97 protein-coding genes, 1 tRNA gene and 1 riboswitch (1 of these 99 only partly in view) are annotated in these 92,331 nt (G+C 68.2%); of the genes, 49 read left to right on the forward strand and 49 right to left on the reverse strand.

Annotated elements, in window-relative coordinates; translation table 11 throughout:
* From E0H75_RS30175 to E0H75_RS30220, 10 genes are all read left to right on the forward strand, one after another.
* Positions 1–671, forward strand: the end of a protein-coding gene (locus E0H75_RS30175) for a PspC domain-containing protein (RefSeq protein WP_131517066.1). The gene continues 673 nt to the left of window position 1, outside the view; 671 of the gene's 1,344 nt are visible here — the last part of the coding sequence; its start codon lies beyond the left edge, outside the window; the stop codon is at positions 669–671.
* Complete coding sequence (locus E0H75_RS30180) at positions 668–847, forward strand: hypothetical protein (protein ID WP_131352940.1); 180 nt, start codon at positions 668–670, stop codon at positions 845–847. The genes E0H75_RS30175 and E0H75_RS30180 overlap by 4 nt, the downstream gene beginning before the upstream one ends.
* Positions 848–1,024: 177 nt before the next feature.
* Positions 1,025–2,167 (forward strand): Cmx/CmrA family chloramphenicol efflux MFS transporter, encoded by a 1,143-nt coding sequence (locus tag E0H75_RS30185; RefSeq protein WP_131517067.1) that lies wholly within the window; start codon positions 1,025–1,027, stop codon positions 2,165–2,167.
* Positions 2,168–2,250: 83 nt separating this feature from the next.
* On the forward strand, positions 2,251–2,451 hold the full coding sequence (locus tag E0H75_RS30190) for a cold-shock protein (protein WP_131352941.1): 201 nt from the start codon (positions 2,251–2,253) through the stop codon (positions 2,449–2,451).
* Between the two features lie 122 nt (positions 2,452–2,573).
* A complete protein-coding gene (locus E0H75_RS30195) occupies positions 2,574–3,728 on the forward strand; it encodes an L-histidine N(alpha)-methyltransferase (protein ID WP_131517068.1) in 1,155 nt (384 codons plus the stop codon).
* A complete protein-coding gene (locus E0H75_RS30200; protein WP_131517069.1) occupies positions 3,725–4,300 on the forward strand; it encodes a hypothetical protein in 576 nt (191 codons plus the stop codon). Before E0H75_RS30195 ends, E0H75_RS30200 begins: the two co-directional genes overlap by 4 nt.
* A 115-nt stretch (positions 4,301–4,415) precedes the next feature.
* A complete protein-coding gene (locus E0H75_RS30205; RefSeq protein WP_131517070.1) occupies positions 4,416–6,434 on the forward strand; it encodes a ligand-binding sensor domain-containing protein in 2,019 nt (672 codons plus the stop codon).
* A gap of 90 nt (positions 6,435–6,524) precedes the next feature.
* On the forward strand, positions 6,525–7,802 hold the full coding sequence (locus tag E0H75_RS30210; RefSeq protein WP_131517071.1) for an ABC transporter substrate-binding protein: 1,278 nt from the start codon (positions 6,525–6,527) through the stop codon (positions 7,800–7,802).
* Positions 7,799–8,704 carry a carbohydrate ABC transporter permease gene (locus E0H75_RS30215; RefSeq protein ID WP_165554112.1) on the forward strand — a complete coding sequence of 302 codons (906 nt, stop codon included), beginning with the start codon at positions 7,799–7,801 and terminating at the stop codon, positions 8,702–8,704. The genes E0H75_RS30210 and E0H75_RS30215 overlap by 4 nt, the downstream gene beginning before the upstream one ends.
* Complete coding sequence (locus E0H75_RS30220) at positions 8,704–9,576, forward strand: carbohydrate ABC transporter permease (protein WP_131352946.1); 873 nt, start codon at positions 8,704–8,706, stop codon at positions 9,574–9,576. The genes E0H75_RS30215 and E0H75_RS30220 overlap by 1 nt, the downstream gene beginning before the upstream one ends.
* Here E0H75_RS30220 and E0H75_RS30225 read toward each other — a convergent pair.
* From E0H75_RS30225 to E0H75_RS30235, 3 genes are read right to left on the reverse strand one after another with little or no spacing between them, the layout of a single operon-like run.
* The gene (locus tag E0H75_RS30225; protein ID WP_202873236.1) at positions 9,566–10,057 is read right to left on the reverse strand and encodes a DUF7144 family membrane protein; all 492 of its coding nucleotides are present in this window, start codon (positions 10,055–10,057) and stop codon (positions 9,566–9,568) included. The two genes, E0H75_RS30220 and E0H75_RS30225, sit on opposite strands and share 11 nt — an antisense overlap.
* Positions 10,044–11,165, reverse strand: a complete 1,122-nt coding sequence (locus E0H75_RS30230) for a hypothetical protein (protein WP_202873237.1) — start codon at positions 11,163–11,165, stop codon at positions 10,044–10,046. The genes E0H75_RS30225 and E0H75_RS30230 overlap by 14 nt, the downstream gene beginning before the upstream one ends.
* Positions 11,166–11,181: 16 nt before the next feature.
* The gene (locus E0H75_RS30235; RefSeq protein ID WP_202873238.1) at positions 11,182–11,592 is read right to left on the reverse strand and encodes a DUF7144 family membrane protein; all 411 of its coding nucleotides are present in this window, start codon (positions 11,590–11,592) and stop codon (positions 11,182–11,184) included.
* 164 nt (positions 11,593–11,756) lie between these two features.
* Between E0H75_RS30235 and E0H75_RS30240 the strand changes: the two genes are divergently transcribed.
* Complete coding sequence (locus E0H75_RS30240; RefSeq protein ID WP_202873239.1) at positions 11,757–12,935, forward strand: AI-2E family transporter; 1,179 nt, start codon at positions 11,757–11,759, stop codon at positions 12,933–12,935.
* Here E0H75_RS30240 and E0H75_RS30245 read toward each other — a convergent pair.
* Complete coding sequence (locus E0H75_RS30245; RefSeq protein WP_131517072.1) at positions 12,932–13,900, reverse strand: LLM class flavin-dependent oxidoreductase; 969 nt, start codon at positions 13,898–13,900, stop codon at positions 12,932–12,934. The genes E0H75_RS30240 and E0H75_RS30245 overlap by 4 nt on opposite strands.
* A 97-nt stretch (positions 13,901–13,997) precedes the next feature.
* On the opposite strand from E0H75_RS30245, the gene E0H75_RS30250 reads away from it, so the two are divergent.
* The 3 genes from E0H75_RS30250 (at position 13,998) to E0H75_RS30260 (ending at position 17,374) form a co-directional block, all read left to right on the forward strand.
* Positions 13,998–15,113: a mandelate racemase/muconate lactonizing enzyme family protein gene (locus E0H75_RS30250; protein WP_202873240.1), complete on the forward strand. Its 1,116-nt coding sequence runs from the start codon at positions 13,998–14,000 to the stop codon at positions 15,111–15,113.
* 8 nt (positions 15,114–15,121) lie between these two features.
* Entirely contained in the window at positions 15,122–16,084 is a 963-nt protein-coding gene (locus tag E0H75_RS30255; protein ID WP_131517073.1) for a dihydrodipicolinate synthase family protein, read from the forward strand.
* A 66-nt stretch (positions 16,085–16,150) separates the two neighbouring features.
* Complete coding sequence (locus E0H75_RS30260) at positions 16,151–17,374, forward strand: response regulator (protein WP_131517074.1); 1,224 nt, start codon at positions 16,151–16,153, stop codon at positions 17,372–17,374.
* Positions 17,375–17,670: 296 nt separating this feature from the next.
* On the opposite strand, the gene E0H75_RS30265 is transcribed toward E0H75_RS30260, so the two are convergent.
* From E0H75_RS30265 to E0H75_RS30290, 6 genes are all read right to left on the reverse strand, one after another.
* Positions 17,671–18,687: a zinc-dependent alcohol dehydrogenase family protein gene (locus E0H75_RS30265; protein WP_131517075.1), complete on the reverse strand. Its 1,017-nt coding sequence runs from the start codon at positions 18,685–18,687 to the stop codon at positions 17,671–17,673.
* A gap of 13 nt (positions 18,688–18,700) precedes the next feature.
* Positions 18,701–19,081, reverse strand: a complete 381-nt coding sequence (locus E0H75_RS30270; protein WP_131517076.1) for a VOC family protein — start codon at positions 19,079–19,081, stop codon at positions 18,701–18,703.
* Positions 19,082–19,131: 50 nt separating this feature from the next.
* Positions 19,132–19,407 (reverse strand): ubiquitin-like small modifier protein 1, encoded by a 276-nt coding sequence (locus E0H75_RS30275; protein ID WP_131517077.1) that lies wholly within the window; start codon positions 19,405–19,407, stop codon positions 19,132–19,134.
* Complete coding sequence (gene thrC / locus E0H75_RS30280; RefSeq protein WP_131517078.1) at positions 19,404–20,666, reverse strand: threonine synthase; 1,263 nt, start codon at positions 20,664–20,666, stop codon at positions 19,404–19,406. The genes E0H75_RS30275 and thrC overlap by 4 nt, the downstream gene beginning before the upstream one ends.
* A 13-nt stretch (positions 20,667–20,679) precedes the next feature.
* Positions 20,680–20,821, reverse strand: a riboswitch (SAM riboswitch).
* A gap of 65 nt (positions 20,822–20,886) precedes the next feature.
* Entirely contained in the window at positions 20,887–22,128 is a 1,242-nt protein-coding gene (locus tag E0H75_RS30285) for a cation:proton antiporter (RefSeq protein ID WP_131517079.1), read from the reverse strand.
* A 27-nt stretch (positions 22,129–22,155) separates the two neighbouring features.
* Entirely contained in the window at positions 22,156–23,067 is a 912-nt protein-coding gene (locus E0H75_RS30290; protein ID WP_238163352.1) for a DNA-3-methyladenine glycosylase family protein, read from the reverse strand.
* A gap of 261 nt (positions 23,068–23,328) precedes the next feature.
* On the opposite strand from E0H75_RS30290, the gene E0H75_RS30295 reads away from it, so the two are divergent.
* Entirely contained in the window at positions 23,329–23,796 is a 468-nt protein-coding gene (locus E0H75_RS30295) for a hypothetical protein (protein WP_131517081.1), read from the forward strand.
* Here the strand turns inward: E0H75_RS30295 and otsB are convergent.
* The 3 genes from otsB to E0H75_RS30310 are packed head-to-tail and all read right to left on the reverse strand — an operon-like array spanning position 23,762 to position 25,514.
* Entirely contained in the window at positions 23,762–24,595 is an 834-nt protein-coding gene (otsB, locus tag E0H75_RS30300; RefSeq protein ID WP_131517082.1) for a trehalose-phosphatase, read from the reverse strand. The two genes, E0H75_RS30295 and otsB, sit on opposite strands and share 35 nt — an antisense overlap.
* Entirely contained in the window at positions 24,592–25,203 is a 612-nt protein-coding gene (locus E0H75_RS30305) for a LytR C-terminal domain-containing protein (RefSeq protein ID WP_131517083.1), read from the reverse strand. Before E0H75_RS30305 ends, otsB begins: the two co-directional genes overlap by 4 nt.
* Positions 25,204–25,205: 2 nt before the next feature.
* Positions 25,206–25,514 (reverse strand): DUF3263 domain-containing protein, encoded by a 309-nt coding sequence (locus E0H75_RS30310; protein WP_131352967.1) that lies wholly within the window; start codon positions 25,512–25,514, stop codon positions 25,206–25,208.
* Positions 25,515–25,695: 181 nt separating this feature from the next.
* Here E0H75_RS30310 and E0H75_RS30315 point away from each other — a divergent pair, with 181 nt between their 5' ends.
* From E0H75_RS30315 to E0H75_RS30330, 4 genes are read left to right on the forward strand one after another with little or no spacing between them, the layout of a single operon-like run.
* Entirely contained in the window at positions 25,696–27,099 is a 1,404-nt protein-coding gene (locus E0H75_RS30315; RefSeq protein WP_238163353.1) for an amidase, read from the forward strand.
* The gene (locus tag E0H75_RS30320; protein ID WP_131517085.1) at positions 27,090–28,091 is read left to right on the forward strand and encodes a Gfo/Idh/MocA family protein; all 1,002 of its coding nucleotides are present in this window, start codon (positions 27,090–27,092) and stop codon (positions 28,089–28,091) included. Before E0H75_RS30315 ends, E0H75_RS30320 begins: the two co-directional genes overlap by 10 nt.
* A gap of 7 nt (positions 28,092–28,098) precedes the next feature.
* Positions 28,099–29,496 carry an alpha,alpha-trehalose-phosphate synthase (UDP-forming) gene (locus E0H75_RS30325; RefSeq protein ID WP_131517086.1) on the forward strand — a complete coding sequence of 466 codons (1,398 nt, stop codon included), beginning with the start codon at positions 28,099–28,101 and terminating at the stop codon, positions 29,494–29,496.
* Positions 29,483–30,904, forward strand: a complete 1,422-nt coding sequence (locus tag E0H75_RS30330; RefSeq protein ID WP_131517087.1) for an FGGY family carbohydrate kinase — start codon at positions 29,483–29,485, stop codon at positions 30,902–30,904. Before E0H75_RS30325 ends, E0H75_RS30330 begins: the two co-directional genes overlap by 14 nt.
* 107 nt (positions 30,905–31,011) lie before the next feature.
* Here E0H75_RS30330 and E0H75_RS30335 read toward each other — a convergent pair whose 3' ends face one another.
* The gene (locus E0H75_RS30335; RefSeq protein WP_131517088.1) at positions 31,012–32,010 is read right to left on the reverse strand and encodes a D-alanine--D-alanine ligase family protein; all 999 of its coding nucleotides are present in this window, start codon (positions 32,008–32,010) and stop codon (positions 31,012–31,014) included.
* A 100-nt stretch (positions 32,011–32,110) separates the two neighbouring features.
* Here E0H75_RS30335 and panD point away from each other — a divergent pair, with 100 nt between their 5' ends.
* Positions 32,111–32,533, forward strand: coding sequence for an aspartate 1-decarboxylase (gene panD, locus E0H75_RS30340; protein WP_131517089.1), 423 nt, complete (start codon positions 32,111–32,113; stop codon positions 32,531–32,533).
* 18 nt (positions 32,534–32,551) lie between these two features.
* Complete coding sequence (locus E0H75_RS30345; protein WP_131517090.1) at positions 32,552–34,012, forward strand: aminopeptidase P family protein; 1,461 nt, start codon at positions 32,552–32,554, stop codon at positions 34,010–34,012.
* 54 nt (positions 34,013–34,066) lie between these two features.
* Here the strand turns inward: E0H75_RS30345 and E0H75_RS30350 are convergent, their stop codons facing one another.
* Positions 34,067–36,001, reverse strand: a complete 1,935-nt coding sequence (locus tag E0H75_RS30350) for a M13 family metallopeptidase (protein WP_131517091.1) — start codon at positions 35,999–36,001, stop codon at positions 34,067–34,069.
* Positions 36,002–36,130: 129 nt separating this feature from the next.
* Here E0H75_RS30350 and E0H75_RS30355 point away from each other — a divergent pair, with 129 nt between their 5' ends.
* Complete coding sequence (locus E0H75_RS30355; RefSeq protein ID WP_131517092.1) at positions 36,131–37,180, forward strand: SMP-30/gluconolactonase/LRE family protein; 1,050 nt, start codon at positions 36,131–36,133, stop codon at positions 37,178–37,180.
* Between the two features lie 7 nt (positions 37,181–37,187).
* On the opposite strand, the gene E0H75_RS30360 is transcribed toward E0H75_RS30355, so the two are convergent.
* Positions 37,188–37,481 carry an HU family DNA-binding protein gene (locus E0H75_RS30360; RefSeq protein ID WP_131352976.1) on the reverse strand — a complete coding sequence of 98 codons (294 nt, stop codon included), beginning with the start codon at positions 37,479–37,481 and terminating at the stop codon, positions 37,188–37,190.
* Between the two features lie 133 nt (positions 37,482–37,614).
* Entirely contained in the window at positions 37,615–38,400 is a 786-nt protein-coding gene (locus tag E0H75_RS30365; RefSeq protein WP_131517093.1) for a phytanoyl-CoA dioxygenase family protein, read from the reverse strand.
* Between the two features lie 71 nt (positions 38,401–38,471).
* Here E0H75_RS30365 and E0H75_RS30370 point away from each other — a divergent pair, with 71 nt between their 5' ends.
* The 16 genes from E0H75_RS30370 to E0H75_RS30450 all read left to right on the forward strand — a co-directional run bounded on the left by E0H75_RS30370 (position 38,472) and on the right by E0H75_RS30450 (position 54,514).
* A complete protein-coding gene (locus E0H75_RS30370) occupies positions 38,472–39,305 on the forward strand; it encodes a helix-turn-helix domain-containing protein (protein WP_131517094.1) in 834 nt (277 codons plus the stop codon).
* 54 nt (positions 39,306–39,359) lie between these two features.
* Positions 39,360–40,376, forward strand: coding sequence for an LCP family protein (locus E0H75_RS30375; RefSeq protein ID WP_131517095.1), 1,017 nt, complete (start codon positions 39,360–39,362; stop codon positions 40,374–40,376).
* Positions 40,373–41,176 (forward strand): YndJ family protein, encoded by an 804-nt coding sequence (locus E0H75_RS30380; protein WP_131517096.1) that lies wholly within the window; start codon positions 40,373–40,375, stop codon positions 41,174–41,176. The genes E0H75_RS30375 and E0H75_RS30380 overlap by 4 nt, the downstream gene beginning before the upstream one ends.
* Positions 41,173–41,736, forward strand: coding sequence for a DUF1990 family protein (locus tag E0H75_RS30385; protein WP_131517097.1), 564 nt, complete (start codon positions 41,173–41,175; stop codon positions 41,734–41,736). The genes E0H75_RS30380 and E0H75_RS30385 overlap by 4 nt, the downstream gene beginning before the upstream one ends.
* A gap of 147 nt (positions 41,737–41,883) precedes the next feature.
* Positions 41,884–42,561 (forward strand): uracil-DNA glycosylase, encoded by a 678-nt coding sequence (locus E0H75_RS30390; protein ID WP_131352982.1) that lies wholly within the window; start codon positions 41,884–41,886, stop codon positions 42,559–42,561.
* A gap of 166 nt (positions 42,562–42,727) precedes the next feature.
* Positions 42,728–43,429 carry a DUF969 domain-containing protein gene (locus E0H75_RS30395; protein ID WP_131517098.1) on the forward strand — a complete coding sequence of 234 codons (702 nt, stop codon included), beginning with the start codon at positions 42,728–42,730 and terminating at the stop codon, positions 43,427–43,429.
* The gene (locus E0H75_RS30400) at positions 43,426–44,397 is read left to right on the forward strand and encodes a DUF979 domain-containing protein (RefSeq protein WP_131517099.1); all 972 of its coding nucleotides are present in this window, start codon (positions 43,426–43,428) and stop codon (positions 44,395–44,397) included. Before E0H75_RS30395 ends, E0H75_RS30400 begins: the two co-directional genes overlap by 4 nt.
* A 174-nt stretch (positions 44,398–44,571) precedes the next feature.
* Positions 44,572–45,549, forward strand: coding sequence for a DUF2891 family protein (locus E0H75_RS30405; RefSeq protein ID WP_131517100.1), 978 nt, complete (start codon positions 44,572–44,574; stop codon positions 45,547–45,549).
* 247 nt (positions 45,550–45,796) lie between these two features.
* Positions 45,797–46,996: an ROK family transcriptional regulator gene (locus E0H75_RS30415; protein ID WP_131517102.1), complete on the forward strand. Its 1,200-nt coding sequence runs from the start codon at positions 45,797–45,799 to the stop codon at positions 46,994–46,996.
* Positions 46,993–48,246, forward strand: a complete 1,254-nt coding sequence (locus E0H75_RS30420) for a 6-phospho-beta-glucosidase (protein ID WP_131517103.1) — start codon at positions 46,993–46,995, stop codon at positions 48,244–48,246. Before E0H75_RS30415 ends, E0H75_RS30420 begins: the two co-directional genes overlap by 4 nt.
* Positions 48,237–49,241, forward strand: a complete 1,005-nt coding sequence (locus tag E0H75_RS30425; protein ID WP_131517104.1) for an N-acetylglucosamine kinase — start codon at positions 48,237–48,239, stop codon at positions 49,239–49,241. Before E0H75_RS30420 ends, E0H75_RS30425 begins: the two co-directional genes overlap by 10 nt.
* Before the next feature lie 32 nt (positions 49,242–49,273).
* Positions 49,274–49,804 carry a hypothetical protein gene (locus E0H75_RS30430; RefSeq protein ID WP_131517105.1) on the forward strand — a complete coding sequence of 177 codons (531 nt, stop codon included), beginning with the start codon at positions 49,274–49,276 and terminating at the stop codon, positions 49,802–49,804.
* A gap of 212 nt (positions 49,805–50,016) precedes the next feature.
* Positions 50,017–51,468 carry a GntP family permease gene (locus E0H75_RS30435; protein WP_131517106.1) on the forward strand — a complete coding sequence of 484 codons (1,452 nt, stop codon included), beginning with the start codon at positions 50,017–50,019 and terminating at the stop codon, positions 51,466–51,468.
* A 28-nt stretch (positions 51,469–51,496) separates the two neighbouring features.
* On the forward strand, positions 51,497–52,747 hold the full coding sequence (locus E0H75_RS30440; protein WP_131517107.1) for a CaiB/BaiF CoA transferase family protein: 1,251 nt from the start codon (positions 51,497–51,499) through the stop codon (positions 52,745–52,747).
* The gene (locus E0H75_RS30445; RefSeq protein ID WP_131517108.1) at positions 52,744–53,649 is read left to right on the forward strand and encodes a beta/alpha barrel domain-containing protein; all 906 of its coding nucleotides are present in this window, start codon (positions 52,744–52,746) and stop codon (positions 53,647–53,649) included. The genes E0H75_RS30440 and E0H75_RS30445 overlap by 4 nt, the downstream gene beginning before the upstream one ends.
* A 76-nt stretch (positions 53,650–53,725) precedes the next feature.
* The gene (locus E0H75_RS30450) at positions 53,726–54,514 is read left to right on the forward strand and encodes an IclR family transcriptional regulator (RefSeq protein ID WP_131517109.1); all 789 of its coding nucleotides are present in this window, start codon (positions 53,726–53,728) and stop codon (positions 54,512–54,514) included.
* A gap of 86 nt (positions 54,515–54,600) precedes the next feature.
* Here the strand turns inward: E0H75_RS30450 and E0H75_RS30455 are convergent, their stop codons facing one another.
* A complete protein-coding gene (locus E0H75_RS30455) occupies positions 54,601–55,551 on the reverse strand; it encodes a mechanosensitive ion channel family protein (protein ID WP_131517110.1) in 951 nt (316 codons plus the stop codon).
* Between the two features lie 235 nt (positions 55,552–55,786).
* Between E0H75_RS30455 and E0H75_RS30460 the strand changes: the two genes are divergently transcribed.
* A complete protein-coding gene (locus E0H75_RS30460) occupies positions 55,787–56,242 on the forward strand; it encodes a GNAT family N-acetyltransferase (RefSeq protein ID WP_131517111.1) in 456 nt (151 codons plus the stop codon).
* 175 nt (positions 56,243–56,417) lie between these two features.
* On the opposite strand, the gene E0H75_RS30465 is transcribed toward E0H75_RS30460, so the two are convergent.
* The 3 genes from E0H75_RS30465 to E0H75_RS30475 are packed head-to-tail and all read right to left on the reverse strand — an operon-like array spanning position 56,418 to position 59,850.
* Complete coding sequence (locus tag E0H75_RS30465) at positions 56,418–57,323, reverse strand: neutral zinc metallopeptidase (protein ID WP_131517112.1); 906 nt, start codon at positions 57,321–57,323, stop codon at positions 56,418–56,420.
* The gene (locus E0H75_RS30470) at positions 57,324–58,634 is read right to left on the reverse strand and encodes a neutral zinc metallopeptidase (RefSeq protein ID WP_131517113.1); all 1,311 of its coding nucleotides are present in this window, start codon (positions 58,632–58,634) and stop codon (positions 57,324–57,326) included.
* A gap of 28 nt (positions 58,635–58,662) precedes the next feature.
* Positions 58,663–59,850 carry a neutral zinc metallopeptidase gene (locus E0H75_RS30475; protein WP_131517114.1) on the reverse strand — a complete coding sequence of 396 codons (1,188 nt, stop codon included), beginning with the start codon at positions 59,848–59,850 and terminating at the stop codon, positions 58,663–58,665.
* A gap of 205 nt (positions 59,851–60,055) precedes the next feature.
* Here E0H75_RS30475 and E0H75_RS30480 point away from each other — a divergent pair, with 205 nt between their 5' ends.
* The 5 genes from E0H75_RS30480 to E0H75_RS30500 all read left to right on the forward strand — a co-directional run bounded on the left by E0H75_RS30480 (position 60,056) and on the right by E0H75_RS30500 (position 63,945).
* On the forward strand, positions 60,056–60,823 hold the full coding sequence (locus tag E0H75_RS30480) for an SDR family NAD(P)-dependent oxidoreductase (RefSeq protein WP_131517115.1): 768 nt from the start codon (positions 60,056–60,058) through the stop codon (positions 60,821–60,823).
* A 12-nt stretch (positions 60,824–60,835) separates the two neighbouring features.
* Positions 60,836–61,573: an SAM-dependent methyltransferase gene (locus tag E0H75_RS30485; RefSeq protein ID WP_131517116.1), complete on the forward strand. Its 738-nt coding sequence runs from the start codon at positions 60,836–60,838 to the stop codon at positions 61,571–61,573.
* Between the two features lie 124 nt (positions 61,574–61,697).
* Positions 61,698–62,120 (forward strand): hypothetical protein, encoded by a 423-nt coding sequence (locus tag E0H75_RS30490; protein ID WP_131517117.1) that lies wholly within the window; start codon positions 61,698–61,700, stop codon positions 62,118–62,120.
* 94 nt (positions 62,121–62,214) lie between these two features.
* The gene (locus tag E0H75_RS30495) at positions 62,215–62,769 is read left to right on the forward strand and encodes a TetR/AcrR family transcriptional regulator (RefSeq protein ID WP_131517118.1); all 555 of its coding nucleotides are present in this window, start codon (positions 62,215–62,217) and stop codon (positions 62,767–62,769) included.
* 3 nt (positions 62,770–62,772) lie between these two features.
* Positions 62,773–63,945, forward strand: coding sequence for an FAD-dependent oxidoreductase (locus tag E0H75_RS30500; RefSeq protein ID WP_131517119.1), 1,173 nt, complete (start codon positions 62,773–62,775; stop codon positions 63,943–63,945).
* Here E0H75_RS30500 and E0H75_RS30505 read toward each other — a convergent pair whose 3' ends face one another.
* The 14 genes from E0H75_RS30505 to E0H75_RS30570 all read right to left on the reverse strand — a co-directional run bounded on the left by E0H75_RS30505 (position 63,946) and on the right by E0H75_RS30570 (position 77,595).
* Positions 63,946–64,635 carry a class E sortase gene (locus tag E0H75_RS30505; protein WP_272948939.1) on the reverse strand — a complete coding sequence of 230 codons (690 nt, stop codon included), beginning with the start codon at positions 64,633–64,635 and terminating at the stop codon, positions 63,946–63,948. It abuts the gene before it with no gap.
* Positions 64,636–64,676: 41 nt separating this feature from the next.
* The gene (locus tag E0H75_RS30510) at positions 64,677–65,204 is read right to left on the reverse strand and encodes an MOSC domain-containing protein (protein ID WP_202873241.1); all 528 of its coding nucleotides are present in this window, start codon (positions 65,202–65,204) and stop codon (positions 64,677–64,679) included.
* A gap of 19 nt (positions 65,205–65,223) precedes the next feature.
* Positions 65,224–65,958 (reverse strand): aminoglycoside 3'-phosphotransferase, encoded by a 735-nt coding sequence (locus E0H75_RS30515; RefSeq protein ID WP_131517120.1) that lies wholly within the window; start codon positions 65,956–65,958, stop codon positions 65,224–65,226.
* Positions 65,955–66,965: a LacI family DNA-binding transcriptional regulator gene (locus E0H75_RS30520; RefSeq protein ID WP_131517121.1), complete on the reverse strand. Its 1,011-nt coding sequence runs from the start codon at positions 66,963–66,965 to the stop codon at positions 65,955–65,957. The genes E0H75_RS30515 and E0H75_RS30520 overlap by 4 nt, the downstream gene beginning before the upstream one ends.
* A gap of 21 nt (positions 66,966–66,986) precedes the next feature.
* Entirely contained in the window at positions 66,987–67,862 is an 876-nt protein-coding gene (locus E0H75_RS30525; protein ID WP_131353005.1) for a carbohydrate ABC transporter permease, read from the reverse strand.
* Entirely contained in the window at positions 67,859–68,812 is a 954-nt protein-coding gene (locus E0H75_RS30530; RefSeq protein WP_131517122.1) for an ABC transporter permease, read from the reverse strand. The genes E0H75_RS30525 and E0H75_RS30530 overlap by 4 nt, the downstream gene beginning before the upstream one ends.
* A 3-nt stretch (positions 68,813–68,815) precedes the next feature.
* A complete protein-coding gene (locus tag E0H75_RS30535; protein WP_131517123.1) occupies positions 68,816–70,450 on the reverse strand; it encodes a type 2 periplasmic-binding domain-containing protein in 1,635 nt (544 codons plus the stop codon).
* A gap of 164 nt (positions 70,451–70,614) precedes the next feature.
* A complete protein-coding gene (locus E0H75_RS30540) occupies positions 70,615–71,463 on the reverse strand; it encodes a DUF11 domain-containing protein (protein ID WP_202873242.1) in 849 nt (282 codons plus the stop codon).
* A 139-nt stretch (positions 71,464–71,602) separates the two neighbouring features.
* Positions 71,603–74,122: an ATP-binding protein gene (locus E0H75_RS30545; RefSeq protein WP_165554116.1), complete on the reverse strand. Its 2,520-nt coding sequence runs from the start codon at positions 74,120–74,122 to the stop codon at positions 71,603–71,605.
* 251 nt (positions 74,123–74,373) lie between these two features.
* The gene (locus E0H75_RS30550; protein WP_131517125.1) at positions 74,374–75,099 is read right to left on the reverse strand and encodes a hypothetical protein; all 726 of its coding nucleotides are present in this window, start codon (positions 75,097–75,099) and stop codon (positions 74,374–74,376) included.
* On the reverse strand, positions 75,096–75,626 hold the full coding sequence (locus tag E0H75_RS30555) for a SigE family RNA polymerase sigma factor (protein ID WP_131517126.1): 531 nt from the start codon (positions 75,624–75,626) through the stop codon (positions 75,096–75,098). The genes E0H75_RS30550 and E0H75_RS30555 overlap by 4 nt, the downstream gene beginning before the upstream one ends.
* A 70-nt stretch (positions 75,627–75,696) precedes the next feature.
* The gene (locus tag E0H75_RS30560; protein ID WP_131517127.1) at positions 75,697–76,437 is read right to left on the reverse strand and encodes a TrmH family RNA methyltransferase; all 741 of its coding nucleotides are present in this window, start codon (positions 76,435–76,437) and stop codon (positions 75,697–75,699) included.
* An 18-nt stretch (positions 76,438–76,455) separates the two neighbouring features.
* Positions 76,456–76,749: a DUF4287 domain-containing protein gene (locus E0H75_RS30565; protein ID WP_131517128.1), complete on the reverse strand. Its 294-nt coding sequence runs from the start codon at positions 76,747–76,749 to the stop codon at positions 76,456–76,458.
* Between the two features lie 78 nt (positions 76,750–76,827).
* Positions 76,828–77,595, reverse strand: a complete 768-nt coding sequence (locus E0H75_RS30570) for a GAF and ANTAR domain-containing protein (protein ID WP_131517129.1) — start codon at positions 77,593–77,595, stop codon at positions 76,828–76,830.
* 61 nt (positions 77,596–77,656) lie between these two features.
* On the opposite strand from E0H75_RS30570, the gene E0H75_RS30575 reads away from it, so the two are divergent.
* Positions 77,657–78,247, forward strand: a complete 591-nt coding sequence (locus E0H75_RS30575) for a TetR/AcrR family transcriptional regulator (protein WP_131517130.1) — start codon at positions 77,657–77,659, stop codon at positions 78,245–78,247.
* On the opposite strand, the gene E0H75_RS30580 is transcribed toward E0H75_RS30575, so the two are convergent.
* Complete coding sequence (locus tag E0H75_RS30580) at positions 78,235–79,617, reverse strand: pyridoxal phosphate-dependent decarboxylase family protein (protein ID WP_131517131.1); 1,383 nt, start codon at positions 79,615–79,617, stop codon at positions 78,235–78,237. The two genes, E0H75_RS30575 and E0H75_RS30580, sit on opposite strands and share 13 nt — an antisense overlap.
* 84 nt (positions 79,618–79,701) lie before the next feature.
* Here E0H75_RS30580 and E0H75_RS30585 point away from each other — a divergent pair, with 84 nt between their 5' ends.
* Entirely contained in the window at positions 79,702–80,895 is a 1,194-nt protein-coding gene (locus tag E0H75_RS30585) for an MFS transporter (protein ID WP_131517132.1), read from the forward strand.
* Here the strand turns inward: E0H75_RS30585 and E0H75_RS30590 are convergent.
* Complete coding sequence (locus E0H75_RS30590; protein WP_131517133.1) at positions 80,861–82,030, reverse strand: MFS transporter; 1,170 nt, start codon at positions 82,028–82,030, stop codon at positions 80,861–80,863. The genes E0H75_RS30585 and E0H75_RS30590 overlap by 35 nt on opposite strands.
* Before the next feature lie 41 nt (positions 82,031–82,071).
* Here E0H75_RS30590 and E0H75_RS30595 point away from each other — a divergent pair.
* Positions 82,072–82,144, forward strand: a tRNA-Thr gene (locus tag E0H75_RS30595).
* A 27-nt stretch (positions 82,145–82,171) separates the two neighbouring features.
* On the opposite strand, the gene E0H75_RS30600 is transcribed toward E0H75_RS30595, so the two are convergent.
* The 12 genes from E0H75_RS30600 to E0H75_RS30655 all read right to left on the reverse strand — a co-directional run bounded on the left by E0H75_RS30600 (position 82,172) and on the right by E0H75_RS30655 (position 90,150).
* Entirely contained in the window at positions 82,172–83,410 is a 1,239-nt protein-coding gene (locus tag E0H75_RS30600) for a helix-turn-helix domain-containing protein (RefSeq protein ID WP_165554118.1), read from the reverse strand.
* A 248-nt stretch (positions 83,411–83,658) separates the two neighbouring features.
* On the reverse strand, positions 83,659–83,850 hold the full coding sequence (locus tag E0H75_RS30605) for a helix-turn-helix transcriptional regulator (RefSeq protein ID WP_131517136.1): 192 nt from the start codon (positions 83,848–83,850) through the stop codon (positions 83,659–83,661).
* A 25-nt stretch (positions 83,851–83,875) separates the two neighbouring features.
* Complete coding sequence (locus E0H75_RS44715) at positions 83,876–85,432, reverse strand: replication initiator (RefSeq protein ID WP_202873243.1); 1,557 nt, start codon at positions 85,430–85,432, stop codon at positions 83,876–83,878.
* Positions 85,433–85,484: 52 nt separating this feature from the next.
* Entirely contained in the window at positions 85,485–85,769 is a 285-nt protein-coding gene (locus tag E0H75_RS30615) for a hypothetical protein (protein WP_131517138.1), read from the reverse strand.
* A 98-nt stretch (positions 85,770–85,867) separates the two neighbouring features.
* Positions 85,868–86,881 (reverse strand): hypothetical protein, encoded by a 1,014-nt coding sequence (locus E0H75_RS30620; protein ID WP_131517140.1) that lies wholly within the window; start codon positions 86,879–86,881, stop codon positions 85,868–85,870.
* Complete coding sequence (locus E0H75_RS30625; protein WP_131517142.1) at positions 86,881–87,162, reverse strand: hypothetical protein; 282 nt, start codon at positions 87,160–87,162, stop codon at positions 86,881–86,883. Before E0H75_RS30625 ends, E0H75_RS30620 begins: the two co-directional genes overlap by 1 nt.
* On the reverse strand, positions 87,159–87,476 hold the full coding sequence (locus E0H75_RS30630; protein ID WP_131517144.1) for a hypothetical protein: 318 nt from the start codon (positions 87,474–87,476) through the stop codon (positions 87,159–87,161). Before E0H75_RS30630 ends, E0H75_RS30625 begins: the two co-directional genes overlap by 4 nt.
* Complete coding sequence (locus tag E0H75_RS30635; protein WP_131517146.1) at positions 87,473–87,682, reverse strand: hypothetical protein; 210 nt, start codon at positions 87,680–87,682, stop codon at positions 87,473–87,475. The genes E0H75_RS30630 and E0H75_RS30635 overlap by 4 nt, the downstream gene beginning before the upstream one ends.
* Positions 87,679–88,497 (reverse strand): FtsK/SpoIIIE domain-containing protein, encoded by an 819-nt coding sequence (locus tag E0H75_RS30640; protein WP_238163354.1) that lies wholly within the window; start codon positions 88,495–88,497, stop codon positions 87,679–87,681. The genes E0H75_RS30635 and E0H75_RS30640 overlap by 4 nt, the downstream gene beginning before the upstream one ends.
* A 16-nt stretch (positions 88,498–88,513) precedes the next feature.
* Positions 88,514–89,359, reverse strand: coding sequence for a hypothetical protein (locus tag E0H75_RS30645; RefSeq protein ID WP_131517149.1), 846 nt, complete (start codon positions 89,357–89,359; stop codon positions 88,514–88,516).
* A gap of 124 nt (positions 89,360–89,483) precedes the next feature.
* Positions 89,484–89,819: a hypothetical protein gene (locus tag E0H75_RS30650; protein ID WP_131517151.1), complete on the reverse strand. Its 336-nt coding sequence runs from the start codon at positions 89,817–89,819 to the stop codon at positions 89,484–89,486.
* Positions 89,820–89,880: 61 nt separating this feature from the next.
* On the reverse strand, positions 89,881–90,150 hold the full coding sequence (locus E0H75_RS30655; RefSeq protein WP_238163355.1) for a hypothetical protein: 270 nt from the start codon (positions 90,148–90,150) through the stop codon (positions 89,881–89,883).
* Between the two features lie 282 nt (positions 90,151–90,432).
* On the opposite strand from E0H75_RS30655, the gene E0H75_RS30660 reads away from it, so the two are divergent.
* Together E0H75_RS30660 and E0H75_RS30665 are read left to right on the forward strand one after the other, a co-directional pair.
* A complete protein-coding gene (locus E0H75_RS30660; RefSeq protein ID WP_131517154.1) occupies positions 90,433–91,188 on the forward strand; it encodes a GntR family transcriptional regulator in 756 nt (251 codons plus the stop codon).
* A gap of 118 nt (positions 91,189–91,306) precedes the next feature.
* On the forward strand, positions 91,307–92,077 hold the full coding sequence (locus tag E0H75_RS30665; RefSeq protein WP_131517155.1) for a hypothetical protein: 771 nt from the start codon (positions 91,307–91,309) through the stop codon (positions 92,075–92,077).
* Positions 92,078–92,331: the final 254 nt, after the last annotated feature.

The following is a 92,331-nucleotide window of genomic DNA, read 5'->3' on the forward strand; positions in this document are numbered from 1 at the left end:
TCGGCCTGTACGTCGACGAGCCGCCGGCCGGACCCCCGTCGGAGCCGGCCCGGTCCGCGAAGGCCGAGCCGCCCGCCAAGGGGATGCGCGGGGTCAAGTCGATCATCGTCGTGCTGACCGGTATCGCGATCGCGATCGCCGCGGCCGCCGGTGCCTCGACCGCCACGATGCTGATCGTCGGCCTGATCACGCTGGGCGGCGGCATGCTGGTCGGTGGCTTCGTCGGCAAGACCGTCGCGCTGCTGCCGCTGGGCATCCTGCTCGCCGTCGGCGCGATCGTCAGCACCGTGTTCACCGACGTACCGCGCAACTTCGCCGACACCAACTACGTCGCGCCGGCCGGGGACAAGATCGGGGCGACCGGGCAGTCCTACACCTTCGACGCCGGATCGGTGCACCTGGACCTGACCAGGGCCACCTTCACACCGGGTGCGAAGGTCGAGGTGCACGGCGGCGTCGGCGAGGTCGTGGTGAAACTGCCGGAAACCGTTGACATCGACGGCAACCTGACCACCAAGATGGGTGACGTGACCTGGCTGAACGAGCACCACGGCGGCCGGAACGCGGAACTGGACATCAAGGACCTCGGACCCGACGGCAAGGCCGGGCCGCAGCAGGTCACCCTCGACCTTGACCTGAAGCTCGGCAGCATCACAGTGGAGCGCGGATGAGGAAGACGAAACCGGACGTCCCGGGCGTCATCGCGGGCACCATCCTGTCCGGCGGCGCCACCGTCTGGATGCTGACCGACAACGGCGTCCTGCAGACCGACGACCTCGGCCTGACCGCAGCCCTCCTGCTCGTCGCGGCCGGAGTCATCGGCCTCGCCGCCTCCCACCGCGGCTGAATTCGATGGACCGCCGTCGCGGCGATCCCTAAACTCCCCGGCATGTCCAGCCCGGAGGCCAGCAGACCGTAACCACCGGCCGTTCGGTGGCACCCGAACCGCACCCGAACCGCCGGCGATGTCCCGGCAGGCGATCCGTCCTGCCGCCTTCATCGACGTGGTTGCGGAGTTCCTTCCATGCCTCTCGTGCTGTATCTGCTCGGCCTGGCCGTGTTCGCCCAGGCGACCTCCGAATTCATGCTCTCCGGGCTCGGCCCGGACATCGCCCAGGATCTGGGTGTCTCGATCCCGACGGCCGGCTGGCTCACCTCGGCCTTCGCGGCCGGGATGATCGTCGGCGCTCCGGCGATCGCCGTCCTGGGCGCCCGCTGGCCCCGCCGGCGCACCCTGCTCGTCACGCTGACCGTGTTCATGTTCGCCCACGTGATCGGCGCCGTCACCACCAGCTTCGCTGTCCTGCTAGTCACCCGCGTGCTCGCGGCGCTGGCCAACGCGGGCTTCCTGGCGATCGCGCTCGCCACCGCGACCAGCCTGGTTCGTCCCGACGCCAAGGGTCGCGCGACCTCCGTCCTCCTCGGCGGTACGACGCTCGCCTGCGTCGCCGGCGTACCCGGGGGTGCCGTCCTCGGTCAGCACCTCGGCTGGCGGTCCGCGTTCTGGGCGGTCGCGATCATCTCCGTCCCGGCGCTCATCGCGATCCTGTGGCGGGTCCCCGCCCGCACCCCAGGCCCGGTGACGCTCGGCGGATTGCGAGTACGGCGGCGTCTCGTCGTACTGCTGCTGCTCGGTGCGTTGGTGAACGGCGCGACGTTCTGCTCCTTCACCTACCTGGCACCGGTCCTCACCGAGGTGACCGGCTTGGCCGCGGGCTCGGTGCCGTTGCTGCTCGCCCTCTTCGGTCTCGGTTCGTTCGCCGGCGTCACCATCGCCGGGCGGTACGCCGACCGCGGCGGCAACCGACCGGTGTTCGTTGCCGGTGGCATCTTGCTGGCCGGATGGTGCGTGTTCGCCCTGACCGCGTCGACCCCGGTGCCGGCCGTCGTACTGGTGTTCGTCCAGGGCGCACTGTCGTTGGCCGTCGGCTCGTCCCTGATCTCGGCCGCCTTGTACGCCGGAGCCGAGTCACCGGTCCTGGCCGGAGGTCTTGCCACCGCCGCGCTCAATGTGGGCGCTGCACTGGGTCCGGTCTTGGGCGGTGTCGGCATCGATCTGGGCGGCTACCGGGCTCCACTCTGGGTCAGTGCCGCCATGGCCGGTACGGCACTGTGCGTGGCGATCACCGCACACCTGGCGGCTGTCCGGGGCCAGGGGCTCGGTTAGGCTTATGGACCGCTCATCGGCTTCGGCCTGGGCGAGTACCCGAGGGGCCCGGGTGAAGCGGGCCCCGTTGTCAAGGAGTTCCGATGGTGCGCGGCACCGTGAAGTGGTTCAACGCCGACAAGGGCTATGGCTTCCTTGCCGTCGACGGACAGGACGACGTCTTCGTCCACTGGAGCAAGATCGTCTCCGACGGCTACAAGACGCTGGAGGACGGTCAGCAGGTCGACTTCCAGATCGTCGACGGGCCGAAGGGCCGCGAGGCCGACACGGTCACTCCGGTCTGACCGCGCGAAGGTCCGACCGCGCAAAGCTGTTGCCCCCGGCCCACGCCGTTTCCCGGTTTCCGGACTGCACGGGGAGTCGTCAACCGATAACCTGACCACCTCACCTTGGGAGGGTCAGAGACGTGACAGAGCCGGTACCCGTCATCCGCAGGCTCGAGCAGGCGCTGGCCGACGACGACTTCGCCTGGTCGCTGCTGCTCGTCGGCGAGGACCAGACCGACAAACTGGCCACGCTCACCGGCGACCTGCGCGGACCGTTCTCCAAGACCGGCGACGGCAAACAGATCACCTCGGGCTTCTCCTACTGGGGTATCGGTCCCACGATCGCGTGGGCGAACGCCACCAACGACCCGTTCTACCTGGTGATGAAAGCCGGCACGGAGTCATTCCTGCGGCACTGGCGCAAGCTCCGGCCGCATGTCGAGAACGGCGGGTTCCACCTGGTCAGCCTCGGTGTCGGCACCGGCGTCAAGGACCGCACGATCCTCGGCGACATGCGCCGCCAGAACCCGGACATGTTCTACATCCCGGTGGACATGAGCTCGGAGATGCTCCGGCTGGGGACCGTCGAGCCGGTCCGCGGCGCCCACTTCCCGATGTCGCAGGTGCTGCCGGTGCAGCTCGACTTCTCGCTCGACGACAACATGGACGAGCTGGGCCAGATGCTCGCCCGGCTGGTCGGTGCCGACCCGATCCTGTTCACGCTGACCGGCAACACGCTGGCGAACTTCGAGAGCGACGAGGACGTCCTCAGCACCATCACCCGGGTCCTGCGCCCGCAGGACCGGCTGCTGCTCGAGGTGGCCAGCACCAGCAGTCTGGACCGGGACGCCGCGAAGGCGGCAGCCGACGAATACCACCAGACCCGGGCGTTCGCCGAGTTCGTGACCAGCGCGCTGCGGTACAACACCGACCTGAAGATCGACAACGACCGGATCGACTTCCGCGGCGAGGTCGAGAACGACGACGCCCTGCGGGTGAAGATCGTCTGGCAGAACAACACCGGCGAGCCGATCGTGATGGGTCTGCCGGACCACACCGAGGTGGTGCTGGACCCGGAGGACACCATCCTGCTGTACACCACCCGCAAGTTCTCCACCGAGCGGCTGAAGCGGCTCACCGCCGCCTGTGACCTGACGCCGATCGAGCACGCACACTCCGGCTTCCGGCACACCCGCCGGCCCAGCCCGTTCGGACTCGACCTGCTGCTGCTCGCCCCGGGCACTGTCGAAGGTCCGGCCGTCACCACCCTCGCCGACGACATCTGGTCGACATGATCCCTGCCAGTGCGCGCCGGACAGTGGTCACCGCACTGAGCTACGGACTTCTGGGCCTCGCGTTCTCACTGGGGGTGATCTGGTTCTTCTGGCCGGAGAACTCCCGGTGGGAGCCGGCGGTGAACTCGCTGACTCTGGTCGCCGGGCTGACCGGTATCTTCGTCGAGCGCCTGACTGCCGAAGCGGAGCGCCGTACCGAGGTACTCCGGGCGGTCGCGGACGAACTGCAGGAGAACCAGCGGCTGCTGAACGACGAGCGGTTCTCCCCGGCGACGCCGACGACCAGGCAGGTGTACCCGCGACTCGTGGTGTCCGCGGTGGACCTCGCGCTCGTCTCGGGAGCCCTCGGGTTGCACCGCGACTCCGAGCTGGTCGGCCTGCTGCACCGGTGGCGCGACACCGTGCACCTGTTCAACCGGCGGCTCGACCTGACCGAGATCAGCACCTTCTCCAACAGCATCTCGACCGAGGAGCTGGCCGCCTTCCACCGGGCCCTGCACCGGGAGAACAGCTACTTCGCCGCGACCCGGGACAAGCTCGAGACCCTGCTCACCCGGCTGCCCACCTCTTAACGGCTGAGGCCGTAAATGGACTGTGCACATTTGGCCCGAGCGGTTGACTTGGCCACATTCCCAGGGCTTCACTTTCGGACAGGACCGTAAATACGGCACCCCCGGAGGCCTTCGCATGCGATCAGCCCGCTCGCTCATCGCGGTGGCACTTGCCGCCGTCCTCGTGTCGACCCTGACCACTCCCGCCCAGGCGAACCACAATCCACCGACAGGCAAGCTCGTGTCACTCGGTATCCCGCTGTCCGACGTACTCCTGATCGGGGGCACCGTCGCCCCTGGCCCGAACGGCAAGACCGCGATCTGGAACGTGTCCACCGGCAGTCCGGCGTACCTGAACGCCGTCGACCCGGCCACCGGCGAGAGCCTGCTGTCCGCGGCCCTGCCCGGCGCCGACGGCAGCTACGCGGTCGCTGCGACCCCGGATGGCACGATCTACGTCGGCACGTACAACAACGGTCACCTCTATCGCCTGCGACCCGGCTCCGGGACCACGGTCGAGGACCTCGGCCGCCCGATCGCGTCCGAGACGTTCATCTGGCGCATCACCACCGACAACCAGGGCAATGTGTACGGCGGCACGTTCCCGAACGGCAAGGTGTTCCGGTACGACGACCAGACCGGCGCCGTCCGCGACTACGGCCAGATGAAGGCCGGCCAGCCGTACGTCAAGAGCATCGACTACGCCGACGGCAAGATCTACACCGGCTCGCTGCCCGACGCACACATCATGGAGCTCGACGTCGCCAGCGGCGCGATCACCGAACTGCCGTCCCCACCCGGGCTCGGCGACCCGACCGACAAGGTCGTGTACGACCTGAACGCCCGCGGCGGCCGCGTCTACGCCCGGATCAGCACCGCCTTCCCCGGCCCGCTGTACGTCTGGGACATCGCCTCCCGCACCTGGGTGGACGAGATCCCGAACGCGCACGGCCTGGACATCTCGCCGGTCGGCGGCGACGGCTCGCTGTACCTGATCCAGGCCAGTGAGCTGAAGAAGTACGACCCGGCGACCAAGACGCTGACCGGGACCGGCCTGACCTTCACCGGACGGATCCAGAACGCCCGCGCGATCGGGTACGCCGACCTCGGCCTGCCCGACTACCCGGGCACGAGCGTCGTCGGCACGCTCTGGCGCGGCGAGGAGTTCCGGTACAACCCGCAGACCGGGAAGTCGGAGATCTTCGAGACCAAGGTCCGCCGCGAGCCGATCGAGATCCTGTCCGTCGCCGGCGGCCAGTCCAAGGTGTACGCCGGTGGCTTCCTGAACGGCGGCGTCTCCGTGGTCGACCCGGCCACCGGCCAAGCGGCGTACAACCGGTTCTCCCAGACCGAGGCGCTGATGGAGAGCTCCGACGGCAAGCTGTGGATCGGCGCCTACCCGGAGGCCCGGCTGTACTCGTACGACCAGACCCAGCCGTGGAGCAGTCCGGAGTACTCCCCCGGACCGCCCGGTACACCGGACAACCCGACGCTGGCGGTCAACCTGCACTCCGAGCTGCAGACCCGCGCCCGCGCGCTGGCGGAGGTGAACGGCAAGATCGCGGTCGGCACCGTCCCCGACGGCGACCGGCTCGGCGGCGTACTGGCCATCTTCGACCCGAATACCGGGACCACCCAGTCCTTCCGCAACGTGGTCCAGGACGAGAGCATCTTCGGCCTGACCGCCCGCCGCGGCATCGTCTACGGCGGTACGTCGATCGTCGGCGGACTGTCCACCACCCCGCCGACCCGGGACGCGGGCACCGTGTTCGCCTGGGACGCGGCCAAGTCCCGCAAGCTGTGGGAGACCGTGCCGGTGCCCGGTGCGGCCACGGTCTCGTCCGTCACCATCGGCCCGGACGGGCTGCTGTACGGCGTGGCCGGCAAAACCGTGTTCGCGGTGGACCCCCGAGACGGCAAGCTGGTCAAGTCCTTCACGCTCGGGACCACCACGTCCAGCGGCGACATCGTCGCCACCAACGAGGCGGTGTACGTGAGCATCGACCTCACCAAGGTCTACCGGATCGCGCCGGGAAAGAAGCAGATCCCGACGCTGTTCGTCGAGCACGCCCACCGGCGGCTCGGGGTCCGGGGAGATCACCAGCTGCTGCTCACCAGCGGCTCCGAGCTGTTCCGAGTTGATATCAGCCGTTGACAGCCGAAATTCGACCCGGCTACTTTCGGTCCTGACCGTTATTCGGCGATCTACTTTCCGGCCCTGACTTCCGGACACCCTGGGGGTGCGATGTCTTCCACGCTTCACACGACCGTCCGCCGCATCGCGGCACCACTCACGGCGCTCGTACTGGCCGCCGCACTCTCCTCGTGCGGCGGCGACTCGGGCTCCTCGTCGACCGAGACCAAGAGCGTCACGCTCTGGATGTATCCGGTGATCGGCGACCAGGCGGCCAGCGACGCCTACTGGCAGAAGGTCGAGAAGGACTTCGAGGCCGCGAACTCCGGCATCGACCTGAAGCTGGAGATGCAGCCGTGGGCGAACCGGGAGGAGAAGGTCGCGGCGGCGTTCTCCGGCAAGAAGGGCCCGGACGTCCTGCTGATGATCCCCGACCAGATCCCGCAGTACGTCACCAACGGCTCGCTCGAGCCGGTCGACGACGTGGTGACACCGGACAAGGACAAGTTCCTGCCGGCCGCGATCCCGGGCCTGACCGTCGAGGGCAAGGTGTACGGCGCACCGATCTACCACACCGTCACCTCGACGATGTACAACAAGACGATCCTGACCAAGGCCGGCATCACCAAGCCGCCGGAGACCTGGGACGAGATCAAGGCCGCGGCGCCGAAGATCAAGGCGGCCGGGTTCTCGACGCTGGACTACTCCGCCTCGCCGGAGGCGTCGCTGAACCTGAACTTCTACCCGCTGCTGTGGCAGGCCGGCGGCAAGGTGTTCGCCGACGACGGCAAGTCGGTCGCCTTCAACCAGGCCCCGGGCCTGGCGGCGCTCACCTTCCTCAAGTCCCTGTGGGACGAGGGCGGCATCCCGAAGAGCGCACTGAGCAACGGCAACACCGTCGCCGACTCGCCGCTGGGCAAGGGCCAGGTCGCGATGGCCTTCACCAGCACGCCGGCCGACGCGGGCACCGTGGCGAAGACCTGGGGCGCGGCGAACATCGAGATCGGTACGCCGCTGACCGGCCAGAAGCAGGTCGGCTTCGGTCTGCCCGGCGGGCTCGTGCTGAACGCCGCCTCGGAGAACAAGGACGCCGCGAAGAAGTTCATGTCGTTCATGATCCAGCCGCCGCAACTGGAGGCGCTCAGCAAGGCGTCCGGCTTCTACACCCCGCGCACCGATGTGAAGGCGCCGGCCGCGGACGCGACGGCGGCGAAGTTCGCCGACGCGCTGCAGTACGCCTTCCCGGGTGAGCCGAACCCGGCCGCCCGGCAGGTGAACTCGCTGCTCGGCGTCGAGATCCAGGCCGTGCTGACCGGCAAGAAGCAGCCGCAGCAGGCGCTCGACGACGCCGCCAAGCAGGCCAACGACCTTCTGTCGAGACAGCGTTGACCGACACACTCCGGCAGCCCGCGTCGTCGCTGCGGCGGCGCGGGCCCCGCCGTAGGCCATGGGTCGGGCTGCTGTTCGTGGCCCCGATGCTCGCGTTGTTCCTGGTGTTCCGGTTCCTGCCGGTGGTCGGCGCGTTCCTGCTCTCGCTCACCGACTACCGGCTCAGCGGCCGCTGGACCTTCGTTGCCGTGGACAACTACACGCGGCTGCTCCAGGACGACCTGTTCCGGCAGAGCCTGGTGGTCACCCTCACCTACACGGTGATCTTCGTCCCGCTGACCGTGCTGCTGTCGCTGGGCACCGCGATCATGTTGCAGCAGGTGGTGTGGAACCGCGGTTTCTTCCGCAGCGTGTTCTTCCTGCCGTACGTGACCAGCATCGTGCTGGCCGCGGTCATCTGGAAGTGGATCTACGACGCCCAGGACGGCCTGCTGAACGCCGTCCTCGGGCTGGTGTCGGTCGGGCCGGTGGACTTCCTCGGCCAGTCCGGATCGGTGCTTGCGTCGATCGCGGTGACGTCGGCCTGGAAGGGCTTCGGCTACTCGATGCTGATCCTGCTGGCCGGACTCCAGGCGGTGCCGAAGTCGTACCTCGACGCGGCGATGATCGACGGCGCCGGCAGCTGGCAGCGGTTCCGCTACATCACCTTGCCGCAGCTGCGTCCGGTGCTGTTCTTCGTGCTGGTGATCGAGACCATCGGCGCGTTCCAGGTCTTCGACGCGATGTACGTGATGACCGGTGGCGGGCCGGTCCGTTCCAGCTACTCACTCGTCTATCTGCTCTACGACAGCGGCTTCAAGTACTTCGACTTCGGCTACGCCAGTGCGATCGGACTGGTGCTGTTCCTGATCGTGCTCATCGTCTCGCTCGTACAGCGACGACTCGTCGGGAGGGACGACTGATGGTGAACCTGCTCGAACGACCCAAGGTCCAGGACCGGACCGAGTCGCCGCGGGTCGACCGCCGCCCGGTCGCCCGGCTCACCCTGCCGACGCTGCTGGCGCTGACCGCGATCGTCACCGTCGTACCGTTCGCGGCCATGGTCCTGGTCGCGTTCGCGCCGCCGAGCGGCCGGACGTTCCCGGACGCACTCAACCCGGCCAACTTCACGTTCGAGAACTTCGAGCGGGTGCTGTCCAGCTCGGACATCCCCCGCTGGACGGTCAACTCGCTGCTGTACTCGCTGGTGTCGGTGGTCTGCGTACTGCTGTTCGCGTCGATGGCCGGCTACGCCTTCGCGAAGAAGCGGTTCCCCGGCCGGGACATCATGTTCTGGGCCTTCCTGGCCACTCTGATGGTGCCGTTCCAGGCGACGCTGATCCCGTCGTACATCCTGGTCTCGCGGCTGGACTGGGTGGACAGCTTCTGGGGGCTGATCGTGCCCACGCTGGCGAACTCGCAGGCGGTGTTCCTGCTGCGGCAGTTCATCAGCCAGTTGCCGGACGAATTGTTCGAGGCGGCCGAGATCGACGGTGCGCCGGAGTGGCGGATCTTCACCCAGATCGTGCTGCCGCTGATCCGGCCCGCGCTGGCCACGCTCGGCATCTTCGTGTTCCTGTGGCACTGGAACGACTTCCTCTGGCCGCTGGTGATCGGCCAGTCCGCCGAGATGCAGACGCTCACCGTCGGCCTGGCGACCCTGCAGACGCAGGCGGTGCCGATCAACCAGGTGATGGCCGGCGCGACCATCACCGTCGTACCGAGCCTGCTCGTGTTCGGCCTGCTGCAGCGCTACCTGACCGACAGCATCGCGATGTCCGGGCTCAAGGGCTGACCTCGTCCCGGCCCTCCCGGATGACGCGCATCTCGTCGCCGTGGACGGTCAGCGCCCAGATGACCAGGATGTCGACCGCGATCATGATCATCGACCAGAGCGGGTACGCCGCGAGGAACGCCACGTTGACCATGACACTGATCACCGCCAGGACCACGCCGACGATGCGCCCCCACAACCGGCCGTTCAGCAGCCCGATCCCGGCCGCGATGACGACCAGCCCCATGAACAGATGGATCCACCCCCAGCCCGTGTAGTTCAGGTGAATGGTGAGACCGCGCCGGCCGACCAGGTAGTAGTCGTCCTCGAACAGCGCGATGAACCCCTGGAACGCGTGGAACATGCCGAGCACGATCATCATCACGCCGGCGAACAGGATCCAGCCGACCCACCGGCTCGGCCACTCCGGGACCTCGACCTCACCCGGCCCCGGCGGTTGCCGGTGCCTCGCCGCGGCGGGGTTGGCATCAGTCTCCGACATCGTGACCTCCTACTCGTGGTGGCTGAGGTTCCACGACCTCCGGATGGGCGGCGCGGTAGTCGGCGACCGGCCGGTACCTGTCGTAGAGCATGGTCAGAATGCTCACCAGGAAGACGAAGAAGAAGGTGTCGGACAGCCGCAGATCACCGCCGCCGAAGCGCCGCAGCAGGAGGAGGTCGACGATGACCAGTCCGATGTTGACCGCGAAGACGACGGCGAAGGAGATCAGCGCGGAGTCCCACCCGTAGCCTCGCCGGGCCGACCAGAGCCCGATCGCGGAGTTCAGGATGACGAAGACGGCAATACCGAAGAACAGCTGCAGGTCGGTCGCTTCGACCCCCGGCAGCACCCGTCCGTAGATCACGCTGATCAGGCCGATCAGGAAGATCTTCTCCAGCGAGGCCAGGTCGAACACCTTGCGGTGCGAGGCCTGGTACGCGGCCCGCTCGCTGGCCTCGTCGATCTGGACCGGCAGCGGGTCGGCCGCCAGTCGCAGCGACCAGTCGGCCGGGCTGAGCCGGGGCCGGACCACGAACCAGAGGACCGCCGCGAGCGCGAGGATCGCGAGCACCAGGGCCGGTCCGAACCACGCGACGTCCCGGATGGTGTCGGTCAGGTCCAGCTGGGCGATGTGGATCCAGTACTCCTGCGGCAGCTTGATGAAGATCCAGATCCCGCCGGCCACCAGCACCCAGAACCTGAACGAGTAGCGCAGCGGATTGCGGCGGCTGCGCACCAGTTCGTAGGCGATGAAGAAGTACTCGAAGGTGTTCGGGAACACCATCAGCAGGAACCGGGCGCCGCTGAGTTCGAAGGCCACCACGCCGACCTGCCGGTAGAAGAACAGGAACCGGCTGATCTTGACCGCCCCCTGGTGGGTCCAGTTGCGCAGGCTGGCCAGATAGGCGACGGCCAGATAGAACACGTCCATCGCCTTGTCGTAGCTCTGGTAGTTCGGCGGGTCGAATCCGAAGGTCTGGAAGATCGTCTGGTCTACGCCGTCCAGCAACAGGCAGGCGACGATCGCGGGCAGCGGGTAGCGCGGGATGAGCAGCGGCAGGAGGAACCGCGCCAGCACCACCGTCCAGAAGACAACGTCGACGCCCATGGCCGGCCGGACCCGGTCAGCTGTGGATCGTTCTCGGCCGGGTCAGCGCCCAGATCACCCAGACATCGAGGGCGATCACCAGCAACGACCACACCGGCGCGTACGGAATGAAGAAGAAGTTGTCGATCGCGCTCAGGATCGTGAGGACCAGCGCGGTCACCCCGGCCCAGGTGGCCCGGTAGAACAGGCCGAAGCCCGCCGCCACCATGAGCAGTCCGAGCAGCAGGTGGATCCAGCCCCAGGCCGTCGTGTCGAGGTGGAAGGCGTACCCCTGGGCGGTCACGAAGTACCGGTCGTCGATGATGGCGGCGAGCCCGGTGATCACCTGGAACGCGCCGATCAGGACCATCATGGTCGCGGCGAACATGACACCGGTCATGGCGAACACGGACTGCTCTCGCCGGTCGTTGGTCTCTTCCTGGGTCATCTGCGCCCACCCTTCAGTGGTCGGCCACCCCGAATGGATGCCGAGTGCTCATCGACACTAAGCGCGCACGGGCGGTCAGAGGATCATCCGAGTTGGGTGATGTCGGCGCGGGGGATGCGAGCGATGTTCGAGGTCCGAACCCAGCCCGGGAGGGAGGCTTCGACGTGCCGGAATCCCCCGCCACGTCCGCGGACGACCCGCTACCCGCTCCAGCGGCCGCCGCACCGAAGGACCTGCTCCCGCGGGGGGTCGTCGTACTGCTCGGGATGGCCGGCGCGGTCATCACGGCCGCCGGGCTGCGCGGCTTCTCCGACATCGCCGGCCCGGTCTTTCTCGCGCTGGTCCTGACCGTCGCCATGAGTCCGCTGCGCCGCTTCCTGATCCGGCACGGCACCCGGAGATGGCTGGCCGGGCTGGTCTCGCTCGTGGCGGTGAACGCCCTTCTGCTGGGGCTGGCGGCGGCGCTGGCCTTTTCCATCGCCCGGCTGGCGACATTGTTGCCCAAGTACCAGGACACGTTCGCCGGCCTTGTCGACGATGTGCGGGGCTGGCTGGCCGACCGCGGGATCGGCGATCAGGAGATCCAGACCGCGCTCCAGGCGTTCGACTTCGGCACGCTCCTCAACCTCCTGGAGAGCTGGCTGACCAGCCTGCTCGGGGTCTTCTCCGACCTCGGCCTGATCGTGGTGCTGCTGTTCTTCATGGGCATCGACGCCATCCGGTTCACCGACCGGATGACCGAGACAAGGCGGGTCCGGCCCGGGCTGGCCGGCGCCCTGATCGGCTTCGCCCGCGATACGACGCGCTACCTGATCGTCTCGAGCGTGTTCGGACTGATCGTGGCGCTGGTGGACGTCGGAGTGCTGTACCTGCTCGACATCCCGCTGCCGTGGTTGTGGGGGCTGCTCGCGTTCATCACCAACTACATCCCGAACATCGGATTCTTCATCGGGCTCGTCCCGCCGGCCCTGCTCGGCCTGCTCGACAGCGGGTGGGAGACGATGATCTGGGTGATCGTCGCCTACAGCGTGATCAACTTCATCCTCCAGTCGATCATCCAGCCGAAGGTCGTCGGTGATGCGGTCGGGCTGTCCACCACGCTGACCTTCCTGTCCCTGATCTTCTGGGCCTGGGTCCTCGGCCCGCTGGGCGCCATCCTCGCCATCCCGCTGTCGCTGCTGATGAGGGCGCTGCTGGTGGACGCGGACCCCTCGACCGCCTGGCTCAGCGGGCTCATCTCCGGCAACGACCCGCAGGACGAGGAGGAGACGGTCGAGCCCGCCGCGGCGGAGCCGCCGGACGCCGAGGCGTCCGACTCCAAGACGTCGGAGGCCGAGGTTTAGTTGCTGAGCTCCCCGAACGCCTCGATCGAGCGGAGTACGTCGGCCTGCGGCATCCCCGGCGGCTGGATCCGCAGGATGATGCCGTCGGCCCCCATCTCCTCGTAGTGCGCCAGTCGCTCGGCGCACTCGGCCGGGGACCCGATCAGGCTGCGTGCGGCGATGTCGTCCCAGCCCTGCGTGTAGCGGCTCGCGTCCGTCGAGGTGCGCTTCCAGCCGGTGTAGGCGTCGTACAGGTCGCGCAGCGGCTCCTCCAGCGTCTGCCGGGCGTCCTGCGAGGTCGGGGCGCAGAAGCCCTCCCGGCAGAGGATCACCTCGGCCCCGAGCGTGCCCTCGCCGCGCGGGTACGACAGGTACTCGGCGATCTTGTCCGGCAGGTCGGAGTCCAGTTCGTTGAACGACGTGGTCCAGCCGTCGCACATCCGTGCGGTCCGCTCCAGTACGGCGGACACCCGGCCGCCGTTCCACAGCCGCGGTCGCGGGCTCTGCAGCGGGCGCGGTGAGAGATACGCCTCACGGATGCTGGTGAACTTGCCGTCGTAGGAGACCTCGTCCTCGGTCCACAACCGGGTGACGATCTCCAGGCACTCCTCGAACCGCGCGACCCGCTCCGGCTGCGTCACGCCGTACAGGGCGAACTCCTCCGGCCGGTAGCCGAGCACGAAGCCGGCGGTGACGCGGCCGCCGGACAGTACGTCGAGGTGCGCGAGCGTCTCGGCCAGGACGACGGGGTGGTAGAGCGGGGCAACGATCCCCGCGGTGGCGATCCCGATCCGCTCGGTCTTCGCCGCCAGCCAGGTCAGCGAGGTGAGGATCTCGTGGTACCCGGGCCGGTGCAGGTGCCGTTCCCCGAGCACGATCCACTCGAACCCGGCCTGTTCGGCCAGCCGCGCCTGCTCCACCGCGTCCGCCAGCAGGGGCCGCTCGCCGGGGGTGCCGTAGAGGTTCAGATAGAGACCCAGCCGCATCGGGGGTGCCACCTTCCGTTGACAGAGAGCGCTCGCGGTATTTACGGTCTTGACCGTAAATGCTTTCGCGTCAGATTGCGACCCTTAGGAGCCGGAATTGAGTGTTGCATCGCATCCGGTCGGGTTGCCCGCCGGGACCGGCTCGGGGCCGATCAGCGCCATCAAGACCCGAGTGGTGAGCGCGCGGTACCGCCGGCCGTTCCGGATCAGCAGCGGGACCAGCACCGAACTGGTCAGCCTGGTCGTCGAGGTGCACACCTCCGACGGTGCCATCGGCATCGGCGAGACCTCCCCGATGACGGCGTACACCGGGGAGACGCTGGCCGGGGTCACCGCCGCGATCGAGGAACATCTCGCCCCGGCCCTGATCGGCCACGACCCGCTCGACCGGGCCGGGGCGCATGTGGTGATGGACACAGTCCTCCGCGGCCAGCAGGTGGCCAAGTCCGGCCTCGACATCGCGCTGTTCGACCTGGCAGGCCGGATCAGCGGGTGGCCGGTGCACACACTGCTCGGTGGCAGCGTCCGCGACCGTGTGCAGACGACCTGGGTGGTCGGGCTGGGCACGCTCGACGAGATGGCGGCCGAGGCCGCGGAGTACTCCGCCAAGGGCTTCAGCCACCTGAAGGTCAAGGGCGGCCACGTGCCGGCCGACGACCTGGAACTCATCCGCGCGGTCCGCTCTGTCATCCCCGCCGACGCCGAGCTGTGTCTCGATGCCAACGAGGGGTACGACGCGACCGCGCTGCCGTACCTGGCGAAGATGGCGGACGCCGGTCTGACGCTGCTGGAGCAGCCTCTGCCGCGCTGGGACCTGGCCGGCCTGGTCCGGCTGCGGGAGCGCCTCGACGTACGGCTGATGGTCGACGAGAGCATGCACTCGCTGCACGACGCTCTCGAGATCGCCCGTCGCGGTGCGGCGGACGTACTGAACATCAAGATCCTCAAGGTCGGCGGACTGCACCGCGCCCTGCAGATCGCGAACGTGGCCGAGGCCGCCGGGCTGGCGGTGAAGGTAGGCTCCATGCCGGAGCTGGGCGTGGCCACACTGGCCGCGGTTCACCTGGCCGCCGCCGTACCGGGTGCCACTGTCGCGGCCGATCTGGTCGGTCCACTGATGGTGCACGAGGATCCACTCGCTCCGACCGTCTTCGCCGACTGTGACGGCTGGATCGACGTACCCAAGCGACCAGGCCTCGGCCACGACGTCTGAGAGGTCCCATGCACGCACTCGTCGCACGACTCCGCGGCACGCTGCTTCCCGCGGTCGTCACTCCGATGTCCACCGAGGGTGTCGTCGCGTACGACGTACTGGGGTCGTACGCCGGTGCTCTCGCTGCTCAGTCCATCGGTGGCCTGGCCGTCTGGGCTCACACCGGGCGAGGGCTCTACCTGACGGCGGCTGACCGGTCCAAGGTGCTGGAGACGTGGCGGCAGGCGACGGACCTCCCGATCGTCGCGGGGGTCGGCGTACCGCGGTCTGAATCGGCTCAGAGCCTGCAGGAGGCTTCTGACGCGACTGTGGCGGTGGCACAGCAGGCGGCCGCGGGTGGAGCCGATGCGGTGATGGTCTACCCGCTGGCTGCTCTCGGAGACCTGCCGGACGGGCATGCGCAGGCGGTGGCACTGCACGAGCGCGTGGCGGCCGAGAGTGGGCTGCCGCTGGTCGGCTTCTACCTGCACGGGGAGGCGGGCGGATACCCGTACTCGCCTGAGCTGATCCGCGACCTGCTGAGCCTTGACTCCATGCTCGGGGTCAAGACGGCGACTCTGGACCGCGCCATCGGCTGCCAGGACGCCATCTGGGCCGGACGCGGCACTGGGAAGCTCCTGATCACGGGCGAGGACCGGATGTACGGCCCGTCGTTCATGTGGGGCGCTGACACGGCTCTGGTCGGGATCGCCGCGGCTCAGGTCGAGCTGTCGGCCGCCGTACTGCGGACTTGGACGTCAGGCGACCACAGCGGCTTCCTGACGGCCTCAGACCGGCTGGACCGCTTCGCTGCGGCGACCTTCTACGCACCTATCGAGGGTTACGTGCAGCGGATGCTCTGGGCGGCGGTGTGGGAGGGCCTGATCCCTGAGGAGGCATCCCACGACCCGTACGGTCCGGACCTGCCGGCCGGTGAGCGCGACCTGGTGATCCGCTGCCTCGAGGAACTCAGCCACTATCCTGCGATTTAAGGGCCAGACCAGAAGTCTTCGAAGGAGTGCCGTGCAGATGAGCTCAGCCCCTGGCGCGGTGGCCTGATGGCCCTCACCGTCGGCGTCGTCGGCCCCGAGGACCTGGTCCAGCGCGTCATCGCCGTCGGTCCGCCGAGCGGCGCGAATCTGCTCCCGCTGCCCTACCGGCACGAGACCGAAGCGGTCGAACTGGTCGAGCAGGCACACGAGAAAGTCGACGCGCTGCTGTTCACCGGCGTCGTGCCGTACACGATCGCCACCGAGGCCGGCGTGATCGACCGGCCCGCGATGTACGTCTCGTACGACGGCGCCACCCTGCTGCGGGCGCTGGTCGAACTGCTCCGGCTCGGGCACAACGTCACCCAGTTCTCCATCGACACCCTGCGCCGCAGCGAGGTGATGGAGACGCTGATCGAGGCCAAGCTGCCGACCGATCAGATCCAGGTGCTGCCATACCGGCCCGGCCTCACCTCTGACGACATCGTCGAGTTCCACCGGACCGCGCGGGACAAGCACGACACCAAGGTCGCGATCAGCTGCCTCGGCTCTGCCTTCCACCTGCTCGAGAACGAGATGCCCTCGGTCCGGCTCGCGCCCTCGCGCTACTCGATCCGGTCGACACTGCAAGCCTTGGTGCTGACGACGACCGGCCAGCACGTCGGCGACGCGCAGGTCGCGCTCGGCGTCATCGACCTCCCCGAACCGGACGACGCCCTGGCCGCGGACCTGATCACACTCGGCGGCAGCCTGGCCGCGCTCCCCGACGGCCGGCACCTCGTCGTCACCACCCGCGGCCTGCTCGAGCAGGCGACCGAACAGTTCTCCCGGATGCCCCTCCTCGACCACCTCGCCGCAAGGCACAGCACGGCGTACGTCGGCTTCGGCGTCGGACGTACCGCGGCCGAAGCCGAAGCACTCGCCCGTCGCGCGGTCAGCCGGGCCGGCTCTATCGGCACGGTCGCCGGAGTGGTGTCGATGTCCGACGACGTGGAGATCGTGATCCAGCCGTCCGGCGACCACCCAGCCGCCGCCCGCGGCACCGAAAGCCTCCCGCTCCTGGCGCGACGCGTCGGCCTCAACACGCAAACCCTGGCCCGGATGCGCGAACTCACCGCCGCCCTCCCCGACGGCCTCACCACCCAAGACGTCGCCGACCACCTCGCCGTCCAACTCCGCACCGCCCGCCGAGTCCTCAAACGCCTGGAACGAGCCGGCCTGGCCGACCCCATAGGCAGCCAGCAACACGGCCGAACCGGCCGCCCACCCACCGTCTACCTGATCCGCCTGTAGAACAGCTGGGGTCTGCCCCGCCGCGTTGTGCCGGGCTCTCGCCCGGGCTGCACGGGCTGCCGCCCGGGGCGATCCGCGGGTCGGCGAGCGGTCGTCCGCGAGACGACTGGGCTCGTGGCAAGACAACCGGGCGGACCCGTAAGGCAAGGGTGAGCCCGGGACCTGGCCGGCCGCGGTGTGTGCAGGCTGCTGCTCTGGCCCTCCCGCATTGATGGGCTGACCCAACAGACGGCGGGTTTGCCCACCGGGTTCCGCTGGGCCAACCCACACACCCGTGGGTCAGCCAGGCAGAGGGGTCAGGGCTTGATGATGGTGACGCCGGCGGGGGTGCCGTTGGAGAGGGCTGCCAGGGCGGCGGGGGTTTGTTCCAGGGTGATGGTGCGGGTGATCAGGTCGGCAGGCTTGAGGTTGCCGGTGGCAACTAAGTTGAGCATCTCGGGGTAGGCGTGGGCGGGCATGCCGTGGCTGCCGAACCATTGGAGTTCCTGGCCGATGAGGCGGCCTACGTCCAGTTGCAGCCCCGACGGAAGGAGGCCGACCTGGAGGTGGCGGCCGCGCGGCTTCAATGCGAGCAGGGCCTGCTGGACGATGTCGTTGGAGCCGAGAGCGTCCATGGTCACGTGTGCGCCACCGAGATCCTGGATCTCCTCGACGGTGGTCGACGAGGCTTGCAGGGTGTCGGATGCGCCGTACTCGCGGGCGAGCTTCAACGCGTCGGGATTGGTGTCAACGGCGATCACCCGCGCACCGAGGGCCGCCGCGATCATGACGGCCGACAGCCCGACGCCTCCGCAACCGAAGATCACCACGTTCTCCCCGGCGACAACCTTGCCGACCTGGTGGATCGCGCGGAAGGACGTGGCGAAGCGGCAGCCCAGGCCAGCGGCGGTCGCGAAGCCCAGGTCGTCCGGCAGCCTGACGAGATTCACCTCGGCGTACGGCACCGCGACGTACTCCGCGAACGAGCCCCAGTAGTTGAACCCAGGCTGCAGCTGATTCGGACAGACCTGCTGGTTCCCGTCGCGGCACTGCTCACAAGCGCCACACGCACAGATGAAGGGCGTCGTCACCCGCTCCCCGACCTGCCAGCCCTGAACGCCGGCCCCGATCGCAGCGATCGTCCCGGCGAGCTCATGACCCGGCACATGCGGCAGCACGATGTCCGAGTCGTGTCCCATCCAGCCGTGCCAGTCGCTCCGGCACAACCCGGTCGCCTCGACCTTCAGAACGACCGAGCCATCCGCCGGCTCAGGCCGCGGAACCTCTTGTACGACGGGCAGTACGCCGTACTCCTCGACAACGACAGCGCGCATGGCGGCATCGTAGTCAGCCCACGCAGAACTCGTTGCCTTCGGGATCGAGCATCACGATGTGGCCGAGTTCGGGGCCGTAGAAGTCCTCGCGGACCTGGGTCGCGCCGAGGTCCACCAGCGCGGCGGCCTTCGTGCGCATGCGCTCCGCGGAGGCGGCGTCGCGCTCACCGGGGCCCGCGACGCGGATGTCGATGTGCAGCCGGTTCTTCGAGGTCTTGGGCTCGGGCACCCGGAGGAACCCGATCGCCGGTCCCACGTCATCGGGATCGACGATCGAGGCTCCGTCCGGGTCGTCGTACCCGGGCTCGAGAATGTAGCCGAGCGCAGCCGCCCAGAACTCTGCCAGTCGCTGCGGATCGGCCGCATCCGCGCCAATGGTCCAGTGAGTCGCCATGTAGGCGACGCTAGCGCCTGTTCCGGACAGTTCACGCCCGGAACATCAACTCAGCCGCCGGCGACCGCGGGGATGATCGAGACCTGACCGCCGTCCTTGATCGAGGTCTGCAGGCCGTCGGCGAACCGTACGTCGTCATCGTCGACGTACACGTTCACGAACCGGCGCAGCTCACCCGACTCGTCCAGCACCCGGCCCTTGATCCCGGGGTAGGAGCTGTCCAGCGAGTCGAGCACCTCGACCAGCGTCCCGCCCTCGGCGGACACCTCGGACGCGCCCTGGGTGTAGGGCCGCAGGATGGTCGGGACCCGTACGCTCACGCTCACTGCAGGCCTGCCTTCACGAAGGCGTCGTACGACGCGGGGATGGTCACCTTGGGGCCGACCCGGTCGGCCACGGCGTCGAGCGTCTTCAGCCCGTCGCCGGAGTTGATGATCACCGTCTCGGCTTCGGGGTCGAGCTGGCCGGTCTCGATCAGTTTCTTCAGCGTCGCGACCGTCACCCCGCCCGCGGTCTCGGTGAAGATGCCCTCGGTCCGGGCCAGCAACTGGATGCCCTCGACGACTTCCTCGTCGCTGACGTCCGCGATCGCGCCGCCGGTACGGCGGGCGACGTCCAGCACGTACGGACCGTCGGCCGGGTTGCCGATCGCCAGCGACTTCGCGATCGTCGACGGCTTCACCGGCTTGACCACGTCGTGGCCGTCGCGGAACGCCTGCGCGACGGGCGAGCAGCCGGTCGCCTGCGCGCCGTACACCTTGTAGTCGGTCGCGTCGACCAGGCCGAGCTTGCCGAGTTCGGTGAAGCCCTTGTCGATCTTGGTCAGCTGCGAGCCGGACGCGACCGGGATGACGATCTGCTGCGGCAGCCGCCAGCCGAGCTGCTCGGCGATCTCGAAGGCCAGCGTCTTGGAACCCTCGGAGTAGTACGGGCGGACGTTGACGTTGACGAACGCCCAGCCCTCCTCCTCGCCGGCGATCTCCGAGGCCAACTTGTTCACGTCGTCGTAGTTGCCCTCGACGGCGACCAGGGTGCCGCCGTACACGGCGGTGGTGATCACCTTCGGGCGCTCGAGGTCGTGCGGGATGAACACGACCGAGCGGATGCCGGCCCGGGCGGCGGCCGCGGCGACGGCGTTGGCCAGGTTGCCGGTGGAGGGGCAGGCGAAGACCTTCAGGCCGAGTTCGCGGGTGGCGCTCAGGGCGGAGGCGACCACGCGGTCCTTGAAGGAGTGGGTCGGGTTGCCCGAGTCGTCCTTGACCCACAGTTTGCGCAGGCCGAGTTCGCGGGCGAGGTTGCCGGCATCGATCAGCCGGGTGTAGCCCGGCTCGGTGTTCGGGAAGCTGGCCACGTCGACCGGGACGGGCAGCAGTGGCTGGTAGCGCCAGATGTTCTTGGGTCCGGCCTCGATCTGCTCGCGGGTGATGGTCGGGTAGTCGTACCCGACCTCGAGTGGACCGAAGCACTCCATACAGGCGTAGAACGGGCCGAGCGGCGACTTCGCCCCACAGGCGCGACAGCTCAGGTGCGTTCCGTTGCCGAAGGCACCTTCACGGATCGTGTGGGTGGCGGCGGTCAGGCTCATGAGTGAGGTTCCCCTCTCATCTTCCCCGGGAGCCGGATCTCGGCGCGGGACGGATTTGGCACCGGTCCGCCGCGAGGATCCCGGGAGTGGGGCCTCAACGGGGAGGGTTGCCGGGACGTCAACGGGCCGTTTCCCTCAGTCCCTCTGGATGAGCTCCCCCGAGATTACCCAATCGGGTCCATATTGTGTCTTCACTTCCCACCATTCGAGACGACCGATCTCAGTCCCGTACGGCCTGGCTCCGCTGTTCCAGGAACCGCATCACCGGCGTGGCGGCGATGCCGTGCAGTACGACGCTCAGGACCACCGTGAACCCGAGCGTCGCCCACAACCACGGCAGATCGGAGCGGAAGTGCGCGCCGACCGCTGCCAGGTAGTACACCGACGACACCCCTCGGACCCCGAAGGCGGCAGTCGCCCAGCGCTCCGACCGGTCCAGTTCCGTCCGCGCGAGTGACAGCCAGGCAACCAGTGGGCGCACCACCAGCACCAGCAGTACGCCGATCGCCACTCCGGCCGGGGTGAGCGGCCTGAGTAGACCGCAGGTGATCGCGACACCCAGGAGCAGCAGCACTCCCCAGGTCAGGATGTGTTCGAGCTCACCGATGAAGTCGTGCAACTCCTCGTGGAAGTCGTGACGACGCTCGGCCGACCGGAGCGTGAGCGCCGCGACGAACACCGCGATGAAGCCGTAGCCGTGCAGGACCTCAGTGAGTCCGTAGACGCCAAGGGTCATGGCCAGCGCCAGCACCGGCTCGCGAGAGTCCGCCAGCCGGAAGCTCCGCGCCGGGGCCGAGAAGGTCATCCTCCCCAGCAACCAACCCGCCCCGAAGCCGACGGCGACTCCGATGACCGACTTGCCGACCAGGTCCCAAGCCAGCCACTCGACCGGCGAGAAGCTTTTGGTGGCGATGAACACGGCGAGGTAGACGAGTGGAGCGGCCAGGCCGTCGTTCAGGCCAGCCTCGGAGGTCAGCGCGAACCGTACTTCGTCGTCCTCGTCGAGCTCGGCATCCTCCCCGGTGGTCGGCCCGCCGACCTGGACGTCGGAGGCCAGCACCGGATCGGTGGGCGCCAGTACGGCGGCGATGAGCAGCGCCGTCGCCGGCGCGAGGCCGAGCAGCCAGCCGACTCCGGTCAGTGCCGCGACCCCTGCGGGCATCGCAACGAACAGCAGTCGCCAGGTGACTCTCCACTGCAGCAAGCTGATCGGGCGGTCGATGGCAAGGCCGACGCCCATCAGGGCGACGATCACCGTCAGTTCGGCCAGGTGTTCGGTGATCTCCGGTTCGGCGAGCGGGCTGAGCTCCCGGTCGCCGACCGCCAGGCCGAGCAGCAGGCCGGCGCCGAGGAACGCGATCGGCGCGGAGACGGCGTACCGGCGGAGGAGGCGCGGGAGCACTGCGCCGAGCAGCAGGGCGAGCCCCGCCACCAGGTAGAGGCCGTCCCCGTCGATCGTCATGGTGGCACTCCAGTGCCCCGGCGACGGCTACCTCAAGCGATGGGTTGCTCCCGGGGTATGGGTGGGCAGTGACTGGCGTGGGCCGTGGCGGGGGTGGCGGATGCCGGCCAGCTCGAGCAGGCGCTGGACCCGGAACCGGTGGCCTCGGTACGGCTCGATCAGTTCGGCGCACCCTTCGTCGTCGAGTTCCTCGCCGATCAGCGCGTAGGACACGTCGCGGGACACGTGGTAGTCCGCGAACGAGAACGCGTCGGCGTCACCATGCGCCCGCTGCCGCACCTCGGCCGCGGTCCACACCCCGACGCCCGGCAGCGACCGCAGCCGCCGCTCGATCTCCTCCGAATCGGTCAGCTCGAGCGTCCGCTCCAGCGCCTTCGCCCGCGTCGCAGCCGTCAGCACAACCCGCGAACGCCGACCTTCGACCCCGGCCCGCAGCCACTGCCACGACGGGATCTGCCGCCACTCCTCCGGCGACGGCGGGACGATCAGCACGCGCCCATCCCGGGTGCTCGGACCCGGTGCGGGCTCGCCGTACTCACGCAGTAGCAGCCGCCACGCCCGGAACGCCTCTTTGCCGGTGACGACCTGCTCGATCCCCGCGGCCGCCATCGCTTCGAACACCGCCCGCGTCCGCGGCACCCGCACATGCGGGAAGCGCCGCGCCGCATCCACCAGCGCCTGATGCTCCGGCAGCGGCTCGAACCCGTCCCAACTGTCCGCCTCGCCGAGCAACTCCGGCACCCCGTCAAGCACCCAGGCCGCTCCCGGACCCCAGGCCTCCGCCTCGACTTCCCCGGCGTACGGCGCCAGTCGCAGCAGCACCGGCCCGTCCGGCGTCCGGGTCGCCCGCCAGACCGTACGACGGCCACTCTCGAAGTAGTACGCAGGGTCGCCAGGCCCCTTCCGCAACCCTCCGATCACCGAATGCGGATCAACCATCCGCCCAGCCCGCCAAACCCGCACCACCGAACTCACCCGCCAAGTCTTACTCACCCCACGGACATCCCGGCGACGGCATGCAGCTCGACAGGAGGTATCAGGCCGCTCGTAGTGCACCTGAGCGCAGGTCGCGTCCTGTGTACGGCGTCTCGCAGGTGCACCACCTGTCGAGCTGCACACCGCCCCACACCGTTGGCCTGGCAGGGGTTCCTGGTGTCCTAATGATTGAGACATCAGGACATCGGCTCGATACTGAGCCCCATGGGTGGGTGGCAGTGGGTGAAGGTGGTGGGGAACTTCCTGAATCTGTCGACTGTGGCGGGGTTGCTGGTCGGGGTGATCGGGCGGGCTCGGGTCAGTCGGGGGCCGCGGGGGTTGTTCTTCGCCAACGGGTACAGGATCAAGTTCCCATTGGCGGGCGCGTTCACGATCGGGAACGTGGTGCTGAGCAAGCACGAGCGGTCGTACTTCGACGACGAGGCGCTGGTGCGGCACGAGGAGCGGCACTCGTGGCAGTACTTCTGGCTGCTCGGGTTCCTGATGCTTCCGCTGTACGTCGTCGGCGTGATCGTCTCGTTCCTGCTCACCGGCGACCCGGCGTCACGCAACCCGTTCGAGCGGCTCGCCGGCCTGAAGGACGGCGGGTACGTCGAGCGGCCGATCCAGCCGATCGGTCAGACCCTGACGCAGGCGTTCAGCGGGCTGCGATCGCGTCCGAAAGGGCCGTGAGGACCGTCACCACGCCGGTCGGGTCGTCGACCACGATGTCTGCGGCCTCGATCAGTTCGGTCGCGCCCGATGACCGCGTGGCCAGCAGCACCGCCCGCAGTCCGGCTTTGCGGTGCTCGTCGATCGCCCGGAACGCCGCCAGGTCGCCAAGGTCGTCCCCGGCGTACAGAACCGACTGAGCGGCGGTCGACTCGATCAGACCGCGCAGTGCGACACCCTTGTCGATGCCGGGAGGCCGCAGCTCGAGCACCAGGTTCCCCGGCTCCAGCCGCAGCTCCGTGGCCGCGGCCAACTCGGTCAACGGCGTACGCAGTCGCTCCAGCGCGCCGACCGGATCGGGCAGCCGGCGGGTGTGCACCGCCAGCGAGCTCTCCTTGTCCTCGACGAAGGCCTCAGACAGACCAGCCTCCTGCAGCAACCCTGGCAGCCGCGAACGAGCCACAGCGACGCCCTCAGGCACCGGCTCACTGGTCACCCGGCCAGTTGACGCATCCCACCGCTCCAGACCGTAGTGCCCGAGTACGACGAGACTCCCCAAACCAGCGTGGCCGGTGACACCCGTGAGCTCGGTCGCCACCAGGGCAGGACGACCGGTGACGATCGCGACCTGCTTGACCGACCGGGCCAGCCGGGCCAGCGCGTCCAGCGCGCCGTCGACCGGACGAGCCCGCGCCGGGTCCTCGACCAGGGGCGACAGCACCCCGTCGAAGTCCGATGAGATGACGGCTCCGGCCGGGTCAGCGACGATCGCCTCCCAGCCCTCCTGACCTGCGTCCGTCTGGATGACCGGAGTACTCATCCGGTGTAGTCCGAGGTGAGGATCACGGTGAGGCGGTCCTTCTTCATGTTGTCCAGCGCGCCCTTGGTCCGGCTGATGCCGAGATCGCGGGCGAGCTGGTTGGCGGCGTCGAGCATCCCCGGCGGGTAGTACACGGTGCTCTCGGCGATCTTGCCGTGCCAGTTGTCGGCACCGGCGACGGTCCAGCCGGCCTGCCGCGCCCGGCCGGCGACCGAGTCGGCCAGGCCCTTGTGTCCAGTGTTGTTGTAGACCTCGACCGCGGGCCGCTCGGCCGGCGGGATCGCCAGCTCGGTCGCCGGTGGCGGCGCGGTCGTCGGCTCCGTGGCCGGCGGCGGCGTCGGCTCTTCGGTCGGCGCGCTGGTGGGCTCGGTAGGCGGCACCGGCGTCTCGGATTCACCAGGCTTCGGCACGCTCGCGACGATCGTCGACGGCCCGGTCGATGGCTTGGTGCTCGGCTTCGGGGTCGTCGCGGTGGCCGGCTGGTCCGCGGTGCTGTCGCCGCCGCGCGTGCCGAACAGCACCAGCAGGCCGGCGACGATCGCGACGACGGCGAGCACGGCGACGAGGGACGAGAGGACCTGGCCCCGTTCGTCCGTCGGGCGGGACATTCTCAGACCTCGATGCCCAGCCGGCGTGCGGAGCGGGCTCGCTGCCGGGCGGCGCGCAGGCGGCGCAGCCGTTTCACCAGCAGTGGATCGTGGGCGAGAGCCTCGGGCCGGTCGATCAGCGCGTTCAGGACCTGGTAGTACCGGGTGGCCGACATCTGGAACTGGTCCCGGATCGCCTGTTCCTTCGCACCGGCGTACTTCCACCAGTGCCGCTCGAAGGCGAGGATGGCGCCGTCACGCTCGGAGAGCCCGGCAACAGCCGGCGGCGCAGCCTCGGCAGGACCGGGAGAGCTGGCGTTGGCGCTGTCCATCTGTTGATGACTCCTGTGCGGTCGGTGATCGTCCGTCCGCGCTCCACTCTACGTGCTGAACAACAGCGATGTCATTCACCGGTGACCGACACGAAGCGTGTCGTTGAGCGGACAGCCAGACGTGGCCAACTCTGGCAGGATCGACGGTGTGAGCTCAACTCTCTCCGACCGGGGTGGTGGGGTGGGGAAGGAATTCCGGGCAGTGGAGCTGGTGGAAGAGCTGCAGGCCAGGAGCCGTGAGGTGGACCCGCTGGTCAACGCCATCTGCACGCCGAACACTGCCGCTCTCACCCATGCCGCCCAACTCGACACAGAGCGTGACGATGGGCATGTCCGCGGCCCGCTGCACGGCGTACCGATTCTGGTCAAGGACAACATCGACACCGCCGATCTGCCGACCACGGCCGGCTCGCTGGCGCTGGCCGATCAGCCGCCGCCACCCGAGGACGCCCCACTGGTACGCCGGCTGCGTGCGGCCGGTTGCGTCGTCCTGGGCAAGACCAACCTGAGCGAGTGGGCCAACTTCCGCGGGTCGTCGTCCTCCTCCGGCTGGAGCGCGTACGGCGGTCTCACGCGCAACCCTTACGCGCTGAACCGCTCGGCGGGCGGATCCTCGAGTGGATCCGGCGCAGCCGTGGCCGCAGGGCTCGCGGACTACGCCATCGGCACCGAGACCAACGGGTCGATCGTCTGCCCCGCCGCGCTCAACGGCATCGTCGGCCTGAAGCCCACCGTCGGCCTGGTCTCGCAGCAGGGCATCGTGCCGATCTCACACTCGCAGGACACGGCCGGTCCGATGACCAGGACCGTGCTCCAGGCCGCCGCCCTGCTGACCGTGTTGACCGGCGGTGACACCGACTACACAGAGCACTGCCGTGGTGACGATCTCAGTGACCTGCGGATCGGCGTACCGCGAGGACCGCTGTGGGGCTACTCGACCGGCCTCGACGAGGTCAGCGAGCGGGCTCTGGAGCTCCTCAGTCGCTGTGGCGCCACGCTGGTGGACCATTTGTCGCTACCGACGCCCGGTGGCGAGGAGGACCAGTTGCAGGTGCTGGCCCATGAGCTGAAGGTCGATCTGGCTGCCTACCTGTCCACCCGTGTGCCCGGCGGTCCACGCACGCTGGACGATCTGATCGCCTTCAACAAGGAGCATGCGGACGTCGAGCTCCAGTGGTTCGGTCAGGAGCTGTTCGAGCGGGCCGCTGAGACCGAGGGCCTGGGCTCCCCGATCTACGTCGCTTCCCGGCTGACCGCGCTGCGGGCCGGCCGGGACGGCATCGACAACCTGCTCCGGGACAACCAGCTCGACGCCCTGGTGTCGCCGTCGTACTCGCCGGCCTGGGCGATCGACCTGGTGAACGGCGACCACGTGCTCGGCAGCTCGTCCTCGCATGCCGCGCTGGCGGGCTATCCGCTGCTCTCGGTGCCGTCCGGAACGGTCTCCGGACTGCCGGTCGGGATCACCTTCAGCGGTACCGGCCGGAGTGACGCCACGCTCATTCGCTTGGCTCATGCGTTCGAAACGGCGAGAATCAAGGCAGACGGACCGTTTCCGACCCCGGAGTTCACACAGTGGTTGTAGATCGTGTCAGGTGGGCCGTTGTTGCTACTGGCAACATCTCCACGTCGTTCACGAGAGACCTGAAGCTACTCGCCGACGACGCCGTGGTGACCGCTGTCTCATCGCGGTCGCAGCAGAACGCGGACCGGTTCGCGGCCGAGTTCGGCATCGAGCACTCCTACGACGACTACCGCCGGCTGATCGAATCCGGCACGGTCGACGTGATCTACATCGGTACGCCGCACCCACAGCACTACGCGGTCGCCCGCGCCGCGCTGCAGGCCGGGATCGCGGTCCTGTGTGAGAAGCCGGTCACACTCACCGCCAAGCAGGCCCAGGACCTCATCGCCGTCGCCGCTGAGCACAACACGTTGTTCGCCGAGGCGATGTGGATGCGGACCAACCCGGTGATCCAGGCAATGTTCGCCGAGCTGCACAACGGCGTGATCGGCGAACCGCAGCAGGTCGTCGCGGACTTCGCGTTCCACAAGCCGTCGCTGCCCGCACGCCTGCTCGACCCGGCGCTCGGCGGCGGTTCGCTGATGGACGGCGGCATCTACCCGATGACGTTCGCCTACATGGCCCTCGGGCGACCCGCCGAAATCAAGGCAGTCGGCTCCCTCAACGACGACGGCGTCGATCTGAACGTCGCCATGGCCTGGCGGTACGACTCCGGTCCGGTGGCCGCGATCACCTGCGGCCTGCGCTCACAGAACCCCTGGACAGCCTCGGTGAGTGGCCCCGAGGGCAGCCTGCAACTCCCACACCGCTTCCACCACCCGGAGTACTACGTGCGCAGTACGGCGTCCGGAGCGGAGCGGATCGACGTACCGACGCATGGGCTTGGGTACCACTACGAAGCCGCCGCAGTGATGCAGGCGCTGCGCGACGGACTGGTTGAGGTCCCGTCGCTGCCGCATGCCGCCACGGTCGGGATCCTCGAACTCCTCGACGAGACACGGAGACAGATCGGGGTCCGTTACCCCGGTGACGACGACGACCTGAGTGGATGAACCGAATATGCCGAACGGACGAAGTTCCTTCGTAGTGGTGGCCAACCGGCTGCCGGTCGACCGGATCGAGATGCCCGACGGCAGTACGGCGTGGCGGCGCAGCCCGGGTGGTCTCGTCACCGCCCTGGCTCCGGTGATGCAGCGCGCCCACGGTGCGTGGATCGGCTGGACCGGGAGCGCCGACGAGAAGGTCGACCCGTTCGAGAACGACGGCATGCACCTGGTCCCGGTGATGCTGTCGGCCGAGGACGTTCAGCTGTACTACGAGGGTTTCTCGAACGCGACGCTCTGGCCGCTGTACCACGACGTGATCGTGGCGCCGGAGTTCCATCGTGAATGGTGGGAGTCGTACGTCGCGGTGAACCGTCGGTTCGCCGAGGCCGCGGCGGACGCGGCCGAGGACAACGCCGACGTCTGGGTGCACGACTACCAGCTGCAGCTGGTGCCGGCGATGCTGCGCCGGCTGCGTCCCGACGTCCGGATCGGCTTCTTCCTGCACATCCCGTTCCCGCCGACCGAGCTGTTCGCGCAGATGCCGTGGCGGCGTCAGATCCTGGACGGGCTGATGGGTGCGGACCTGGTCGGTTTCCAGCGACCAGGCGCGGCGTCGAACTTCGCCCGCCTGGCCCGCAACCGGATGGGTCTGCGCACCCGCGGCGACCGGATCCACCTGCCGGACGACCGGATCGTCCGGGCCAAGGCGTTCCCGATCTCGATCGACGTCGGCGAGCTGGAGGAGCTGGCCCGCCAGCCGGAGACCGATCAGCGCGCCCGCGAGATCCGCAAGGAGGTCGGCGACCCGGCGCACATCCTGCTCGGAGTGGACCGGCTCGACTACACCAAGGGCATCCGGCAGCGGCTGCGCGCGTTCGGCGAACTGCTGGACGAGAAGCGCATCTCCGTCGACGATGCCGTCTTCGTCCAGGTGGCGACCCCGTCGCGCGAGCGGGTCGAGCAGTACCGGGTGCTGCGCGACGAGATCGAGCTGCTGGTCGGCCGGATCAACGGCGAGCACGGCCGGATCGGTACTCCGGCGATCAACTACCAGCACACGTCGTACTCGCGGACCGAGATGGCCGCGCTGTTCCGGGCCGCCGATGTGGCCGTGGTGACGCCGCTGCGCGACGGCATGAACCTGGTCGCCAAGGAGTACGTCGCCTGCCGGTACGACGACACCGGTGCGCTGGTGCTGAGCGAGTTCGCCGGGGCCGCGGACGAGTTCCGGCAGGCCTTCCTGGTGAATCCGCACGACATCAACGGCATGAAGGACACCATCGTCGACGCGATGAACACCGACGACCGCCAGCTCGGCCGCCGGATGAAGGCGATGCGCAAGCACCTGGCCGCGCACGACGTGAACGTCTGGGCCCAGTCCTTCCTGAAGGCGCTGCATGACGACGACTGACGGCCGGGTGCTCGCGCTCGACCTCGGTACGTCGTCGTCGCGGGCCCTGGTACTGACGGCCGGCGATGCCGCGCCGGTCCCGGGCGCACTGGCCCGGCACAAGATCTCTCCCACCTACGGCACCGGCGGCTCGGCGACTATCGACCTGCACGAGTACGTCGAGGGCCTGCTCGGCTGCCTGGACGAGCTGCAGCAGAACGGGCACCTCGACGACATCGGTGCGATCGTGGTCTCGTCGCAGTGGCACTCGATCGTTGCCCTGGACAACAAAGGCGACGCGCTGACGCCGGTGGTCACCTGGGCGGACACACGGTCGGTCCACCTGGACCTCGGCTCGTCGTTCGACGAGCACGCCTTCCACGCCCGGACCGGATCCTGGCTGCACCGCCTCTACTGGACACGGCGGATCCCTTGGCTGCTGTCCGAAGGATCCCCAGCCGGCTTCGCCGGTCTGCCCGACCTGGTGATCGAGCGCTTGACCGGCGAGCGGGTCACGTCGGTGTCGATCGCCTCCGGCACCGGGACTCTCGACCTCGCCACCGGCGAGTACGACGACGAGGCGCTGGAAATCGCCGGAGTCAAGGCGGACCGGTTGCCGTCGATCGTGCCGACCGGCTGGGTCGCTCACTTGTCCGCCGAGTACGAACGCCGGTGGCCCGAGCTGGTCGGCGTACCGGTGCATCCGCCGACCGGTGACGGCGCCGCGTCGAACGTCGGAACCGGTGGGTACGACGAGACGACCGCGGCGGTGACCGTGGGGACGTCGGCCGCGGTGCGAGTGGTGCATCCGATCGACGGTGCACCGGAGCTGCCGTGGGAGTTGTGGCGGTACCGCGTGGACGAAAAGCGGGCGGTGACCGGGATGGCGTTCTCGGCCGCCGGGAACCTGCATGCGTGGCTGACCGGCGTACTGCAACTGACCTCGGACGAGCCGACCGGTGTGGAGATCGGAGGGTCTCGGGTGATCGCGATCCCGTTCCAGGCCGGGACCAGGCCGCCGGCGACGGTGCCGAGCGGATCCGGGGTGTATTTCGGCCTGTCGTTCGACGACACCGCTGCGGACCTGCTGGCCGCGTCGATGCAGGGCGCCTCGCTGGAGGTCGACCGCGGGCTGCGGATGCTGGACTCGCTGTTCGGGCGTGAGCTGTCCGTCGTCCTCGGTGGTGGCGGCATCGACGCCTCGGCCTGGTGGCGCCGCTGCCTCACCGCGACCTTCGCCCGGCCCACCACGGTCTGCGCCGAGGCCGAGGTCGGGGCACGCGGCGCCGCAGCCGTGGCCCTCGGCCTGTCACCACAGCCCGGCGGCGAACACCTCACACCGGCCAAGGCCGACGTCGACCGCGTCGCCGCGCTCCGACCGCGGTACGAAAGGTTGCGCGAACTCGCGGCGCAAGCAGCCGCAGTCTGAGGAGCGGACTTCCGCCACTCACCAACTCCGGTCGCCCCCGCGGGCGCACGCTCGGCCGGGCTCCCGGTTGCCGGATTCTGCGAGGTTGGTGAGTGCTGCAGGTCCGCCTACAGGTTCAGGATCTGCTCGGCCAGGTCGGCGTAGCTCCAGCCGTGCGCGGCGGCGGCTCGCGGGACGAGGCTGACCGGAGCCAAGCCAGGCAGAGCGTTCACCTCCAGGCAGTACGGATTGCCGGCCGCGTCACAGCGGAAGTCCGCCCGGGAGTACGCCGGAGCGCCGAGCGCATCGTGAGCGGTGCGGGCCAACTCCTGCAGCCGAGCAGCGAAGTCCGGCGTCACCTCGGCCGGGCAGATCTCCCGGGCGGCACCCGGCTGGTACTTCGTCTCGTAGTCGAAGATCGCCGTGGACAGCTCGATCTCGACGACCGGCAGGACCTGATCGCCGACGACGCCGACGGTGAACTCACGACCGGGCAGGAACGGCTCGACCAGGAGGTCGGTGCGCGGCGTGATCGCGGCCAGCTCCTGGAGGGTCCGGACCTGGCGGACGTCGACACTCGAGCCGTCCGCGATCGGCTTCACGACGACCGGGCCGGCATCCAGAAACTCCTTCACCCGATCCGGCAGTCCGCCGCCCGGCCGGAGTACGACTCGCTCCGCGACCGGAACGCCGTACGCGCCGAGGAGCGCCTGGCAGCGGTCCTTCTGCCAGCTGAGCGCACAGGTCGCACTGCCCGCGCCGGTGAACGAGATGCCGGCCATCTCCAGCAGCGCCTGGACGTGACCGTCCTCGCTCCAGCCACCGATCAGCCCCATGAAGACCCGGTCCGCCGCCCGCATCCGGCGCAGTACGTCGCCACCGGTCAGTGCGGAGTACATGCGTTCCCGCCAGAGCGGCTGCCCGTCCATCGCGGGCGGTGTCTTCGGGATCGGGTACGACGTTCCGTTCCCCTCCACCCTCTCCGCCAGCACCTGCTCGGCTGCCGCTGGGTCGATCACCGACACCTCGTGGCCGCGCTCGGTCAGCGCACCCGCCAACGCCCAGCCACCGGACAGCGAGACGTCTCGCTCCGAGCTCTCACCACCACACAGCATCACCACACGCATGAGCCGCCCTCCTCTGGGACAGTCTGACGCCCTGGACACCTCGGTAGTTGGGTGACCGCCGCCACTGACAGGATCCGGGCCTGCCTGGATCATGACGCGCATGCTGCGCGAGATGATGAAGTCGAAGGTCCACCGGGCCACGGTGACGCAGGCGGATCTGCACTACGTCGGGTCGTGCACGCTGGACGCGGACCTGATGGACGCGGCCGATCTGCTGGCCGGCGAGAAGGTCGACATCGTCGACATCACCAACGGTCAGCGGCTGTCGACGTACCTCATCGAGGGGCCGCGCGGGTCCGGGGTGGTGGGCATCAACGGGGCCGCGGCGCACCTGATCCATCCGGGCGATCTGGTCATCCTGATCGCCTACGGGATGTTCGACACCACCGAGGCCAAGGTCTTCGAACCGAGCGTAGTCTTCGTGGACGAGCACAATGCGATCACCCGCATCGGCTCGGACCCCGCCGAGGCCCTGCCTGACACGGGCACGCTCCGGGGCGACCAACTGCACACCGCGCGCTGAGACGAGGACTGGTCCAGGATGACCGAACCCACCGCTGACAGCTCCGCCACCACCACCGGCGAGGCCGCACCGAAGACCGCGTCGCACGACAACGAGCCGAACCCGAAGCTGCGCGCGTTCATGAACTCGGGCTGGGCCGACTCGGAGCGACACGATGTGACGCTCAGCGACGTCGGCGTGTGGGCGTCCAAGCGGCGGGACGCGCTGTCGCAGGCGTTCCCGGGTGAGCGACTGGTCATCCCGGCCGGCACCTACAAGGTCCGCTCGAACGACACCGACTTCGTCTTCCGGCCGCACACCGACTACGTCTGGCTGGCCGGCGACCAGACCTCCGACGCCGTACTGGTGCTGGAGCCGAACGGCACCAGCGGCCACGACTCGGTGCTGTACTTCCGGCCCCGCGCGGACCGCAGCGAGGGCGAGGAGTTCTGGCGCGACCGGATGTACGGCGAGCTGTGGGCCGGCCGGCGTCCGTCGCTGACCGAGACCGCCAAGGAGTTCGGGATCGAGACCCGGCACGTCGACCAGCTCGCCGACGCGCTCAAGGGCGACGTACCCACCCGGGTCCGGCGGGACGAGGACGAGTCGATCGCGTCGCTGCTGAGCGGCGCCCGGACCGACGACCTCAAGGACAACGAGCTGGCGGCCACGCTGTCCGAGCTGCGGCTGGTCAAGGATCCGTTCGAGCTCGAGCAGCTCCGGGACGCGGTCGCGATCACGCACCGCGGCTTCTCCGACGTCCTCGCCGAGATGGACAAGGTCCGCGAGTACGGCGAACGCTGGATCGAGGGCACCTTCTTCCGCCGGGCCCGGGCCGAGGGCAACGATCTCGGCTACAGCTCGATCGCCGCCTCCGGACCGCACGCGACCACGCTGCACTGGATCGAGAACGACGGAACGGTCGACAACGGCACGATGATGCTGCTCGACATGGGCGTCGAGAACCGGCAGCTGTACACCGCGGACATCACCCGGACGCTGCCGGTGAACGGCGAGTTCACCCCGCGCCAGCGCGAGCTCTACCAACTGGTGCTGGACGCGCAGAACGCCGGCATCGCGGCGGTCAAGCCCGGTGCACGGTTCCGCGCCGCGCACGAGGCGGCGATGGAGGTCATCGTCCACGGCCTCGACGCGATGGGCCTGCTGCCGGTCTCGGCCGAGGAGGCACTCGACCCGGAGAGCATGCTCTACCAGCGCTACACGCTGCACGGCGTCAGCCACATGCTCGGGCTCGACGTGCACGACTGCTCGGCGGCGCGGTCGGAGAAGTACCGCAAGGGCGAGCTGAAGACCGGCTACGTGCTGACGGTCGAGCCGGGTCTGTACTTCCAGGCCGACGACCTGACCGTGCCGGAGGACCTGCGCGGCATCGGCATCCGGATCGAGGACGACATCCTCGTCACCGACGACGGCGCCGAGAACCTGTCCGACGCGCTGCCTCGCGACGTCGAGGGCATCCACAACTGGATGGCTTCCTGAACAACAGCCGAAAGGGGCCGTACCAGGATCGGTGCGGCCCCTTTCGCTTGTCTGCTACCAGATCCGGACGCGCTCCTCCGGGGCCAGCCACATGCCGTCGCCTTCGGCGCTGTTGAAGGTCTGGTGGTACTGGTCGATGTTCTTCACCACCGCGTTGCAGCGGAACTCCGGCGGTGAGTGCGGGTCGATCGCGAGCCGCCGTGCCGCCTCTTCCGGCCGGGTCTTGGTCGACCAGGCGTGTGCCCAGGAGATGAAGAACCGCTGCCCGTCGGCCTCCGGCGGCTCGGCGCCGTCCAGCGACAACTGGTAGGCGACGTACGCGATCGACAGGCCGCCCAGGTCGCCGATGTTCTCGCCCAGGGTGAGCTTGCCGTTCACGTGCTGCCCGGGCGTCTCGGCCGGCTCGAGGACGTCGTACTGCGCGACCAGCTTGTCGGTGCGCTGCTCGAACGCGGCCCGGTCGTCGTCGGTCCACCAGTCGTTCAGGTTGCCGTCGCCGTCGTACCGCGAGCCCTGGTCGTCGAAACCGTGGCCGATCTCGTGCCCGATCACCGCGCCGATCGCGCCGTAGTTGACCGCGTCGTCGGCGTCGGCGTCGAAGAACGGCGGTTGCAGGATGCCGGCCGGGAACACGATCTCGTTCATCGGCGGGTTGTAGTAGGCGTTGACCGTCTGCGGCGTCATCTTCCACTCGGTCCGGTCCATCGGCTGACCCAGCTTCGCCAGATCACGCGCGGTCTCCACCGCGACCGACCGGCGGACGTTGCCGAACAGGTCGGCCGGGTCGATCTCGAGCGCGCTGTAGTCCTTCCACTTGTCCGGGTAGCCGATCTTCGGCATGAAGCTGCCGAGCTTGTCGAGCGCGCGCTGCCGGGTGTCCGCGCCCATCCAGTCAAGCGTTTCGATCCGCTGCCGGTACGCCTCGACCAGGTTCTGCACCAGCTCGACCATCCGGGCCTTCGCGGCCGGCGGGAAGTGCTCGGCGACGTACAGCTGGCCGAGCGCCTCGCCCAGCGCCTGCTCGACCACGCCGACGCCGCGCTTCCAACGCTCGCGCAGCTCCGGGGCACCGGTCAACGTCGTGCCGTAGAAGGCGAAGTTCTCGTCGACGAAGGCCCTGCTGAGCAGCGGCGCCGCGCTGTGCACGATCCGCCAGCTCAGCCACTCCTTCCAGCGGTCCAGCCCGGCGTCCTGAACGGCCGCGGCGGCTCCGGTGAAGAAGTCCGGCTCGCGAACGACGACCTGCTCGAAAGCACTCTCCGGTACGCCGGCACCCGCCAGCCACACCGACCAGTCGAAGTCCGGCGTCAGTGCCTCGAGGCCGGACCGGTCGACCTTGTTGTACGTCAGCGTGACGTCGCGGTTCTTCACCCGGTCCCAGTGGTGACCGGCGATCCGCGTCTCCAGGTCCATGATCCGCTCGGCGGACCCAGCCGGGTCGGGCAGTCCGGCCAGCTCCAGCATCCGTGCGACATGCGCGACGTACGCCGTCCGCTCGGCGGCGAAGTTGTCCTCGCGGTAGTAGGACTCGTCCGGGAGGCTGAGTCCGCCCTGCATCAGGTACACGACGTACTCGTCGGACTTCTTCGCGTCCGCGTCGACCCAGTAGTGGAACAGCCCCGGCACGCCCTGCAGCTCGAGCTGCCCGAGCGCCGACACCAGCCCGGGGACGTCCTCGATGGCACGGACCAGAGCCAGTTGCTCGGCGATCGGCTCGGCTCCGAGACGCTCGATCGTGTCCTCGTCCATGAAGCTGCCGTACAGGTCGCCGATCTTGCGCGCCTCGGTGCCGTCCGGATGCCCGGCCGCGGCGGTCTTCTCGACGATCGCGCGGACGTCCTGCTCGGCGGTGTCCCACAGCGCGTGGAAGGCGCCGTAGATGGCCTTGTCCGCCGGAATCTCGTGCTCGGCCAGCCATTGCCCGTTCGCGTGCCGGTACAGATCGTCCTGCGGGCGCACCGTGCCGGAACTGTCGATGCCTGCTGTCATCCCTGCCCCTTGTTGCCGAAGTCGAGTTGCTGCCAGTGACAGTACCCGCTGGCACGGACCAGTATTTGAACCATCCACAGGGATGCGCCGTTGTCCCTGTAAAGGACATCGGATCAGGAGGGCCCGCCCATGTCTAACCCTGTCCGCCGGCTCACCACAGTGCTGAGTGTGCCCGCTCTGCTACTGGGCCTGGTGAGTTCGCCGGCCGACGCCGCCCCAACCATGACCCAGACCACGACCCACGCCACGCCCCACGCCACGACGCAGACCACGACCAAGTTCCCGGCCCGGATCGACCTGCCGGACGGGTTCCAGCCGGAAGGCATCGCGATCGCCGGCGGCAAGGCGTTCTTCGGCTCTCGGGTGGACGGTGACATCTACCGGGCAGACCTGAGGACCGGCACCGGGGAGGTGTTCAGCCAGGGACCGGGCACCGCCTCCCTGGGGATGAAGGTGGACCGCTCCGGACGGCTGTGGGTGGCCGGCGCCGGCGGTGGCAACGGCCGCGTGATCGACACCCGGACCGGCCGCATCCTGGCCGGCTACACGTTCACCACCTCGACCACGACGTTCGTGAACGACGTGATCCTGGGCAAGGACGCGGCCTGGTTCACCGACTCGCAGCAGCCGGTGCTCTACAAGGTTCCGTTCGGCCGGCACGGCCGGCTGGCCGGGCAGTCCGCGGTGAAGACCGTTCCGCTCAGCGGCGACTACCAGCACACGGCCGGCGCCACCAACGCGAACGGCATCTCGCTGACCCCGGATGGCCGCGGCCTGATCATCGTGCAGTCGTCGACGGGCTTCTTGTTCCGGGTCGACCCGCGCACCGGCGTGACGAGGCGGGTCGACCTCGGCGCCGAGGTGATGACGAACGGCGACGGCCTCCTGCTGATCGACATGACCCTCTACGTCGTCCAGAACGTGCTGAACACGGTCGCGGTCGTCAGCCTGAACGACGGCGGCACCAAGGGGACGGTGGTCCAGCGCGTCACCAGCAAGGACTTCGACGTACCGACCACGGCGGCGGCGTTCGGGAACCGGCTCTACCTGCCGAACGCGCGGTTCACCACACCGCCTGAGCCGACCACGCAGTACTGGGCCGCGGCGCTCGAGCTCTCGCCGGTCAAGCACTCGGTCGACGACGGGCAGTGCGACCCGATCCGCTTCCTGAAGGGGTGATCGGGGGTCAGGAAACGGTCCGGAGGTCACCTCGTGCGGCAGCCTTGAGGCGGCTGCCGCACGAGAGGCGCACGGAGTAGCCGGCCGGGATCGCCAGCGGTTCGCCGGTCTGCGGGTTGCGGCCGGTGCGTGGTGCGCGCAGGACCCGCTCGATGCTCAGCAGACCGGTCAGCGACACCTTGTCGCCCTTGTGCACGGCCTCGGTGACGACGTCGCCCAGCGCGTCGAGGACCTTCTCGGCCTGGTTCCGCGGGATGCCCGCCTTCTGCGCCACCCCGGCGACCAGCTCGTTGCGGTTCACGGCTCTCCTCCGATTCGCTAACCCTTCGATCGGCACCGTAACCGAAATGATTGTCGTTAGCGAGAAGCGCCCGGAATCCGGTCGACTGCGCCGGAGCGGGAACTTCGCCGGCGAGGTCGGCGTCTTCAGATGCTCACAGTCCGTCCTGGTCGTGCCAGTGGTTCTGCCAGCGGCCGTCGATCGCATCGTCGGCCCGCTGGTAGCGAATGTCGGTGGACAGCCGCATGTCGGTGGACACGTTGTCGAGCGCCGCGTGGATGGTGTGGGCGGTGTGGATCACGACGTCTCCGGCGGCATAGTCGGTGACCAGCCAGTTGGCGTCGTACTCCTCGGCCAGGCCCGGCAGGTCGGCGGTCATGGAGGCGGCGGGTCGCTTGAGTCGTCCTGCGGCCTCGTCCGCGAGGACTCTGTGGTGGCTGCGTTCCAGATAGGTCAGGCCGCCGCGACTGACCGGGCATTCACCCAGTGGGATCCACGCCGACAGCACCTGATCGCTCCCCCCGCGCAGGTACACCAGGTCGTAGTGGGCCTGCGTCGCCGTACCGATGCCGTTCTCGCCCGGTGCAGTCTGCCGGATGATCTTCCGCTGGTGCAGGAACGGTTCACCACCCAGGAACCACTCGAACCACCCCTTCAGCGCCGGCTGCGCGCAAAAGGCCGCGTACTCCGTCCCCGGCACGATCTGACCGAACAGCACCTTCCGGTACGCCGCCCGCTCGGTCACCGACCCGATGAGCCCGAAGTAGTAGCGCCGGAACGCCAGCACGTCCTCGGGATCCAGCAGCCCGGTCAGGAACAGGTACCCGTCCCGCTGCAGCCTCTCCCGCAACCGCGGCCGGTCCCGACGCTCCCGCTCCGGTACAACGCTCAGCTCACCGAGCCGCCGCTCATCCAGCACATACCCGTTCGAAGTCAGCACACGTCCATTGCAGCCGGGCCGCGGCCGCACCGGAATGGACAGCCGGGATCCGATTCTTGGACTCTTGTGTCATGCCGAACTGGTCGATCTACCTGACCCCCGGCGCTCCCGAGCGTGAACTTGGACTCTTCTGCCTCGGCGCCGGCGAACAGGACCACCCGCCCGACGCACCTCCGGAGCGAGCCCTCGGCTGCCACGCTCTCGTCTGGATCAAGGAAGGCCGTGGGCAGTTGCTGCACGGTCCCGACCGCCGGTTGCACGAGGTGAAGGCACCGGCGATGCTCTGGCTCTATCCCGGCGTACTGCATGGCTATCGGCCGACGACTCGCTGGCGTCAGGCGTGGGCGCTGTTCAGCGGTCCGGCCACCGCGGCACTCACCACACTGGGCCATCTCAACCCGTCCGAGCCCGTACGACGGTATGCCGACGCGCGACCGGTCGACCGCGCGTTCACCCGGCTGCTGCGGGTCTGTACGACGCATGACGCCGTACAGACAGTGGCTGCGCTGTATGAGCTTCTCGCGGCCGCGGCACCGCCGCGTGCTGATGATGTGGCCGGGCGGTTGAGTGAGTTGGCGTGTACGCCGATGAGCATTCAGGACTACGCCACTGAGCTCGGGTTGACCGTGAAGGAGTTGCGCGAGGCAGTCCGTCGTACGACTGGCTCCACGCCGCAAGAACTGGTCCTGACCACAAGACTCAACACTGCAAAGGTTTTGCTCGCCGAGGAGGACCTGCCCGTCGCCGTGGTCGCCCGGCAGGTCGGGTACGACGATCCGGCGTACTTCACCCGCCTGTTCACCGCCCGGGTAGGGCTTTCGCCCGGCGGCTTCCGGCGTTCTGGTTCGGTTTCGGGCCTGATTTCGTCCTTCCGGAGGAGGCAGGATCGACTTTCCGACGTGTAAAACCGTTCAGTGGGGTGACGTGCGGCGGCACCCGGCACCGCTACGGTCGTGGGTATGAGTCAACCGCAGCCCAACGACCCACGTTACGTGAGCCGGCCGCCGCAGGCACGACCGAAGAAGCGGCGCAACTGGTTCCTCCGGACCGTCGGACTGATCGTCCTGCTGTTCATCCTCATGCTCGTCGCGGTCCCGCTCTACGCCTGGAGCCGGATCGACAAGATCGACGCGATGCCGACCGGCGACCGGCCGGCCGAAACCCCTGGAACGACGTACCTGATGGTCGGCTCGGACGCCCGCGAGGACCTGAGCCGTGCTGAGCGGGCCCGGCTGCACACCGGCTCCGACAGCGGTGCCCGGACCGACACGATCATGATCATGCACGTGCCCGACTCCGGACCGACGGCGCTGATCAGCGTCCCGCGCGACAGTGCTGTGACCATCCCGGGGATGAAGGGCAAGCACAAGATCAACGCTGCGTTCAACAAGGGCCCGGCGCTGCTGATCGAGACCCTCGAGAACGCGACCGGCCTGCGGATCGACCACTACGTCGAGGTCGGCTTCGGCGGCTTCGCCTCCGTCATCGACAGTGTCGGCGGCATCGAGATGTGTTTGCCCAAGGCAATGAAGGACAAGGACGCGCACATCGACCTGCCGGCCGGCTGCCAGGAACTCGACGGTGTGAACGCGCTCGGATACGTCCGGTCCCGCAAGGCCGACGGCAACAACGACTTCGGCCGGGTGGAGCGGCAGCGCGCGATGGTCGGCGCGGTGGCGAAGAAGGCCAGCTCGCCGTCGACGTTCCTCAACCCGGTGCGCTACTTCAACGTCGCCACCAAGGGTGTGGACGCGTTGACCGTCGACAACGACATGAGCCTGTTCGACTTCATCCGCTTCGCTCGCGGGATGCGCGCGGTCTCCGGCAGCGGCGGCGTCACCCTGACCGTCCCGATCAGCGACGACAACTACCGCCTGTCCGACGGCAGCGTGGCGGTGAGGTGGGACCAGAAGAAGGCGCTGGCGCTCTTCAACGCCCTCAAGCAGGACAGCACGAGCGGTCTCAAGAGCGCTTGACCGTCCTCGTCCATGCCGTGGTGAGCCTGGGCATGCTCGTCGTCGTACCCCTCGGCCTCACCCTCCTCCCGACGCGAACCACCAGCACTCGCTGGTGGTTCGCGTTCGCCATCCCCGGAGCGCTCGCCCTCTGGTTGCCGCGCGGCCCGGTCTCGATCACCTTCGCGTCGACCTACCTCGCCGGCACGCTCGTGCTCATCACGCTGGCCGGTCGGCATCTCCTGCAGCACAAGGCGATCCGCCCTCGCGAGATCGCGCTCTACACGGCATTGGCGACGCCGTCCATCGCCGCACTCGCGTTGGTCGCCGAGCGCTCGTCGTACGAACTGTTCGGTTTCAGCCTGACCGTTCTGACCCTGACCGTCGCCCACTTCCACTTCGCCGGTTTCGCGGCCGCCCTGATCGCCTATCTGGTCTCCGATCGTCCCGGTACGACGACCACGGTCGCCGCGATCAGCGTCCCGCTCGGCACCGGGATCGTCCTGCTCGGTTTCTTCGTCGGCGACGCGGTGGAACTCGCGGGTGCCGCCGTACTGACCGCAGGGATGTGGCTGGTCGGGTGGAACCTCTGGCGGAGGTCGCGCCAGGCCGGCCGTGCCACCGCCGCACTTCTGATCTCTTCTGCGTCGGTCCTCGTGGTGACCATGGTGCTGGCGTTGATTTGGGCCTTGGGGCATGTCATTGGTACGCCGTACCTACCGTTGGAGTGGATGGTTGCGACACACGGCCTGGCGAACGCGGTCGGGTTCGCGTTGTGCGGGGTACTGGCGTGGCGACGGCTGATGGAAGGGGTTCGATGAGGCTGGAGGATCTGGCCGGACTGCGGTTCAACTACGACGTGGTCGGGTCGACGCGGTACGACGAGACGCCACAGGGGTACCACCGGCTCGAGTACCGGGAGCAGATCGGCGTGGGTGACGAGGTCTTCCGGCGAGCCGGTGAGGCGCTGCTGGCATGGCGTATGCATCGGGCCGCCGGACTACCGATGACGGCGACCGACACCCCACCCGCGATCGGCACGAACAGTCTCGGCCGGATGGGCGCCGGCATGCTCGTCGGCCGCCTCCGCACCCTGTCCCCGGTCGGCCTGCTCGGCTTTCCTGTCCCCTGTCGCGTCGTCTGGACCGTCGACGAACCGGACCGCATCGGCTTCGCCTATGGCACCCTCGAAGGCCACCCAGCCTCCGGCGAGGAGTCCTTCGTCGTCACCCGCGACGCCGACGGCATCCACTTCACCGTCCGGGCCTACAGCCGCCCCGCCACCTGGTACACCCGCCTGGGCGGCCCCGCCACCCGCAAGGCCCAACACCTCGCCGCCCGCCGCTACACCCAAACCCTCCGCCGCCTCGCCACCCGCTGACGACAAGCAAAGGCCCCGCAAGCTCATACCTTTGCGGGGCCGGGTCCTTTGTACCGTGGTGGACGAGGCGGGGGGCTGACCAACACGCGAACAGGTGTCGACAACCCGAGGTGCGGGGGTGGGCGGCGTACTGCGAAACTGTGGCGGGTGAGCCCGAAGACGTTGACGGATTTGGTGGCGCCGGACTGGGCGGAAGCGCTGGCGCCGGTGGAAGAGACGGTCGCACGGATGGGCGAGTTCCTCCGGGCGGAGATCGCGGCCGGGCGGCCGTACCTGCCGGCCGGGGAGAACGTGCTGCGCGCGTTCAAGAGTCCGCTGCAGCAGGTCAAAGTACTGATCGTCGGCCAGGACCCGTACCCGACCCCTGGCCACCCGGTCGGGCTCAGCTTCTCAGTGGCGCCGGACGTCCGACCGATTCCGCGCAGCCTGGCCAACATCTACCGCGAGTTGATGGCGGACGTCGGCGTACCGGCTCCGTCGAACGGCGACCTGACGCCGTGGGCCGATCAGGGCGTCCTCATGCTCAACAGAGTGCTGACTGTGCAGCCGGGCAAGTCCGGCGCGCACCGCGGCAAGGGCTGGGAGACGGTCACCGAGCAGGCGATCCACGCGCTGGTGAACCGCGGCGGCCCGCTGGTCGCGATCCTGTGGGGCCGTGACGCCCAGACCCTGAAGCCGATGCTCGGCAGTACGCCGTACGTCGAGAGCGCGCACCCGAGCCCGATGTCGGCCGATCGCGGCTTCTTCGGCTCCCGCCCGTTCAGCCGCGTCAACGCCCTCCTGGTCGAGCAGGGCGCCACCCCGATCGACTGGCGCCTCCCCTAACGATCCAGTACGACGACAACGCGCCGGACCCACGCGGTCACGGCGCGTTTCATCATTCTCCGAAGAAACTTGTTCGAATGATGCATTGCAGGATCGTTCAACAATCTCTTATGGTGGCCGGACTCGCGTCAATCGATGCAACACCGTTCCGTCCCCGGGAGGAACCATGTGGGTTCTGCTCGCCATCGCGGTGGTCGTCGTCGGGTTCGCCCTTCGGCTGAACTCGATGCTGGTCGTGACCGCGGCCGGCATCGTGGCCGGCCTGATCGGCGGCCTGTCACCGGTCAAGATCCTGAACGCCTTCGGCGACGGCTTCGCCGGCAGCCGGTCCGTCACCGTCTTCATCGTCACGCTGCCCGTGATCGGGCTGATCGAGCGCTACGGCCTGCAACACCAGGCCCGCAAGCTGATCGGCAAGCTGAAAGTCATGACCACCGGCCGGCTGCTGGCCGTCTACCTGCTGATCAGGCAAGGTACGGCGGCCCTCGGCCTGACCAGCATCGGTGGTCCCGCCCAAGCGGTCCGGCCGCTCATCCATCCGATGGCCGCCGGCGCCGCGGAGCGCCGCTACGGCTCACTGTCGGAGCGGGTGCAGGAGAAGATCAAGGGCTTCGCCGCCAGCGCCGACACGGTCGGGCTGTTCTTCGGTGAGGACATCTTCGTCGCGATCGGCTCGATCCTGCTGATCACCGGCTTCGTCGACACGACGTACGGCCTGCACCTGGAGGCGATCGACATCGCGCTCTGGGCGATCCCGACCGGTATCTGCGCGCTGCTGATCCACGGCGTCCGGCTGTTCCTGCTGGATCGCCAGCTGGACAAGCTCGCTGCCGAGGACCAGGCGAACGCGAAGGAGGTGGCGCAGTGATCAAGGTCGAGTGGTTCTACTGGCTCTGCGGCATCTTCTTCGTCCTGATCGCGGCGCAGGTGATCAACGACCGCAGCAACCCGAAGCGGATCGGCTCCGCGGCGTTCTGGGGCATCCTCGGTCTCTCGTTCGGCTATGGCACATTCGTCGTGAACAAGCAGGCGCCGTCCTGGCTGCTCGGCATCGCGGTGATCGGACTGGCGCTGCTGGCCGGCGCCGGCTTCCCCGGCCGGGGCAAGGAGCGCACCACCAGTCCGGAGGAGCGGATGCGCTTCGCCGACCGATTCGGCAACAAGCTCTTCCTGCCGGCACTGGTGATCCCGGTGGTCGCGGCCATCTTCGGCGCCTGGCTCGCCAAGGTGCATGTGAGTGACGGCAAGCTCCTGCTGCAGTCCGGCTCCGCCACCATCATCGGCCTCGGTGTCGCGTCGCTGCTGGCGCTCGCGGTCGGCATGGTGCTGCTCAAGCCCAAGTCCCCTGCGGTCCCGATGCACGAGGGACGGCGGCTGCTAGAGCACATCGGCTGGACCGCGATCCTGCCACAGATGCTGGCGACGCTCGGCCTGCTCTTCAACGCCTCCGGGGTCGGTACGGCGGTCGGCCGAGTGACCGACCACCTGATCCCGAAAGGCTCGCTGATCGCCGCGGTGGCCCTGTACTGCATCGGGATGGCGGTGTTCACGATCATCATGGGCAACGCGTTCGCCGCGTTCCCGGTGATGACGGCGGCGGTCGGCTGGCCGCTGCTGGTGCAGCAGTTCGACGGTACGCCGGCGGTCGTCTTCGCGATCGGCATGCTGGCCGGCTTCTGCGGCACTCTGTGTACGCCGATGGCCGCCAACTTCAACCTGGTCCCGGCAGCGTTGCTCGAGATGAAGGACCAGTACGGCCCGATCAAGGCCCAGGTCCCGACCGCCGTTCCCCTGCTGGCCTGCAACATCGTCCTGATGTACGTCTTCGCGTTCTAGTGTCCTGTAAGCGATGTGGCTTGAGCGATAGCGGTGTCCAGGTGCGTGCATCGGGGTGCTTGAGCAGTGGCCTCGATGCGGAGCATCGTGGGCGCTGGGCAAGTGCCGCGAGGTGCGTGCCTGGGCGCCGATAGCGCCGAGCCACATCGCTTACAGGACACTGAAAGGAGTCCCATGAAGTACGCCGCCGCCTGGGCCGCCATCGCCTGTGAGGTGCTCGAAACCCCGTATCCGTACGGCTCCGCCCACGCGTCGGCGAGTCCGGACGACGTGGACGTGACGCCGGACCGGTTGCACCCGGCGTTCCACGGCTCGTACGACTGGCACTCCAGTGCACACATGCAGTGGTCCCTGGTCCGGTTGCTGACGCTGGCACCGGACCAGGCCGGTCACCGCCCGATCGAGGTGCTCGACCAACGACTGACCCCGGGGGCGATCGCGACCGAGGCGGCGTACCTGCGGGATCGGCCGTCGTACGAACGCCCGTACGGCTGGGCCTGGGCGGCGATGCTGGTCGCCGCCGCGCAGAAGTTGCCGCAGGCAAAGAACTGGGCGGACGCCCTGACCCCGCTAGGCGACACGATCGCCGAGCTCGTGCTCGAGTGGCTGCCGCGCCAGGCCTACCCGGTCCGGCACGGCGTCCACCTCAACAGCGCGTTCGCGCTCGCCTTGCTCCTCGAGGCGTACGACGACCTCGGTCGAGCCGATGTGGTCGATGCGATCCGGGCCCGCGCGATCGAGTGGTTCGGCGCGGACACGGCGTACGACACGCGCTTCGAGCCGTCCGGCACCGACTTCCTGTCACCCGCGCTGACTGAGGCCGAGCTGATGCGTCGCGTGCTGCCGGCCGATGAGTTCGCCACCTGGCTGACTGCCTTCCTGCCCGGCCTCGGCGGCGACGCCCACCAGCATCTGCTGGAGGTGCCGATCACCGACGACACTGGCGATGGACAACTCGCACACCTGTCCGGGCTGGCGTTGTCGCGAGCTTGGCAGCTCCGTACCATCGCACCGGCACTCCCTGACGTCGCCGAGGTGCTGCGCCAAGGAGCCGACCGTCAGCTCGAGGCGGTTCTGCCGACGGTGACCGATGGCGGCTTCATGTCGACACACTGGCTCGTGTCGTTCGCCCTGCTGGCGAGTCAGGCGTAGGCACTCCCGCCCAGCTGCGCCACAGCTGGGCGTACGACCCACCGTCGGCCAGCAGCGACTCCTGCGTACCGGACTCCACCACCCGCCCGTGATCCAGTACGACGATCCGATCCGCCTGCTCGGCCGGATTGATTGACACCTGCGTCGGTCCGTCGTACGGTCTCGCGTTAATAGGAAACTTTCCTAACAGTCTTGGAGATCAGCGAGCCGACCACACGGGAGCGGCGCAGGGAGGCAGGGTTAGCTCATGGCAACGACACCCGGAACTCCCCGCCTGCTGCGGGCGATGAACGACCGCGCCGCCCTGGACCTGCTGCTGTCCCAGGGACCGCTGTCCCGCACCACTCTCGGCAACCTCACCGGCCTGTCGAAGCCGACCGCGTCGCAGCTGCTCGCCCGGCTGGAAGCCGCCGGTCTGGTCCGCGCCAGCGGCACCAGCGCCGGCCGCCCGGGCCCGAACGCCCAGCTGTACGAGATCAACGGCGGCATCGCGTACGTCGCCGGCCTCGACGTCACACCGACCCGGATCCGCTCCGCGGTCGCTGACCTGACCGGCAAGGTCGTCGGCAGCTACGAGCTGCCCACCCCGGGCCGCAGCGCCAAGGGAACCGTCGAGCGTGTGCTCAAGGCGATCGACGGCGCCGCCGGCGAGGCCGGACTGACGCGCGAACGGATGCACCGCGTCGCGATCGGTACGCCGGGCGGGTTCGACCCGACCACCGGCCGGCTGCGGTACGCGACCCACCTGCCCGGCTGGCACGCCCCGCATCTGCTCGACGAGCTGGCTGCGGCGATCACCGCACCGCTGGAGGTCGAGAACGACGTCAACCTGGCCGCCGTCGCCGAGCAGCAGATCGGCCACGCCCGGGACACCGACAACTTCGTGCTGCTCTGGGGCGAGGAGGGTATCGGCGCGGCGGTCGTGATCAACGGCCGGCTGCACCGCGGCGCCACCGGCGGCGCCGGCGAGGTCGCCTTCCTCCCGCTGCCCGGTACGCCGCTGGTCCGCAACGTCGGCCGCAACAACGCGGGCGGTTTCCAGGAGCTCGCCGGTGGGGAACAGGTGCTGGAGCTGGCCCGCTCGCACGGCCTGAAAGCCCGGACGCCCGAGGCCGCGATCGCGGCTGCACTCGAGAGCGAAGGCGCCGGCGATGCAGTCCTGGCCGAGTTCGCCCACCGGCTCGCCGTCGGTCTGGCAGCGATCGTCGCGGTCGTCGACCCCGAGCTGATCGTCCTGGCAGGCGGTGTGATCACGGCCGGCGGCGAACGCCTGCGCGGCCTGGTCCAGGACGAGCTCGCGGATCTCGCCGTACCCCGCCCGCGCTTGCTGCTGACCGCGATCCACATCGACCCCGTGCTCTCCGGCGCGTTGCAGTCCGCCCTCAGCACCACCCGCGACGAAGTGTTCGACACCGCAGGTCCACCCATCCCGCAGGAGCCCGGATGAAACTCACAGTCGTAGGCGGCGGATCCACCTACACGCCCGAACTCGTCGACGGTTTCGCCCGCCTGACTGACTCGCTGCCGGTCTCCGAGCTGGTCCTGGTCGACCCCGACGCCGACCGGCTCGAGCTGGTCGGCGGACTGGCTCGCCGCATCTTCGCCAAACAAGGTCATCCCGGCCGGGTGATCACCACGTCCGACCTCGACGCCGGCATCGACGGTGCGGACGCCGTACTGCTGCAACTGCGGGTCGGCGGTCAGGCCGCCCGGAACGAAGACGAGACGTGGCCGCTGGAGTGCGGTTGCGTCGGCCAGGAGACGACCGGCGCCGGCGGCCTGGCGAAGGCCCTGCGGACAGTCCCCGTCGTCCTGGACATTGCAGCGCGCGTACGGCGTACCAATCCGGACGCGTGGATCATCGACTTCACCAACCCCGTGGGGATCGTGACACGGGCGCTGCTGTCACAGGGGCACAAGGCCGTCGGACTGTGCAATGTGGCGATCGGGTTCCAGCGGCGGTTCGCCGCGATGCTGGGTGTCACGCCGGACCAGGTGTCGCTGGACCACGTCGGACTCAACCACCTGACCTGGGAGCGCGCCGTCCGCGTGAACGGCGAGGACATGCTGCCGAAGCTGTTCGCCGAGCACATGAGTGAGCTCACCGACGATCTCTATCTGTCGGCTGAGGTGCTGCTGCAGCTGGGCGTCGTGCCGTCGTACTACCTGCGCTACTACTACGCGCACGACGAGGTCGTGCAGGAGTTGCTGACCAAGCCGTCACGCGCCGCCGAGGTCGCTGCCCTGGAGAAGCAACTCCTGGAGATGTACGCCGATCCGATGCTGGACGAGAAGCCCGCACTGCTCGAGCAGCGCGGTGGTGCGTACTACTCCGAGGCTGCGGTCGCGCTCGCATCGTCGCTGCTGAACAACATCGGCGACGTCCAGGTCGTCAACGCCCTCAACAACGGCACGCTGCCGTTCCTGCCGGACGACGCGGTGATCGAGGTGCCGGCAACGATCGGCGCCGAAGGCCCCACACCAGAACCGATCGCACCGCTTGAGCCCTTGTACGCCGGTTTGGTCGCGCATGTCACGGCGTACGAGGATTTGGCGTTGGAGGCCGCAATCAAAGGCGGTTCGGAGCGAGTGTTCGAGGCCTTGCTGGCGCATCCGCTGGTCGGGCAGATCTCCATCGCGCGCGAACTGACGGACCGGCTACTCGCGCACAACAAGGCGTTTCTGCCATGGGCGTGACGGTCCCCGGCGGCGTCCTCGCCTTCGACGCAGGCAACAGCAAGACGGATGTCGCGCTGGTCTCGGCCGACGGAACAGTCCTCGGTACGGCGCGGGGCGGCGGGTTCGAACCGCAGATAGTCGGACCGGACGCCGCCATAGCTGGGTTGGAGCCGTTGGTGCGGGCTGCCGCGACGAAGTCTGGGCTGACGCTCGGCGACGTACCACTGGTGCAGCAGATCTCCGCGTGCCTCGCGAATGCGGATCTCCCGATCGAGGAGGAGCGACTGGCTGCAGCCTTCGAGTCCTACGGTTGGGCGGAGTCGGTGTACGTCACCAACGACACCTTCGCGCTACTCCGCTCGGGCGTCGACGAGCCGCGCGGCGTCGCGGTGGTGTGCGGCGCCGGCATCAACTGCTCCGGCCTGTTGCCGGATGGACGCACCGCCCGGTTCCACGCGCTGGGCAAGCTGACCGGCGATTGGGGTGGTGGGCCGCAACTTGCCGAGGAGGCGTTCTGGTCGGCGGCCCGCGCGGAGGACGGCCGCGGTCCCGCGACCGCACTGTCGACCGCACTGCCGGCGCACTTCGGGCTGCCGACACTGAGTGCGGTGATCGAGGCGTTCCACTTCGGCGATCTGCCGGCAGAGCGCCAACTCGAGGCCGGACCGCTGCTGTTCCAGGTCGCCGCGGCCGGCGATGCCGTTGCCCTCGGGGTGGTGCAGCAACAGGCGGAAGAGATCGTCGCGATGGCGGTCAGCGTGCTGCGGCGACTCGACCTTCTCACCGAGCCGGTCACGGTCGTCCTCGGCGGCGGTGTGCTGACCGCCGGCCACGCTGTGCTGGTGGATCGCGTCGTACGTCTGCTGCCTGAGGTTGCGCCGAAAGCGGTGCCCAAGGTGGTCGACGTACCGCCGGTGGTCGGGGCGGCGCTGCTCGGGCTGGACCACACGGCCGCGTCCCCGGCTGCGCAGGCCAGGCTGCGGGCTGCGTTCGCACCGCCTCCGGCCGCTTGAAGGTCTCTTGATTGAGGTGTAATCATGATTACATGAGTACACAGACAGAGAGCGAACGGGTGAGAGGCTGGCTGACCGGACGGCTGCCGGCCGACTGGTTCGAGGGTGAGCCGGAACTGAGCATCGACCGGGACGAGATCCTGGTCGTCGGCCGGATCGCGGCGCCCGAGCAGAGTGACGACGTGAGCGCGGCGGAGCGGTCCGCCGCCGAAGAGGGCCGGATCAAGCAGTACCGGGAGGACACCCGGGAGCGCCGGATCGAGATCGCCCGCGAACTGGAGCACGCGACCCGCCGCAAGGTCGCCTGGGGTGTGCGGTGCGGCGAGACCAGGACGGTCTTCACGTCCCTGTCCGCGCCGGTGATGACCCGGCTCCGCCAGCCCGAGCGCCAGGTGCTCGACACTCTCGTCGACGCCGGCGTGGCCCGCTCCCGCAGCGACGCGCTCGGCTGGTGCGTGAAACTGGTCGCCCAGCACAGCGAATCCTGGCTCGCCGACCTGCGCGATGCCATGACCAAGGTCGAGGACGTCCGCCGCGCGGGTCCCGACACCGCGACCGACTGAGTACTCGGAGCAGCACCGACAACCTGAGATCTTGATCACCCGTCGCCACGGCGGCCGCACCCTCTGGGAGCGGCCGCCGTTGTCGTTGTGGGGAGATTTCAGGGACGTACCAGGTTCAACCTCTTGCCTACTTCGTGGGTCTATGTTCACATTGTGAGCCGGAAGATGCCCGCACCGTCCCCGCGATCCCCGTTCGAAGGACTTCTGCCCCCATGACTTCTGACGTCGGAGTACTGATCAACACCGCGGTGGCGATCCTCGCCATCGTGGTCCTCATCGTCCGGTTCCGGGTCAACCCGGTGATCTCGCTGGTGGTCGGGTCGCTCTATCTCGGCCTGGTCAGCAAGCTCGGGCTGGACAAGACGGTCGAGACCATCACCAAGGGCTTCGGCGACATCATGGCCGAGGTCGGCCTGCTGATCGCCTTCGGTGTCTTGATGGGCTCGATCCTGCAGGAGCTCGGCGCGATCGAGCGTCTGGTCAAGCACCTGCTCACACTGTTCGGCCCGAAGCGGCTGCCGTACTCGATGGCGCTCACCATCGCGACGCTGCTGCAGTCGATCTACCTCGACGTCCTGCTGGTGATCTCGGCTCCGCTGGCCCGCTCGGCGGCGAAGCGGATCGGCCCGCTGGGCAACGCCCGGATGGCGACCGCGCTGGCGATCGGCCTCGAGTGCGGCATCGTCCTGATGGTCCCCGGCGTCGGTGCGCTGGCGCTGTCCGCCCTGCTGCACGTCCCGCTCGGGAAGATGCTGCTCTGGGGTCTGGTGCTGATCATCCCGACCGTGCTGATCGCGATCACGATCATGTCGTTCCTGTTCCGCCGCGGCTTCTGGAACGAGGCCGTTGACGAGCAGCAGGCCGTCGCCGGCGAGGCGGTTGCGATCGACGAGGACGTGAAGGAGACCGTCACCGTCGGCGGGGGCAGCGGTTCGACGGACGTCCGTCGTACCGGATCGGTGGGTGGCACTGATTCGGCGAGCGGCACTGGTGATGTCGCCGACATGGACGAGACCGGCCAGCCGCCGCTGTTCCTGTTGTTCGTCCCGCTGCTGTCGGCCCTGGTGCTGATCGGTTTCGGCGCGATCGCCGAGGCCGCCGACTGGGAGAACAAGGTCGTCGCACTGATCTCGGACCCGGTCGTCGCGCTGCTGGTCGGTCTGATCGGCACCTGCCTGATCGGCCGGTACGCGATGGGACAACCGCGCGTCGAGAAGGCGATCGCCCGCGGGTTCAAGGAGAGCGGCCAGATCCTGATCCTGACCGCGGTCGGCGGTTCGCTCGCGGCGGTGGTCGCGGCCGGCGGACTCGGCGACATTCTGCGCGGCTACTTCAGTGCGAACACCGTCGCCCCGCTCCTGGTGGTCTGGGTGATGGCCGCCGCGCTGCACGTCGCCGTCGGCTCGGTCACGATCTCCGCGATCACCGCGGCCGGCATCCTCGCCCCGATCGCCCCGGCACTCGGCCTCGACCCGGTGCTGATCGCGCTGGCGGCCGGTGCAGGTTCGCTGTTCGCGGTGCATGTCACCAGCAACACCTTCTGGCTGCTGCAGGCACTGATGGGCCAGACCACCCGCGGCACGTTGAAGAGCTGCACGATCGGGGTGTCGGTCGCCTCGGTGGTCGCCATCCTCCTGCTGATGCCGATCAGCCTGCTGTTCTGACCCACCAACCCCTTGGAGAAGCACTGCTATGACGACGAGCGAGTCGCCGGCGCCACTGGCCGGAGTCCGGGTCCTGGAGCTGGGCAACTACATCGCCGCCCCGACGGCCGGACGCCTGCTGGCGGACTTCGGCGCCGAGGTGATCAAGGTCGAACGGCCCGGCACCGGTGACGAACTGCGCAACTGGCGGTTGTACGCCGGGACCACGTCGCTGCTCTTCCGCACGATCAACCGCAACAAGCAGTCGATCGAGCTGGACCTGCGCAGCGAGTTCGGCCGCCGGACGGTGCTCGAGCTGGTTCGGCACTGCGACGTCGTACTGGAGAACTTCCGGCCGGGCACGCTCGAGGCCTGGGGCCTTGGCCCCGAGGTCCTGAGCGCGGCGAACCCCGAGCTGGTGCTGACCCGGATCTCCGCCTTCGGGCAGACCGGGCCGATGTCGGACCGGCCGGGCTTCGCGGCGGTCGCCGAGGCGCACGGCGGCTTCCGCGAGCTCGTCGGTCACCCGGACCGGCCGCCGGCCCGGGTCGGCATCTCCATCGGCGACTCGATCGCCGGGTTGTACGCCGGCTTCGGTTCAGTGATGGCACTCTTCCAGCGCGATGTCCGGCGTACGGCGGGACTGCCGCCGGCGCCGCTGACGGAGCGGGTGATCGACGTCGCGCTGAACGAGTCGATGCTGTCGATGATGGAGTCGCTGATCCCCGACTACGAGGCGTACGACGTACTGCGGGAGCGGATCGGCGGCCGGATGGAAGGCATCGCACCGTCGAACGCCTACCTGTGCCAGGACGGCGACAGCATCATCGTGGCCGGCAACGGTGACCGGATCTTCCAGCGGCTGATGGATTTGATCGGTCGCGCAGATCTCGCCAATGACCCCGACCTGCGGTCGAACGCCGGCCGGTGGGCGCGTCGTGACGAGTTGGACGAGGCGATCGGTGCGTGGACGGCCGGTCGGCCGGCGGCGACCGCGATCGAGGAGCTGGAGGTGGCCGGCGTCCCGTGCGGGCCGATCTACACCGCGCGGGAGATCAGCCAGGACGAGCAGTACGCCGCTCGGGCGATGATCCAGCGCTTCGACGTCTCCAACGGTGCCGAGGTGCTGAAGGACGTCGGCTTCCCGGGTGTGGTCCCGGTGATCGGCAAGGAATCGCTGCCGATCCGCAGCCTTGGGCCGGACCTGGGCGAGCACACCGAACAGGTCCTCGGCGGGTTGCTCGGACTGACCGCGGCCGAGATCCGGCGCGGTACGCAAGACCTGGAGGAGGCGTCATGACCGTCGTACTGCGCGATGTCACACTGCGGGACGGTCTGCAACTCACTGGCAAGCCGTTGCCCGTGGCCCGTAAGGTCGAGATCGTCAGATCCCTGCTGACGTTGGGGGTTCCGGCTCTCGAGATCGGGTCGATGGCGCGGCCGGACCTGGTGCCGGCGATGGACGGAACGCTCGACGTGATCCGCGAGCTTACGCCCGCGGAGCTGGGCAAGTGCTGGATCTGGGTCGCGACGCCGCGGCACGTCTCGCGGGCGGCCGAGGCCGGCGCGCGGAACTTCCAGTACTGCCTGTCGGCGTCGGACACGCACAACCAGGCGAACCTCGGTCGCTCGACCGAGGACAGCCTGGCCGCACTGCCGGAGGCGCTCGAGCTCGCGGCGGACGTGTCGGGCGAGGTCCAGCTGTGTATCGCGACCGCATTCACCTGCCCGTTCGAGGGAGAGGTCCCGCCCGGCCGGGTCCTGGACATCGTCCTCGATCCGCGCACGGACGGGAGCAGTGACGTCGTACTCTGCGACACCCTCGGCCAGGCGATCCCCGAGCAGGTCCACCACCTAGTCGGCCGGACGGCCGCCGTCGACGACCGGCCTATCGTGTACCACGGCCACGACACCTGGGGGCTCGGCGTGGCGAACAGCCTGGCCGCGATCGATGCCGGCGCGACCACCGTGGACGGATCGCTCGGCGGACTGGGTGGTTGCCCGTTCGCGCCGGGTGCGGCGGGGAACACGGCGACCGAGGACCTGGTGTTCGCGCTTCGTCCGGACTGGCTGACCCCCGCGAAGTTCGGCGAGCTGGTTCGGCTGGCGGGCGGGCTGCTGGCCGAGCTCGGCGAGCCGAACCGTTCCCGCGCCGGTCAGGGCGCACAGGCCAGTACGACATCCTTCCCCTGGGCGTCGTGATCCGGAGTACTGAGCGAGGTATCGAGGGATGATCGGCGACAGATCGCTGCGACGGCAGGTCGCATACCCTGAGGCCATGGCGACTGCGGATCCGGTGGGTGGGAACGGTCAGCCCCTTCTGGTGCTGGGCAAGATCGGTGAGATTCTCGATGCGTTCTCGCTCGACCGGCCGTCGTTGACGCTCAGCGAGATCCGCGACGCCACCGGGTTCCCGACCTCCACCGTGCAGCGACTCGTCACCAACATGGTCGCGCTCGGCTTCCTCGACCGGCAGGGCGATCAGGTGCGGGTCGGCGTGAAGATGGCGTACTGGGCCGCGCCGGCGGTGAAGGGGGTCGACGTACTCGACCTGATCGTGCCGCTGCTCCGGCAACTGCGCGACGCCACCGGCGAGACGGCCGCGTTCTTCCGGGCCGAGCAGGGGCATCGGGTCTGCGTGGCGCTGGCCGAGACGAACCATGCACTGCGGCGGGAGATGCACGTCGGCAAGATCATGCCGCTGCACGCCGGGTCGGCCAGCCGCGTCCTGCTGGCGTGGGACGACGAGCTGGCCAAGTCGGTGCTGGCGCAACCGCTCGGGTCGATCACCGACAGCACGATCACCAGCGCGGACGAGCTCGCCGCGGTGATCAAGCAGACCCGCGCCGACGGCTACGCCATCACCATCGGCGAACGCGAGCAAGGCGCCTCCGGCCTGTCCACCCCCGTCTTCAAGGCCAACGGCGAACTAGCCGGCTGCCTCACCATCAGCGGCCCCACCATCCGCATGCCCCTGGCCCGCTGCCTCGACTGGCTCGACCTCCTGGTCGAATCCGCCGAACACGCCACCCGCCTCCTAGGCGGCCGCTTCCCCACCACGATGTAAACAAGCGCACGCCAACTGCCCCACAGGCCGCCACCCGCTCACACCCACACCCCGCGTGCCTCCGCACGGAGGCACGCGGGTATTTCTCAGGGTTGGTTGCCGCCTTGCCAGTTGCTGTTGGAGGGGGTGGAGCCGTTGGACCAGCCGCCGTTCTGGGGAGCGCCGTGGGTGGCTGGGTGCTGTTCACCCGGCTGACCTTGGTAGCCAGGCTGACCCTGGTAGCCGCCCTGACCCTCATAGCCAGCCTGCGTCTCATAACCGGCCTGAGGTTCATACCCGGCCTGCGGCTGGTGGCCGGACTGGGGCTGGTAGCCGGGCTGGGGCTCGTAGCCGCCGTCGGCCGGGTACGCCGTCGTACCGTTCGAACCGGTGGCCGGCTTCTTGATCATGTCCCGGTCGAAGAGATTGCTCAGTGCCCGGCCGGCCATCTCGCGGCCCCCGAGGCCGAAAGCGAGGCCGAGGGCGAGCGCCGCACCCGCGAGCACGATCAGCAGCGTGTTGCCGGTCAGCTGGACCGCGATCCCGAGCTGGGTCAGCGCGGCGAACGCGGCGTACACGAGGATCGCGTACTTGCCCACCTTGGCGAGCGTCTCGTTGCCGGTGGCACCCCGGATGATCGCGGCCAGGAAGTTCGCGAACAGCGCCGCCAGGCAGATGATCACGATCGCGGCGAAGATCCGCGGGATGTAGCCGAGCATGTCGCTCATGAAGTTCGAGATCTCCGGTACGCCGAGTGCGGAGGCGAACATCGTGAAGCTGATCAGGAACACGAACCAGAACACGACCTTGCCCAGCATCGCCGAAGCGGTCAGCCCCGTGCCGGACCGCTGCAGCACACCGGAGACACCGGCCCGCTCCATCCACTGGTCGAACCCGACCCGTCCGAGCAGCTTGCCGACGAGCTTCCCGAGCACCTTGGCGACGACATAGCCGATCACCAGGATGACGAGACCGCCGAGCAGGTTCGGGACGAATGAGAGAAGCTTGCTGAAGGCATCTTCGAACGGCTGCGTGAAGTCGATCGCTAACGCGGACATCGGACCAACCCTTTCCGGAACTAGGCCCGCATCCGCTGCCGCGCACACCGCACACGACCCCGGCACGGGCGGATGCAGTGGTGTCCAGTATCACTCGTACCCTTCGTTGCGCAGGGCAAACGGATGACACCGGCGTGTGCCGGCGAAAGGTCCTTGCATAAGGCAATCACCGTTTCGGTACTACGGACGTTACCCCGAATGCTGAACCGATTCAGCGATTTGAGATCCTGCCGGTATGAATGATCTGGTGATCCGCCGCGCCACCAGCGCCGACGTTGCCGGGATCGTCGCGATGATCGCCGACGACCAACTCGGCGCGACCCGCGATTCGACCGACGACCTGACGCCGTACCTGGAGGCGTTCGAGCGCATCGACATCGACCCGAACCAGCTGCTGATGGTCGCCGAACGCGACGACGAACTGGTCGGCACGCTGCAGCTCACGATCATCCCGGGCCTGTCCCGCCGCGGTTCCTCCCGCGGCCTGATCGAAGCCGTCCGCGTCGCCGTGCCCTTCCGCGGCTCCGGCCTGGGTACGACGCTGATCCAATGGGCCATCGAAGAGTCCCGCGCCAGAGGCTGCGCCCTGGTCCAGCTGACCTCCGACAAATCCCGTACCGCCGCGCACCGCTTCTACGACCGCCTCGGCTTCCTCAACACCCACGAAGGCTTCAAACTCAAGCTCAGGTGAACTTGACCTTCGTTCAGCGGCGCCCTGACCCTGTTCAGACACCCGACGAACGCACTGGCGTAACGGATCATCGCCCGCTCGGTCGCCAGCTTCGCGGTCGGCAACGACGAGCACTCGACCGCCGCCACCAGGACGGCCACGATCGCGAGGACCGCGGCCTTCGCCGTACCGGACATCAGCTGACTCTCTTCGCGGGGGCGACGAAGGTGTTGCAGGAGGACGGGTTCTTGGAGTCGAAGGCGCGCTGGCTCCAATAGCCGTGGTTCTTGCGAGAGCCGTGGTCGCGGATCTTCTGGGGGTTGTACTCGTCGCCGGTGTGGGCCACCTGGTACTCCCACATGTCGAGGCGCTGGCCGGTCAGCTTGAGTGATTGTTTGTGGGCGCCGAGGAAGGCCGCGCCGAGGCAGCTCGCCTGGAGTTCGAGGCGGCGTTCGTCTTCCAGCTGCACCGCGGCAGAGCCGCCGGCGTGGGCGAACTCGTACGTCGAGAGGATGTCGACGGTCTGCTGCAGATGGTGGCCGAATTCGTGTGCGACCACGGTCTGGAAGGCGATCAGGTTCCAGACCGGGTCCTCGCCATCGACGAACGAAGGCCACTCGAAACAGATCAGCCGGTTCGAGCTGAGGTAGTACGCGTCGGTGTTCCGCGGCGGGTTCCGGCACAGCGGTGTCGCGGCCGGCTTGTCGAGCGAGTACGCCTCGACGTCGGGAGCGTAGAGGAGGAAACCGGTCTTGAGCACCGCCGGCCGCCACGCCCGCTGCATACACCCGACCATCGTCCGCGCGTACGCGAGCATCCCCGCCCGCGTTTGCACCAAGGTCTTCGGCAACCGGCAGCTCACCGCCGGCACCCGTCCGGTCGTATAGAACCGCGTCTTGCTTGCCAGCGTCGTCGGGTCGGTCGGCGTCCAGGTCGGCTCCGGCGCCGCCCGCACCGAAGGTGCCGGCGCGGAGGGTACCGGCGCACCTGATGACACCGGCTCGGCGACCGCGGACTCCGTCGGCCGAGCACCGATCCCCGCGATCACGGCGACCGCCACCGCGAGAACCCCCAGCACAGCGGTCTTCGCCGCGGCGGCCACTCAGCTGACCTTGGCGGCGGGAGCGGTGAAGGTGTTACAAGAGGCCGGGCTGGCGGACTTGAAGGCGGGCTGGCCCCAGACCCAGTGGTTCTTGCGGGAGCCGTGGTCGCGGATCTTCTTCGGGTTGTACTCGTCGCCGCTGTGCTGGGTCTCGTACTCCCAGACCTCCAGCTTGGTGCCCTTCAGGCCGAGCGGCTTCTTGTTCGCGCCGAGGAACGCCGCGCCCAGGCAGCCCGCCTGGAGCTCGGTACGGCGGCTCCACTCGAGTTCCTCGGCCTTGGTCTTCGCCCAGCCTTCGCGCGACGACGCCGCGGTCAGCATCTCGGTCAGGTTCTGGACGTGGTGCCCGTACTCGTGCGCCATCGTGTCCAGCATCCAGACCCTGGCACCGAGCGCGTCGCTGCGGTAGTTCTTCAGATCGTTCTTCCAGCTGATGTTGATGCTCTCGTCGTACGGGCAGTAATACGCGACGTTCTCCTCGCCCGCGCACGACGACGCCACGATCGTGCCGCTCTGCAGTACGACCTTGGGCGCGCGGAACTCGTACCCGGCCTTCTTGATCACCGGGGCCCAGGCCTGGTTCAGGCAGGGCAGGAGAGCCTTGTAGTACTTGAGGATCGCCGACTGGGAGTTCGGTTTGATCGCGGGCTCTTTGCAGGCGACCGAGGCGACTTTGCCGGCCTTGTAGATCTCGTTCTTCTGGAGGCGGACGAGGTCCGGGACGACCGGGGCCGTGACGGTGACGGTGGGGTCCGGCGGGACCGGGAGGGGCGGCTCGGTGTTCTTGACCGACGGCCGCGCCAGCGGGTTGGCGACGGGGTTGTCGTAGGAGTCGATGAGTTTGAAGCCGCCGATCGTTGCGCCCGTGAGCATGATGACGACGAGGACGGACAGGGTGGTGATGATCGCCTTGGAGTAGTGCCGCGGGGGTTTGACCAACGGCGCGTCGGCGGAGAACTGGGCGCCCGAACGGGACGCCGGTGAGTGCCAGCCGACCGGTCGCGATCCGCCGGGGCGACGGGTACCGGTCAAAGGAGTCAGCGGAGCGCCGGCGAGCGGCGCAGGCGGAGGCGCGCCGTAGCCGCCCGCTGCGTCGGGATCGGTCGGGAGCGGCTGTGCCTTCCGGCGCGCAGCCGGGTTGACGGTGCCGTGGAGTTCGCGAGCCTTGCCGAGGCTGCCCGGCAGCCGGCGGCTCAGGGTGAGGGGACGCAGGCCCGCGCGGCTGCCGTCGGGCAAGGCGTCGCCGGCGCCGCCGGGCATGAAGTGCCCGGGCTCGGGCGCGCCGGCACCGTCAGGGTGCTCCTCAGGCATCGCTCGTCCCCCTCGTTCGTCCGTACGGTCAACTGACCTTCGCGGATGATGCCACGAAAGTGTTGCAGGTGCCCGGATCGGTGCTCGCGAACCCCTGGTTCATCCACAGCGCCAGGCTCTTGCCGGAGCCGTGATCGCGGACCTTGTCCTCGGCGTGCTCGTCACCGCCGTGCTGGATCAGCAGGGTCCACTGCCGCAGCAGCTCGCCACGCAGCGGGAAGCTGGCCTTGGCCGCGCCGAAGAAGGCCGCCGAGAAACAGCTCGCCTGCAGCGCCGCCCGCCGGTCCTGTTCCAGCTGGCCGGCCTTGTTCGCCGCGGTGTCGCGCAGGTTGCCGGACGCTTCGAAGATGCCGACCAGGTTCTGCAGGTGCGCGCCGTACACGAAGCCCATCGACTCAGCCATCTGGACCCGGGCCAGCGCCTTGTTCTTCGGGTACTCGTCCATCAGGTCCTGCCACGGCATCGTCACGCTGCCGCCCTGGTCGTCCTGGCAGTACGACGAGACGTCCTTCTGGAAGCCGCACGCCGTCTCGTCGCCCTCGTCGAAGACGATCAGCCGCGGTGACCGGAACTCGAACCCGGCCTTGGTGACGATCGGCTTCCACGCCTTGTCCATGCAGGCGATCAGGGCCTGGTAGTAGGAGTAGACGTTCTCCTTCGAGGTCGGCCGGTAGGCCGGCTCCTGGCACTTCACCGCCGGCAGCTTCCCGGCCGTGTAGAACGGGTTCTGCCTGACCACCTCGGCGTCCGGCTTCGGCTTGCCGGCCGGCACGACCGGGCCGTCGCTCGGCCGGACGGACGGCGTTCCCATCGGGTTGGCGACGAGGTCGTCGTACGACGAGAGCAGCTTGGTGGCGAGCGCGATACCGCCACCGGTGATCAGGACGGCGGCGATCACGATGCCCGCGACCATCATCTTGGACCGCTTCTTCGGGACGAACGGGAGCGGCTCGGGGTGGAAGACCGCCTGGTACGCCGCGGCTGCCGGGTCGTCCGGCGGCGGTGGGCCCAGCCGGCTGCCGGTCAGGGTCGTCCGCTTCGACTCGATCCGTGACCCGCGCAGAACCGGCGCCGCGTCCGGAGCGTCGCCGCTGAGCCGCGGCGTCGGCGCGGCCAGCGGGGTGGACCCACGCTGCGATTCACCGTCGGCCGGGGTGTTGCGCCCCTCGCCGCCGGGCAGAAAATGGCCAGGCTTAGGCGCCGGCTTGTCCGCCATGCTTCCCCGCTTCTCCCCAGTACCGGACTCCGCCGGTCCCACCCACTCGTCAGAAACGGCCGGAACACCCCCTGTCCCAGACCGACGAGCGATATTAAGCGCTGGACGACCGTCGCGGGAACCGGTTTGCAGCTTTTGACACCGTTTCGCGACCCGGTCCAGCAGGGAAACTTACTCCGGGTAACCATCGACAGAGGAGCGGCGCATGAACGTCCTGGACACCTTTGCCCTAACGGGCAAGCGGGCCCTGATCACCGGCGGGAACCGCGGTCTCGGGCGGGCCTTCGCGCTCGCCCTGGCCGAGGCCGGCGCCGACGTCGCGATCGCCGCCCGGGACGCCGAGCGGAACGCCGCGGTGGCCGGCGAGATCGAGGCCCGCGGCCGGCGTGGTCTCGCGATCCAGGCCGACATCACCGCTCCGGACGAGGTACGGCGCCTGGTCGCCGACGTGACCGCGGAACTGGGCGGGATCGACATCCTGGTCAACAACGCCGGAATCGCGATCCACCGGCCGGCCCTCGACATCCCGCCGGAGGAGTGGCAGCAGGTCATCGACCTCAACCTGACCGCACTGTGGAACTGCAGTACGGCGGTCGCCCCCGGCATGATCGAGGCCGGCGGCGGCGTGATCGTCAACGTCGGCAGCATGTCCGCCGGGATCGTGAACCGCCCGCAGTGGCAGGCGTCGTACAACGCGTCGAAGGCCGCCGTCCACCACCTGACCCGCAGCCTGGCCGCCGAGTGGGCACCGCACGGCATTCGCGTCAACGCGCTCGCCCCCGGCTATGTGAAGACCGACATGTCCCCGGTCGACCAGCCCGAGTTCCGCCAGAACTGGATCCTCGACGCCCCACTCCAGCGCTACGCCACGCCCGAGGAGATCGCTCCGTCCGTCGTCTACCTCGCCGGCCCCGCGTCCTCCTTCATGACCGGCAGCGTGCTGTTAATCGATGGCGGATATTCAGTCTTCTGATTGGGTGGACGGATGGTGGAACTGCAGCGAGAGGCCTATCCGCGGTCGAACAGGTACGACGCCGACTGGGTGCTGGGCGGGGACATGGGCCCGCATCCCCTGTGGTTGCTGGAGGATCTCGCGCGGGACCTCGAACTGCGGCCGGGGATGCGGGTGCTGGATCTCGGGTCCGGGAAGGGCACGACCTCGGTGTTCCTGGCGAGGGAGTACGACGTCGAGGTGTGGGCCGCGGACCTGTGGGTGGACCCGACCGAGGCGGCCGCGAACATCGCGTCCCAAGGCGCCGACGGGATCGTGACCGTGAAGGCCGAGGCGCACACGTTGCCGTTCGCACGGGAGTTCTTCGACGCGATCGTGTGCGTCGACGCCTACGAGTACTTCGGCACCGCGGACACCTACCTCGCCTACCTCACCAGCTTCCTCAAGCCCGGCGGCCAACTCGGCGTCGCCACACCCGCGCTGCGCAAGGAGATCCGCGACCTCGGCTTCATCCCCGACCACATCAAGAAGCTGATCGGCTCGGAGGCGCTCGCCTGGCACACCGCGGACTGGTGGCGGTTCCAGTGGGAGATCACCGAACTCGTCGAGGTCACCGCGGCGCGGCTGCAGGAGTCCGGCTGGGACGACTGGCTCGCCTGGTCCCGCGCGGTCTCGGCGTACCGGGGTGAGCGCGACGGCACCCTCGACATGCTCGAGGCCGACCAGGGCGAGTACCTCACCTTCGCGATCCTGGCTGCTCGCAAACTCTGAGACCGCCTGTCGCACCTGGGGCGTAGGTAGGGGATGCTGGGGGCATGAACGAGCGGAGCGAGTTCATCGTCAAATACAGCGTGATTTGTGCCTCATCCGCGCCCGGAGCGAAGCGAGGACGTGGATGAGCTGGGCTGTCTACGCGATGCGAGGGCCAGGAGGCGTACGTCGCCTCGACGACATTCCCGACGGCTATGAGCCACCATCTGTCGGTACGTCGGCCGACGTGGTGGCCGTTGTCCGTGAGGTGGTGCCCGACGTGGACGCGAGCAAGCCGTCCTGGCTGGCGCTGCGAAGTCCGGAGTACGACGTCGAGATGACGATCGGCAAGGGTGTCGAGGTCCGCGACATCACGTTCTACCTGAACGACGGCCCGCGCTCGATCCCGCTCGTGATGGAGATCAGCCGCCGACTCGGCGTCACGCCGTACGACACCGAGTCCGGCAACTTCCTCACCGAGGAGTCCCGGCCGCCGGTCCCGCCGCCGATGACGGCTGACGAGATCAAGATGAACAAGCCGAAGTGGTGGAAGTTCGGCCGCAGCTGACACCCCCGCGGTACACCGGCCGGTTTTCGCAGGTGTCAGAATCAGGGCGATCGTACAGAACGACCGTTCAGGGCAATCGACCAAGGAGGTCGGGATGGCATCCCCAGCGGCCACTCGCGGCACCGAGGTGCGGCAACGGCTGCTCGCCGCCGCTGCGGAGCTGATCCCGGAGCGCGGCTGGTCGGCGGTGAGCACGCGCATCCTCGCGGAGCGCGCCGGCGTGACGCCGAGTGTCGTGCACTACCACTTCCCGTCGGTGCAGGCCGTGCTGACCGAGTCAGCGATCATCGCAATGCGCCAGGTGCTGGCCGCGACCGACCAGCTCTTCACCGCGGCCGCCACTCCCGCGGACGCGGTCGACGCGATGCTCGCCTCGGTCGAGCACTACGACGGCACCGACCCGATGTCCCTGCTCTTCACCGAGGCCTACCTCGCCGCGACCCGCGACGAGCGGCTCCATGACCAGCTCGCGGCCCTCGTCACGGACTTCCGCACCCGGGTGACCGACTGGCTGGCGATCCATCAGGTCCCCGAACCGGCCGCGACCGCCGCCGTACTCGCCGCCACGATCGACGGCCTGCTGCTGCACCGCGGCCTCGGCCCGGGGAACGACCGTACGGCGATTGTTCTCAGAAGGTTGGTGAGTTGACTGATGCACGTGATCATCTGCGGTGCCGGCATCGCGGGTCTGGCCCTGGCCCATCGCCTGGCCTCGCTCGGCCAGGACGTGACTGTGCTCGAACGCACGCCGGGTCCCCGCGCACAGGGCTACATGATCGACTTCTTCGGCCCGGGGTACGACGCGATGCGGGCGATGGGACTGCTGCCCGCGCTCGAAGAGGTCGCCTACCACGTCAGCGAGGCCGTCCTGGTCGACGAACACGGCCGCCGGCGCGGCGGGATCAGCCTCGGCCAGTTCGCCGAAGGCACTCTCCTCAGCGTGATGCGCCCCGATCTCGAGCGAGTACTTCGGGAGCACCTGCCGACGGCGGTCGACCTCCGGTACGACGCGACTCTGACAAGCATCACGCCAAGTCCCGACGGCGTGCAGGTCGGGCTGGCCGACGGTACGTCGCTCGACGCGGACGTCCTGATAGGTGCCGACGGCATCCATTCCACCGTGCGCCGGCTGGTCTTCGGACCGGAGACGTCGTACCTGCGGCAGCTCGGATTCCACACCGCGGCGTACACGTTCGAGGCGCCGCGCATCCACGACGAGGTGAACGGGCGGTTCTGCCTGACCGACTCGATCGGCAGCCAGTTCGGTTTCTACTCGTTGCGGGATGGACGGGTGGCGTCGTTCGCCGTCCACCGGACGGCGGATCCGTCGCTGCCGAAGGACCCGCGCGCCGCGATCAGGTCGGCCTACGCCGGTCTCGGGTGGGTCGTGCCGGAGGCGCTGGCATTGTGCCCGGACGTGGACCAGATCTACTACGACCAGGTCGCGCAGATCGTGATGCCGAGCTGGAGCAAGGGACGCGTCGCACTGGTCGGCGACTCGGCGTACGCGGTCTCGCTGCTGGCAGGGCAAGGTGCGTCGCTGGGCATCGCGGGCGCGTTCGTCCTTGCGGAGAAGCTGATCGGCGCTGCGACGATCGAGGCCGGACTGGCGGAGTACGAACGGATCTGGCGGCCACTGGCCGAGGAGAAGCAGAAGGTCGGCCGCTCGGCGGCACGCTGGTTCCTGCCGGAGTCCAAGACACAGCTCGTGATGCGGCGGGGGCTGTTGCGAGTACTGCGGCTTCCGGTGATCAGCAAGCTGGCTCCGGCTGCGTTGGCGGGCAAGCCGACCACGCTGATCCAGGACCTGCAGCCGACCGGTTGATCACGCCTTGCGGGTGGCGACGAGAGTGCCGATCTTGTTGATGCGGTGCTCGGGGTTGCCGAGGTCGTCGGACCAGAAGTTGCCGGCGGCGTGGTCCTCCGGGGTGGCGCAGGTGGAGATCGTGATCATGGCGTGGGTCGGCTTGACGCCGGGGCGGCCCGGGACGGCGGCGTTCTGCTGAGCCTTCTCGGCCGGCTTCCGGAACGAGATCGTCATCGTCCGGTTCACCACGTAGTCGTACACCGTCCCGCCCACGGTGAGCAGGATGTGGTCGCCGTTCACCACCTCGGGCAACCGCGCGAACGGCTTCTCGTGGCTGGTCCGGTGCCCGGTCACGATGAAGTTGCCGATCTGCCCAGGGCCCACTCCACCCGCCGGCCCGCGTGGACTCGCCGCTGGGCCACGATCCTGGATCCGGGTCCCGGCGCGATCATCCGCCGTACCCGAGTAGGCGACGACCCGCACTCCCCGCACTCCGATCGCCGGAATCGCGAGGCCGACCACGCCGGAGACGGTCGGCTTCGGGGTCGGTGTCGGCTTCGGCGTCGGAGCTGGACTCTCGGCTGGGGTGGTGGGCGCGGCAGTAGGCCTGGCAGAGCGTGTCTGCGTAGGTGACGGCGCGCCGGTCGGCGCGACATCGCTGCACCCGACCAGCCCCGCGATCATCACCAGACCAACTGCCAGCCTCACCCTCTGACGGTAAGCGACCGCACCGAAAACCGCCCGAAAGTTCAGTCCAGCAACGTGAGCGTGGCAGGGCCGAGGCGGAGAATGCCGTCACTCAGCGGAGTAGTGCGAACCCCGCCGTGCCCGCGCAGAGCCTTCATAGCTCCAGGCGCCAGTACGACGTCCATCCACGCGCACGGATTGGCCGGCCGATAAGCCTGGAACTCCACCGCGCCCGCACCGGAGTCGATGCTGAACCGGCGACCCGGCGTGCCAGGGCGCGAGGCCAGGGTGTCGATTGGAAAGCCGCGCAGGACGATATTCCGGCGCATGAGGTGTGGGTCCGGCGGCTCCGGGAGCCCGAGGGTGCGGGCCAACTCGTCCAGCGAGGCCGCGTCCACGAAGGTGACCGCCGCGTTCCGGTGCACCTTCTGCCCGAAGTACCGGTCCCCCACGATGCCCAGCCCCGCGCGCACCTCGACCTCGGACCGGCTCACCGGCTCGGGATCCGGCCGCGGACCGTCCTGCGGCCGGCCTTCGAACGCATGCAGCCGCGAGACCACGAGTGCGATGATCTCGACCGGGATGCCCACCCGGTCAACAGTACGGCGGTCAGCCCCAGGTCAGCGGATCGAGCATCCGGTGGAACTCCAGCCGGCGCTGGTCGGGATCCGGCAGGCCGTACGACGCCAGGAACGGCGCGGGATCGGCCGACCACTCGTCGTGAATCTGGATGGTCGCGAGTGCCAGGTCGATGTACCGGTCGGAGATCCCGAGCCGGCCGAGGTCGATCAGCCCGGTGACCTCCAGCGTCGACGGATCGAAGATCACATTCGGCAGGCACAGGTCGCCGTGGCAAACGGCCAGCTCCTGCAGCGATTCGGCATAGGGGCGCTCGGCAACAACTCGCGCGAGCAACTCCGCCGGCTCGAGCTTGCGCCACTCGTCGGTCAGGAACGCCGGATTCACCGCACCCCGCCGTACGACGTCCTCCGCGAGCGCCACCACCGACGCGAGCGGACGCTCGAACGGGCAGTCGGTGAGCGAATGCAACTCCCGCACCGCTCGCCCGAGGCCGGCCATCGCGCCCGCGTGGTCCTCGACAGCCAGCGAGTCCCCCGGTACGCCGGGCACGGCAGTCGTCATCAGGCACGCGCCATCCGCCGACTCGACCCAGTCCACGACGGCCGCGCTGGGAATCGCCGTTCCCGCGAGCCACTCGGCCCGGTCCCGTTCATCCCGCAGCTCAGGCACACCCTCCGGCGGACAGCATTTGGCGAAGACGTCACCCCGCCGGTACAGCGAGGTGTCGGACTCTCCGCCCTTCAGCGGTTCCCAGCCCTTCAAGCAGGAGCCACCTTCGACGAATCGCGGACGATGAGCTGCCACGGGAAGTCGAAGACCTCGCCGGGCGCACCCTCACGATCGGTCAGCCGCCCGACGATGATCCGGGCCAACGCTTGGTTGAACCCGACCGGCCCGACGGTCGACAGCGACGGATCCAGATGCTCACCCTCCGGCGTGTTCCCGACCCCGACCACGGCCAGATCCCGCGGTACGTCGATCCGGAGCCGATGCGCCGCGCGGACGGCGGCGATCGCGGCGAAGTCCGTCGTGCAGTAGATCGCGGTCGGTCGATCCGGCTTGCTCAGCAGGGCCATCGCGGCACGGTAGGCGCCCTCCGGGTGACGTTCGAAGATCTCGATGTCGTCCTCGCGGATCGGTTTGCCGGCCGACCGCAGCGTGTTCAGGTACGCGTCGAAGCGAGCGAAGCCGGAGGTCCGCGAGGTGAGCGCGCCGACCCGGTCGTGGTGTTTCAGCAGGTGCTCGACGGCCAGGTGGCAGCGTGGCTCGGCGCCGGACCGGATCACGTCGAACCCGCGCGGTTCGAGCGTCTCGCTGAACGCCACGATCTGCACACCCTGCGCGGCGAACGCCTCCAGTTCGGCGATCTGCTCCGGGTCCGCGTTGACGTTGTCGATGAAGATCACGTCCGGTGTCCGGTTCGACAGCACGGTCCGCCAGTCGCCGTCGGCCACGATCAGCGCCGTCTTCCCGTACGGGCCGACCGCTGTACTGACCGTGGCCGCGACCGCCTGTGACCACGGGTCGGCGAGCACGCTCAGTGAGAGCAGGACCAGGTCCGACTTGCCGGTGCGGATCGCGCGGGCCGCGTCGTTGCGCCGGTAGCCGAGCCGGGTCGCGGCCTCCCGGACCCGGTCGGCGGTCGAGTCCTTGATGGTGTGGCTGCGATGCCGCCCGGACAGCACGTAGGACACGGTCGCGACCGAGACACCCGCTTCCTTCGCGACCATCCGCAGCGTCGGCCGGTCCTGCGTGCGCCCCATCGCCATGCGTTCGATTCTCGCAGACCGTCAGCCTTTGACGGCTCCGGTGATGACGCCCTTGGTGAAGTGTCGCTGCAGGAACGGGTACAGCAGCACGATCGGCACCAGTGCGACCACCACCACGGCCATCTGCAGCGACTGCGGCTGCGGCAGCGGTTCCACCCCGAGTTGGTCCGCCGACAGCGACTTGCCCTGCAGTACGTACGTCCGCAGGATCACCTGGACCGGCCACTTCGAGGTGTCGTTGAGATACAGCAGCGCGTTGAAGAAGGCGTTCCAGAAGCCGACCGCGTAGAACAGCCCGACCACCGCGATCACCGCCTTCGACAGCGGCATCACGATCCGGCGCAGGATGGTGAAGTCGCTGGCGCCGTCGATCCGCGCGCTCTCCAGCAGTTCGCCCGGCACGTTCATGAAGAAGGTCCGCAGCACAACGAAGTTGAACGCACCCAGCGCGCCGGGAAGGATCAGCGACCACAGGCTGTCCAGCAGTCCGAGTTGCTTCACCACCAGGAACATCGGGATGATCCCCGGCGCGAACAGCAGCGTGAACAGCACCATCAGCAGCACCGGCCGCCCGAACAGCACCGGCCGGGACGTCGCGTAGGCCAAGGCGATTGTGACCGCGACGGCGATCGCCGTACCGACGACCGTGACGAACACGCTGACCAGGATCGCCCGTCCCATCAGCCCGCCGCTGAACAAGGTCTGGTACGCCTTGATCGTCGGATGCGACGGCCACAGGACGTACCCGCCGGCGTCGATGATGTCCTGATCGCTGGCCAGCGACGTGGAGATCACCACCAGGATCGGGATCACGATCACCAGCGCGAAGCCACCCAGGACGAGTGCCTTGATCGCCTGGTAGCCCGGCGACGGATTCTCTTTCCACACAGGTCTCATGAGCGCCTCTGGAAGATCCCCGGCTCACCGAGCCGATGAGCGAGCGAGTTCGCACCCCACAAAAGCAACGCACCGACAACGCCCTTGGCCAGGCCGGCCGCGGCTCCGCTGCTCCAGTCACCCCCGACGACGCCCGCGTAGTACGTGAAGGTGTCCAGTACTTCGGCCGCACCCGGGCCGACCGAATCGCGTTGCAGGATGAACTGCTCGAAGCCGACGCTCAGGATGTCGCCGATCCGCAAGATCAGCAGCAGCACGATGACGGTTCGCAGCGAGGGCAGGGTGATGTGCCAGAGCCGGCGCCAACGGCCGGCCCCGTCGGCCGCGGCCGCCTCGTACAGCGAGACGTCCACGGTGGTCAGCGCGGCCAGGAAGATGATCATCGCCCAGCCGGCGTCCTTCCAGATCAGCTGCGCGACCACCAGCAGCGGGAAGGTGTCGGGGTTGGTCATGAACGGGATCGGATCCAGCCCGGCCTGGCGGAGCAGGTTGTTCAGGAACCCCGCTCCACCGAGCGACTGCTGGAACAGCGTCACGACCAGCACCCAGGACAGGAAGTGCGGCAGGTAGGCGATGGTCTGGAACCAGCGCCGGACCCGGTTGCTGACCAGCGAGTCCACGATCAGCGCCAGCCCGATCGGGACCGGGAAGAACAGCAGCAGTTGCACCGCGGCCAGCACGAGCGTGTTGCGCAGCGCGTCCCAGAAGTCCGGGTTGTCGTAAAGATTGACGAAGTTCTGCAGGCCGTTCCACTCGCTGTGCATGATGCCGAGGTACGGCTGGAAGTCCTGGAACGCCACCACGTTGCCGAGCACCGGCAGGTAGAAGAACACCAGCAGGAACAGAACCCCGGGGATCATCAGCAGCACCATCTGCCAGTCCCGCCGCCACTTCACCGCGAACGGCAGACCGCTCTTGACCCGCGTCGTCGAGGAGGCTCGTTTCAGCATCACTCAGGACCCGGTGACCGGCACGCTCGACGGCAGGACGGCGGCGAACTCGTCGCGCATCTTGTCGCCGCCGCCGTTCTTCCAGCGCTTGAGGGCTTCGTCGTACGCGTCCAGCGTCTGCCGGCCGGTGACGATGTCGACGATCGTGTCGCGGAACGCGGCGGTCAGCTTCGGTCCGACCTTGCTGCTGGTGTCGGAGTACGTGCCGGCGGTCGGGTTGCGCATCGCGTGCTCGAGCAGCTTCTGCTCGGTCGCGTAGATCTTCTTGGTGTCCTCGGGGAACGCCGGGTTGAAGATCACGCTCTCCGGCGCGGTCATGATCTGCAGCGCACTGACCAGGCCCGGCCCCTGCTGCGTCCCGGCCTTCGTCAGCACGGGATTCTTCTGGCCGTCCAGCTGGTACTGCTGTCCCTCGACACCGAAGTTCTTCTGCAGGTACTCCTTGGTGCCGAACGGCGCGGACAGGTAGTCCATCAGCGCGAGCAACTCGCGGATCCGGCCCTCGTCGGTCTTCTTGAACGGCGTGAACCCGACGGTGCCGTAGCCCATGTCGTAGACCGGCTTGGCCTTGCCGTCGTGACCGAACGGGATCATCGTGTCGACGAACAGCGTCGGGTCCATCGCCCGGAAGTCGGCGGTCGCCCGCGGGCCGACCGTCACCTGCGCGGCGATCTGGCCGTTCACGGTCTTCGGAGTCGCGTCGGCCAGGTTCAGGTCGGGGTAGAAGACCTTCGCGGCCCACAGCTTGGCGGCGTACTCGACCGCGGCCTTGTAGTTGTCGGTCTCGTACAGGTAGGTCAGCGAGCGATCCTGGTTCACCCGCCAGCCGTTCGGAGCGCCGAACCACTCGCCGAACATGTGCAGCATATTGATGATCGCGGGCTCGAGCGCGTAGTTCGTGCCGTTGGTGAGCTCCTTGCACTTGGCAAAGAACTCGTCCGCCGTGCTGCACTGCAGACCGCCGACCTTCTGCCACGTGCGCGGGTTGCCCATCATCACCTGGCCGAACGGCGTGGACGGGATCGGCGCGCCCCAGATCTTGCCGTTCACCACCGCGGTCCGCCACGACGCCGGCTTCAGCGCGGCGAGGTTCGGGTACTCCAGCACGGCGTCACCCGAGAGGTACGTCGTCAGGTCCTGGAACTTGGCCTCCAGCATCGGGCCGATGTTCGGGATGCCCTGGTTCGGCGGCAACCACATCAGGTCCGGCAGCGAGTCGCTGGCCAGCAGCGTGGCGAACTTCTCCGGGTAGCCCGGGTCGGTGCCGATGGTGAGCCGCAACTCGGCACCGAGTGCGGAATTCAGCGACTGCCACATCGGGTTGCTGCCCATCGGCGGCGGAGGCGTCGCGAACGTCTCGGTCAGCGCGGTCACCGCGTTCTTCAGCGGCGGCGCCTTCACACTCGCGGTCGCGTCCGACGGGAACCGCAGGAACCCGGGCTCGAGCCCCGACTCCGCGCCGGCCAGATCCGGCCGCACCCCCTCGAACGGCTTGTACGTCGGCAGTGCCAGGTCGCTCGAGGCCTTCGCACCACCGTTCGCCGTACCACCGTCACCACAGGCCGCGAGCGTGGGACCGGCGACAGCCGCCCCGACCACGGCACCGCCCAACTGCAGGAATCGCCGACGACTGACCATAGCTGCTCCAAGTTCTGAAGAAGTGCTCACTAATGCACACTTAAACGTTAACCTGGACCGTAAACCCGCGCCACCCATCGATGCAAGGCGTAAACCACGAAAAGACCGGCGACCGCGGGACTCGAGAACCCGCGGCCGCCGGCCGGATGTGACCTACCAGCTGATCAGCAGCGCACCATCAGGCTGGTCAGTGCCGTGCAGGTCCGGCTGGCCTCGTCGTTGCCGGCCGCCGGGTCGTCCGGCGAGCTCGCCGTCCGCTCGGCGGTGGCGACCAGCTTCCCGATCGTGAGCAGGCCTGCGTCGGCCGCGAACGTCCGGGTCACACTCGCGCCACTGGCCAGCGAGCCCACATCACAGTTCACAGTCCGCGTCGTCCCCACTCGCGTGCAGCTGCCACCGGCGTACAGCAGCCGGTTCGGATACGTGCCGACCACGCGGACGTCGGTCGCCGCGGACGGACCGTTGTTCTTGATCGTGACCGTGTAGGTGATCCGCGAGATGAGCAGCGTCCGCACCGACGCGGTCATGCTGACCGCGATGTCGGCGTTCGTCGCGGCCGGCTCGATCGTCAGCGACGGCCCGTCCAGGATCTCGAACGCGTAGTTCTCCCCGATGAACTGGTGCTGGAGCTGGATGGTCCCGGCCGGAGCGTCGTCCTTCACCCGGAACGTCCAGTGCAGCGTCACGGACTCGCCGGCCTTCACCTCGTGGAACCCGCCGCGGACGCTGCTGCCCAGCGTGTCGCAGGCGTACGCCTCCGGGCACGCCACGATGTCGATCAGGCTCGGCAGCGACGCCGGCTCCTTGGCGTACAGTCCTGCCTTCGCACCGATGATGTCGAAGTCGCGGTCGTTGTTCAGAGTCTGAGTGATCGTGAAGGTCTGCCCCGGAGCCACCGAGGTCGTACCGACCGAGATCTCACTCGACGGCGGCGCGGCCGCCGCCACCTGGGCGCCGGTCACCAGCCCCGCCCCCACCAGCGCCGTGACCAGCGCAGCACGAATCGTCCTCAAAGCACGCACAGTAAAGCCCCCCACTCCAATGAACCCCAGACATGCTTCTGCCCCCACAGAACCGCCGACGGCGGTGAGAAGAGTATGGAGTCCTTTCGGGGCCTCGCACAACCACTGAGCGCTACCATCCGTCCCGGACTCAGAGCCGGGCCAGCAGCTCCTCGACCCGCATCGACCGGCCGGCCCGGCGGTGGTCCTCCCACTCCGCCCGCGACATCACGCCGTTGATGAGGGCAACCGCCTCCTCGAGTTCCTCTTCCAGGTAGGGGTTCACGATCCCCAGCCGCTCGCCCATCGCCTCCTCGGCACCGAACAGGTGCGCGGCCCCGACCGGATCGCCTTCCCGGATCAGGATGTTCATCGCCGTGTTGGCGAACGCCAGGGTGAGACTCGGGCTTCCCATGGCGAGGATGGTCCTGGCCAGCTGACGGACCAGTTCGCCCGCCTCGGCGACACGGCCGGCGACCACCAGCAGGAAGGCCAGGTTCTGCCCCTGTACGGCGGCTTCGTACACGTCACCGAGCGTCTCGTAGAGCCCGATCGACTCGCGCAGCAGCGCCTCGGCGCGCTCGAGCCGGTCCAGTTCCTCCTCGATGCCACCCAAGTTGCCGAGAACCCGGGCCAGCCGGCTCTTGTCATCCAGGTGGCGATGCAACTCGAGCGCTTCCTCGAGAGTGCGTTCGGCCGCGTGCACCTCACCTTGCTGGCGTTGCGCCGTACCGACGAGGGTCAGGGCGAACGCGATGCCGGGACGGTCGTCCAGGGCTCTGGACATCTCGAGACTTCGCTGCGCGATCTCGTGGGCCTGATCGGTTTCGCCCTGGAGGAGAAGGAGATTGCCGAGGCCGCGCAGGCAGGCGGCGAGGTCCGCCGACGGATGGGCGGTCTGCGCGACGACCTGCTCGTGCCACCGCCGGCTCTCGGCGATGTAACCGGCCATCAGCCAGGCCCAGCCCAGGGCGGCGCAGAGGCGACGGCTCGTCGGAATGTCGGCCGAGGTCGACCAGGTCAGCGCGGCGCGGAAGTTGTCGAACTCGGACTCGGCCAGTTCGAGGGCCGTGTTGTGCCGGGATTCCCGCAGGGCTTGGAGATTCTCGGCGACGCCGGTGTAGTACGACGCGTGGGCCGCACGCACCGCATCGGCCTCGTCGGTGGCCTCCAGTTCGTCGCCGGCGTAGTGGCGGATCGTCTGCAGCAACTCGATCCGGCTGCGCCCCTCCGGACCTTCGGAGATCGTGATCAGGTTGGCGTCGTTGAGCTCCGCGACCGCGTCGAGCGGATCCTCGGCATCGCATGCGACGGCGGTGATCGCGGCGAGGTCGGCGCCGCCGGAGAAGACGGCGAGGCGGCGAAAGATGCGGCGATGCTCCGGACTGAGGAGCCCGTACGACCACGCGATCGTGTCCCGCAACGTCCGCTGCCGGTCCGGTGTGACGCTGCTCGTGGAGGCGATGTCGAGCCTCTGGTCGACACGACTGAGCAACTCGCTGACGCTGAGCACACGAACGCGCGGAGCACACAACTCAATGGCCAGCGGCAGCCCGTCGAGGTGACGGCAGATGGCCACCACGTCCCCGACATTGCCCGGGCCGAGAGTGAATCGGGGCTGAACCGCCTGCGCGCGTTGGACGAACAGCTGTACGGCGGGCGAATCCTCTGCGGCCGCGTCCAGCGGCATCACCGGATGCTGATGCTCGGCCATCAGTCCGAGCGGCCGCCGTGACGTCGCGATGACTTCGACCTGCGGCGCCCGTTCGATGATCTGGGCAACGACCGTGGCAGCGCCGTCCACCTGCTCCAGGTTGTCGAGGACCAGCAACAGCGAACGATGCGCCAGGTACGACGTCAGCCGCGCGGGACTGCGCTCGCGCGGGGGTACGTCGAGGACCTCGGCGATCGACGTCCACATCACCTGCTCCGACGTCACTGCGGCGAGCGGTACGAAGTACACGCCACCGGGGAACTGGTTCGTCAGCTCGGCGGCCACGGACATCGCGAGTCGCGTCTTGCCCGCACCGCCGGGTCCGGTGAGCGTGACCAGCCGGATCTCCGGTTGCCGGATCAGCCCGGTCAGGCGCGCGAGGTCGGGATCCCTTCCCAGCAAGGGATTCGCGGGCACCGGCAGGCTGCTCGCCATGCCGACAGTGCGCGGTGGTGGGAAGTCCTGGTCGAGGCCGGCGACCGTCACCTGGAAGAGGCGCTCGGGCTCGGGAATGTCCTTCAGGTGATGCCTGCCGAGATCCCGCAACGACGCACCCTGGGGAAGTTGCGCGATGTCGCCGGTCGCGGCGGAGATCACCACCTGACCGCCGTGCGCGGACCCCGCGATCCGCGCCGCCAGGTGGACGTCCATGCCCCAGTAGTCGTCCTCGTACACGCCCGGGGTCCCGGTGTGGATCCCCATCCGCACCCGTAACCGCTCCCCGCCCGGCCACCGGTTCCCCGCCAGCCGCCGCTGCCCCTCGACCGCCGCCCCGACCGCGCTGTCAGCCGTCGGGAAGACCACGAAGAAGCTGTCCCCCTCGGTGCCGAGCTCGATCCCGCCGTACTCGTCCCACACCCCGCGCAGGATCCGGCGATGCCCCTTCAACGCCTCGAGGTACTGCTCCCCCAACCGGCGCAGGAGCATGGTCGAGCCCTCGATGTCCGTGAACACCATCGAGACCGTCCCTGCCGGCAATCCCCCACCCACACCGCCAGTCTCGACCCCCGGGTCGCGCCACGTCGAGAACCATCGTGGCCTTCGTTTTGTGGATGGGCCCTTCGCCACCGTCGTTGCCGCCGTACCGTCCGGCGCGAGACGGTAGACAGGCACCGCCGGAAACCCCCCACTCCGGCATTGCATTGTGCTTGGCCGCACAATTCAGAAGAGCCCGTCGCATCCCCCCGCGGTCGGGCTCTTCGTCTGTCTCAGCGGTGCGCGGCGACGTACTCGCCCTGGCCCGGATACCGGAACTTGACCACGGCTCCCGGGATCGGTCCGGGCCACGGGGACAGTTCGACCCGACGGTAGGCGTAGAAGCCGTTCTTGACCGTCGCGACCCCGACATGACCGTCGTCCGTCTGGACAGTGACCTTCGGAGTGCCCTGGACGACGCCGAACACGGTCGTCACGCTGGCCGGTCCGGTGACTCCGCGCCCCTCGGCGGCGGACTTCCGCAGTACGACGCCCTGCACGGAGCCGCCGGGTACGACCGACTCGCCGGCGCCGTTGCCCCACTCGGTCGTGCAGAACGCGACGACCTTGGGGTCGGCCGGGGACCGGCGTACGACGGACATGCCGAACGTGTCCCGGACGTCGACCACGACCGGCCAGCTCCAGGCCGAGACAGTGTCGCCGTTGGACTTGGTGCAGAGTCCGGTGCTGCCGCCTGCAGGGACGACCAGCTTCGCCGGCCTCTGCCCCTGCGTCGTGGCAGGTGCCGCGGGCGGCGTGGACGAGCGTTCCCGGGCGTCGACGGCGACGGTGGTGGCGCCGGCGATGACGACGACCGCCGCGGCGGCGGCGATCGAGGCCATGATCCGGCGCTTGCGCACATCCCGGCGACCGGCGCGCAGCAGACCGTCCACGTTCGGGACGTACGGCGCCTCCCGGTCGGTTGCCTCGGTCATCAAGTCTTTGAGTTCGCTGGTCATATCAGCCTCCCGGTTCCGGCGAGGTTGAGGTCGGCCAGGGCTGGATGCACCCGGAGCTTGTCCAGGGCACGCATCGTCTGGCTCTTCACGGTCCCGGGGCGGCAGCCCAGGACTTCGGCGGTCTCGTCGACGGAGAGTTCGTCGAAGTACCGCAGGACGACGCAGGCCCGCTGCCGAGCGGGAAGCTCGGCCAGCGCCTGCATGATCATGATCCGGCTCTCGAGTACGTCGAGCGGATCGGCGGGATCGGCCTCGGCGGCGAAGTAGCCGTCGCCCCCGACGACCTCGGTGCTCGACCGGCGACGGAGTCCGTCCAGGGTGGTGCAGACCACCACCTTGCGGGCGTAGGCGCCGACGCCGCCCTTGCGCTGCAGCCGGGGCCACATCCGGTACATCCGGATCAGCGCCTCCTGCGTCGCGTCCTCGGCCCGGCGGCGGTCACCGCACAGCAGGTACGCCGTACGGCACAGAGCGTTCGCGTGATGGGTGACGAAGTCGACGTACTCGCTCTCGGCCTCGCTGTTCACGCTCACCTCCTGGCACGGTGCACTGTCCCGGTATCAACGCATCGGCGCCGGCATCGGGTTGCACGGCCGATCAGCGATTCGTGACCTCGAAGGCTACGACAGCCGCGGCGACCGCGACGTTCAGGGACTCGACACCGGCGTGCAGCGGGATCTGGAGGTCGGAGTCGGTCGACACGGTGATGCCGTTGGTCTCGCCGCCGAGGACGTAGACGGCGCGCGGCGCGAGCTCGGCCTTGAACAGGGAGTCGTGCGAGCGGGCGGACAGGCCGTACACGTGGTAGCCGGCCGTGCGCAGCAGGTCGACGGCCGCTTTCGCGGTCGAGGTGTTCACGATCGGGGCCTGGAACGCGATCCCGGCCGACGCCTTGATCACCAGCGGACCGACGTGCGGTGTCCCGGCGCGCGGCAGGATCACGCCGTCGAAGCCGGCGCCGGTCGCGGTCCGCAGGATCATCCCGACGTTGCCCGGGTTCGTGACGCCGTCCAGCAGGAAGACGTTCGTCGGGCGGCCGCCGCGCGCCCGGACGAACTCCTCCAGCGGCGTCATCCGCGGCGCGTCCACGTCCGCGACCACACCCTGGTCGTGCTTGCCGTTCCCGGCCAGCCACTTCACCCGGCTCGCCGTCGCGCGCTCGACCGGCGTCCCGTACTTGTCGGCCGCGCGCAGGATCTCCTGCAGCGAACCCCCGGTGGCGTTGTCCGCCACCACCACCTTCGCCACCGACAGCGCGGGATCGTGCAGCGCCTCGAGCACAGGCTTGCGCCCGTAGATCGTGATCCACTTGTCCCGCGGTGACCTCTTCGAATCCACCCGCTTACGGTACGCCGTTCAGCCGGCCGGGTTCGTCGCCTTCCCGTCCAGCCACAAGGTGTCCGACGGGTCCCGGTGGGTGCCCGAGCTGCCGACGTGCTTGTCGCTGATCCCCGGGCCGTTCTTGATCACGTGCACCAGCGCCATCGCGTGCCCGCGGCCGAGGTCGTAGTCGGCCTTCAGCCAGTCGCAGATCACGCCGGCCTTCACGCCCGGAGCGTCGTACCCGCGCTCCTTCGCCTGGTCGACCAGCGCCCGCGGGGTCTGGCCGGTCTTCTCCTCGATCTTGTCCAAGTACGCCTGGAACGACATCAGTGCAGCCTCCTCGTGACCGGCGCCTCCTGCGCCGTGCATCACTGCGTCGAGCGGCCGGGCCGGAAATCGACAGGGTCACTCGTCGGAGTTCAGGCCGTACTTGCGCAGCGTCTCGTTGAGCTTGCCCTTGTTCTGCGCCTCGACCAGCTCGAGGGACAGCTGCCGCAGCTTGACGTTGGTGTCCTGCGAACAGCGCTTGAGTACGTCGAACGCCACCGTCGCGGTGACGCCGTACCGGTGCATCAGAACACCCTGGGCCTGACCGATGACCGTCCGCGTGCCGAGCGCCGTCCGCAACTGCTCGATCAGCGTCCGGCTGTCGTTGAAGAGCTGCACGTTGTCGAACGCGACCCCGGCGTGCATCGCGAAGAGCAGCACGATGTCGTACGACGTACTGCCGAAGGCATCCGCCTTGTCCGAGAGCAGGCTGAACGCGGCTGCCGCGTCACCCGCGGCCGGCAGCGGAAGGAACACGCAGCTGCGGTAACCGGCGTTGATCGCGGCGGCGCTGAACTCGGGCCAGCGGTGATCGGCGGCCAGGTCGCCGATCCGGCGCGGCTCGCCGTACGTGAGGGCGTCGAACAGCGGGCCGCCGCCCTTGGTCAGCTGCTCGGCCAGCGTCGACCGGACCGGTTCGGCCATCGGGTCGGCGGTCTTGTGATGGCGCGCGACGATCTCGGCCGAGCCCTCCGCGAGCACCGTGATCACGGCCTCCTCGCAGTCCGGCACGGTCAGCACGACCCGGTGCACGAACCGGCCCAGCGTGGTCGGGACGTCATCGTCCTCGACCAGCCGGCTCACTTCGGCCAATTCCTGCGCCAGCTCGAGAATCCCCTCACCCATAGGACCATCATGCGCCTCCGTTTCTGGGTTCAGGACCCCAGAAGCGGCTAGTCTCGATGAGGTGGACGATGGACTGACCCCGAAGGGCCGGGCGACCCGGGCCCGGATCCTCGCCGCCACGGCCGAACTGGTCCGGCGCAAGGGCGTCACGCAGACCCAGCTGGACGACGTACGCCGGGCTGCCGGCGTGAGCGGATCGCAGCTGACGCACTACTTCCACGACAAGCGGACGCTGATCGACGACGTGATCGCTTGGCAGGCCGACGCCGTCGCGAACCACGAGCCGGCGCTCGACTCGTTCGCGGCCTGGCATCGCTGGGCCGACCAGATCGTCGCACGGCACACCGGGCGGAAGTTCCAGGGTGGCTGCGATTTCGGCTCACTCGCCGGGCAACTGGTGGAGTCGAGCCCGCGGACGCGTTCCCACCTCGCCGACGGGTACGGCCGCTGGCTCGACCGCTTTCGGCGCGACCTCGCTGCCATGCGTGACCAGGCGCTGCTTCGCGCCGACGCCGACCCGGATGCGCTGGCCCACACCATGCTTGCGGCGATGCAGGGCGGCGTACTGCTGGCTCAGACCCTCCGCCGGCCGGAGCCGCTCCGGGACTCGCTCGACGCCGCCCTCGCCCGGCTCGAGTCCTACGCGCGTTGAACTTGGTCTCGGCACTGCAGTACAGCCGCCGCCGAGCGGTCGATGTCGGACTCGTCGGTCGTCCAGTTGGAGACCGAGATCCGCATCGCCGCTTTGCCCTGCCAGGTGGTGCCCGACATCCAGCAGGTGCCTTCGTCCTGCACCGCGCGGACCACTCGCCGGGTCAGCTCGTCGTCGTCGTCGAAACGGACCAGCACCTGGTTGAGCACGACGTCGTTCAGTACGGCGACCCCATTGGCAGCCAACGTGTCCGCGAACCGCCGTGCCATCGCGTGACACCGATCGACGATCTCGGCGATCCCCGATCGCCCGAGGGCGCGGATGGCGGCGTACACGGCGAACCCGCGCGCCCGGCGGGAGAACTCCGGGTTGTAGTCCAGCGAGTCGCGTTCGCCGTTCTCGTCCTGGATCAGGTACGCCGCCCGGATGGACATGGCGGCGCGATGCGGCTCGGGGTGGGCGCAGAAGACGAGGCCGGAGTCGTACGGGACGTTCAGCCACTTGTGCGCGTCGGTCGCCCAGGAATCGGCGCGGTCGATGCCGTCGACGAGACTTCGCAGCGTCGGGCTCACTGTGGCCCAGATGCCGAAAGCACCGTCGACATGTACCCAGGCGCCTTTGTCGTGCGCGAGGTCGCAGATCGTCTTGACGGGATCGAAGGCGCCCGTGTTCACGTTGCCGGCTTGGGCGCAGACGATCTGCGGGCCGCCTTCTTGCAGCGCTTGGTGTAGTGCGTCGGCTCGCATCCGGCCCTGGTCGTCGACGGCGATCGGGACGATCGAACTCGTGCCCAGGCCGAGGAACCGCAGGGCGCGGTCGATCGTGTCGTGGCGCTCTGCCCCGGCCAGCACTCGGATCGGGGGTGCGCCGATCAGGCCGTCGCGCTCGACGTCCCAGCCGACCCGCCGCAGTACCTCGTGCCGGGCAGCGGCCAGGCCGGTGAAGTTGGCCATCTGCGCGCCGGTGACGAAGCCGACCGACGTACCTCTCGGCAGGCCGAACAGCTCGACCAGCCAGTCCGCCGTGACCTCCTCGACCACAGCCGCCGCGGGGGAGGCGGCGTACAGGCCGGCGTTCTGGTCCCAGGTCGTGGTGAGCCAGTCGGCGGCGAGCGACGCCGGGGTCGCGCCGCCGAACACGAAGCCGAAGAACCGGCCGCTGCCACTCGGCAACAGTCCGTCCTCGACTCCCTTCGCGAGGTGCGCGATCACGTCCCGAGGTTCGCTCGGTCCGGTCGGCAGTTCGCCGCCGAGTGCTTGCCGGAGCTCGGCCGCGGTCGCGCGCGGGCCTACCCGGCGCTCCGGCAGCCCGGCCAGGTACGTCGTCGCCCGCTCGTACGCCTCGCCGAGGGGCCCATCCCAATCCACCATGCCTCTTTTGTACTGCGGGATCGTGTGACAACGCGTGTGACGGCACTACAGTTCGGGCAGGTCTGAGGGTCTGGAGGGACGCGGATGGCGCGAGTGGTGACCGGGAGTCGCTGGGCGGCGATCGTCGGTTATTCCCTGGTCGGGGCGGCCACCCAGCTCGTCTGGCTCAACTTCGCGGGCGTGACCACCGTCGCGGCGGCGCACTACGGCGTCTCCGAGAGCGCGATCGGATGGCTCGCCCAGGTCTTCCCGCTGCTGTACGTCTTGCTGGCGCTCCCGTGCGGCCTGATCCTCGACCGGTGGTTCCGCTCTGGCCTGCTCTTGGGTGCTGCGCTGACCGCTCTTGGCGCCTGCCTGCGATTGATTGGGGACGACTTCGGCTGGCTGCTGGCCGGGCAGATCGTTGCCTCGATTGCCCAACCGCTCGTCCTGAACGCCGTCACCGGCATCACCGGCCGCTACCTCTCCCCCCGGCATCGTCCGACCGGTATTGCCGTGGGTACCGCCAGCATCTTCGCCGGCATGATGATCGCGTTCATCCTCGACGCCGTCTTCACCACCGGCGACTCCCTGTCGACCATGCTGACGGTGACCGCGATCTACTGTGTGGTCGCCGCCCTGATCCTAACCGTTGCCCTACGCAACGAAGGCCCACATGCCCCCGCGGCGGCTACCCCGTCGCCCGACCGGGGCGCTCTCGAGATCGCCTGGGGCGACCCTCTGATCCGCCGGCTCTGCGTCCTCGCGATCTTCCCGTTCGGCGTCTTCGTCGCCATGACCACCTTCGCCCAGGCCCTGCTGGAACCGGCTGGTGTCTCCGGCGGCACCGCCAGCACGATCCTCCTGATCACCGTCATCGCCGGCGTCCTCGGCAGCGCCATCATCCCGATCGTCGTGGTCCGGCGGAACGCCGAATCCGCGCTCCTCGTGCTGAGCCTGACCGTCACCTCCATCGCCTGCATCGTGCTGGCGTTCGCCCCCGGAGTACTGACCGGTTTCCTCGCCATCACGCTCATCGGCCTGCTCCTCCTGCCCGCTCTTCCGATCGTCCTCGAACTCGTCGAACGCCGTACCGGCGAAGCAGAAGGCACCGCCGCCGGCCTGATCTGGATGTCCGGCAACCTCGGCGGCCTCCTCGTCGCGACCGCCGTCGGTCTCCTCGTCGACCACCCGACTGCGGCCTTCCTCCTGATGGCGGTGATCCCGCTGATCGCCGTACCCGGTGCCCGTGCCCTGCGCCGGCCTATCGCCGAACTGCGAGCGCAGCCACAGCCGTAGCCGCCAGTCCACCGATGCCCGCGGCAACGAACGTGACCCGCGCGTCGGTGTGCTCGAGCAGCAGCCCGCCGAGGACGTACGACACCCCGGCGGCCAGGCCGATAGCGCCGTACAGGTTGCCGAAGACACGACTCCGCATGTGCGGCGGCACGATGCGCTGCAGATGAGTGTTGATCCCCACGTCAACGCCCGCGATCCCGAATCCCCGAATCACCTGCAGCGCCAACGCGGCCCACACCGCCCAGGCAAGACCCGTGACCAGGTTCCCCAGGCTGCTCACCGCGAACCCGAGCAGGATCAGCGTCGTCATCCGGAACCTGCTCGCGTACCGCGCCAGTACCGCGAACCCGAGGATGAGTCCGATGCCGACCCCGGCGTACAGCGCCGACGCCGCCGAATCGCTCGCGCCCAGCTCGTCCTTGGACAGGAATACCATCGCGACGTCGTCCACCCCGTTGAACGCCACCGTGGCGAAGAACGCGATCCCGATGACGCGCACAGCCTTCGTCTGCCAGATGTATGTCAGCCCGTCCCGCGCATCCTTGAGTACGCCGGTCCCCGCCCACCCTTCAGGTGCCATTCTCGGTAACCGGCTCAACAACACCGCCGACACCAGGAACGTCGCCGCATCGATCAACAAGATCCCGCGAACGTCCGTCACCAGGAACAACGCCGCAGCAATCAGCGGGCCGATCGCCTCGAGCCCATTGGTCCCAGCCCCCAGCGCGGAGTTCGCCGACTCCAGATCCTCATCCCGCACCAGCGCCGGCACCGCACTGCGCGAACTCGCCTGGAACACCTGCGCCACGACACTCCGTACGGCAACCATCACCAGCAACACCGGCAACGGCGGCAAGGTGACGGCCATCACGACCACCAGCGCACCCTGCAGTACGTCGCACGTCACCATCACCCGGCGCAGGTCGAACCGATCCCCCACCACCCCCGCGAACGCCCCGAACAACCCCGGCGTCAGATCCCCCGCCAGCAACAACAACGCCACCGCCAACGCCGCCCCCGTCGACGCCTCGACGTACAGCAACAACGCCACCAGCCCCAGCGAGTCCCCCAGAAACGACACCGCCCGAGCCACCCACAACACCCGAAACCCACGTGCCTCCCGCAGCACCCCCATAGCCCCACCTCCCATCCCCTAAGATGGTCCAGCAAACACCCGCCGGTGTGGCGCAACTGGCAGCGCACCGCTCTTGTAAAGCGGTGGTTAGGGGTTCGAGTCCCCTCACCGGCTCTCTGACCTGGGAAGATGCCTCGGAGGTCATGAACCAGAGACCTCCGGGCCATGGTTTACCCCATGGGTTTCCGCCTCCGAAGCACCCGGCATGACCTTGTCGAGCGCCTGGGCGGCCTCCGGGTTCCGGGCCTTGCGACCGAAGTACACGTCCTGTGTCATCGACGGGCGCGACTGCCCGAGTTGGTCGGCAACCTGCCGCGCGGTTTGGCCGGCCTCATCGAGGACGGTCGCTGTCGTCTTGCGGAAGACGTGTGAGGTGACCCACGCCAGTTCGTCGGCGACTGAGGGTTCACAGGCGCGTGCGACGAGGTCGAGGACGGACCCACGGACGGTGCGCGGTGTCCGGTAGAGATCCAGTAGCCGCTTCGCCTCCGATGGGTCGACTCGCACGCGGGCGGTCTCGACCAGGCTGACTCGGTTCTTCGACCATCCCAGCCGACGTGCGGCCTCCGTCTGAGTCATGCCAGCTTCGCGGCGGGCCTTCCGCAACTCCTGTCCGAGTTCGCGGCGGAGCTGGCTGCCGATGGGCTGTCGAGCTAGCCGAAGATCCTGCCGGACGTTGTTGGGGTCCCGGAAACCGGCCAAGGCATCGGGGAACACGGGGCTGTCCAGTCGAATCCCGACGCTGAACCGCCGTTCCAGCATGGCGATAGCCCAGGACGGCAAGCTGAGCACGCGGTTGCCCGCGCGAGACTTGGTGCGTCGTCGGACCAATCCCTGCCCTGGCACCCTGTTGATCTGCGATGTGATCGCGACCTCTTTGGAGTCGAGGTCCACGTCGGCCCAGAGGACGGCGAGGGACTCCGCAATTCGAACTCCGGTAGCGAGCAGGAAGAGCGAGAGGTCAGGGATATCTGCCCGCACGGCTCGTTCGTCCTTCGACACCATCGCAAACCATGCTTCCCGCTCGTGCGCAGTCAGTGCACGAGGTGCCTTCTTCGGTGCGGCCTCGATGGACTCAAGCTCACGGACGGGGTTCGAGCGGATCGCCCCATGACGAACGGCGAGCGACAGGATGCCCGAGAGGACGCTCTTGCACGTCTTGGCCGAGACCCCACCGACTTCGTCCTTGATGGCCGTGATGACCTTGTCCAGGAGCGGCGTTGTCGCCTCACCGAGTCGGACCTCACCGATGCGCGACAACAGATTGGTCTTGAACTGCTGCTGGTAGGTGTAGAGCGTCCCGGGTGACCGCTTGCCGTCCTTGACCATCGATTCGAGTTTCGCAAAGTACACATCGGCTGCCGCCGAGATCCGGGTCATCGATGTGAGCATGCCGGACCGTGCGAGTTGTGCTCGCTCCTTCAGCTTGTTCTGAAGGTTGTTCTCGGCCGCAGTCTTGGTCTTCCCGTTCGCCTCGACCTGCCGGGTGGTGCCGTCGAAGTCACGGAAGTACGCGACGGATCGGTAACTGTCCGCCTTACCCTTCTTGTCGACGTGGTCGACGTACGTGCGGATCTTGCCCCACGAACCGAGTTCAAGTGGTTTCCTTGGCATCGATCGATTCCCGTCTACGATGCCGACTTTTGCGCGTTGAACCAGGCAACTACTTCATCCGGGTCGTAACGCAGGTGCTTGCCGATACGAACCGCCGCAGGACCGTAGCCCTGGCAGCGCCACTTGTAGAGGGTCTTCACGGGCACACCCAGATAGACCGAGACATCGTCCACGGTCCATCGTCGTTCGAGACTTGCCACCATCATCACTTCCTCCTTTGACAGTTACGTGTCACGCGTTGTTGTTCTCGGCAAATAGTTCCTTGACGAGGCGTCGGTGTTCGCGGGCTTTGGCGGCGGCGGTGTTGGCGAGGAGTGCGTCGCCGATGGTCTTCCAGCCAGTGTTGGCGTAGGTGAAGTTGCCGACGATGAGGGTTGTCTCTACGTCGTCGGTGTGGTCGGCGGTGCGGTGGTGGTCGCGTCGCCAGTTGGCGCGGGCCTCGCGGAGGGCTTTGAGGGTGGTGGAGTACTGGCGGGACTTGGTGGAGAAGTGGCCGCCGAACCCGAGCATGTGTGCCCACTTCTGGAGTCGCCGGTAGGAGAGACGTCCGGAGTTCTTGGCGGCTTCTGCTTGGTCGAGGTCGGAGCCGGGGCGTCCGAGTCGCCAGCAGGCGTCGACCAATCGGCCGGCGTGGGTGTGTTGGGTGGCGTACCGGTTGACGGTGGCGTTGGTGAGGCGTGCGGATGAGTGGCCGGTGGCTTCGGCGCCTTTGGTGGCGTACTTGGCGAGGTAGCCCGCGACGGCGGTTTCGGTGATCGCTCCGTCGACGGCTTGCCGGACGGGGCGTACGTCGAGTTGGGTGCCCCACTCGATGAGCCAGCCGTTTGGGTTGTCGGGGTGCGGCAACGACCGGAAACGGACGCCAGCGGCAGCGCGGCGGATCGCGTCGGCGAGCATGGTGAAGGTCGCGGCGCACGCCGGGGGCTCGAGGACGGTCGGGTCGAGCGGGTTGACGCCGTCCAGTCGCATGAGCGCGTGGAAGTGCGCGACGCCGCGTGCCTGCATTTCGGCGACCTTGCCGTAGGACAGCTTGACGGCGATGCCGTGGTCGCGGCCCCAGGCGCGGAGGATGTCTTTGGCGCGGTCCATGGTGCGTCGCCACAGTTCGCCGGACAGGGCGTTCCAGACCACTTGGTGGTCGTGGTCGTAGCAGTCCAGGCACAGTGGCGTGCCGAGGATCTTCTCGCCGTCGCGGTGGGTCTGGTGGCAGCGCAGGTCGATGCCGTGCGGGCAGTGGTCGGGGTTGCGGCGGGGGCGGCAGGGCCGGTTGCGGAGTTGGCCGTCGCGGGTGCGGATGGTGCGGGTGCCGTGGACGGGGCCGAAGGTGGGGGCGGTGAAGGTGACGAACGCGGACGGATGCTGCACGACGGTGGTGGGGATGCCTTTGCCGCCGGTGAGGCCGGCGAGGACGAGTTGGTAGGTGTCGCCGCGGTAGGTCTTTGCGCAGGAGGGGCAGACGGCGGCGCGGCGGTTGCCGCAGGCTTTGTAGATGACGCCGTCGGGCATGTCGTCGGTGTGCCGGGTGGAGATGATCCGTCCGGTGCGGGTCGACACGATGTGGGACTCGCCGCGGAGCTGGATCGGCCGGACGCAGCCGCCGGCGGATCCGGTGTGTTCGAGCCAGGCGTCGTAGTCGGCCGTGGTGGCGGCGCGTTGGATGGCGTGTTCGAGGCCGGAGGCGGGGTTGTAGCGCTTGCCGGGGTCGACGGTGGGCCGATGGGTCTCGATCGTGACGAGCGGGTCTTGGAGGCCGCTCGGCGGCTGTATGGGGGTGGCGGTGACAGTCACGGGGCGGCTCCTCCTTCCCGGGTTGGTGATGTGGTGGTTTGACGCTTACGTGTCAGGCGACGGGTGCGGGCGCGGGTTCGAATTCGGGGGTGCCGAACATCTGATATCCGCAGCCCATGCAGTAGCGGCCGACGACGCGGTACGGGTCAGGGTTGGCGGCGGGGTTGATCTGGACGACGAGGGCGTACTCGTCGCCGGGTTCGAGGACGGTGGGGCACCAGTCGTGGTCGCCGTAGTGGTCGGAGGCAACCCAGTCGCAGAGGAACTGGTGGTCAGCGATAGCGCGGTAGGCCATCAGGTTGGCGTAGGCGTTGATGTCGACTGGACTCGCGGTCATGTCGGGTGCTCCGTTCGCTGAGTTGGGTGTTCGGTGTTCGCCCTCGTCTCCGGGACCCCGTGGATTCCGGAGAGGAGAGCCAGCAACGAACCGGGTGGCTATTCGTCGGGTTCGAAGGTGGAGTCGCAGATGCCGCAGGTGATCTCGCCTTCGGCGAGCACTGCTTTGGCGACGCGGATCCGGCGTGGGCATTGGCACGCGCAGGCGACGGCGTTGGTGTTCTTCTTGGCCTGTCCGCCGAGGGCTTCGGGGTGGCGGTAGGCGATGAGCGCCTTCTTCAGGTCGGCGAGGACGCTGTTGTAGATGGTGGCTGTCTCCTTGCGGAGGGTGCAGGGCGACCAGCCGATCTTGGGATCTTTGGTGGCGTCGAGGCCGAGCTCGGAGGCGAGGTCGGCGAACTTCTGGTTATGCCACCGCCCTTGCCGACTCGTGTCTTTGATCTCGCGGACATCGGCGAGAGCGTGTGCGGCTTCGTGCAGCAGGGTGGTGAAGACCTCGTCGACGGGTCGTTGGAGTCCTTCGCCGGAGATGAGGACTTCGGCCAGGCGTTGTTCGCCGTGCTGCCACCGGGTCGGCGCGAAGTGCCCGTACTTGGCGTGTTTGGTGGCGGTGCCGGAGCCGACGATGATCACGACGGCCGGGACGTCGGTGTGGTTGGCGCGGATGGCTGCCCACGCGGTTTCGAGGGCGAGGACCAGTTCCGCGGTGGTGTATTCGGTTTGACGCTTACGTGTCAGCCGCGCCGTGGGCGACCCGGTCCGGGTCCTCGGACTCGTGGTCTTCTTGGCCCGTTTGACGGTGACGGTGACGGCGGGATGGCTTGCTCCGGTGGAGCATTCGCGGAGCTTGTTGCGGACCGCAATCAGTGACGCGTAGCCGGTGGCCCGGCCGCCCTCGGTGGACCGGACGTGATCCATCCGCTTCTGCACGGCATCGAGCGCCGCCGTGGGGTTGCCCGAGTAGGTGGCGGTGGTCTTGGTGACCGTCCAGCCGGTGAGGCCCGTCAGGGCGGTGATGTTGTGTGGTGTCAGTCCGGTGAGCTTGGTCGTGGTGGCCGGCCGTTCCGAGCTGGCCGCTGTCACGGTGACTGGATTGATGGTTGTGGTGGACATCAGCCGTCTCCGATCCACTTCGAGCGAAGATCGGTCTGGACGCTGTTCTTGAGGTCGAAGACGAACCCGAACAGGTCGAGTGCTTCGGCGTAGGCCGGGTCGTCGACGATGATGTCCTCGTCGGTGGTGCCGAGGTGTTGCTCGGCCTCCTCGCAGATGGCGTCGCAGTAGTCGAGGACGTCGTTGAAGACGGCTTGCATGGCGTGGTCGAGTCGCCGGAAACGAGCTGCCCGCCGTTTGGTGACGGCAGTCTGCTCAGCGATCTGGGTGGTGTGGGTCATGGTTGTTCTCCGGTCCAGTCGTCGGGGACGTAGAGCGGCTCTTGGGTCCAGTGGTCTGTTTGGGTGGCGTGCCGGACCTGGTGCTCCTCGAGGAGTGCGCGGGCTTCGTAGAGCGCGTCGATCAGGTGGCTGAGTGCGGTGACGGAGCCGGTGATGAGTTCGATCTCGATGGGTGCGTTGCCCAGGTCGATCACGACTTTGGGTGTCTGGCCGTTGCAGGCGAGGTTGATGCCGGCCACTGAGTGGTCGGTGAAGTCGTAGCCGACGATGATGCGGTCTTCGCGTTCGCCGCCGGATGCGTCGTAGTAGGTCATGACGACACCTCGCGGGTGATGTAGGCGCGTTGCCAGGAGCCGTTGTGGGCTTGGCGGTTGCGGAGTGCGGACCAGCACACGCCGCAGCGGTGGGGTTGGCTGGGTGAGTAGACGAAGGCTCCGCAGTCGTGGAGCCATCCGGTGTTGCCGTCGTGGTCGCGGACGGTGGTGAAGACGTCGGCGGGGAAGGGTTTGACGGTGATCATGCGGCCCTCCGGAGGTGAGCGGCGCGACGGACGATCTGGTTGATCTGCTCGTCTTCGAGCAGCGCTGTCTTGATGCGGCGGGGGAATCCGCCTTCGGCGCGGAGCAGTCCGACGCCGAGGGCTTCGGGTTCGATGTCCACGGCGGTGTGACCTTGGGAGGCCCAGCCGGTGCCGAGGATGATGTCCGAGCTGGAGTCGGTGGCACAGCGGAACGCGAGCCGATAGCCGAACAGGTCCCGCAGTGAGGTCGGGACAATGTCAGCGCTCGGGCGCTGTGTGGATGCGATCGTGATGATGCCTGCGGCGCGGCCACGCGCGACGACGTCTCGCACGAGGATGCGGAACTCTTCTTGCTGGTCCTTGGTGCCTACGGTGACGGTGAAGTACGCCAGCTCATCGATGCACAGGAGCTTGGCGCGGAAGCCGTCGCCGGGGACGATCTTCTTACGGCCGGTGCGGGCCAGGTGCAGGTAGCGTTCATCCAGGTCGCCTTGAAGGTCCCGGAGGACGCGAAGCGCTTTGCGCATGTCGTTGCCGACGAACTCTTCGGCAACCGGTGCGTACGGCAACAGCTCGACAATCTTGCCGTCGATGAGGATGAGATCCACGTCGGTGCACAGGGCGGCGTGGGCGACGATGTTGCCTTGGGCTACGGATTTGCCCGCGCCGGGTTCACCACCGATGAGGATGTTGCGGTACGGCATGCCAACGCGTACGGGCTTGCCGCGAGTATCGAGGCCCAGGTAGGTCGGGTTGTAGATGGACAGTGCACTCTTGGGTGCGGGGGTGGCCCCCGGCGCGAGCCGGGGGAACACCTGGTTGGGTTTGAAGCTAGACATAGTCGGACACGTCTTCTCCGTTGGCGCCCAAGATCACCGTTTGGCTGTCGTTCACGGCAGCGGTGGTCTTGGTTCTGGTGGTTTTGGTGCGGGTCTCGCCCGAGGTGCCGGATTTGGCCGGCGGTTGGCGGGTGGACTCGTCGAGGACGGGGTCTGGCGTGATGAAGGCCAAGACGGCGTCGTCGGCGACTGCCGCTTCGGGCATGTCGCTGGTGTCGTTGAGCAGAGGTGAAACGATGTGCTTCTTCGACAGCGGGTCGCGGCGGTCGATGTCGATCCGCACGAGCGCGGCGTTGCGCTTGTGTCGTGCGATGACCGCTGAGCGTGCCCAGCACGCCGAGGCGAGGGTTTCGGACTTGTTGTCGAGGTCTTCGGCCGACAGGCCGGGGCGCATCCACAACCAGACGACCTGTCCGGTCTTGGTGGCGAAGCATCCGATGATGAATGGCAGGTTGCCGGACCAGTTGCGAGTGCGCATCTCGGTCAGGCAGGCCCGGACGCGGTGCCGGGTGATGACGCACCAGACCCGGTTACGGGCGAAGCGGCGAGCGGGGTTGTCGACCAGCAGCCAGCCAGCGGCCAGGATGATCAAGACGACGGTGAACCACACCGGCACGGTGTCGGTGAAGAAGCCGACGATCTGGTTGCCGTGAGCGGCGGTGACGTAGGCGATGGTGGCGAGGGTGAGAAGTTCCCAGCGCCAGCGCCAGATGCACAACGCGATGATGACCGGCAGGGTCTGCGACGGCCGGGTGATGGTTTCGACGGCACCCAGGGCGGTGCCACGACCACGGCGGCCTACTCGACCAGTTCCGCGGTTGCGGGTAGATTTGGGCATGACAAGATCTCCCGATCAGGAGGTTGAGTCAGGAAAGACACGAAGCCGGGAGAGGTTTCCTAGGCCAAAAGCCCGACTTCGTGTCCAGTTCCAGGGAGCGGCCCTTTCGAGGGCCGTTCTTGGGTTACAGGTGGTTCATCGGCGTTGACACGTAGGTGTCAGCCGCGGTGGCCTCCTTCGAAGCCGACTTCCAGACCGCGTACGCGTAGTCGCGTGCGGCGTACAGATCGAGGCGACGGTTGTGCGCCTCGCGGTACAGGTCCAGCAGTTGCCAGAACGCGTCGGATGCGTAGACGGCAACGGCATCGTTGCTGATCGCAACGACAGGTTCAGCCCGGTCCAGGCTGCTGGCGATGCTCTCGTCCAGGTAGACGAGCACCAGTTCGATCTCGACGATTTCGTTGCACTTGGCCACATACTCGGCCTGTGCCTGATTCGCGGTGACGGTTCGATCATCCATCGGTAGCGACATGACTACCCCTTAGCTGAGCAGTTGCACGAAATCACGGGACGAGTGGAGATCAGGCAGACTTGCCCGCGGTCTGCGGGGTGAGGGTCTTGGCCTTGTACGCGACACCGTTCCGCCCATTGGTGGCCCACGGCATGGCTTCGAGCTCGACCGGCACGACGACAGCGCCAACGTTGACCTTCGGCATGGCATTGCCCGCCAGAGTCACGTTGATCACCTCGCCGCCCGTCTCGTCGAGCGCCATCACCTGAACCTGCCAGAGCAGCTCGTTGGTGTTCCGGTCAGCCTTCTGCCGACCGTTCTGGTCCTTCTTCTCCTCCACCGCCTTGGTGACCGTGAACGTCTTGCCCGTGGTGTCGATGGCCAGCTTTATGAGGAATCGCCCTTTCTCGGCGGATACGCATCAGCTAGATGCGGTCGCACACCCTGTGTGTGCTTCGTGCGCGTGCCCGACTCGAACGGACAGAACCACCTCTGGTGACGCGCTAACCACGTAATGCAACATCTCTAGAGATGTCGCTATCTTCTCTAACGTCTCTAGAGATGTCAAGCACATTTGTGGGCCGATTTCGATGCACACGTCGCCCGCTAGTACCGTGGCCATGTGTCTAGAGAAGTAGGCGGCCGAGCGAAGTACCGCGTCATCGCGGACGAGCTGCGTGCTGCCATCAACTCGGGCACGTATGGGCCAGGTGATCGGCTGCCGGGGGAGAACACCCTGATGGAGCACTACGGGGTCGCGCGAATGACGGCGCGCCAGGCGTTGAGCGTGCTTCAGAACGAGGGCCTAACGACTACCCGAAAGGGCTCAGGCGTCTTCGTCCGAGACTTTCGGCCGATCGTGCGGCAGGGGATCGCACGGCTGTCACGCGAGGGATGGGGAACCGGCCGAGGCATCTGGGACAGCGACGATGACAACCGATCGCTGACGGTAGACAAGATCAGGGTTCGCGAGGTGACGGCCAGCGGCTATGTCGCGGACGTATTCGGTCTCGAGGAGGGCGAGCCTGTCGTCAGGCGAGACCGGCGCTACCTCCTCGATGGCCGGCCAGTTCTGCTGGCAGTGTCGTCGTTCCCGGCATCCGTTGTCCGCGGCACCCCTATCGCTGAGAAGAACACGGGTCCCGGTGGCGTGTATGCACGCCTAGCGGAGCTTGGACTCGCCCCAGGCCACTTCCGGGAAGATCTCCGATCCCGCATGCCATCCGACGACGAGGCATCCATCCTCGCCCTCAATCCGGGAACACCAGTGACCACGATCGTACGCACCGCCTACACCGACAACGGGACCCCAGTCGAGGTCAATGAGATGACCCTCGACGCGTCCGCCTACGTCCTCCGCTACGACTTTGATGCGTAGGCGTGACTCAGGTAGCCGACCGGTGACGCCGTAATCCACTATGGTTCAGCGAATCCGAACCAGGTGAGTTGCAGTGAAGGTGCGCCCGTCCCGCCACTCGACATCAAAGGAGGGTGAGATGCCCGGGCAGGCTGGCACGGAGTTCGACCGGAAGGCAGAGGTTGAGCGGCTCCTCGCGCAAGACGACACTGTCCTCGGTCGCCTTTGGCAGTACGACAACCAGGGACTCTCCCCGCAGGAGATGACCGATCGGGAAGGCGTTGCCGGCGTCGGGTGGGTGTCGAACTACCGGAGCCTGGTTCGAGTTCTCCGCGACGGTGAGATACCCAAGAGCCCGAGCATGAGTCTGCAGGGTGCGCGGCGCATCCGGTCTTGGCTCAAGAAGCTCGACCTGAGCCCAGGTCTGCGAGCGGCTCTTGTTGAACAAGAATCACTGCTCATGTCGCGGGCCGAGGACAAGCAGGCCCAGACCGAGGAGGTCGAAGAGGCGGTTGAGGCGAGCAAGGCTGCAGAGGCTGCTGGCACGCCGGGCATCTACGTCTACACGCTGCCGCACTACCTTCGTTACCCCTACGACCCCGAGACAGGTCGGACGCTGCTCAAGGTCGGCCACTCAAGTATCGACGCCCACTACCGTGCGTCGTCCCAGGGACGCCTCACCGCTCTACCCGAGGACCCGATTCTGCTGCGCATATACCCCGTGGAAGCGTCCGCCGATGCGGAGCGCGACTTCCATGCATGGCTTCGAGATGCCGACCATGCAGGCAGCAGGGCGCGTCGTGGCGGCTCGGAGTGGTACGTCACCTCAACTAAGTTCCTCGATCGCATCGCCCGCTCCAAGGGGCTCCAGGTCCAAGTCGTTACCGAGTTCGAGCCTGGCGAAGAATAGGCGAACGGGCACGATTCGGCACGAGGGCCGCCCCTCACCTGGCGTCTGCAGCTTGGTTGGAGGAGCGCCGTACGAGCTCCGCCAATTCCGGCAAGGTCGCAAGGCTCACCTTGACAACCGGGCGCCCCAACAACGTCGTCGTTGTCCTGGTTGAGTGTGATCCGACAACTGATCCGCGACACATGTCCGCCAACTGATGTGCGACATGTGGTCTAGGAAATTGAGGTAGCGGTCCGTGGCCGCTGGCCTTTGAT

This window comes from Kribbella capetownensis (assembly GCF_004331485.1).
GTDB lineage: Bacteria > Actinomycetota > Actinomycetes > Propionibacteriales > Kribbellaceae > Kribbella > Kribbella capetownensis.

Bases quoted from the DNA above. Each gene is read 5' to 3' on its own strand.
- E0H75_RS30180 (WP_131352940.1), top strand. From the start codon at position 668: ATGAGGAAGACGAAACCGGACGTCCCGGGCGTCATCGCGGGCACCATC.
- E0H75_RS30185 (WP_131517067.1), top strand. From the start codon at position 1,025: ATGCCTCTCGTGCTGTATCTGCTCGGCCTGGCCGTGTTCGCCCAGGCG.
- E0H75_RS30190 (WP_131352941.1), top strand. From the start codon at position 2,251: ATGGTGCGCGGCACCGTGAAGTGGTTCAACGCCGACAAGGGCTATGGC.
- E0H75_RS30200 (WP_131517069.1), top strand. From the start codon at position 3,725: ATGATCCCTGCCAGTGCGCGCCGGACAGTGGTCACCGCACTGAGCTAC.
- E0H75_RS30205 (WP_131517070.1), top strand. From the start codon at position 4,416: ATGCGATCAGCCCGCTCGCTCATCGCGGTGGCACTTGCCGCCGTCCTC.
- E0H75_RS30210 (WP_131517071.1), top strand. From the start codon at position 6,525: ATGTCTTCCACGCTTCACACGACCGTCCGCCGCATCGCGGCACCACTC.
- E0H75_RS30220 (WP_131352946.1), top strand. From the start codon at position 8,704: ATGGTGAACCTGCTCGAACGACCCAAGGTCCAGGACCGGACCGAGTCG.
- E0H75_RS30225 (WP_202873236.1), bottom strand. From the start codon at position 10,057: ATGTCGGAGACTGATGCCAACCCCGCCGCGGCGAGGCACCGGCAACCG.
- E0H75_RS30230 (WP_202873237.1), bottom strand. From the start codon at position 11,165: ATGGGCGTCGACGTTGTCTTCTGGACGGTGGTGCTGGCGCGGTTCCTC.
- E0H75_RS30235 (WP_202873238.1), bottom strand. From the start codon at position 11,592: ATGACCCAGGAAGAGACCAACGACCGGCGAGAGCAGTCCGTGTTCGCC.
- E0H75_RS30245 (WP_131517072.1), bottom strand. From the start codon at position 13,900: ATGCGGCTGGGTCTCTATCTGAACCTCTACGGCACCCCCGGCGAGCGG.
- E0H75_RS30255 (WP_131517073.1), top strand. From the start codon at position 15,122: ATGCACGCACTCGTCGCACGACTCCGCGGCACGCTGCTTCCCGCGGTC.
- E0H75_RS30260 (WP_131517074.1), top strand. From the start codon at position 16,151: ATGGCCCTCACCGTCGGCGTCGTCGGCCCCGAGGACCTGGTCCAGCGC.
- E0H75_RS30265 (WP_131517075.1), bottom strand. From the start codon at position 18,687: ATGCGCGCTGTCGTTGTCGAGGAGTACGGCGTACTGCCCGTCGTACAA.
- E0H75_RS30270 (WP_131517076.1), bottom strand. From the start codon at position 19,081: ATGGCGACTCACTGGACCATTGGCGCGGATGCGGCCGATCCGCAGCGA.
- thrC (WP_131517078.1), bottom strand. From the start codon at position 20,666: ATGAGCCTGACCGCCGCCACCCACACGATCCGTGAAGGTGCCTTCGGC.
- E0H75_RS30285 (WP_131517079.1), bottom strand. From the start codon at position 22,128: ATGACGATCGACGGGGACGGCCTCTACCTGGTGGCGGGGCTCGCCCTG.
- E0H75_RS30290 (WP_238163352.1), bottom strand. From the start codon at position 23,067: ATGGTTGATCCGCATTCGGTGATCGGAGGGTTGCGGAAGGGGCCTGGC.
- E0H75_RS30295 (WP_131517081.1), top strand. From the start codon at position 23,329: ATGGGTGGGTGGCAGTGGGTGAAGGTGGTGGGGAACTTCCTGAATCTG.
- otsB (WP_131517082.1), bottom strand. From the start codon at position 24,595: ATGAGTACTCCGGTCATCCAGACGGACGCAGGTCAGGAGGGCTGGGAG.
- E0H75_RS30305 (WP_131517083.1), bottom strand. From the start codon at position 25,203: ATGTCCCGCCCGACGGACGAACGGGGCCAGGTCCTCTCGTCCCTCGTC.
- E0H75_RS30310 (WP_131352967.1), bottom strand. From the start codon at position 25,514: ATGGACAGCGCCAACGCCAGCTCTCCCGGTCCTGCCGAGGCTGCGCCG.
- E0H75_RS30325 (WP_131517086.1), top strand. From the start codon at position 28,099: ATGCCGAACGGACGAAGTTCCTTCGTAGTGGTGGCCAACCGGCTGCCG.
- E0H75_RS30330 (WP_131517087.1), top strand. From the start codon at position 29,483: ATGACGACGACTGACGGCCGGGTGCTCGCGCTCGACCTCGGTACGTCG.
- E0H75_RS30335 (WP_131517088.1), bottom strand. From the start codon at position 32,010: ATGCGTGTGGTGATGCTGTGTGGTGGTGAGAGCTCGGAGCGAGACGTC.
- panD (WP_131517089.1), top strand. From the start codon at position 32,111: ATGCTGCGCGAGATGATGAAGTCGAAGGTCCACCGGGCCACGGTGACG.
- E0H75_RS30345 (WP_131517090.1), top strand. From the start codon at position 32,552: ATGACCGAACCCACCGCTGACAGCTCCGCCACCACCACCGGCGAGGCC.
- E0H75_RS30350 (WP_131517091.1), bottom strand. From the start codon at position 36,001: ATGACAGCAGGCATCGACAGTTCCGGCACGGTGCGCCCGCAGGACGAT.
- E0H75_RS30355 (WP_131517092.1), top strand. From the start codon at position 36,131: ATGTCTAACCCTGTCCGCCGGCTCACCACAGTGCTGAGTGTGCCCGCT.
- E0H75_RS30370 (WP_131517094.1), top strand. From the start codon at position 38,472: ATGCCGAACTGGTCGATCTACCTGACCCCCGGCGCTCCCGAGCGTGAA.
- E0H75_RS30375 (WP_131517095.1), top strand. From the start codon at position 39,360: ATGAGTCAACCGCAGCCCAACGACCCACGTTACGTGAGCCGGCCGCCG.
- E0H75_RS30385 (WP_131517097.1), top strand. From the start codon at position 41,173: ATGAGGCTGGAGGATCTGGCCGGACTGCGGTTCAACTACGACGTGGTC.
- E0H75_RS30395 (WP_131517098.1), top strand. From the start codon at position 42,728: ATGTGGGTTCTGCTCGCCATCGCGGTGGTCGTCGTCGGGTTCGCCCTT.
- E0H75_RS30405 (WP_131517100.1), top strand. From the start codon at position 44,572: ATGAAGTACGCCGCCGCCTGGGCCGCCATCGCCTGTGAGGTGCTCGAA.
- E0H75_RS30415 (WP_131517102.1), top strand. From the start codon at position 45,797: ATGGCAACGACACCCGGAACTCCCCGCCTGCTGCGGGCGATGAACGAC.
- E0H75_RS30420 (WP_131517103.1), top strand. From the start codon at position 46,993: ATGAAACTCACAGTCGTAGGCGGCGGATCCACCTACACGCCCGAACTC.
- E0H75_RS30425 (WP_131517104.1), top strand. From the start codon at position 48,237: ATGGGCGTGACGGTCCCCGGCGGCGTCCTCGCCTTCGACGCAGGCAAC.
- E0H75_RS30430 (WP_131517105.1), top strand. From the start codon at position 49,274: ATGAGTACACAGACAGAGAGCGAACGGGTGAGAGGCTGGCTGACCGGA.
- E0H75_RS30435 (WP_131517106.1), top strand. From the start codon at position 50,017: ATGACTTCTGACGTCGGAGTACTGATCAACACCGCGGTGGCGATCCTC.
- E0H75_RS30440 (WP_131517107.1), top strand. From the start codon at position 51,497: ATGACGACGAGCGAGTCGCCGGCGCCACTGGCCGGAGTCCGGGTCCTG.
- E0H75_RS30445 (WP_131517108.1), top strand. From the start codon at position 52,744: ATGACCGTCGTACTGCGCGATGTCACACTGCGGGACGGTCTGCAACTC.
- E0H75_RS30450 (WP_131517109.1), top strand. From the start codon at position 53,726: ATGGCGACTGCGGATCCGGTGGGTGGGAACGGTCAGCCCCTTCTGGTG.
- E0H75_RS30455 (WP_131517110.1), bottom strand. From the start codon at position 55,551: ATGTCCGCGTTAGCGATCGACTTCACGCAGCCGTTCGAAGATGCCTTC.
- E0H75_RS30460 (WP_131517111.1), top strand. From the start codon at position 55,787: ATGAATGATCTGGTGATCCGCCGCGCCACCAGCGCCGACGTTGCCGGG.
- E0H75_RS30470 (WP_131517113.1), bottom strand. From the start codon at position 58,634: ATGCCTGAGGAGCACCCTGACGGTGCCGGCGCGCCCGAGCCCGGGCAC.
- E0H75_RS30475 (WP_131517114.1), bottom strand. From the start codon at position 59,850: ATGGCGGACAAGCCGGCGCCTAAGCCTGGCCATTTTCTGCCCGGCGGC.
- E0H75_RS30480 (WP_131517115.1), top strand. From the start codon at position 60,056: ATGAACGTCCTGGACACCTTTGCCCTAACGGGCAAGCGGGCCCTGATC.
- E0H75_RS30485 (WP_131517116.1), top strand. From the start codon at position 60,836: ATGGTGGAACTGCAGCGAGAGGCCTATCCGCGGTCGAACAGGTACGAC.
- E0H75_RS30490 (WP_131517117.1), top strand. From the start codon at position 61,698: ATGAGCTGGGCTGTCTACGCGATGCGAGGGCCAGGAGGCGTACGTCGC.
- E0H75_RS30495 (WP_131517118.1), top strand. From the start codon at position 62,215: ATGGCATCCCCAGCGGCCACTCGCGGCACCGAGGTGCGGCAACGGCTG.
- E0H75_RS30500 (WP_131517119.1), top strand. From the start codon at position 62,773: ATGCACGTGATCATCTGCGGTGCCGGCATCGCGGGTCTGGCCCTGGCC.
- E0H75_RS30520 (WP_131517121.1), bottom strand. From the start codon at position 66,965: ATGGCGATGGGGCGCACGCAGGACCGGCCGACGCTGCGGATGGTCGCG.
- E0H75_RS30525 (WP_131353005.1), bottom strand. From the start codon at position 67,862: ATGAGACCTGTGTGGAAAGAGAATCCGTCGCCGGGCTACCAGGCGATC.
- E0H75_RS30530 (WP_131517122.1), bottom strand. From the start codon at position 68,812: ATGCTGAAACGAGCCTCCTCGACGACGCGGGTCAAGAGCGGTCTGCCG.
- E0H75_RS30535 (WP_131517123.1), bottom strand. From the start codon at position 70,450: ATGGTCAGTCGTCGGCGATTCCTGCAGTTGGGCGGTGCCGTGGTCGGG.
- E0H75_RS30545 (WP_165554116.1), bottom strand. From the start codon at position 74,122: ATGGTGTTCACGGACATCGAGGGCTCGACCATGCTCCTGCGCCGGTTG.
- E0H75_RS30550 (WP_131517125.1), bottom strand. From the start codon at position 75,099: ATGACCAGCGAACTCAAAGACTTGATGACCGAGGCAACCGACCGGGAG.
- E0H75_RS30565 (WP_131517128.1), bottom strand. From the start codon at position 76,749: ATGTCGTTCCAGGCGTACTTGGACAAGATCGAGGAGAAGACCGGCCAG.
- E0H75_RS30570 (WP_131517129.1), bottom strand. From the start codon at position 77,595: ATGGGTGAGGGGATTCTCGAGCTGGCGCAGGAATTGGCCGAAGTGAGC.
- E0H75_RS30580 (WP_131517131.1), bottom strand. From the start codon at position 79,617: ATGGTGGATTGGGATGGGCCCCTCGGCGAGGCGTACGAGCGGGCGACG.
- E0H75_RS30585 (WP_131517132.1), top strand. From the start codon at position 79,702: ATGGCGCGAGTGGTGACCGGGAGTCGCTGGGCGGCGATCGTCGGTTAT.
- E0H75_RS30590 (WP_131517133.1), bottom strand. From the start codon at position 82,030: ATGGGGGTGCTGCGGGAGGCACGTGGGTTTCGGGTGTTGTGGGTGGCT.
- E0H75_RS30600 (WP_165554118.1), bottom strand. From the start codon at position 83,410: ATGACCCGGATCTCGGCGGCAGCCGATGTGTACTTTGCGAAACTCGAA.
- E0H75_RS30605 (WP_131517136.1), bottom strand. From the start codon at position 83,850: ATGATGGTGGCAAGTCTCGAACGACGATGGACCGTGGACGATGTCTCG.
- E0H75_RS30615 (WP_131517138.1), bottom strand. From the start codon at position 85,769: ATGACCGCGAGTCCAGTCGACATCAACGCCTACGCCAACCTGATGGCC.
- E0H75_RS30620 (WP_131517140.1), bottom strand. From the start codon at position 86,881: ATGTCCACCACAACCATCAATCCAGTCACCGTGACAGCGGCCAGCTCG.
- E0H75_RS30625 (WP_131517142.1), bottom strand. From the start codon at position 87,162: ATGACCCACACCACCCAGATCGCTGAGCAGACTGCCGTCACCAAACGG.
- E0H75_RS30630 (WP_131517144.1), bottom strand. From the start codon at position 87,476: ATGACCTACTACGACGCATCCGGCGGCGAACGCGAAGACCGCATCATC.
- E0H75_RS30635 (WP_131517146.1), bottom strand. From the start codon at position 87,682: ATGATCACCGTCAAACCCTTCCCCGCCGACGTCTTCACCACCGTCCGC.
- E0H75_RS30645 (WP_131517149.1), bottom strand. From the start codon at position 89,359: ATGCCCAAATCTACCCGCAACCGCGGAACTGGTCGAGTAGGCCGCCGT.
- E0H75_RS30650 (WP_131517151.1), bottom strand. From the start codon at position 89,819: ATGGATGATCGAACCGTCACCGCGAATCAGGCACAGGCCGAGTATGTG.
- E0H75_RS30665 (WP_131517155.1), top strand. From the start codon at position 91,307: ATGCCCGGGCAGGCTGGCACGGAGTTCGACCGGAAGGCAGAGGTTGAG.